The sequence below is a fragment of the Saccharopolyspora sp. NPDC000995 genome, from assembly GCF_053599315.1.
On the sequence record NZ_JBSFLZ010000011.1, the window covers coordinates 1 to 102,951 of the forward strand.

The 102,951-nt window shown below is 69.1% G+C and carries 96 protein-coding genes and 3 pseudogenes; 71 read left to right on the top strand and 28 right to left on the bottom strand.

Features of this window, described 5'->3' with window-relative positions; genetic code table 11:
* Nucleotides 1–165 precede the first annotated feature (165 nt).
* Complete coding sequence (locus ACWDKQ_RS06165; protein ID WP_450137667.1) at nt 166–1,578, bottom strand: lipase maturation factor family protein; 1,413 nt, start codon at nt 1,576–1,578, stop codon at nt 166–168.
* A 61-nt stretch (nt 1,579–1,639) separates the two neighbouring features.
* Here ACWDKQ_RS06165 and ACWDKQ_RS06170 point away from each other — a divergent pair, with 61 nt between their 5' ends.
* Nucleotides 1,640–2,464: a putative RNA methyltransferase gene (locus tag ACWDKQ_RS06170; RefSeq protein WP_450137668.1), complete on the top strand. Its 825-nt coding sequence runs from the start codon at nt 1,640–1,642 to the stop codon at nt 2,462–2,464.
* A 12-nt stretch (nt 2,465–2,476) separates the two neighbouring features.
* On the opposite strand, the gene ACWDKQ_RS06175 is transcribed toward ACWDKQ_RS06170, so the two are convergent.
* Genes ACWDKQ_RS06175 through ACWDKQ_RS06185 form a run of 3 tightly spaced genes read right to left on the bottom strand, consistent with a single transcriptional unit; the run spans nt 2,477 to nt 3,683 of the window.
* Entirely contained in the window at nt 2,477–2,749 is a 273-nt protein-coding gene (locus tag ACWDKQ_RS06175; RefSeq protein ID WP_450137669.1) for a DUF397 domain-containing protein, read from the bottom strand.
* Nucleotides 2,746–3,246, bottom strand: a complete 501-nt coding sequence (locus ACWDKQ_RS06180) for a DUF5753 domain-containing protein (protein WP_450137670.1) — start codon at nt 3,244–3,246, stop codon at nt 2,746–2,748. The genes ACWDKQ_RS06175 and ACWDKQ_RS06180 overlap by 4 nt, the downstream gene beginning before the upstream one ends.
* A complete protein-coding gene (locus ACWDKQ_RS06185) occupies nt 3,204–3,683 on the bottom strand; it encodes a helix-turn-helix domain-containing protein (RefSeq protein WP_450137671.1) in 480 nt (159 codons plus the stop codon). Before ACWDKQ_RS06185 ends, ACWDKQ_RS06180 begins: the two co-directional genes overlap by 43 nt.
* Nucleotides 3,684–3,760: 77 nt before the next feature.
* Between ACWDKQ_RS06185 and ACWDKQ_RS06190 the strand changes: the two genes are divergently transcribed.
* Complete coding sequence (locus ACWDKQ_RS06190) at nt 3,761–4,012, top strand: hypothetical protein (RefSeq protein ID WP_450137672.1); 252 nt, start codon at nt 3,761–3,763, stop codon at nt 4,010–4,012.
* Nucleotides 4,013–4,137: 125 nt separating this feature from the next.
* Here ACWDKQ_RS06190 and ACWDKQ_RS06195 read toward each other — a convergent pair whose 3' ends face one another.
* Both ACWDKQ_RS06195 and ACWDKQ_RS06200 read right to left on the bottom strand, forming a co-directional pair.
* The gene (locus tag ACWDKQ_RS06195; RefSeq protein WP_450137673.1) at nt 4,138–5,598 is read right to left on the bottom strand and encodes an aldehyde dehydrogenase (NADP(+)); all 1,461 of its coding nucleotides are present in this window, start codon (nt 5,596–5,598) and stop codon (nt 4,138–4,140) included.
* A gap of 1,202 nt (nt 5,599–6,800) precedes the next feature.
* A complete protein-coding gene (locus ACWDKQ_RS06200) occupies nt 6,801–8,150 on the bottom strand; it encodes an FAD-dependent oxidoreductase (RefSeq protein WP_450137674.1) in 1,350 nt (449 codons plus the stop codon).
* Between the two features lie 340 nt (nt 8,151–8,490).
* On the opposite strand from ACWDKQ_RS06200, the gene ACWDKQ_RS06205 reads away from it, so the two are divergent.
* From ACWDKQ_RS06205 to ACWDKQ_RS06220, 4 genes are all read left to right on the top strand, one after another.
* Entirely contained in the window at nt 8,491–9,300 is an 810-nt protein-coding gene (locus tag ACWDKQ_RS06205) for an SAM-dependent methyltransferase (protein WP_450137675.1), read from the top strand.
* A gap of 5 nt (nt 9,301–9,305) precedes the next feature.
* Nucleotides 9,306–11,426, top strand: a complete 2,121-nt coding sequence (locus ACWDKQ_RS06210) for a putative bifunctional diguanylate cyclase/phosphodiesterase (RefSeq protein WP_450137676.1) — start codon at nt 9,306–9,308, stop codon at nt 11,424–11,426.
* 159 nt (nt 11,427–11,585) lie between these two features.
* On the top strand, nt 11,586–13,601 hold the full coding sequence (gene thrS / locus ACWDKQ_RS06215; protein ID WP_450137759.1) for a threonine--tRNA ligase: 2,016 nt from the start codon (nt 11,586–11,588) through the stop codon (nt 13,599–13,601).
* Nucleotides 13,598–14,173 (top strand): HIT family protein, encoded by a 576-nt coding sequence (locus ACWDKQ_RS06220; RefSeq protein WP_450137677.1) that lies wholly within the window; start codon nt 13,598–13,600, stop codon nt 14,171–14,173. The genes thrS and ACWDKQ_RS06220 overlap by 4 nt, the downstream gene beginning before the upstream one ends.
* Nucleotides 14,174–14,301: 128 nt before the next feature.
* Here the strand turns inward: ACWDKQ_RS06220 and ACWDKQ_RS06225 are convergent, their stop codons facing one another.
* Nucleotides 14,302–14,826 carry a YceI family protein gene (locus ACWDKQ_RS06225; protein ID WP_450137678.1) on the bottom strand — a complete coding sequence of 175 codons (525 nt, stop codon included), beginning with the start codon at nt 14,824–14,826 and terminating at the stop codon, nt 14,302–14,304.
* A gap of 187 nt (nt 14,827–15,013) precedes the next feature.
* Between ACWDKQ_RS06225 and pgsA the strand changes: the two genes are divergently transcribed.
* Complete coding sequence (pgsA, locus tag ACWDKQ_RS06230; protein ID WP_450137760.1) at nt 15,014–15,619, top strand: phosphatidylinositol phosphate synthase; 606 nt, start codon at nt 15,014–15,016, stop codon at nt 15,617–15,619.
* An 86-nt stretch (nt 15,620–15,705) separates the two neighbouring features.
* Here the strand turns inward: pgsA and ACWDKQ_RS06235 are convergent, their stop codons facing one another.
* Nucleotides 15,706–17,820, bottom strand: a complete 2,115-nt coding sequence (locus ACWDKQ_RS06235) for an elongation factor G-like protein EF-G2 (protein WP_450137679.1) — start codon at nt 17,818–17,820, stop codon at nt 15,706–15,708.
* Nucleotides 17,821–18,032: 212 nt separating this feature from the next.
* Between ACWDKQ_RS06235 and pdxS the strand changes: the two genes are divergently transcribed.
* Entirely contained in the window at nt 18,033–18,950 is a 918-nt protein-coding gene (gene pdxS, locus ACWDKQ_RS06240) for a pyridoxal 5'-phosphate synthase lyase subunit PdxS (RefSeq protein ID WP_450137680.1), read from the top strand.
* 81 nt (nt 18,951–19,031) lie between these two features.
* Here the strand turns inward: pdxS and ACWDKQ_RS06245 are convergent, their stop codons facing one another.
* Entirely contained in the window at nt 19,032–19,604 is a 573-nt protein-coding gene (locus ACWDKQ_RS06245) for a helix-turn-helix domain-containing protein (RefSeq protein ID WP_450137681.1), read from the bottom strand.
* A 69-nt stretch (nt 19,605–19,673) separates the two neighbouring features.
* Here ACWDKQ_RS06245 and ACWDKQ_RS06250 point away from each other — a divergent pair, with 69 nt between their 5' ends.
* The 13 genes from ACWDKQ_RS06250 (at nt 19,674) to ACWDKQ_RS06310 (ending at nt 32,264) form a co-directional block, all read left to right on the top strand.
* Nucleotides 19,674–20,381, top strand: a complete 708-nt coding sequence (locus tag ACWDKQ_RS06250; protein WP_450137682.1) for an AzlC family ABC transporter permease — start codon at nt 19,674–19,676, stop codon at nt 20,379–20,381.
* Complete coding sequence (locus ACWDKQ_RS06255) at nt 20,378–20,689, top strand: AzlD domain-containing protein (protein WP_450137683.1); 312 nt, start codon at nt 20,378–20,380, stop codon at nt 20,687–20,689. Before ACWDKQ_RS06250 ends, ACWDKQ_RS06255 begins: the two co-directional genes overlap by 4 nt.
* 130 nt (nt 20,690–20,819) lie before the next feature.
* Entirely contained in the window at nt 20,820–21,455 is a 636-nt protein-coding gene (gene pdxT / locus ACWDKQ_RS06260; protein ID WP_450137684.1) for a pyridoxal 5'-phosphate synthase glutaminase subunit PdxT, read from the top strand.
* A gap of 35 nt (nt 21,456–21,490) precedes the next feature.
* Nucleotides 21,491–22,243, top strand: a complete 753-nt coding sequence (locus tag ACWDKQ_RS06265; protein WP_450137685.1) for a YebC/PmpR family DNA-binding transcriptional regulator — start codon at nt 21,491–21,493, stop codon at nt 22,241–22,243.
* Between the two features lie 146 nt (nt 22,244–22,389).
* Nucleotides 22,390–22,899 (top strand): DUF4262 domain-containing protein, encoded by a 510-nt coding sequence (locus ACWDKQ_RS06270; protein ID WP_450137686.1) that lies wholly within the window; start codon nt 22,390–22,392, stop codon nt 22,897–22,899.
* 118 nt (nt 22,900–23,017) lie between these two features.
* Complete coding sequence (gene ruvC / locus ACWDKQ_RS06275) at nt 23,018–23,608, top strand: crossover junction endodeoxyribonuclease RuvC (protein WP_450137687.1); 591 nt, start codon at nt 23,018–23,020, stop codon at nt 23,606–23,608.
* Nucleotides 23,605–24,204, top strand: a complete 600-nt coding sequence (gene ruvA / locus ACWDKQ_RS06280) for a Holliday junction branch migration protein RuvA (protein WP_450137688.1) — start codon at nt 23,605–23,607, stop codon at nt 24,202–24,204. Before ruvC ends, ruvA begins: the two co-directional genes overlap by 4 nt.
* A 10-nt stretch (nt 24,205–24,214) precedes the next feature.
* Nucleotides 24,215–25,285 carry a Holliday junction branch migration DNA helicase RuvB gene (gene ruvB, locus ACWDKQ_RS06285; RefSeq protein WP_450137689.1) on the top strand — a complete coding sequence of 357 codons (1,071 nt, stop codon included), beginning with the start codon at nt 24,215–24,217 and terminating at the stop codon, nt 25,283–25,285.
* A gap of 372 nt (nt 25,286–25,657) precedes the next feature.
* Nucleotides 25,658–26,041: a preprotein translocase subunit YajC gene (gene yajC / locus ACWDKQ_RS06290; RefSeq protein WP_450137690.1), complete on the top strand. Its 384-nt coding sequence runs from the start codon at nt 25,658–25,660 to the stop codon at nt 26,039–26,041.
* A 380-nt stretch (nt 26,042–26,421) separates the two neighbouring features.
* Nucleotides 26,422–27,987 (top strand): protein translocase subunit SecD, encoded by a 1,566-nt coding sequence (secD, locus tag ACWDKQ_RS06295; protein WP_450137691.1) that lies wholly within the window; start codon nt 26,422–26,424, stop codon nt 27,985–27,987.
* A complete protein-coding gene (gene secF / locus ACWDKQ_RS06300; RefSeq protein ID WP_450137692.1) occupies nt 27,984–29,165 on the top strand; it encodes a protein translocase subunit SecF in 1,182 nt (393 codons plus the stop codon). The genes secD and secF overlap by 4 nt, the downstream gene beginning before the upstream one ends.
* A complete protein-coding gene (locus tag ACWDKQ_RS06305) occupies nt 29,162–29,725 on the top strand; it encodes an adenine phosphoribosyltransferase (protein ID WP_450137693.1) in 564 nt (187 codons plus the stop codon). The genes secF and ACWDKQ_RS06305 overlap by 4 nt, the downstream gene beginning before the upstream one ends.
* Before the next feature lie 223 nt (nt 29,726–29,948).
* Entirely contained in the window at nt 29,949–32,264 is a 2,316-nt protein-coding gene (locus tag ACWDKQ_RS06310; protein WP_450137694.1) for a RelA/SpoT family protein, read from the top strand.
* 146 nt (nt 32,265–32,410) lie between these two features.
* Here the strand turns inward: ACWDKQ_RS06310 and ACWDKQ_RS06315 are convergent, their stop codons facing one another.
* Nucleotides 32,411–33,247 (bottom strand): peptidylprolyl isomerase, encoded by an 837-nt coding sequence (locus tag ACWDKQ_RS06315; protein ID WP_450137695.1) that lies wholly within the window; start codon nt 33,245–33,247, stop codon nt 32,411–32,413.
* A gap of 184 nt (nt 33,248–33,431) precedes the next feature.
* Here ACWDKQ_RS06315 and ACWDKQ_RS06320 point away from each other — a divergent pair, with 184 nt between their 5' ends.
* Genes ACWDKQ_RS06320 through ACWDKQ_RS06330 form a run of 3 tightly spaced genes read left to right on the top strand, consistent with a single transcriptional unit; the run spans nt 33,432 to nt 36,036 of the window.
* Nucleotides 33,432–34,115 (top strand): MBL fold metallo-hydrolase, encoded by a 684-nt coding sequence (locus ACWDKQ_RS06320; protein ID WP_450137696.1) that lies wholly within the window; start codon nt 33,432–33,434, stop codon nt 34,113–34,115.
* 20 nt (nt 34,116–34,135) lie between these two features.
* Entirely contained in the window at nt 34,136–35,404 is a 1,269-nt protein-coding gene (gene hisS / locus ACWDKQ_RS06325) for a histidine--tRNA ligase (RefSeq protein ID WP_450137697.1), read from the top strand.
* Nucleotides 35,401–36,036, top strand: a complete 636-nt coding sequence (locus ACWDKQ_RS06330; RefSeq protein ID WP_450137698.1) for a hypothetical protein — start codon at nt 35,401–35,403, stop codon at nt 36,034–36,036. The genes hisS and ACWDKQ_RS06330 overlap by 4 nt, the downstream gene beginning before the upstream one ends.
* Before the next feature lie 91 nt (nt 36,037–36,127).
* Here ACWDKQ_RS06330 and ACWDKQ_RS06335 read toward each other — a convergent pair whose 3' ends face one another.
* Entirely contained in the window at nt 36,128–37,603 is a 1,476-nt protein-coding gene (locus ACWDKQ_RS06335; RefSeq protein WP_450137699.1) for a YibE/F family protein, read from the bottom strand.
* 306 nt (nt 37,604–37,909) lie between these two features.
* On the opposite strand from ACWDKQ_RS06335, the gene ACWDKQ_RS06340 reads away from it, so the two are divergent.
* The gene (locus tag ACWDKQ_RS06340) at nt 37,910–38,989 is read left to right on the top strand and encodes an Rv2578c family radical SAM protein (protein WP_450137700.1); all 1,080 of its coding nucleotides are present in this window, start codon (nt 37,910–37,912) and stop codon (nt 38,987–38,989) included.
* A 105-nt stretch (nt 38,990–39,094) separates the two neighbouring features.
* Here the strand turns inward: ACWDKQ_RS06340 and ACWDKQ_RS06345 are convergent, their stop codons facing one another.
* The 5 genes from ACWDKQ_RS06345 to ACWDKQ_RS06365 form a co-directional block, all read right to left on the bottom strand.
* Nucleotides 39,095–39,469 (bottom strand): hypothetical protein, encoded by a 375-nt coding sequence (locus tag ACWDKQ_RS06345; RefSeq protein ID WP_450137701.1) that lies wholly within the window; start codon nt 39,467–39,469, stop codon nt 39,095–39,097.
* 11 nt (nt 39,470–39,480) lie between these two features.
* Nucleotides 39,481–39,774 (bottom strand): hypothetical protein, encoded by a 294-nt coding sequence (locus ACWDKQ_RS06350; protein ID WP_450137702.1) that lies wholly within the window; start codon nt 39,772–39,774, stop codon nt 39,481–39,483.
* A 40-nt stretch (nt 39,775–39,814) separates the two neighbouring features.
* Nucleotides 39,815–40,312 carry a hypothetical protein gene (locus tag ACWDKQ_RS06355; RefSeq protein ID WP_450137703.1) on the bottom strand — a complete coding sequence of 166 codons (498 nt, stop codon included), beginning with the start codon at nt 40,310–40,312 and terminating at the stop codon, nt 39,815–39,817.
* A gap of 4 nt (nt 40,313–40,316) precedes the next feature.
* Nucleotides 40,317–40,529, bottom strand: a complete 213-nt coding sequence (locus tag ACWDKQ_RS06360; RefSeq protein WP_450137704.1) for a hypothetical protein — start codon at nt 40,527–40,529, stop codon at nt 40,317–40,319.
* A 415-nt stretch (nt 40,530–40,944) separates the two neighbouring features.
* Entirely contained in the window at nt 40,945–41,988 is a 1,044-nt protein-coding gene (locus tag ACWDKQ_RS06365) for a hypothetical protein (RefSeq protein WP_450137705.1), read from the bottom strand.
* A 519-nt stretch (nt 41,989–42,507) separates the two neighbouring features.
* On the opposite strand from ACWDKQ_RS06365, the gene aspS reads away from it, so the two are divergent.
* From aspS to ACWDKQ_RS06445, 16 genes and pseudogenes are all read left to right on the top strand, one after another.
* A complete protein-coding gene (gene aspS, locus ACWDKQ_RS06370; protein ID WP_450137706.1) occupies nt 42,508–44,328 on the top strand; it encodes an aspartate--tRNA ligase in 1,821 nt (606 codons plus the stop codon).
* 106 nt (nt 44,329–44,434) lie between these two features.
* A pseudogene (locus ACWDKQ_RS06375) lies at nt 44,435–44,709 on the top strand (DUF389 domain-containing protein); the annotation flags it as partial.
* Nucleotides 44,710–44,973: 264 nt separating this feature from the next.
* Nucleotides 44,974–46,188 (top strand): phosphotransferase family protein, encoded by a 1,215-nt coding sequence (locus tag ACWDKQ_RS06380; protein WP_450137707.1) that lies wholly within the window; start codon nt 44,974–44,976, stop codon nt 46,186–46,188.
* Between the two features lie 34 nt (nt 46,189–46,222).
* The gene (locus ACWDKQ_RS06385; RefSeq protein WP_450137708.1) at nt 46,223–46,453 is read left to right on the top strand and encodes a GNAT family N-acetyltransferase, cg3035/Rv0428c family; all 231 of its coding nucleotides are present in this window, start codon (nt 46,223–46,225) and stop codon (nt 46,451–46,453) included.
* A 95-nt stretch (nt 46,454–46,548) separates the two neighbouring features.
* On the top strand, nt 46,549–46,935 hold the full coding sequence (locus ACWDKQ_RS06390; RefSeq protein WP_450137709.1) for a GNAT family N-acetyltransferase: 387 nt from the start codon (nt 46,549–46,551) through the stop codon (nt 46,933–46,935).
* A gap of 338 nt (nt 46,936–47,273) precedes the next feature.
* Complete coding sequence (locus ACWDKQ_RS06395) at nt 47,274–47,648, top strand: hypothetical protein (RefSeq protein ID WP_450137710.1); 375 nt, start codon at nt 47,274–47,276, stop codon at nt 47,646–47,648.
* 45 nt (nt 47,649–47,693) lie between these two features.
* Entirely contained in the window at nt 47,694–48,290 is a 597-nt protein-coding gene (locus ACWDKQ_RS06400) for a carbonic anhydrase (protein ID WP_450137711.1), read from the top strand.
* 86 nt (nt 48,291–48,376) lie between these two features.
* Nucleotides 48,377–49,891, top strand: coding sequence for a SulP family inorganic anion transporter (locus tag ACWDKQ_RS06405; RefSeq protein WP_450137712.1), 1,515 nt, complete (start codon nt 48,377–48,379; stop codon nt 49,889–49,891).
* 30 nt (nt 49,892–49,921) lie between these two features.
* Nucleotides 49,922–51,277 carry a replication-associated recombination protein A gene (locus ACWDKQ_RS06410; RefSeq protein WP_450137713.1) on the top strand — a complete coding sequence of 452 codons (1,356 nt, stop codon included), beginning with the start codon at nt 49,922–49,924 and terminating at the stop codon, nt 51,275–51,277.
* A gap of 203 nt (nt 51,278–51,480) precedes the next feature.
* The gene (locus tag ACWDKQ_RS06415; RefSeq protein WP_450137714.1) at nt 51,481–52,446 is read left to right on the top strand and encodes a 2-hydroxyacid dehydrogenase; all 966 of its coding nucleotides are present in this window, start codon (nt 51,481–51,483) and stop codon (nt 52,444–52,446) included.
* A gap of 241 nt (nt 52,447–52,687) precedes the next feature.
* Nucleotides 52,688–53,095 (top strand): DUF948 domain-containing protein, encoded by a 408-nt coding sequence (locus ACWDKQ_RS06420; protein ID WP_450137715.1) that lies wholly within the window; start codon nt 52,688–52,690, stop codon nt 53,093–53,095.
* Nucleotides 53,092–53,403, top strand: coding sequence for a hypothetical protein (locus ACWDKQ_RS06425; protein ID WP_450137716.1), 312 nt, complete (start codon nt 53,092–53,094; stop codon nt 53,401–53,403). The genes ACWDKQ_RS06420 and ACWDKQ_RS06425 overlap by 4 nt, the downstream gene beginning before the upstream one ends.
* A 77-nt stretch (nt 53,404–53,480) precedes the next feature.
* Nucleotides 53,481–56,153 (top strand): alanine--tRNA ligase, encoded by a 2,673-nt coding sequence (gene alaS, locus ACWDKQ_RS06430; protein WP_450137717.1) that lies wholly within the window; start codon nt 53,481–53,483, stop codon nt 56,151–56,153.
* Nucleotides 56,150–56,620, top strand: coding sequence for a Holliday junction resolvase RuvX (gene ruvX, locus ACWDKQ_RS06435; protein WP_450137718.1), 471 nt, complete (start codon nt 56,150–56,152; stop codon nt 56,618–56,620). The genes alaS and ruvX overlap by 4 nt, the downstream gene beginning before the upstream one ends.
* Nucleotides 56,617–57,816: an endolytic transglycosylase MltG gene (mltG, locus tag ACWDKQ_RS06440; protein WP_450137719.1), complete on the top strand. Its 1,200-nt coding sequence runs from the start codon at nt 56,617–56,619 to the stop codon at nt 57,814–57,816. Before ruvX ends, mltG begins: the two co-directional genes overlap by 4 nt.
* On the top strand, nt 57,803–58,657 hold the full coding sequence (locus tag ACWDKQ_RS06445) for a shikimate dehydrogenase (protein WP_450137720.1): 855 nt from the start codon (nt 57,803–57,805) through the stop codon (nt 58,655–58,657). The genes mltG and ACWDKQ_RS06445 overlap by 14 nt, the downstream gene beginning before the upstream one ends.
* 92 nt (nt 58,658–58,749) lie before the next feature.
* On the opposite strand, the gene ACWDKQ_RS06450 is transcribed toward ACWDKQ_RS06445, so the two are convergent.
* From ACWDKQ_RS06450 to ACWDKQ_RS06460, 3 genes are read right to left on the bottom strand one after another with little or no spacing between them, the layout of a single operon-like run.
* Nucleotides 58,750–59,016, bottom strand: coding sequence for an HPr family phosphocarrier protein (locus ACWDKQ_RS06450; RefSeq protein WP_450137721.1), 267 nt, complete (start codon nt 59,014–59,016; stop codon nt 58,750–58,752).
* A 40-nt stretch (nt 59,017–59,056) separates the two neighbouring features.
* Nucleotides 59,057–60,319, bottom strand: coding sequence for a PTS transporter subunit EIIC (locus ACWDKQ_RS06455; RefSeq protein WP_450137722.1), 1,263 nt, complete (start codon nt 60,317–60,319; stop codon nt 59,057–59,059).
* Nucleotides 60,316–61,185 (bottom strand): GntR family transcriptional regulator, encoded by an 870-nt coding sequence (locus ACWDKQ_RS06460; RefSeq protein WP_450137723.1) that lies wholly within the window; start codon nt 61,183–61,185, stop codon nt 60,316–60,318. The genes ACWDKQ_RS06455 and ACWDKQ_RS06460 overlap by 4 nt, the downstream gene beginning before the upstream one ends.
* Nucleotides 61,186–61,460: 275 nt before the next feature.
* On the opposite strand from ACWDKQ_RS06460, the gene ACWDKQ_RS06465 reads away from it, so the two are divergent.
* The 8 genes from ACWDKQ_RS06465 to ACWDKQ_RS06500 all read left to right on the top strand — a co-directional run bounded on the left by ACWDKQ_RS06465 (nt 61,461) and on the right by ACWDKQ_RS06500 (nt 68,513).
* On the top strand, nt 61,461–61,697 hold the full coding sequence (locus tag ACWDKQ_RS06465; protein WP_132493847.1) for a glucose PTS transporter subunit EIIB: 237 nt from the start codon (nt 61,461–61,463) through the stop codon (nt 61,695–61,697).
* Nucleotides 61,694–62,149 carry a PTS sugar transporter subunit IIA gene (locus ACWDKQ_RS06470; protein ID WP_450137724.1) on the top strand — a complete coding sequence of 152 codons (456 nt, stop codon included), beginning with the start codon at nt 61,694–61,696 and terminating at the stop codon, nt 62,147–62,149. Before ACWDKQ_RS06465 ends, ACWDKQ_RS06470 begins: the two co-directional genes overlap by 4 nt.
* A gap of 391 nt (nt 62,150–62,540) precedes the next feature.
* Nucleotides 62,541–63,035: a prepilin peptidase gene (locus ACWDKQ_RS06475; RefSeq protein WP_450137725.1), complete on the top strand. Its 495-nt coding sequence runs from the start codon at nt 62,541–62,543 to the stop codon at nt 63,033–63,035.
* A 207-nt stretch (nt 63,036–63,242) separates the two neighbouring features.
* On the top strand, nt 63,243–64,448 hold the full coding sequence (aroC, locus tag ACWDKQ_RS06480; RefSeq protein WP_450137726.1) for a chorismate synthase: 1,206 nt from the start codon (nt 63,243–63,245) through the stop codon (nt 64,446–64,448).
* Nucleotides 64,448–64,972, top strand: a complete 525-nt coding sequence (locus ACWDKQ_RS06485; protein WP_450137727.1) for a shikimate kinase — start codon at nt 64,448–64,450, stop codon at nt 64,970–64,972. Before aroC ends, ACWDKQ_RS06485 begins: the two co-directional genes overlap by 1 nt.
* A 94-nt stretch (nt 64,973–65,066) precedes the next feature.
* Entirely contained in the window at nt 65,067–66,176 is a 1,110-nt protein-coding gene (gene aroB, locus ACWDKQ_RS06490; RefSeq protein ID WP_450137728.1) for a 3-dehydroquinate synthase, read from the top strand.
* On the top strand, nt 66,173–66,607 hold the full coding sequence (gene aroQ, locus ACWDKQ_RS06495; RefSeq protein ID WP_450137729.1) for a type II 3-dehydroquinate dehydratase: 435 nt from the start codon (nt 66,173–66,175) through the stop codon (nt 66,605–66,607). Before aroB ends, aroQ begins: the two co-directional genes overlap by 4 nt.
* A gap of 439 nt (nt 66,608–67,046) precedes the next feature.
* Entirely contained in the window at nt 67,047–68,513 is a 1,467-nt protein-coding gene (locus ACWDKQ_RS06500) for a beta-xylosidase (protein ID WP_450137730.1), read from the top strand.
* A 67-nt stretch (nt 68,514–68,580) separates the two neighbouring features.
* Here ACWDKQ_RS06500 and ACWDKQ_RS06505 read toward each other — a convergent pair.
* Nucleotides 68,581–68,670, bottom strand: a pseudogene (locus tag ACWDKQ_RS06505) (D-glutamate cyclase family protein); the annotation flags it as partial.
* A 79-nt stretch (nt 68,671–68,749) separates the two neighbouring features.
* Entirely contained in the window at nt 68,750–69,721 is a 972-nt protein-coding gene (locus ACWDKQ_RS06510; RefSeq protein ID WP_450137731.1) for a GlxA family transcriptional regulator, read from the bottom strand.
* Here ACWDKQ_RS06510 and ACWDKQ_RS06515 point away from each other — a divergent pair.
* Nucleotides 69,720–71,087, top strand: a complete 1,368-nt coding sequence (locus ACWDKQ_RS06515) for an MFS transporter (protein WP_450137732.1) — start codon at nt 69,720–69,722, stop codon at nt 71,085–71,087. The two genes, ACWDKQ_RS06510 and ACWDKQ_RS06515, sit on opposite strands and share 2 nt — an antisense overlap.
* Here ACWDKQ_RS06515 and ACWDKQ_RS06520 read toward each other — a convergent pair.
* On the bottom strand, nt 71,062–72,237 hold the full coding sequence (locus ACWDKQ_RS06520; RefSeq protein WP_450137733.1) for a glycoside hydrolase family 64 protein: 1,176 nt from the start codon (nt 72,235–72,237) through the stop codon (nt 71,062–71,064). The two genes, ACWDKQ_RS06515 and ACWDKQ_RS06520, sit on opposite strands and share 26 nt — an antisense overlap.
* Before the next feature lie 611 nt (nt 72,238–72,848).
* On the opposite strand from ACWDKQ_RS06520, the gene ACWDKQ_RS06525 reads away from it, so the two are divergent.
* A complete protein-coding gene (locus ACWDKQ_RS06525; protein WP_450137734.1) occupies nt 72,849–73,511 on the top strand; it encodes a spermine/spermidine synthase domain-containing protein in 663 nt (220 codons plus the stop codon).
* Between the two features lie 28 nt (nt 73,512–73,539).
* Here the strand turns inward: ACWDKQ_RS06525 and ACWDKQ_RS06530 are convergent, their stop codons facing one another.
* The 3 genes and pseudogenes from ACWDKQ_RS06530 to ACWDKQ_RS06540 form a co-directional block, all read right to left on the bottom strand.
* Nucleotides 73,540–73,674 (bottom strand): MGMT family protein, encoded by a 135-nt coding sequence (locus ACWDKQ_RS06530; RefSeq protein ID WP_450137735.1) that lies wholly within the window; start codon nt 73,672–73,674, stop codon nt 73,540–73,542.
* Between the two features lie 64 nt (nt 73,675–73,738).
* Nucleotides 73,739–73,789: pseudogene (locus ACWDKQ_RS06535) on the bottom strand (hypothetical protein); the annotation flags it as partial.
* 48 nt (nt 73,790–73,837) lie between these two features.
* Entirely contained in the window at nt 73,838–73,984 is a 147-nt protein-coding gene (locus ACWDKQ_RS06540; RefSeq protein ID WP_450137736.1) for a hypothetical protein, read from the bottom strand.
* A 219-nt stretch (nt 73,985–74,203) separates the two neighbouring features.
* On the opposite strand from ACWDKQ_RS06540, the gene ACWDKQ_RS06545 reads away from it, so the two are divergent.
* The 3 genes from ACWDKQ_RS06545 (at nt 74,204) to nusB (ending at nt 76,463) form a co-directional block, all read left to right on the top strand.
* Nucleotides 74,204–75,313 carry a M24 family metallopeptidase gene (locus ACWDKQ_RS06545; protein ID WP_450137737.1) on the top strand — a complete coding sequence of 370 codons (1,110 nt, stop codon included), beginning with the start codon at nt 74,204–74,206 and terminating at the stop codon, nt 75,311–75,313.
* An 88-nt stretch (nt 75,314–75,401) separates the two neighbouring features.
* Nucleotides 75,402–75,968: an elongation factor P gene (efp, locus tag ACWDKQ_RS06550; RefSeq protein ID WP_450137738.1), complete on the top strand. Its 567-nt coding sequence runs from the start codon at nt 75,402–75,404 to the stop codon at nt 75,966–75,968.
* A 51-nt stretch (nt 75,969–76,019) separates the two neighbouring features.
* Complete coding sequence (nusB, locus tag ACWDKQ_RS06555) at nt 76,020–76,463, top strand: transcription antitermination factor NusB (RefSeq protein ID WP_450137739.1); 444 nt, start codon at nt 76,020–76,022, stop codon at nt 76,461–76,463.
* 232 nt (nt 76,464–76,695) lie between these two features.
* Here the strand turns inward: nusB and bldD are convergent, their stop codons facing one another.
* Nucleotides 76,696–77,184, bottom strand: a complete 489-nt coding sequence (gene bldD / locus ACWDKQ_RS06560; protein WP_010311046.1) for a transcriptional regulator BldD — start codon at nt 77,182–77,184, stop codon at nt 76,696–76,698.
* A 289-nt stretch (nt 77,185–77,473) separates the two neighbouring features.
* Here bldD and pyrR point away from each other — a divergent pair, with 289 nt between their 5' ends.
* From pyrR to ACWDKQ_RS06625, 13 genes are all read left to right on the top strand, one after another.
* Nucleotides 77,474–78,091 (top strand): bifunctional pyr operon transcriptional regulator/uracil phosphoribosyltransferase PyrR, encoded by a 618-nt coding sequence (gene pyrR / locus ACWDKQ_RS06565; protein ID WP_450137740.1) that lies wholly within the window; start codon nt 77,474–77,476, stop codon nt 78,089–78,091.
* Entirely contained in the window at nt 78,091–79,023 is a 933-nt protein-coding gene (locus ACWDKQ_RS06570) for an aspartate carbamoyltransferase catalytic subunit (RefSeq protein ID WP_450137741.1), read from the top strand. The genes pyrR and ACWDKQ_RS06570 overlap by 1 nt, the downstream gene beginning before the upstream one ends.
* Nucleotides 79,024–79,183: 160 nt before the next feature.
* Nucleotides 79,184–80,509: a dihydroorotase gene (locus tag ACWDKQ_RS06575; RefSeq protein ID WP_450137742.1), complete on the top strand. Its 1,326-nt coding sequence runs from the start codon at nt 79,184–79,186 to the stop codon at nt 80,507–80,509.
* On the top strand, nt 80,509–81,057 hold the full coding sequence (locus ACWDKQ_RS06580; RefSeq protein WP_450137743.1) for a PH-like domain-containing protein: 549 nt from the start codon (nt 80,509–80,511) through the stop codon (nt 81,055–81,057). The genes ACWDKQ_RS06575 and ACWDKQ_RS06580 overlap by 1 nt, the downstream gene beginning before the upstream one ends.
* Before the next feature lie 109 nt (nt 81,058–81,166).
* Nucleotides 81,167–82,294, top strand: a complete 1,128-nt coding sequence (gene carA, locus ACWDKQ_RS06585; RefSeq protein ID WP_450137744.1) for a glutamine-hydrolyzing carbamoyl-phosphate synthase small subunit — start codon at nt 81,167–81,169, stop codon at nt 82,292–82,294.
* Between the two features lie 139 nt (nt 82,295–82,433).
* Nucleotides 82,434–85,787 carry a carbamoyl-phosphate synthase large subunit gene (gene carB, locus ACWDKQ_RS06590; RefSeq protein WP_450137745.1) on the top strand — a complete coding sequence of 1,118 codons (3,354 nt, stop codon included), beginning with the start codon at nt 82,434–82,436 and terminating at the stop codon, nt 85,785–85,787.
* Nucleotides 85,784–86,632, top strand: a complete 849-nt coding sequence (pyrF, locus tag ACWDKQ_RS06595) for an orotidine-5'-phosphate decarboxylase (protein ID WP_450137746.1) — start codon at nt 85,784–85,786, stop codon at nt 86,630–86,632. The genes carB and pyrF overlap by 4 nt, the downstream gene beginning before the upstream one ends.
* A gap of 84 nt (nt 86,633–86,716) precedes the next feature.
* On the top strand, nt 86,717–87,244 hold the full coding sequence (locus ACWDKQ_RS06600; RefSeq protein ID WP_450137747.1) for a hypothetical protein: 528 nt from the start codon (nt 86,717–86,719) through the stop codon (nt 87,242–87,244).
* A gap of 97 nt (nt 87,245–87,341) precedes the next feature.
* Nucleotides 87,342–87,848: a YbaB/EbfC family nucleoid-associated protein gene (locus ACWDKQ_RS06605; protein WP_450137748.1), complete on the top strand. Its 507-nt coding sequence runs from the start codon at nt 87,342–87,344 to the stop codon at nt 87,846–87,848.
* 11 nt (nt 87,849–87,859) lie between these two features.
* Nucleotides 87,860–88,183 (top strand): hypothetical protein, encoded by a 324-nt coding sequence (locus ACWDKQ_RS06610; protein WP_450137749.1) that lies wholly within the window; start codon nt 87,860–87,862, stop codon nt 88,181–88,183.
* Nucleotides 88,180–89,346, top strand: coding sequence for a WXG100 family type VII secretion target (locus ACWDKQ_RS06615; protein ID WP_450137750.1), 1,167 nt, complete (start codon nt 88,180–88,182; stop codon nt 89,344–89,346). The genes ACWDKQ_RS06610 and ACWDKQ_RS06615 overlap by 4 nt, the downstream gene beginning before the upstream one ends.
* Nucleotides 89,343–90,074: a hypothetical protein gene (locus ACWDKQ_RS06620; RefSeq protein WP_450137751.1), complete on the top strand. Its 732-nt coding sequence runs from the start codon at nt 89,343–89,345 to the stop codon at nt 90,072–90,074. The genes ACWDKQ_RS06615 and ACWDKQ_RS06620 overlap by 4 nt, the downstream gene beginning before the upstream one ends.
* Nucleotides 90,075–90,086: 12 nt before the next feature.
* Nucleotides 90,087–90,782: a hypothetical protein gene (locus ACWDKQ_RS06625; RefSeq protein WP_450137752.1), complete on the top strand. Its 696-nt coding sequence runs from the start codon at nt 90,087–90,089 to the stop codon at nt 90,780–90,782.
* A gap of 60 nt (nt 90,783–90,842) precedes the next feature.
* Here ACWDKQ_RS06625 and ACWDKQ_RS06630 read toward each other — a convergent pair whose 3' ends face one another.
* Together ACWDKQ_RS06630 and ACWDKQ_RS06635 are read right to left on the bottom strand one after the other, a co-directional pair.
* Nucleotides 90,843–91,751: a serine/threonine-protein kinase gene (locus ACWDKQ_RS06630; RefSeq protein ID WP_450137753.1), complete on the bottom strand. Its 909-nt coding sequence runs from the start codon at nt 91,749–91,751 to the stop codon at nt 90,843–90,845.
* A gap of 46 nt (nt 91,752–91,797) precedes the next feature.
* Entirely contained in the window at nt 91,798–93,654 is a 1,857-nt protein-coding gene (locus ACWDKQ_RS06635; RefSeq protein ID WP_450137754.1) for an ABC transporter ATP-binding protein, read from the bottom strand.
* A gap of 536 nt (nt 93,655–94,190) precedes the next feature.
* Between ACWDKQ_RS06635 and ACWDKQ_RS06640 the strand changes: the two genes are divergently transcribed.
* The 4 genes from ACWDKQ_RS06640 to ACWDKQ_RS06655 form a co-directional block, all read left to right on the top strand.
* Nucleotides 94,191–95,291, top strand: coding sequence for a serine/threonine-protein kinase (locus tag ACWDKQ_RS06640; RefSeq protein WP_450137755.1), 1,101 nt, complete (start codon nt 94,191–94,193; stop codon nt 95,289–95,291).
* Nucleotides 95,288–95,782 carry a hypothetical protein gene (locus ACWDKQ_RS06645; RefSeq protein ID WP_450137756.1) on the top strand — a complete coding sequence of 165 codons (495 nt, stop codon included), beginning with the start codon at nt 95,288–95,290 and terminating at the stop codon, nt 95,780–95,782. The genes ACWDKQ_RS06640 and ACWDKQ_RS06645 overlap by 4 nt, the downstream gene beginning before the upstream one ends.
* A gap of 889 nt (nt 95,783–96,671) precedes the next feature.
* Nucleotides 96,672–97,946 (top strand): YrhB domain-containing protein, encoded by a 1,275-nt coding sequence (locus ACWDKQ_RS06650; protein ID WP_450137757.1) that lies wholly within the window; start codon nt 96,672–96,674, stop codon nt 97,944–97,946.
* 294 nt (nt 97,947–98,240) lie between these two features.
* Nucleotides 98,241–102,951: WXG100-like domain-containing protein (locus ACWDKQ_RS06655; protein WP_450137758.1), on the top strand; the 4,711-nt coding region annotated here is incomplete at its 3' end.

A 102,951-nucleotide genomic window follows, 5' to 3' on the forward strand; every position in this document is an offset into this window, starting at 1 on the left:
CCAACGCCGCGGATGTCCTCGGGTCACCGACCGAGATCCACACCGAGAACCTCAACCCGGCTAGAACCCGCCTTGCTCTCACGAGGAAACCGGTCTGTTCGCTCCAACCAGCGAACCCGTGGAAGAGCGTGACCGCGGCGATACTCAGGCCAATCCGCGCAGCCTCTACGCCAGGTCCTCCAGCGTCAGTGGCGGGATGAAGTCGCCGACGCGGCTGCGGATCCAGAACGCGCCGGTCTCGCGGCGTTCGGCGCGGGTCGTGAAGCGGTAGCGGTACAGGTGCGCCCGCACGAACATCGGCGGCGATTCCGGGAACGGGTTGTGGCGCAGGAGGCGCAGCACGTGCTCTTCGTTGCGCAGCAACGCTTCCACCAGGTTCGGCAGCCACGTCCGGCCGTAGCTGGGGGAGATCGCCAAAAACCACATCAGCCAGTCCAGGCGGAGGTGGTAAGGCGCGACCTGCGGCGGGCGCCTGCGTGGGTCACCGGGCTTGCCCTTGAACTCGTACTCCAGCCAGTCGCCGTCCGGGTCGGCCGCGCCCTCGATGATCACCTCGTAGCGGGTTCGCGTGACGCTGCCGAAGGCGCCGTAGGTGTTGCCCAGGTGCAGCCGGTTGAAGCTGCGGTTCATCGCCTGCCGCCGCCCCAGCATGTTCTGCACCGGCCAGTAGCTGAGCACCACGAAACCTACCGTCACGACGAGCACCGCGGCCACGAACCACGGCGGCGGGGCGGTCAGCGGCGGCGGGGCGGGCGTCACCCAGCGCATCAGCCACGAGCCCATCGCCGAGAACGCCAGCGTGATGGTCAACCAATTCAGCCACGCGAAGTTGCCGCTGAGCATCAGCCAGCCCTGCGTCACCACGACGATCAGCGCGGCCACCGTGGCGGCGGGCTGCGGGGCGAACAGGATGAACGGAACCACCAGCTGCGTGCCGTGGTTGGCCACGACTTCGACCTTGTGCAGCGGGCGCGGCAACCAGTGGAACCAGCGGCTGAACGGGCCGGGCATTGGTTGGGTCTCGTGGTGGTAGTACAGCGCGGTGAAGTCCCGCCAGCAGGAGTCGCCGCGCAGCTTGATCAGCCCGGCACCGAACTCGACGCGGAACAGCAGCCAGGTGAGCAGCCACAGCACCGGCGCGGGTGGGGCGACCGATCCCGAGCCGAGGAAGATCGCTAGGAAACCCGCTTCCAGCAGCAGCGATTCCCAGCCGAACGAGTACCAGACCTGCCCGACGTTGACGATCGACAGGTACAGCAGCCACAACACCAGCCACAGCGCGATCCATGCCCACAACGGTGCGAGGTCGACGACCAGCGCCAACAGGCTGCCGACGACCCCTATCCAGCAGACGCCCGCGTAGAACCGGTCGGAGTAGTGCAGGTGGAACAGGCTCGGCGAGCCGCGGAACGGGACCCGAGCCAGGAACCGGGGGATCGGAGTCAGGCCGCGTTCGCCCAGCAGGCCCCGGAACTGGCGCAGCGCGCTGGTGAAACCCAGCAGGTATCCGATCGCGATCAGGTGCTGCACCGCGAACCGCGCGGCCCAGTAGCCGGGTGCCGAAACCCAGTCCCACATCCTCCCCATCCCTGCCGGTGGACGGCTCCTAGAATCGCGTACCGACGGTGTGGAGGCGAGCTTGCTGGACGACGTGGTGGCGGTGCTGGCCTGTCCGCACTGCGGTGCGGACCTCGACCGGGCCGGTAACAGCCTGCGCTGCCCGGCCAACCACGTGTTCGACACCGCCCGCCAGGGCTACGTGAGCCTGCGCTCCGGTGGCACGAAGGTCGTCGGTGACACGGCGGCGATGGTCGCGGCGCGCGCGGAGTTCCTCGAAGCCGGCCACTACGCCCCGATCGCCAAAGCGGTGGCCTCGGCGGTGGCCTCGCTTGATGGCTGCATCGTGGATGTCGGCGCCGGCACGGGCTACTACCTCGCCCGAGCTCTGGCGGAATCAAACCGGGTCGGGGTCGCGTTGGACGTCTCCAAGTACGCCTGCCGCCGCGCGGCGAAGGCGCATCCGCGCCTGGGAGCAGTTGTAGCCGATGCGTGGCAGATGCTGCCGGTGCGCAGTGGCGCGGCCTCGGCGGTGCTGAACGTATTCGCGCCGCGCAACGCGGCGGAGATGCACCGGGTGCTGCGCCCGGGTGGTCGGCTGGTGGTGGTCATCCCGAACTCGGGTCACCTCGCGGAGCTGGTGTCCGCCCTCGGCCTCTTGCAGGTGGACGAGCGAAAGCAGGAGCGGCTGACCGAACAACTGGCCGACCACTTCGACCTGGTCTCACAGGAGACCTGCGAGTTCCGCCTGTCCCTGAGTCCGGAGGAGGCGGAATCGGTGGTGGCGATGGGCCCCAGCGCCTGGCACGCCGACCCGGAAGACCTCCGGGCCCGCATCGCCGACCTGCCGAAGCCCCTCACCCCGACCGCAACGGTCACCATCGCCCACTACGCCCGCCGAGCCTGAGCCCCGGCGCGTTCAGCGGTCGAAGCGGTTTGACTTGACGCCGCTGAGAAACCCGTCCCAAGCATCGGCCCCGAACAAAAGCGCCGGACCACCCGGATCCTTCGAATCCCGAACCCCGGTTACCGAGGCCCCAAGCCCAACGTCAACGCACTCGCCGCCATTCGGGCCGCTGTAGCTGCTCTTGCGCCACACGACGCCGACTTCGACGCACGCTCCGCCACCTGAGCCGCTCCGGCTGCTCCGACGCCAGGCCACGTTGGCTAACTCGGAGACATGGGTGTTCATGCTGTGTCCCCCACTAGCTTGGTCAGGAACTTCGTAGATTCTGCGGGCGATAGCGCTCTTTGCTCCAGCTGCGCGAACTCTTCATGGAACCCGGTGATCTCGTGGGACTCTTCGAGGTACAGGCCGCCCTTCTGATTCTCGACATAGACGACGCCAGGATCGTCTGGTCTCGGAAAACCAAGCCACTGAAATGACCCCAGTTGGCCCCGATGCGGCCCTGCTTCGAACGGGATGACTTGCAACGTGACCTGCCGGTGACGGCTGACCGTAACGAGGAACTCCAGTTGCTCGCTCATCACCTGCGTACTTCCGACCCGGCGTCGCAGAGCGGCCTCGTCAACGATCGCATGGAGTTTCAACGGGTATTCCGCTCGATCAAGCGCCGTCTGCCGGTGCAAACGAAGTTCCGTCTGCTCTTCAAAATGGCGATCAGTGGCCGTTAGGCCATCGCGAATCACCGCTGCCGCGTATGACCTTGTCTGAAGCAGACCTGACACGTATCCCAGATCCCACTCGTGGATTTCGCTGGCTCCCCATTCGAGTCCGATGTAGAGGGAGAACCAGTCGGGGATCGCGCGGTTACCGTCCCACCAGCCCCTTTCATTGCCACGTCGGCGAGCTGGAGGTACCAGTCGATGCGTTCCGGCGGTACGCCGAGGAACGAGAGCATGACTTCCAGGTCAGGGCCGCTGATCGTGTTTCGCATGCTCTCCATGTGGCCGATCTTCGAAGGGTTGCATCGGAGACGTTTGGCGACCTCGCTCTGCTTCAGCCCGGCAGCTTCGCGAAGTCGACGAACTTCCTGAGCGAGCCAGCGCCGTCCCACTGTGGGACTGATCGTTAACACCTCAGACAGGTCGGAAGCGCTCACGCTCGTCCTCTCTCGTGTCACGAATCCGGTACATCCCATCAGGTGGTCATGGCTCGCGACCATGACCCGAACGTGGAATAGATCATCGTAGGACCTACTCAGTAGGGTCTACGCTCGAATCGATCGGCTCCTACGACAAGTTGCTGCTCGTCGAGCCGTTGCCCGGGGACGAATCGTTGGCCGTGTGGCAGGGATGCCTGCACGACTGGGCGCTGGCGAAGCTCCGTCGAGGCGATCATCGCTTCGGGCTGTACCTCGCCGCCGTCGTCCCGGTCGACGACCACGGACAACCGGACGAGTACGGGCTCGACGACCTCATCGAGCAGGACTTGGCACCGATAGAAACCCACGTCTGCTGGTCCGGCGTCGGCGAGCTCGTCGAGGCGTCGTGAGTGATGCGAAGGGAGTGAAGGGCATCCGTGACCGGAGGACTATCCGGTCGAAGGTGCCCTTCACTAGTAGATTTCGCGCGAAAACCCCACCCACTCCCGGTGACGTGCCCGTTCTGCGCGACCAGTCACTTGGGTTCGTGGATGGTTTGCGGGATTCCCCAGGGGTTTTCGTCGCGCAGCGCCTCCGGGAGGAGGTCCTGCGGGACGTTCTGGTAGGTCACGGGGCGCAGGAAGCGGTCGATCGACGCCGTTCCCACTGACGTGAAGCGGGCGTCCGTTGCCGCCGGGTACGGGCCGCCGTGCTGCATCGCCGGGGACACCGCGACACCTGTGGGCCAGCCGTTGAACAGCACTCGGCCCGCGCGCTCGCGCAAGCGGCTCACCAGGGTTGCCGCGAACTCCGCGTCGTCGGATTCGGCGTGCAGCGTGGCAGTGAGGTTGCCTTCGAACACCTCGGCCGCGAGCCGGGCCTCGTCCTCGGAGGAGTAGGTGACCACAATGGACAGCGGCCCGAAGACTTCCTCCAGCAGCTCCTGGCGGTTCGCCAGCAGCGTGTCGACGTCAGTGGCCAGCAGCGTCGGCATCGCGCCGTCATCGACGCTGCCTTCCGCCAGCACCCGCACGCCCGCCACCTCCGTGACGGCGGCACGCCGCCCGCAGTAGCCCTCGTGCAGGCGTTCATTGAGCAGCTTGTGCGCCGCGACGGCCTTCGACTCCGCCGCGAGCGCCTCGTCCAGGCCGTGGTCAGCAGGCAGGAACAGCAGTCCCGGCTTGGTGCACAGCTGCCCGGCGTTGCCCGAGTACGACGTCACGTAGCCCTTGGCGATCTCCGCGCCACGGGCGTGCACCGCGCTGGGCGTGACGAAGACCGGGTTCAGGCTGCCGAGCTCGCCGAAGAACGGGATCGGCGTGGGCCGCGAGTTGGCGATGTCGAACAGCGCGCGACCCGCCGCGACCGAGCCGGTGAACGCCGCCGCCTTGATCCGCGAGTCCTGCAGCGCAGCGGTGCCGACCTCGAAGCCCAGCACGACCTGGAAAGCCCCGTCCGGGGCGCCGGATGCGGCCAGCGCCTGCGCGAGGATCTCGCCCGTGCGCACCGAGAGCCGCGGGTGTCCGGGGTGGCCCTTGAGCACCACCGGGCAACCCGCCGCGAGCGCCGAGGCGGTGTCGCCGCCGGCGACGGAGAACGCGAACGGGAAGTTGCTCGCCGCGAACACCAGTACCGGGCCGATCGGATGCAGAATCCGGCGCAGGTCTGGCTTGGCGCCCAGCGGGAATGCGGCGTCCGCGCGGTCCAGAGTGGCCCGCAGGTAGCTGCCTTCGTCGAGGACCTCGGCGAACAGCCGCAGCTGGAAGGTGGTGCGCTTGAGCTCGCCGCTCAACCGCCCCTCGGACAGGTTTGACTCGGCCATCGCCGACGGCACCAGCTCGTCGCTGGCGGCGTCGAGGGCGTCGGCGACGGCGACGAGCTGGCGGGCGCGGGCGGCGGGCGGCTGCGCGCCGAAGGCTTCGGCGGCGTCGGCGGCCCGCTGCAGGACGGTGTCGAGTTCGGCTTGGGTGGTGTCCGGAATCCGGGTCGCGGTCAACGTGCCCATCCTTTGCGCGGTACGAGTGCTTGCCCCCACACCGTAATACTCCATACCAGCCGACAGGTCGGACGACGTTCGAAATCACGTACTGGGGCTAAGAAAGGGGATTTTGCCGAAGGCGCGCGGGCGGGTCGGCTGTTGCCTGCGCGATGTGGAACTCGTCGACAACCGGTGGCATCCGCTGTTTGGGGCCTCTGTCGGACGGCATTCGAAAAAGGCATGTGCGTGCGGATGGTCCCGAGCTGGCGGGCGATGCGGGAGTTGATCTCACGATAGGCTGCCCGGTCGTACGGACTAAACCCGCCGAATCCAGGCCCTACGTCCCGTATTGCAGTCAAGCCACTGATTCACAGGGCTGGCTGCTCAGCCATCTTCCGGGCTTTCGGGAGGGCGATTGCCTCGGCCAAGGCTTATCGCTGCTCGGGAAAATTCGGATCCCGCAAGCAATCATCAATTAGCCGCTCCCGGACCGTTGGATCTTTCGGGAGAATCTCGGCAGAATCAATGTAGTTTCGGGGAGCGGCTCCTGCGTTGCCAGCTAGCGCAGCAGTCAGCCCTCCTGAGACAGTCACGACAGCCAAACCTCGATGCAGCCTGACCGGCATCAGGACCGGGGAGAGCTTGACCATCCGGGCGGCCACGTCGAAGACCTTGGTGGCCTGGCCCCGGTCCATCGCGCAGCCGTAGGTCTTCGCGCTCTCCACGCCGTCGCCGACCAGCAGGTTGGACGCATAGGTCGGCGGAGAAGGCCACCGCGGTGCGCGGCCCTCGGGCGGCAGAAGTGGTCGCCCCGATTGCGGCAGGTCTTCCCGTCGAGGGTGAAGCCGCACTCGGGCTCCCGCCGCTTACGAGAGGCGCCGTTGGGCGCTCGGCCCCTTGAGCGCACCCGGCGCGTCCGCCTTGAGCTGTGTGCGGTCCGACGGCGTAGCCCGAACCGCACGCCGTACTGGGCGAAGGTCGTCTCCGCCTCGCGCTGCACCGTCAGCGCTGGGGTTCTTCAAGAAGCCGCTCGGGACCTGCACCAGCAATGCGGAGCCGGTGACCAGCTTGGTCGCCTGCTTGCACCGCGCCGATGTCGATCTCAAGTCGCATAACGTGTAGCAAGCTACGCGACAAGATCATCCACACCGGCGGCCCTGACCAGCGGCGAAACGTGACGAGTGCGTTTCTGGTGGAAGGTGCCCTTCACTCGGAGAAGTTCACTCGGAGCGGGAGATTCGGACCATCTCGTCGCGGGGGACGACCTTGATGCGCTCGCGGCCCTGGGCTTCGCCCAGCGCCTTCTCGTGCGCGTCCAGGCGGCCCCAGCCCTCCCACGTCGTGTACTCGACGCCGCGATCCTCCAGCAGCCGCAGCATGCTCTCGCCCGACGGCTCCTCGGCCTTCGGCATCGTCGCCAAGTCCGCGAGCAGGTTGTTGATCGTCTCCAGCGCGTCGCCCTTGGTGTGGCCGATCAGGCCCACCGGGCCGCGCTTGATCCAGCCGGTGGTGTAGACGCCTGCGATGTGCTCGCCGTCCAGGTCCAGCACCCGGCCGCCCTCGTTGGGCACGGTGCCCGTCTGGTGGTCGAACGGGATGTCCGCCAGCGGCGAGCTCAGGTACCCGACCGCGCGGTAGACCTGCTGCACCGGGTAGGTCTCGTACTCGCCGGTGCCGCGCACGTTGCCGTCGCCGGTGAGCTCCATGATCTCGACTTTGAAGCCCTCGACCCGGTCGGTGCCCAGCACCTCGACCGGCGACCGCAGGAAGTGCAGGTGCAGCCGCCGCGCGGTGTCGTGCTTCGGGTCCCGCAGCGCCCAGTCCTGCAGCGTCTTGACGATCGTCTTGACCTGGTTGTTGGTGCGGATCGCCGCCTCGCTGGCCTCGTCGAGCTCGAAGCCCTCGGGGTGCACGATGATCTCCACGTCGGCCTGGTGGTCGAGCTCGCGCAGTTCCAGGGGGGTGAACTTGGCCTGCGCCGGGCCGCGCCGGGCGAACAGGTGCACGTCGGTGACGCGGGAGTCCTTCAGGCCCGCGTGCACGTTGTCCGGGATCTCGGTGCTCAGCAGGTCGTCGGCCTGCTTGGCCAGCACCCGCGCCACGTCCAGCGCGACGTTTCCGGCGCCGATCACCGCGACCTCCTCGCCGTCCAGCGTCCAGTCGCGCGGGGCCTGCGGGTAGCCGTCGTACCAGTAGACGAAGTCGGCTGCGCCGAAGCTGTGCGGCAGGTCGATGCCGGGGACCTCCAGCGCCCGGTCCTGGTCCGCGCCGGTGGCGAAGATGACCGCGTCGTAGTAGTGGCGCAGGTCGTCCAGCTTGACGTCCACGCCGTATTCAACGTGCCCGAGGAACCTGATCTCCGGCTTCTCCAGCACCCGGTGCAGCGCGCTGACGATGCCCTTGATGCGCGGGTGGTCGGGAGCCACGCCGTAGCGGATCAGGCCGTAGGGCGCCGGCATCCGGTCCAGCAGGTCGATCTCGACCGGGGTCTCGGACTTGGTCAGGATGTCGGCGGCGTACACGCCGGCCGGACCGGCCCCGACGATCGCAACCCGCAGAGGGCGAGTCATTCCATCTCCTCCTACGCCCCGCACCGGTCCGAACGGATCGGCCGGATGGCGGCGCTCGCTGACTGGCCCATGATGACTGGGCGTGGTGGGCGTCCACCAAGACCTCACCAGCTTAGGTACCCCTTACCCGGGATCCCGCGATGCGGACGGTGACAATATTCATATCCGATCCGGAGGTGTCCGCAGGGCGACGTTGAGTGGGTGACTCGAAGCGGTGGGTGACAGTAGGATCGCCGCTTGATCAACGCTCCCGAGCGCGGTGACGTTCGACAGTCCGAGACGGTTGTGGTCAAAGCTGCGGTCCGGGGCGCCGGAAGACCGAACGCTGGAGGTCACGCGCGTGGAGCAGCGGCCGGATTGGATACCCGAGGGCGTCGACCTGGAGAACCCCAGCGCCGCCCGATGCTACGACTTCTACCTCGGCGGGGCCCACAACTTCGCCGTCGACCGCGAACTCGGCCGCAAGGTCATGGAGGTCGTGCCGAACGTGCAAGAGGTGGCCCGGAACAACCGGGCTTTCCTGCGCCGCGCGGTTCGGTACTGCCTCGACCAGGGCGTGCGCCAGTTCTTGGACATCGGCTCGGGGATCCCCACCGCGGGCAATGTGCACGAGATCGCGCAGGCCGTCGACCCCGCTGTCCGCGTGGTCTACGTCGACAACGAGCCGGTCGCCGTGGCGCACAGCCGCTCGATCCTCAACAGCAACGAGAACGCCACGATTGTGCAAGCCGACCTGGTCGACGTCGACGCCGTCCTGGACGCTTCGGAGACCCGGCGGATGCTCGACTTCTCCCAGCCCATCGCGGTCATGATGGTCGCGCTGGTGCACTTCGTCCCGGACAGCAAAAAGCCCCGCGAGGTGATCCGCAGCTACCACGACCGACTCCCGGCCGGCAGCTACCTCGGCTTCTCCCACGTCACCGGCGACCATTACCCGGAAGGCGTCCAGGGCCTGGTCGAGCTGTACAAGAGCAGCACCAACCCGGTCACGCTGCGCACCCGCGACGAGGTCGCCGAGCTGGTGTCCGACTTCGAGATCGTCGATCCGGGCGTGGTCTACGTGCCCGATTGGCGCCCCGATTCCCCGAAGGACGTCTGGGAGAAGCCGGAGCGGTCGATCGTCTATGGGGCCGTGGCCCGCAAGGTGTGACGCGCATGCCAGGAACGGGGGGATCGGCCGCCGACGGCGGGGAGCTGGGACTGGAGGACGTGGTGAGGCAGTGGACCTGCGAGATCATCCACACCAGCTATGTCCCGATGGGCCGCTCCGACGTCGAGGCCTTCCTGGCCGAATGCGTCGACGAGCTGCTGTTGGTCCTCGACGGCGGACCGGTCGATGCCGCGCGCGGCATCGGCGAACGGCTCGTCGGGGTGCACCTCACCAACTCGGCGGCGCTGGCCAGCACGCTGAGGCAGCTCGCCACGGAGCTGCCGAGAATCCGGGAGACCGACCCGGGCAGGCTGATCGAGGCGCTCAGCGAGCTGGCCGCCGGGTTCGCCGGGGCGCTGCGGGAGCAGACACTGCGGGAGCAGGAAGTGATCCAGCGCGCCGTGTCGGACGCCCGGGACGTGGCTGAGGAGGCGCTGCGGGCCAGCGAGGCGCGCTCGCGGGCGGTCTTCACCTCCTCGGCGCTGGGCATCGCGGTCGTCACGCTGGACGGGGTGGTGGAGGAGATTAACGGGGCGTTGGCGCGGATCTTCCGGCGCCCGCAGGCCCAGCTCGTCGGCGGCACCGTGTTCGAGCTCGCCGACGAGTCGTGGCTGGCGCAGCTGACCGGCACCATCGCAGAGCTGGCGGCCGGCGTCGCGGACCGGAGCTTCCTGGACCTCCGCTTCACCGCTCCCGATGGCGCGCACGTGTGGACCCAGCTGTCCGCGTCGCTGGTCCGCGACGCCCGCGGCGAACCGGACTACCTGGTGCTGCTCTACGAGGACATCACCGACCGGCACATGCTCCAGGAGCACTTCCGCCAGCAGGCCATCCGGGACCCGCTGACCGGCCTGGCCAACCGCACCAAGCTGGGATCCAGCCTGGAGACCGCGCTGGAGCCGACGCGCCCGGGCCGCCGGGTGGGGCTGTGCTTCTTCGACCTCGACGGGTTCAAAGCGGTCAACGACAGCCTCGGCCATCCGATCGGCGACCGGTTGTTGCGGCAGGTCGCGCAACGCCTGGAGGCGATAGCCGCGGAGGTGGGCGCGGTCGCAGCGCGGATGGGTGGCGACGAGTTCGTGGTGCTGGTGCCCGACTCGAGCGGCGCAGGCCCGGTGATAGGCCTGGTGGAACGCCTGTTGCGGGAGATCACGCGGCCGGTGCTGATCGGCGCGCACGAGCTCAGCGCTTCGGCCAGCGTCGGCGTCGTGGAGCGCGAGGTGGCCGGCACCGACGCGGAGGCGTTGATGCGGGACGCCGACATCACCCTCTACCGGGCCAAGAGCGACGGCCGCGCGCAGTGGGTGTTGTTCGATCCCGAGCGCAACGCGGCGGCGCGCGACCGGTTCAAGCTCTCGGCGGCGCTGCCCGCGGCCCTGGACCAGCGCGAGCTCTTCGTTGAGTACGAGCCGATCGAAGACCTGGCCACCGGCTCGCTCGCGGGCGCCATCGCCGCCGTGCGCTGGGACCACCGGGAGTTCGGTGAGCTGGGCGAGGAGCGGTTCCTGGGGCTGGCGGAGGAGACCGGGCTGATCGTCCGGCTCGGCAGCTGGGCGCTGGAGCAGGTCTGCGGGCACGCGGCGCGCTGGGTGCGACAGCTCGGTCCGGCGGCCCCGGTCCCGACGGTGAACCTGTCGCAGCGACACTGCCGCGACCCGGAGCTCGTCGCCGACGTGCAGGGCATCTTGCGGCGCACCGGGTTGCCGCCGGGCGCGCTGGCGCTGGGGCTGCCGGGGTCTGCCCTGTTCGACCACCAGGGCGACCCGGTCGACACCCTGGAGATCTTCGCCGACATGGGCATCAAGCTGGTGGTCAACGAGTTCGGCGAGGACGGCGCGCGGTTGGGCAGGCTGCGCGGTCTGCCGCTGGCCGGGGTGCGCATCGACGGGCCGCACGTGGCCGGCCTGGCCGACCCGGGCGACCCGGACCCGCTGGACCAGCACCTGGTCGTCGCCGCTGTCGGGGGCGCGCGACTGCTGGGGCTGCCGGTGCTCGCCACCGGGGTGCGCACCGAAGTGCAGGCCGACCGGCTGCGCGAGCTCGGCGTCAGCACGGTTGAGGGCCCCTACGCCGGCGACCGCGCATCGGCGCTGGAGATCGAGCAGTACGTCGCGGCGATTCGCTGAGCAACCACCTGATCCCCGCGCTGCGGGGAGCGGGGGAAATGTGGTGGCGACAGGCCGATAGCATCGGTAAGCGAAGTGCATCCGCGCCGGTCGGTGGGTCGGCCCAGCCTAGGAGTGATCGTGTCCGTTCAGCCTTCCCAAGCTCAACAAGCTCTCCGGGTGAAGGTTCCGGCGGGCACTACTGCGGGCGAGGCGGTCGCGGAAGCGGGTCTGCAGTCGAAGGGGCCGGAGGCGGTCGTGGTGGTCCGCGACGCGGAGGGCAACCTGCGCGACCTCGCGTGGGCGCCGGAGGCCGACGTCGAGGTGGAGGCGGTCGCCGCCGACACCGAGGACGGCCGCAGCGTCATCCGGCACTCCGCGGCGCACGTGCTGGCGCAGGCGGTGCAGAACCTCTTCCCCGACGCGAAGCTGGGGATCGGCCCGCCGGTCCGGGACGGCTTCTACTACGACTTCGACGTCGACCGCCCGTTCACCCCGGAGGACCTGCAGGCGCTGGAGAAGCGCATGAAGCAGATCATCAAGTCCGGGCAGAAGTTCTCCCGCCGCAGGCTGGAGTCGGTCGACGCCGCCAAGGAGGAGCTGGCGGGCGAGCCGTACAAGCTGGAGCTGGTGGACATCAAGTCCGATGTGGACACCAGCGAGGTGATGGAGGTCGGCGGCGGCGAGCTGACCGTCTACGACAACATCGACCGGCATGGCGAGGTCGTCTGGGGCGACCTGTGTCGCGGCCCGCACGTGCCGCACACCCGGTTCATCCCGGCGGTCAGGCTGATGCGGGTGGCCGCCGCGTACTGGCGGGGCAACCAGAACAACCCGCAGCTGCAGCGGGTCTACGGCACGGCCTGGGAGTCCAAGGAGAAGCTCGACCAGCACCTGGAGTGGCTCGCCGAGGCCGAACGCCGCGACCACCGGCGGCTCGGCGCCGAGCTGGACCTGTTCTCCTTCCCGGACGAGATCGGCTCCGGGCTGCCGGTGTTCCACCCGAAGGGCGGCATCATCCGCCGTGAGCTGGAGGACTACTCCCGCAAGCGGCACGAGCAGGCGGGCTACGAGTTCGTCAACACCCCGCACATCACCAAGGACACGCTGTTCAAGACCTCCGGGCACCTGGACTGGTACAAGGACGGCATGTTTCCGGCGATGCACCTCGACGAGGAGCGCGACGCAGGCGGCGAGCTGCGCAAGCCGGGCGTGGACTACTACCTCAAGCCGATGAACTGCCCGTTCCACAACCTGATCTTCCGCTCGCGTGGGCGCTCCTACCGGGAGCTGCCGCTGCGGCTGTTCGAGTTCGGGTCGGTGTACCGGTACGAGAAGTCCGGCGTGGTGCACGGGCTGACCCGGGTGCGCGGCATGACGCAGGACGACGCGCACATCTACTGCACCCCCGAGCAGCTGCAGGACGAGCTGAAGTCGCTGCTGGGCTTCGTGCTGGACCTGCTGCGCGACTACGGCCTGGACGACTTCTACCTGGAGCTGTCCACCCGCAACGACGAGAAGTACGTCGGCAGCGACGAGAGCTGGGCGGTGGCCACCGAGGCGTTGCGCACCGCCGCCGTGGACTCCGGTCTGGACCTGGTGCCGGACCCGGGCGGGGCGGCGTTCTACGGCCCGAAGATCTCCGTGCAGGCCAAGGACGCGCTGGGCCGCAGCTGGCAGATGTCGACGATCCAGGTCGACTACCACCTGCCGGAGTTGTTCAACCTGGAGTACACCGCGCCGGACGGCAGCAAGCGGCGGCCGATCAAGATTCACCGCGCGCTGTTCGGCTCGATCGAGCGGTTCTTCGGGGTGCTCACCGAGCACTACGCGGGTGCCTTCCCGGCCTGGCTGGCGCCGGTGCAGGCGGTCGGCATCCCGATCGCCGACGAGCACGTCGAGCACCTGCAGCAGGTAGCGAAGGCGTTGCGAGACAAGAGGATCCGCGTCGATGTCGACACCAGCGACGACCGGATGCAGAAGAAGATCCGCACCCACACCACGCAGAAGGTGCCGTTCCTGCTGCTGGCCGGCGGCAAGGATGTGGAGGCCGACGCGGTGTCGTTCCGGTTCCGCGACGGCAGCCAGATCAACGGGGTCCCGGTGGACACCGCGGTCGCCGCGCTGGAGGACTGGATCGGGCGCCGCGAGAACGCGTCGCCGACCGCGGCGAACTTCCAGGCGGAGCGGGCGTGAGGGAAGTTCACGGCCCGGAGGGCGTGGAGCTGACCGAGCAGCACGGCGTCGGCGTCCAGGACGCGTTGCAGCGGCTGTGGACCCCGCACCGGATGGCCTACATCCAGGGCGAGAACAAGCCGGAGGGCGACGACAGCGACGGCTGCCCGTTCTGCCGGCTGATCGAGTCGGGGAGGCCGGACGATGAGACGCTGATCGTCGCGCACGACGAGCTGGTCTTTGCGATCCTCAACCTGTACCCGTACAACCCGGGGCACCTGATGGTGCTGCCGTACCGGCACGTGGCCGACTACACCGAGCTCAGCGCGGCGGAGACGGTGGCGGTCGCCGAGTACACGCAGCGGGCGATGCGGGTGATCCGGCGGGTTTCCGCGCCGCACGGGTTCAACATCGGGCTCAATCAGGGGCCGGTGGCGGGGGCGGGCATTGCCGCGCACCTGCACCAGCACGTGGTGCCCCGCTGGGGCGGCGACTCGAACTTCATGCCGGTCATCGGCCACACCAAGGTGCTGCCGCAGCTGCTCGGCGAGACCTGGCAGCTGCTGGCCGACGCCTGGTCTGAAGCGGACTGACCGGTTGGTCGCCAGTTTCAGTTGAAACTGCGGTCCCCACGAGTTGCGCAGTTTCAGTTGAAACTGCACCGGGACGGCACAGCGGGCCGAGGACGTGGTCGTCCTCGGCCCGCTGCAACGTCGTGAGCTCAGCTGCGGAGCTTGGCCTCGATGTCGAGGTTGATGGTGATCTTCTCGCCTATCATGGCGCCACCGGCCGGGCCCACGCCGAAGTCGGTGCGGTTGAGGACGACCTTGGCGGAAAGCCCAAGCAGGCCTTCGGCGAAACCGCCCAGCTCGGTCTGCAGCGACACCGGCTTGGTGACACCGTGCAGGGTGAACTCGCCGTCGATCACGAACTCGTCGCCGTCCTGGCGGACGCCGGTGGAGCGGAAGGTCGCGGTGGGGAACTGCTCAACGTCAAGGAAGTCGGCGTTGCGCACGTGCGCGTCGCGGTCGGCGTTGCCGGTCTCGATCGACGAGGCGTCGATCGTGGCCGTGACCGTCGACTCCAGCGGGTCGGCAGCGGTGACGATTTCGCCCTGGAAGCTGCCGAACCGGCCGCGGGACTTGCCGACGCCCATGTGGCGGACGGAGTACGTGATGTCCGAGTGGACGGTGTCGATGTCCCAGGTACCCGCGACGTAGCCGGAGATCTGCGCCGTTGCTGTCATGTTGCCTCCAAGGAAAGAACGTGATGGGAGTTTCACCCATCCAAACGCCCTTGAAGCTTCAATCATTCCGAGCTGTGTCCGAGCTCACTGTGCCCGAGTACTCGGACGTCTGCCGGTGCCGCTGATCACCGACGGCTAATCTGCAGGAAAGGACAACTCGGTGCACAGGCGGCTGACACTACAAGAAATGATCAACATCTTCGCGCGGGCTTCTCTATCGCGACTGACCGACCCGATCGGCGCGGGCTTGGTTCGCCTCGGGCTGTCGCCGAACGCGGTGACGGTGACCGGCACGGCCGCCAGCATCGCCGCGGCGCTCTGGTTCTTCCCGCGCGGCCAGCTGTTCGTGGGCACCGCGGTGGTCACGGTGTTTCTGATGTTCGACATCCTCGACGGCGCGATGGCGCGGGCCGGCGGTAAGGCGACGCAGTTCGGCGGTGTGCTGGACGCGAGTTGCGACCGGCTGGTCGACGGCGCGCTGTTCGGCGCGCTGGTGTGGTGGTCGCTGGTCGTCGAGGTGAACCACCTGCGAGGCCTGGCGTTGCTGATCTGCCTGGTCGGCGCCCAGGTGATCTCGTACGTGAAGGCGCGCGCTGAGGCCAACGGCCTCAGCGCCGACGGCGGTCTCGCGGAGCGCGCTGAACGGTTCCTCGTGGTCCTGGTCGGCACCGGCCTCCACGGCCTGGGTATGCCGTACGTGCTGGACGTCGCGGTCTGGCTGCTGGTGGTGCTGTCGCTGACCACGATCGCCCAACGCCTGATCGCCGTCCACGCCTCCTACCGAGACCTCTGATACGCCCTTCCCCCCGGGGTTCCCGCGATTTCAATAAAAATCGAACCTTCGATTTCCATTGAAATCGCACAGGACCGGCGAGGCGGTCACTTCTGCGGGATGAGCGACTCGGGCATCGGTTCGTAGCTCTCGAACTGCCGCGTATAGGTCGCGCTGCCGGAGCTCAGCGACCGCACGTTGACCGTGTAGCGCACGAGTTCGCTCGCCGGCACGTGCGCGCGCACCACGGTCCACCCGCCGTCCTCCGGCTCGGTTCCGATCACCTTGCCGCGTCGGCTGGACAAGTCGCCGAGCACCGCCCCGAGATGCTCGTCGGGGATGCGCACCGCGACCTCGTCGACCGGCTCCAGCGTGATCAGCCCCGCTTGCTCGGCTGCGGCCTTGAGCGCCAGCGCGCCGGCGGCCTGGAACGCCGCGTCGGAGGAGTCGACGCTGTGCGCCTTGCCGTCCACCAGCGTGACCCGCAGGTCCACCAGCGGGACGCCCTCGTTGATGCCCTTCTCGATCTGCGCCCGCACCCCCTTCTCCACACTCGGGATGAATTGCCGCGGCACCGCGCCGCCGACCACTCGGTCGGCGAACTCGACGCCCGAACCGCGCGGCAGCGGCTCGACCTCGACGTCGCACACCGCGTACTGGCCGTGCCCACCGGACTGCTTGACGTGCCGCCCGTGGCCCTTGGAGGGCTGGGCGAAGGTCTGCCGCAAGGGCACCCGAACGGGCACCGTGTCGACCTCCGCGCCGCCTTCGCGCAGCCGTTGCAACACGACTTCCGCGTGCGCTTCGCCCATGCACCACAGCACCAGCTGGTGGGTCTCGCTGTCGCGCTCCAACCGCAGACTCGGATCGGCGGCGATCAGCCGGTTGAGGTTGCGCGCCAACGCGTCCTCGTCGCTTCGGGTGTGCGCGGTGACGGCTATCGGCAGCAGCGGCTCCGGCATCGGCCACGGCTTGAGCAGCAGCGGCTCCGATGGATCGGACAGCGTGTCACCGGTCTCGGCCGAGCCGATCTTGGTCAGCGCGCACAAGTCGCCGGCGATGCAGTGCGGCACCTCACGCAGGTTCACGCCCAGCGGCGAGTACAGGTGCGCCACCCGCTCGTCCTCGTCGTGGTCGGGGTGCCCGCGCTCGGCCATGCCGTGACCGGAGACGTGCACCGGCCGCTCCGGGCGCAGCGTGCCGGAGAACACTCGCGCCAACGACACGCGGCCCACGTACGAGTCGACCGAGGTGTGCACCACCTCGGCCGCCAGCGGCCCGTCCGGGGCCGGAGTGAGCGTGCGCGGGTTGAGGCCTTGCGGGTCCGTGAACTCCGGCAGCGGGTGCTCCAGCGGCGACGGGAAGCCGCGCCGGATGCCGTCGAGCACCTCGCGGATGCCGACCCCGGTCATCGAGCACACCGGCAGCACCGGGTGCAGGCCGCCCTGGGCCACCGCCTTCTCCAGGTCGGCGATCAACGTGTCCTCGTCGATCTGTTCGCCGTTGAGGTAGCGGTCCATCAGCGACTCGTCCTCGCTCTCGGCGATGATCGCCTCGATGAGCTCGCCGCGCGGCTGGTCGATCTGCTCGCGCAGCCGCTCGTCGGCCGCGATGGTGCCGCCGAGCTCGTAGACCTGCTCGGTGAGCAGGCCGACCAGCCCGAAGACCTCGCCTTCCGCGTCGGAGTGCGGCAGGTACAGCGGCAGTACCCCGGAGCCGAAGGCGTCCTGGCAACTCAGCAACGCGGTTTCGAAGTCCGCGCGCGGCTGGTCCAGCCGGGCGATGATCACCGCGCGCGGCATGCCGACCGCCGCGCACTCCTGCCAGATCGCACGGGTCGCGGGGTCGACGCCTTCGGCCGCCGCTACCACGAACAACGCGGCGTCCGCGGCGCGCAGCCCGGCGCGCAGCTCGCCGACGAAGTCCGCGTAGCCGGGTGTGTCGATCAGGTTGATCTTGATGTCGCCGTGGTGCATCGGCGCGACGGCGAGGCCGATGGATCGTTGCTGCTCGATCGAGGCGGGCTCGTGGTCGCACACCGTGGTGCCCTCGGTGACCAGCCCGGTTCTCGGGATCGTCGAGGTGGCGGCCAGCATCGCCTCGGCGAGCGTTGTTTTGCCGGCCGCCGACGGGCCGACCAGCACGACGTTGCGGATCTTCGCGGGTTCTGAGGGGGCCGGGATCGCCGGCCCTCCTACCGTGCCGCTTTGTTTGCTGCCCATGAGTCAACTCCCTGCACGCTCCCGGCGACCAGCTGTGTCTCCGATCACACACCTCGTGTTCGGGTCGTGCAAGGCCGGTGGTCACCCGCCGTGCAGGTGGTTTCCGGTGGCCACAAGTGGACTACCGGAATTCGGGGTTAGTGGACCGTGGAAATGGTCCAGTTCCGGAATAGCCTGGTCCCGGCAGAGCACCGACAACAGGAAGGCCGAAGGTGACGACCGTCGACGCCAAGGACACGACCGGCAACGCCCAGACCGGTACGGACGGAGTCAAGCGGGGCATGGCCGAAATGCTCAAGGGCGGCGTGATCATGGACGTGGTCACGCCCGAGCAGGCCAAGATCGCTGAGGCCGCCGGCGCGGTCGCGGTGATGGCGCTGGAGCGGGTGCCCGCCGACATCCGCGTCCAGGGCGGGGTAGCCCGGATGTCCGACCCGGACATGATCGAGGGCATCATCGACGCCGTGTCCATCCCCGTGATGGCCAAGGCGCGCATCGGCCACTTCGTCGAGGCGCAGGTGCTGCAGTCGCTGGGCGTGGACTACATCGACGAGTCCGAGGTGCTCACACCGGCCGACGAGGTCAACCACATCGACAAGTGGGCGTTCACCGTGCCGTTCGTGTGCGGCGCGACCAACCTCGGCGAAGCCCTGCGGCGCATCTCCGAAGGCGCGGCGATGATCCGCTCCAAGGGCGAAGCCGGCACCGGGAACGTCGTCGAGGCGACCCGGCACATGCGGCAGATCCGGGCCGAGATGCGGCGGCTCTCGGTGCTCGGCGACGACGAGCTCTACGTCGCGGCGAAGGAGCTGCGCGCTCCTGTGCAGCTGGTCCGGGAGATCGCCAAGACCGGGAAGCTGCCGGTCGTGCTGTTCACCGCGGGCGGCATCGCGACCCCGGCCGATGCGGCGATGATGCGCCAACTGGGCGCGGAAGGGGTCTTCGTCGGCTCGGGCATCTTCAAGTCCGGCGACCCCGCGAAGCGCGCCGAGGCGATCGTCAAGGCGACAACGTTCTACGACGACCCGGACGTGATCGCGAAGGTCTCGCGCGGCCTCGGCGAGGCGATGGTCGGCATCAACCTCGATGACCTGACCGAACAGCAGCGCTACGCCCAACGCGGCTGGTAAGCGCGATCGCGTGCAGGGTGAAGGGCGCCGATGGCCGGCTGCGTCGGTCGGAGGCGCCCTTCATGTCATTCGTGATCGCCATCAGGCGTGTTCCATGACGAGGACCGCTTTGGTGCTCGGTTCGAGGGCTTCGTAGACGTGGGGGACGTCGCCGGAGAAGGAGATGTAGTCGCCCACCTCCATCTCCACTGGGTGCTCCTTCGGGCCCGCTCGCAAGCGCCCCGAGGTCAGGACGACGTGTTCGACGGAGCCCGGGATGTGGGCGTCCGCGTGGCGGGCTCCGCCCGGCTCCAGCTCCAGGACGTAGAGGTCGCGGCGGGCGCCGGAGCGGCCCGAGGACAGCAGCGCCGCGGCGTAGGTCGACTGCTCCGAGCGCACGAGCGGGACCTGGCCGGCTCGGACGACGCGCACCTGCGGAGTCGGCGGGTCGACGAGGCGGCTGAACGGCACTCCCAGTGCCACGCCGAGCGCCCACAGCGTTTCCACGCTGGGGTTTCCGGTGCCTGATTCGAGCTGCGACAGGGTGGACTTCGCGATCCCAGCGCGCCGGGCGAGTTCGGTGAGGGTCAGCCCGGCGCGGTCTCGTTCGCGGCGGAGGGAGGCGGCGATGGTCTCCAGTGGCGGCGCGGCCGCGGTGTTCTCGGTCTCACTCATGGCTGTTCGCTCTATCGGTCCTTGAATTCGGTTTGACGAACACGGCCTTCGGTGTTCAGGATAGCGAACGTGAGTACGTTAGAGCGAACACGAGCGGGATTCTGGCGGGATGCGCTGCTGCGCGACGTGCTTTCGATGGCGGCGGCCATGGCCATCGTCGGCGCCTCGCTCGGCGCCATCGCGGTGAGCAAGGGCGTACCGCTGTGGATGATCACGCTGATGGGCGCGGTCGTGTTCGCCGGCGGCTCGGAGTTCATGGCGGTCGGCCTGGTCACGGCCGGTGCTGCTCCGGTCACCGCCGTACTCGGCGCACTGATGCTCAACGCCCGCCACCTCCCGTTCGGCGTGGCAGTCGGCGGACTGCTGGACCGAGGTTGGCCGAGCCGGTTGATCGGTAGCCACCTGATGGTCGACGAATCCGTCGCGTTCGCGCTCGCGCAGGACACCGTCGCCGAGAAGAAGCGCGCGTACTGGCTGACCGGCATCGCGCTGTACTGCGCCTGGGCCCCGTCGGTGTTCCTCGGCGGGCTCCTCGGACAAGGCGTCGGCGACCCCGGTGCCTTCGGCCTGGACGCCGCGATGCCCGCGGCGCTGCTCGCGCTGATAATGCCGTCGCTGCGCCAATTCCGGACCCTGCGGGCGGTCGCGGTGGGTGCGCTGGTCGCCGTGCTCACCACCCCGCTGCTGCCCGAAGGCCTGCCCGTGATGGCCGGGCTGGTCGGCCTGGCGGCCGCGCTGCCGCTGCCGAAGCGACTGGCGGGGGAGGCGGCCAGATGACGCTCGGAGTGGTCTTCGCGCTCGCTGCGGGCACCTACGCCATGCGCCTGGCCGGCCCGTTGCTGCGCGGCCGGATCCGGATCTCCGACCGGTGGGAGCAGCTGATGTCGATCGCCGCGATCGTGCTGCTCGCGGCGTTCGTCGCCAACAGCACGGCGTTCGAGTCCGGTGGCTTCGCCGGTTGGGCCCGCTTCGCGGGTGTCGCGGTCGGCGGTGTACTGGCCTGGCGCCGGGCCCCGTTCGTTCTCGTGGTGGTGGCCGCGGCCGCCAGCACGGCCCTGCTCCGGCTCACCGGCATCGCGCTGTAGGTCCTCGGTTCGCCGCAATTTCAATCGGACCTTCGATTTCCAATTGAAATTGCGGCGGCGCCGGGCGCTGGCTCGCGAACGACGCATCCCGGGCTTCGGCTGCGGGCGGAAGTGCAGGAGAATCGGAACCGTGACGAAACCCGTGATCGGAGTCCTCGCGCTGCAGGGCGGCGTGGCAGAGCACCTGGCCGCGCTGGAGCGCAGCGGGGCCGATGCCCGGCCGGTCCGCCGCCCCGAGGAATTGGCCGTTGTGCACGGCATCGTGGTGCCGGGCGGCGAGTCGACCACGATGACCCGCCTGCTGGACACCTTCGAGCTCTACGAGCCGCTGCGCGAGCGGCTCGCGGCGGGGTTGCCGGCCTACGGCTCGTGCGCCGGGATGATCATGCTCTCCGGCGAGGTGCTCGACGAGGACCGGGAGCCGCCGGCGGTCAGCCCGCTGGGCGCGCTCGACATCGTCGTGCGGCGCAACGCCTTCGGGCGGCAGGTCGACTCCTTCGAGACCGACCTGGACTTCGCGGGCATTCCGGACGGGCCGGTGCACGCGGTGTTCATCCGCGCACCGTGGGTCGAGAAGGTCGGCGCCGATGTGAAGGTGCTGGCGACCGTGCCCGACCACCCGGACAACACCGGGCGGAACGAGGCCGCCGGTAGGATCGTCGCGGTTGCGCAGGGACCGGTGCTCGCCACCTCCTTCCACCCGGAGCTGGTTGGCGGGGACGAGCGCGTGCACCGCTATTTCGTAAAGATCGTCAAGCGCGGCTGAATACCGCAGCGCAGGCGTAGACCGACGGAGGAGAGATGAGCGGCCACTCAAAGTGGGCCACCACCAAGCACAAGAAGGCCGCCCTCGACGCCAAGCGCGGCAAGCTCTTCGCGAAGCTGATCAAGAACGTCGAGGTTGCCGCGCGGACCGGTGGGGGCGACCCCGAGGGCAACCCGACCCTGTACGACGCCATCCAGAAGGCGCGCAAGAACTCGGTGCCGTTGGACAACATCGAGCGGGCGCGCAAGCGAGGTGCCGGTGAAGAAGCCGGCGGCGCCGACTGGCAGACGATCATGTACGAGGGCTACGGCCCCAACGGCGTCGCGATGCTGGTCGAGTGCCTGACCGACAACCGCAACCGGGCGGCTGGCGAGGTCCGCACCGCGATGACCCGCAACGGCGGCTCGATGGCCGACGCGGGCTCGGTGGCGTACCTGTTCAATCGCAAGGGCGTCGTGCTGCTGCCGAAGAACGGCCTCAGCGAGGACGACGTGCTCTCGGCGGTGCTGGATGCTGGCGCCGAGGAGATCAACGACCTCGGGGAGAGCTACGAGATCCTGGCCGACCCGACCGACGTGGTCGAGGTGCGCAAGGCGCTGCAGGCGGCGGGCATCGAGTATGACTCGGCGGAGACCAACTTCCTGGCCTCGGTCAACGTCGAGCTGGATGCCGAGGGCGTCCGCAAGATCTTCAAGCTGATCGACGCGCTCGAGGACTGCGACGACGTGCAGAACGTCTTCGCCAACTTCGACGTCTCCGACTCGGTGCTTGAAGAGGTCAACGCCTGACGTATTGACGCTGTCAACTTCGACGTCTCCGATGACGTCATGGCCGAGGTCGGCTGACACGAGCCGTGCCCGGACCGCTCCCGTCGGTGTCCACAGTGGCCCAGTGCCCCGGGTGCCGGCGGGGGCGGTTTTGGTTCGCGGGCAGAATGGCGGCCGTGGTCGACACTGATGAGGCTCTGCGCAAGTGGATGGTGAACACCGCGGACGAGCACGGCGCCGCGGTGATGCACGTGGCGGGCGACGACCGCGGCGCGGCGTACGCGTTCTCGGTGGGCGCGTGGCGGCGCTTCGGAAAGCCCGAGGTCGTCGTGATCGGGCTGCCCCAGGAGGTCGCGCACACGGTGGTAAACGCCTACGTGGAGCGGGTGGGCAGGGGCGAGCGGTTCCAGCCGGGGCAGCTCTACGACGGATTCCTGCAGGGCTGCCCGATCACCTTCGAGAAGGTCGCGTTGCAGCATTACCCGGAGTACCTGGGCAGCGCGTTCCTGGTCTACAACGGGCCGGACTTCCCGGCGGTGCAGCTGATCGCGTCGAGCCCGGAGGGCGGCAAGTTCCCCTGGCAGCCCGACGCGCCGGGCGGCTTCCGCGAGTACCAGCCGATCCTGACCGACAGTGGCCTGCCGGAGAGCTGGACCCCCGGCACCGACGGCCCCTGATGGCCCACGCCTTCCCGCATCGGGGGAAGCGCGCGCGTGTCGGTGCGGGGTCGGTGCTCGGCGTTTCGATAGGATTCGAACGAATGTTCATCAGGCGAGGGCTAGGGCGGGTGGCGTCGTGCGCGTGCTGGGAGTCGACCCCGGGCTGACCCGCTGCGGGCTCGGCGTGGTTGACGGCGGTAGGGGCCGGGAGGTCGCCTGCGTCGCGGTCGGCGTGGCGCGCACCCCGCCCGAGGACGAGCTGGCCAGTCGGCTGCTGGCGGTCGCCGACGTGGTGGAGCAGTGGATGGACGAGCACAGCCCCGAGGTGGTGGCGATCGAGCGTGTCTTCAGCCAGCACAACGTGCGCACCGTGATGGGCACCGCGCAGGTCTCCGGCGTCGTCGCGCTGACCGCCGCCCGGCGCAACCTGCCGGTGGCCTTCCACACGCCGAGCGAGGTCAAGGCCGCCGTCAGCGGTTCCGGCCGCGCCGACAAGCGCCAGGTCGCAATGATGATCACCAAGATCCTCGGGCTGGCTGCGACACCCAAACCGGCCGACGCCGCAGACGCGCTGGCGCTGGCGGTCTGTCACCTGTGGCGGGCCCCGATGGCGGCCCGGCTCGCCGCGGCGGAGGCCCGGGCAGCCGCGCTCGCCCGAAACCACCGCGCCCGGTTGAGGGCCGCACAACAGGCCACCCGGGCTCGAACAGGAGGGATTTCCCGATGATCTCTACGGTGCGAGGTCCGGTGCTGTCCGTCGGGCTGGACCACGCCGTGATCGAAGTCGGCGGCGTGGGCATGGCGGTGCACGCCACTCCGGTCACGCTGGCCGGGCTGCGTCGCGGCGAGGAGGCGCGGCTGTGGACGTCGCTGATCGTGCGCGAGGACTCGCTGACGCTCTACGGCTTTGCCGACGCCGAGGCCCGCGACCTCTTCGTGATGCTGCAGACCGCCTCCGGTGTCGGCCCCCGGCTCGCGCTGGCCACTCTCGCGGTACTCGCGCCCGACCGGCTCTGCCACGCGCTGGCCGACGGCAACCTGACGGTGCTCACGCAGGTGCCCGGCATCGGCAAGAAGAGCGCCGAGCGGCTGATCCTGGAGCTGCGCGACAAGGTCGGGGTGGTGGCCGGGACCGCGGCCGGTCCGGCGGCGACGGTGGACCGCGGCCAGGTCCGTTCTGAGGTGTCCGAGGCGCTGGTGGGCCTGGGCTTCTCGGCCAAGCAGGCCGAGCAGGGCGTCGAGGCCGTGCTGGCCGCGGGCAACGGCGACCTGGACACCTCGGCGGTGCTGCGCAAGGCGCTGGCCACCCTCGGCCCGAAGTGAGGTCGGCCTGATGTACGAGGACAACGGCGACTTGCCGCCGTCCGATGACGGCGTCTCCCTGACCCCGCACCAGGATTTGGGCGACCAGGACGTCGAGATGACGCTGCGCCCGCGCAAGCTGAGTGAGTTCGTGGGCCAGGCCCGGGTGCGCGAGCAGCTGGAACTGGTCCTGCACGCCGCGCTTAAGCGCGGCGAACAGCCCGACCACGTGCTGTTCTCCGGCCCGCCGGGGCTGGGCAAGACCAGCCTCTCGATGATCATCGCTACCGAGCTCGGCGCCTCGATCCGGGTCACCTCCGGCCCGGCCCTGGAGCGCCCCGGCGACCTCGCGGCGATGCTGTCCAACCTCGCCGAGGGCGACGTGCTGTTCATCGACGAGATCCACCGGATCGCCCGGCCCGCCGAGGAGATGCTCTACCTGGCGATGGAGGACTACCGGGTGGACATCGTGGTCGGCAAGGGCCCGGGGGCAACCAGCATCCCGCTGGAGCTGGCCCCGTTCACGCTGGTCGGGGCCACTACCCGGTCCGGTGCCCTGACCGGGCCGCTGCGCGACCGGTTCGGCTTCACGGCGCACATGGAGTTCTACACCGCGGCGGAGTTGGAGCAGGTGGTGCGCCGCTCGGCCGGGATTTTGGGCGTGGACCTGCGCGATGACGGGGCCGTCGAGATCGCCGGCCGGTCCCGGGGCACCCCGCGAATCGCCAACCGGCTGCTGCGGCGGGTCCGCGACTTCGCGGAGGTGCGGGCCGATGGAGCGGTGACCCGCGAGATCGCGCGGGCGGCGCTGGAGGTCTACGACGTCGACGAGATCGGCCTGGACCGGCTGGACCGGGCCGTGCTCGGGGCGCTGATCAGGTCCTTCCGCGGGGGCCCGGTGGGGATCTCGACGCTGGCGGTCGCGGTCGGCGAGGAGCCCAGCACCGTCGAGGAGGTCTGCGAGCCGTACCTGGTGCGGGCCGGCATGCTCGCCCGCACCCCGCGCGGCCGGGTCGCGACGGTGGCCGCGTGGCAACACCTGGGCATGACGCCGCCGCAGCACGCGCCCGGAGAGTCGCAGGCAGACCTCTTCGGCGAGTGATCGAATAGTGACAGATCGCCGATACTGTGTCCCACGCCCAGCCATCGGCTCGCCGTCGGGGTGCTGGTCCGTGCTTGCGGCGTGACGTTATCCTCCTCACGTCCCGCTCGGTGGAGACGAGCCGTGTCAAGCGGCGCCGCCGGAGGGGTGGTGTGCAGCGCGGCAGGCACGAACCGTGCCCCGCGCGAGAGCGGGGAGGCGCATCCGCGAATAGCTCGCGATCCGCTACCGCGTGCCGTGGAGACTCTCCTGGTTCCCAGCGGGAGATGACGTCGACCCGAGTTGACCTGGCACACTGGGGCAGAACATCCGAACAATTCGGGCGCAGTACTGCGAGGGCTGGGCCCCGAAGCGTCCGCTGAACGGAGCACGATGGACCTCCAATCCCTGATTCTTCCGCTGCTGATCGTCCTGCTGGCGGTGCCGCTGTTCCTGCAGGCCCGCAAGCAGAAGCGCACGATGGCCGAGCAGCAGAAGCTGCAGAACTCGATCACCCCCGGCGACAAGGTGATGACCACCTCCGGCGTGTTCGGCACCGTCGTCAGCACCAGCGACGACAGCATCGACCTGGAAATCGCGCCGGGCATGACCACCACCTGGGTGCGCGCCGCGGTCCGCGAGAAGGTCAACACCGACACCGCAGTGGAGGCGAAGAAGGACGAGGCTCCGGCCGAGACGGACAGCGCTGAGGCCGCCGTGATCACGGAGTCGAAGGCCGAGGTCGCCGAGCCGATCGAAGGGCAAAAGATCAACTGACGTCCGACGGGACGTTCCCGCGCCACCGGGTGCCGCTGCGGCACCCGGCAGGCAGGGCCGTCGCCGCCCGGGGCGCGACGCGGGCACCGGTTCTCCGGGCCCGCGTCCGTGCGTAGTGGTTGATCAACGCACAGTTGCCACCCGGGCCGGTAGCGCTCGCACCGGTCCTGTCAGACTGGGAAGAGGAATGCGGTGATCCGCCACTCTGTAGTGGCGAAGATCGCCAAGAGATCGCGCCGATCGGGGAAACCTGGCGAACCCGGCTGTAGGTTGGCGGCGTGCGGTGGAACCGTCCGCCGCGGCTCGCGCAGTTCGGCAGGTGACGCCTATGCGAACCGACCGCGCACCCGATACGGACCGTGGACAGGAGAACTGACGCCGTGGCACCTCCGGCCGGGCAGATTCGCCCAGGGCGTTATCTGGCGATCTTCGCGCTGATCGTCGTGGGGCTGTACGCACTGGTGTTCTTCACCGGTGACGGCAAGCCGGCGCCGAAACTCGGGATCGACCTGCAGGGCGGCACCCGCGTGACGCTGACGGCTCGCACGCCGGACGGCAAGCCGCCCACGACCGAGTCGCTTAACCAGGCCCGGCAGATCATCGAGACCCGCGTCAACGGCATGGGCATCAGCGGTTCCGAGGTGACCCGGGACGGCAACAACCTGGTGATCACCGTGCCGGGCGTGGGCGGTGAGGAAGCCAAGCAGCTGGGGCAGACCGCCGAGCTGAACTTCCGCAAGGTCGTAAACTCGGTGCCCGCGGCGCCCCCGCCGCCGGCGGGGACCACCCCGCAGCAGGTCGCGCCGCCGCCCGGGCCGGGCGACCAGCAGAAGGCGATCGACGAGGCGAAGGCGCTCCGGCAGAGCACCGACCCGAACGTCCAGATGCAGGCGCTCCAGTCGCTGAACTGCGCCGCCGAGGACCCGCTGCGCGGCAACGACGATCCGAAGCTGCCGCTGGTCACCTGCGACCGGGCGGGCCAGCAGAAGTACCTGCTGGAGCCGGTGTTCCTGCCGGGCAAGGAGGTCGCGAACGCGCAGGCCGTGCCGCCGCAACCGCAGGCCGGGCGGCCGGGCTGGACGGTGTCGCTGGACTTCAAGAGCGAGGGCGCCAAGGTCTGGGCCGACTTCACTTCCGCCAACGTCGGTCAGCAGGCCGCGTTCGTGCTGGACACCGAGGTCGTGTCGGCGCCGGAGATCCAGCAGGCCCTGCTGGGCGGCAACGCCAGCATCAACGGGCAGTTCAACCAGGAGAGCGCCACCGACCTGGCCAACATCCTCAAGTACGGGTCGCTCCCGCTGGCCTTCGACCAGTCCGAGGCCGAGACGGTGTCGGCGACCCTCGGGGTGGCCTCGCTGGAGGCGGGCCTGATCGCTGGCGGCATCGGCTTGGTGCTGGTCGCGGTGTACTGCCTGCTCTACTACCGGCTGCTGGGCATCCTGACCGTCCTGTCGTTGGCCCTCTCTGGTGGCGTGGTCTACGCGGTGCTGGTGCTGCTCGGCCGCTGGGTCGGCTTCACCCTCGACCTGGCCGGCATCGCCGGTTTCATCGTCGCGATCGGCATCACCGCGGACTCGTTCATCGTGTTCTTCGAGCGGCTCAAGGACGAGATCCGCGAGGGCCGCACGTTCCGCTCGGCGGTGCCGCGGGCTTGGTCCCGGGCCCGGCGCACGATCCTGTCCGCCGACGCGGTCAGCTTCCTGGCCGCCGCGGTGCTGTACGTGCTCGCCGTCGGCCAGGTGAAGGGCTTCGCCTTCACCCTGGGCATGTCGACGGTGCTGGACCTGGTCGTGGTCTTCCTCGTCACGCATCCGCTGGTGGCGATGGCTTCGAAGAACAAGTTCCTGTCCAAGCCCTCGGTTTCCGGCCTGGGGGCGGTGCAACGGCTCGGTGACCAGTACCGGGCCGCCCGCAAGGCCGCCGCGACCACCGCCAAGGAGGCGTGAAGGTGACGACTCCAGGAACGGAAGGCGCCCAGCGCGGAAGCGTCTTCCACCGCCTCTACACCGGAACCGGTGCCTTCGACATCGTCGGCAAGCGTTCCCGGTGGTACATCTCGCTGGGCCTGCTGGTGCTGGTGTGCCTCGGCGCCATCGGGTTCAAGGGCTTCAACCTCGGCATCGACTTCGAAGGCGGCACGAAGATCCAGATGCCTGCGGTCGGCGTCCAGGGACCGATCCAGTCCGACCAGGTGCAGGCCGCGTTCCAGGACGCGCTGGGCCACCCGGCCGAGACGGTGCAGATCGCCGGTTCCGGGGGCAACCAGAGCATTCAGATCCGCTCGTCTTCGCTGACCACCGACCAGGTCGCTGCCGTCAAGCAGTCGCTGTTCAACGAGCTCCAGCCGCTGAACGCGCAGGGCGCCCCGAGCCAGCAGGTGATCAGCGACAGCGCTGTCAGCGGCACCTGGGGTGGCGAGATCACCCAGCAGGCGCTGATCGCGCTGGGCGTGTTCCTGGTGCTGGTCACGATCTTCCTGGCGCTCTACTTCGAGAAGTGGATGGCGGTGGCGGCGCTGGTCGCGCTGCTGCACGACGTCGTGGTGACCGCCGGGATCTACTCGCTGGTCGGCTTCGAGGTCACGCCGAGCACGGTCATCGGCCTGCTGACCATCCTCGGATTCTCGCTGTATGACACGGTGGTGGTCTTCGACAAGGTCAAGGAGAACACTCGCGGCCTGCTCGGGCTGACCCGCCGCACCTACGGCGAGGCCGCGAACCTCGCGGTCAACCAGACCCTGATGCGCTCGATCAACACCTCGGTGATCGCGCTGCTGCCGGTGATCGGGCTGCTGGTGGTGGGCGCCGGGCTCCTCGGCGTCGGCGTGCTGCAGGACCTGGCGCTGGTGCAGATGGTCGGCATGATCATCGGTGTGGTGTCGTCGATCTTCCTGGCCACGCCGCTGCTGGTGGACTTCAAGATGCGTGAGCCGAAGTTCCGGGAGCACGCGGCGAAGGTGCGGCAACGCCGCGAGCGTGCCGCCGTCAAGGCCGCCGGGGACGAGGTCCCGGCGGAACCGAAGCGCGCGGCCGAGCCGAAGCCCGCCGTCGCGGCAGGCTCGGGTTCGCGCGGTGGGCGTCCCGGTGGCAAGGCGAGCCGCCCGTCGGGGAAGAGGCGGCGTTGACCGCGGAGGAAACGGCTATTTCCGTCCAGGTGACCGACGAGACCGATCACGCGCTCCGGCAGGCGGCGCAGCTGATCCGGGAGGTGCCGGACTTCCCCGAACCGGGGGTGCGCTTCCGCGACATCAGCCCGCTGCTGGCAGCCGGTGCCGGGCTGAACGCCGTGGTGTTGGCGCTGGGCAGGGACATCGAGTTCGACGTCGTGGCCGGTGTCGAGGCGCGCGGCTTCCTGGTCGGCGCGGCGGTGGCGCAGGAGTTCGGAACTGGCGTGATCGGGCTGCGCAAGCCCGGCAAGCTGCCGGTGGTCGCGGACCGGGTGGACTACACCCTGGAGTACGGCCGCGCCACGCTGGAGCTCCCGGCGGACACGCTGCGCGCCGGTCAGCGGGTCCTGATCGTGGACGACGTGCTGGCTACCGGTGGCACCCTCGGCGCGGCGTGCCGCCTGGTCCGCCAGGCCGGTGCCGCCGTCGCGGCGGCGGCCGTGGTCCTCGAGCTGACCGCGCTGGAAGGCCGCGACAAGATCATGGGCGAGACCGTCCGGGCCCTGCTGCAGGCCTGATTCGTCGAGCTGAGGGGCATTCGTGACCTGCTGACGGGTCGTGGGTGCCCTTCGCCGTGCTGATCAGTCGGGCTGAAGTTCCTGGGTCCGTCGACTGCGCCAGGTGACCGCTGGGCGTATCACACCCGGACCAGGGAAGGTCCGTAGTCCGGATGGCGTTATCCTCAGTGTCCGGGTCCCCCGGACCTGGGACGAGAGCAATGCCTGAGCCCGGGAGCGTGCGGTGAGCCAACACGTCGAATCTCCTGCTGCGGCGACCGATCCGGTTGCCGAGCCGAGGGCGGCCTCCGCGACGCGTCGAGTCCGCGCCCGGCTGGCCAGGAAGATCACGGCGCAGCGGGCCACTCCGGTGAAGCAGGTGCTGGAGCCACTGGCCACGGTGCATCGCGAACTTCACCCGCAGGCGGATCTCGCGCTGCTGCAGCGCGCCTACGACGTCGCCGAGGAGAAGCACAGCAGCCAGCGGCGAAAATCCGGAGACCCCTACATCACGCATCCGCTGGCGGTCGCGACGATCTTGGCCGAGCTCGGCATGGACACCACCACGCTGGTGGCCGGGCTGCTGCACGACACTGTCGAGGACACCGACTACTCGCTGGACAAGCTCGGCGCCGAGTTCGGCGACGAGGTGACGCACCTGGTCGACGGGGTCACCAAGCTGGACAAGGTCAAGCTGGGTGCCGCCGCCGAGGCCGAGACCATCCGCAAGATGATCATCGCGATGGCGCGGGACCCGCGGGTGCTGGTGATCAAGCTCGCCGACCGGCTGCACAACATGCGCACCATGCGCTTCCTGCCACCGGAGAAGCAGGCCCGCAAGGCGCGGGAAACCCTCGAAGTGCTGGCGCCGCTGGCGCACCGGCTGGGCATGGCCACCATCAAGTGGGAGCTGGAGGACCTGGCGTTCGCCATCCTGCAGCCCAAGAAGTACGACGAGATCGTGCGCCTGGTGGCCAACCGCGCGCCGTCCCGGGACACCTATCTGCGCACCGTCATCCACGAGCTCTCGCACCAGCTCGACACGGCCCGCCTGGCCGCGAAGGTGGAGGGCCGCCCCAAGCACTACTACTCCATCCACCAGAAGATGATCGTGCGGGGCCGGGACTTCGACGACATCCACGACTTGGTGGGCGTCCGGATCCTGGTCGACGAAGTGCGCGACTGCTACGCCGCGATGGGCGTGGTGCATGCGCTGTGGCAGCCGATGCCCGGCCGGTTCAAGGACTACATCGCCCAGCCTCGCTTCGGCGTCTACCAGTCGCTGCACACCACGGTGATCGGCCCTGAGGGCAAGCCGCTGGAAGTGCAGATCCGCACTCACGAGATGCACCGCACCGCCGAGTACGGCATCGCGGCGCACTGGCGGTACAAGGAGACCAAGGGCCGCAACGGCGGCGGGCAGTCGACCGTCGAGGTCGACGAGATGGCGTGGATGCGGCAGCTGCTCGACTGGCAGCGGGAGGCCGCAGACCCCGGCGAGTTCCTGGAGTCGCTGCGCTACGACCTCGCGACCAGGGAGATCTTCGTCTTCACGCCGAAGGGCGACGTGATCACACTGCCGTCCGGCTCCACCCCGGTGGACTTCGCGTACGCGGTGCACACCGAGGTCGGTCACCGCTGCATCGGCGCCCGCGTCAACGGCCGGCTGGTGGCGTTGGAGCGCAAGCTGGAGAACGGCGAGGTCGTCGAGATCTTCACGTCCAAGGCGGAGGGCTCCGGCCCGAGCCGGGACTGGCTGTCGTTCGCGGCCTCGCCGCGCGCCAAGACGAAGATCAAGCAGTGGTTCGCCAAGGAACGCCGCGAGGAGGCGATCGAGTCCGGCAAGGAGCTGATCGCCAAGGAAATCCGGCGGCTCGGCCTGCCGGTGCAGCGCCTGGTGTCGGCCGAGACGCTTGGTGCGGTGGCCCGCGAGTTGCACTACGTCGACGTCACCGGGCTGTACGCGGCGGTGGGGGAGAAGCAGCTGTCGGCGCAGCACCTGGTGCAGCGCCTGGTTGCGTTCATCGGCGGACCAGAGCAGGCGGCCGACGAGATCGCGGAGCGTTCGACGCCGTCAACCCTGCGCGGCAAGCGCCGCAGCAGCGGCGACTCCGGTGTCGTGGTCAAGGACGCCGGGGATGTGTGGGCGAAGCTGGCGCGCTGCTGCACGCCGGTTCCGGGCGACGAGATCCTGGGCTTCGTGACCCGCGGCGGCTGGGTGAGCGTGCACCGCACGGACTGCACCAACGCCGACGACCTGCGCCGCACGCCCGAGCGGCTGGTCGAGCTGTACTGGGCGCCGTCGGCGTCGTCGGTGTTCCTGGTCGCGATCCAGGTGGAAGCCCTCGACCGGCACCGGCTGCTCTCCGACGTCACCAAGGTGCTGGCGGACGAGCGGGTGAACATCCTGTCGGCATCGGTGACGACATCGAACGACCGGGTGGCGGTCAGCCGCTTCTCCTTCGAGATGGGCGATCCGAAGCACCTGGGCCACGTCCTCAAGGCGGTCCGCAACATCGAGGGCGTCTACGACGTCTACCGGGTGACCTCGGCGGCGTGAAACTGTTCTCCGGGCTCGTTTTGCTGTCCTCGCGAGTGAAGGGGCGCAGCCCGCAGGCTGCGGTTTGCAAGTTCCATTGAAATCGAATTTCCGATTTCAATGGAACTTGCGCCGAAGAGCAGGCCGCGCCCCTCTTTCGCGTTCGGTCAGGCTTGGACGTCGACCTTCTCGAAGGTGACGTTCTCCTTCGGGTGGCCGCCGCCCGGCGACGGCTCGAACGCGCCGTCGTGGCCCGCACGGGCGATGCCGTCGATGACCTGCAGGCCTTCCTCGGAGATCGTGCCGAACACGGTGTAGTCCGGCGACAGCGGAGCATCGCCGAAAACCATGAAGAACTGGCTGCCGTTGGTGTTCGGCCCCGCGTTTGCCATCGCTAGGTATCCGCGCCCGTACTGCAACTCCGGGAAAGTCTCGTCGTCGAAGGTGTAGCCGGGGCCGCCGGAACCTTTGCCCGTCGGGTCACCGCACTGCAACATCTGCAGGCCTTCGGTGCCGATCCGGTGGCACGACGTGCCGTCGTAGTAGCTCTGCTTGGCCAGGTTGATGAAGCTGTTGACGGTGCACGGGGCCAACGCGCGATCGAGCGTCAGCGGGATCGCGCCGTGGTTGGTGTTGACGGTGACCTGCACGGTGCCTTTGGACGACACCTCGCCGTTGGTAGGTGGCTGAACCGGCTTGCTCGCACCCTTGCTGTCCGGCTTGTACTCGCAGGAAACCGGGTCCGGTAGCGGCGTCGGCCGGGCCGGCGGCGGTGCGAGCTGGGTGGGGATCTGGATCTCCGGCTGCGCCTGCGGCGACTGCCGCTGCGCCGTGTCGCTTCCCGTGCGGGTGAAGTAGAAGACGCCCACCACGGCCGCGATGACCACGACGATCGTCGCGCCGATGGTGATCACCCGGCGTCGCTTGGCTTGCTCCGCACGGCGCTGCAACTGGCGTTCGAGCTTCCGCTTGGCCGCCTGGCGACGTTGCTCGTTGCTGGGCACCTGCTCCCTCCCCGGATTCGGTGAACCTGATGTCGTCCGGGGAGTTTATGGGGTCGGTCGCGGACCGTTGCTGAGAGTCTGCGCATCGCGCGTGCCGCGCGCGAAGGCGCACGTGGGCGGGACGATAACCTTGGGACAACCGACCCGCTCCATCGGGTGTCGCCGCAACGAAAGGTTGCACTTCGTGCTTGTCCTCGGGTTCCCGGCCGGACCGCTGCAGGCGAACTGCTACGTGCTCGCGCGCGGGGAAGGCGAACCCTGCGTCGTCGTGGATCCCGGTCAGGACGCCGTGCCGCCGCTGGACGAACAGCTGCGCAAGCACCGGCTCGCGCCCGCCGCGGTGCTGCTCACTCACGGGCACTTCGACCACGCCTTCTCCGCAAGTCAGGTGTGCGCCGCGCACGACGTGCCCGCCCACGTCCACCCGGCCGACCGGTTCATGCTCGACGACCCGGGCGCCGCGCTCGGCCCGGCCGGCCGGCAGCTGTTCGGCGACGGCCCGGTGATGGACGTGCCAGCCGACGTCCGCGACCTCGCCGATGGCGACGTGCTGGAACTCGCCGGGCTGCGCTTCGACGTCACGCACACCCCGGGCCATACCGGCGGATCGGTGCTGTTCGGCGTCCGGACCGACGAGGGCGGGCGGCTGCTGCTCTCCGGCGACACCCTCTTCGCTGGTGCCATCGGGCGCACCGATCTGCCCGGCGGCGACCACAGCCGGATGCTCGAGTCGCTGAGCACCAAGGTGCTGCCGCTGGACGACGAGACCCTCGTGCTGCCGGGCCACGGATCGACCACCACCATCGGGCGCGAACGCGCGGGCAACCCGTTCCTGCAGGGTCTGCCGGCGTCCGAAGCCACTTCCTGACGAGGACTGAACTACCACTCATGAGCACGTTCACCGCACCCAAGGGCATCCCGGAGTACTACCCGCCGGAGTCGGCGGGCTTCCTGGCGGTCCGAGACACCCTGGCCGACGCCGCGCGCCGCGCCGGCTACGGCTACATCGAGCTGCCGCTGTTCGAGGACACCACCCTGTTCGCGCGCGGCGTCGGGGAGTCCACCGACGTCGTCTCCAAAGAGATGTACACCTTCGCCGACCGCGGCGGCCGGTCTTTGACGCTGCGCCCGGAGGGCACGGCGGGAGTGATGCGCTCGGTCATCGAGCACGGCCTCGACCGCGGCCAGCTTCCGGTGAAGCTGTACTACAGCGGCGCCTTCTTCCGCTACGAGCGGCCGCAGGCCGGACGCTACCGGCAGCTGCAGCAGATCGGAGTGGAGGCGATCGGCGTTGACGATCCGGGGCTGGACGCTGAGGTCATCGCGATCGCCGACGAGGGCTACCGGCGGCTGGGGCTCACCGGGCACCGCATCGAGGTCACCTCGCTCGGCGACAACTCCTGCCGCCCCGCCTACCGAGCGAAGCTGCAGGAGTTCCTGCGCGGGCTGCCGCTGGACGAGGAGACCCGGCGCCGCGCCGAGCTCAACCCGCTGCGGGTGCTCGACGACAAGCGGCCGGAGGTGCGCGAAATGGTCGCCGACGCCCCGCTGATGGTCGACCACCTCTCGGTGGCGGCCAAGGAGCACTACGAGCAGGTCAAGGCGCACCTGATGGACCTCGGCGTGCAGTTCGTGGAGAACCCGCGCCTGGTGCGGGGCCTGGACTACTACACCAAGACCACCTTCGAGTTCGTCCACGACGGGCTCGGCGCGCAGTCAGGCATCGGCGGCGGTGGGCGCTACGACGGCTTGATGGCCGATCTCGGCGGGCAGGAGTACTCCGGCGTCGGCTTCGGGCTCGGTGTCGACCGCACCCTGCTGGCCTGCCGGGCCGAGGGGCTGGCTGTCGGGGACCAGGCGCGCTGCGACGTGTACTGCGTGCCGATGGGCGAGACCGCCAAGCGCCGCCTGGTGGCGGCTGCGGGCGGACTGCGGGCCGCCGGGGTCCGGGTCGACGTCGCCTACGGCGGCAAGGGCCTCAAGGGCGCGATGAAGGCGGCGGACCGCTCGGGTGCCCGCTTCGCGCTGGTGCTCGGCGAACGCGACCTCGAAGCCGGCACCGCGCAGCTCAAGGAGCTGGTCAGCGGCGAGCAGCGCGCGGTCGCGCTGGATTCGCTGGTGGACGAGGTCCGGGCCGCCGTGGCGGAGCAGAGATGACCGGAGTCGAGACGATTGCGCTGGATCTGCTGGATCGCAAGACGATTCGGATCCGGGCTCGCAACGTCGCGATCGCCGCGCTGATCGTCGCTGCCGCGCTGGGCGGCATCGTGAGCCTGTTCGCGGGCCCCCCGGGCTTCGCTATCACCGCGGCGATCGTGGCAATCCCGTTGCTGCTGCTGGCTTTTGCGGAATCCCGCAAGACCATCGCGTTGCGCGGCAGCGAGCTGGTGGCGCGCGCGGTGGGAACCCGAGTGGTCGATGTGTTGGCCGCGGAACGCTTCGACTTGTTCGTCACCGACCTGCGCGGCGCGCGGACGATCAACCTGCTGATCGGCGGGCCGCCCAAGGGCAAGGCGATCAGCGTTTCGCTGGCGCTGTACGCGGGCACCGGCGGCCGGGAACTCGGGATTCTTGCGCTGCGTCGGCTGGCGGACACGCTGGCCGGTTCGGCCGATACCCGGGCGCTGGTGCTCTCGCAGCTGATCGTGACCCAGCTGCGGGCGGAGGCTCGCGGCGACGCGGCCCCGGACCGCCCGCTGTACCGGCTCGCATCTGTCGCACCGCCGGGCCGGATGACGCAGCGCCTGCATCCCGACGCGGTCGCCAAGTTCGTAGCGGCCCTGGGCTAGCCGTTCCACGCAGCTGTCCCCCGGCCAGGGGTGTTGGTGCGCCAGCATGCGGCGTCGGGCGCGTTTTCGGCCTCGTCCCGCAGCCGGATGGTCAGCGGCCTGGCCTGCGGTTCGGCGGACGCCACCACACCGTCGCCGTCTCCGAGCCGGTGGCAGCGCCACGCCCCACGCGATCCGCGACCGAGCTCCCGCTGCGGCCCGCTGCGGCCTTCGCGGGCTCCCGAACCGCTACCGCGGCGGCGATCGCCGTCGTGATCGGCACCGCCGCCACCAGGCCGATGCTGCCGACGAGGGTGCGCACCACTTCCTGCGCCACCGCCTGCGAGCTCACCACCTCGCCGAAGGTCCGACCGGAGAGCGTGTAGGCCAGCAGCATGGGCAGGGCTGCGCCCGCGTAGGCCAAGACCAGGGTGTTCACCGCCGATGACACGTGGTCGCGGCCGATCCGCTGCCCCGCCTTGTAGAGCTGCCGCCAGGACATTGCCGGGTCGGCCTTGCGCAGCTCCCACACGGCACTGGTCTGGGTCACCGTCACGTCGTCGAGCACGCCCAGCGCACCGATCACGATCCCGGCCAGCAGCAGCCCACGCGCGTCGATCGGCGCCCCCAGCACGCCCATCAGACTGGACGTGTCCTCGTCCAGCCCGGTCAGGCTGGTGACCGCCGAAAAGGCCGCGCTGAGCACGCCGATCAGGGCGAGGCTCAGCAGGGTGCCCAGCACCGCGGTCGAGGTCCGCGCGGAGAAGCCGTGCGTCAGGTAGAGCACCACGAACATGATCAGCCCGGCCCCGACCACCGCCACCAGCAGCGGATCCTGGCCTGCGAGGATGGCGGGCAGCACGAAGGCGACCAGCACGACGAAGCTCAGCCCGAGCGCGACCAGCGCGGCCAGGCCCTGCCAGCGGCCGAGCACGATCACCGCCGCGGCGAACACCAGCGCCAGAACCAGCAGCGGCGCGCCGCGCTGGAAGTCGACGACCTGGTAGGACGTCGGGTCGTCGGGGTTGGCTCCGGCGTAGCTCAGCACCACCCGGTCATCGACGGCGAAGCGCGGCGAGCCGGGGTCGGTCGGCACCACCTGCTGGATGGTCTGACCGGGCCGCGGGCCGTCCTGCATCCGCACACCGAGCACGATGCAGCCGCCCTGATCAGGCGAGTCCTGGGTGCAGGAGCCGACGACGGCGGAGACGACCTCGGCGTTGACCGGGTCCTGGCCGAACCCGAGATCGGCGCCTGTGCGCTGCTGGTGGCCGAATGGGTAGAGCAGCAGTACGCCGATGATGGCGGCCAGCGCGAAGGGCACCAGCGCGATCGCGAGCACCCTCTTGACCTGTTTCGACGCCGGCTCGGCGGGGCCGTGTCCGTGGCCATGCCCGTGCGCGGTGCTGCTGTAGGAGCTGGGGCTGCGACCGCGTTGCGCCTGCGCGGGACTCGCTTTGTGCTGAGGTGCTTGATCCCTGGCGTCCTGCGCCCGGTGGGTCTGGTCGCGATCGGCGGCTCGGCGGTGGCGTGCCCGGTGGCCGCCTATGGGCTCGGGAGGCTCTCCGGCGGGACGGCGATCGGTCACCGGGCAATTATGCGGACCGCTCACCGAGCGACCACCGCTGCGGTACCCGACGACCCTCCGTCGCCGCCGTCTCCCCCGGGGGAAGGCGAATCCGGACCTGGGCTCCGAGCTGTCGCGAGACAAAAGGATCCACAATGGACATTCGCTCGCGCGGATGTGGCAGCCGTTGCGGGTGTTTCCGATGGGTTCGTCGTTTCGCCGAACTCGTCCGGTCGGGATTTGCCACGTGCGTTGGGGTTTACACGAAAGGTGGGTGTCCGTTCAAGGCGCTCGACATGATCTCGAAACTGTGTTCGAATTCAGTTCATGCGATGGGAACAGCAACGGGTCACGCCTCCGGCCGGGGATGCGCCGGAACTGCCGCTCGTGCTGCCGGAGCCGCAGGCACGGTCCGGCGGGCGCGCGGGCCTGCGGTTGCCGGATCCGGTGCCGATCGGGGCGGGCACCGCCGAGGCCTACGCGATCGAGATCCATGCCAAAACGATCATTAACCGGGTGCCGGCCCCGGCCAGGGTGCCGTTCGGGTGGACCATCAACCCGTACCGGGGTTGCGGCCACGCTTGCAGGTATTGCTTCGCGAGACGTACCCACACGTACTTGGACCTGGATGCGGGTCACGACTTCGACAGCAAGATCGTCGTCAAGATCAACGCCGGGACGTTGTTGCGCAAGGAGCTGGCCAGCCCGCGGTGGAGGGGTGAGGCGATCGCGATGGGCACAAACACCGACCCGTACCAGCGCGCCGAAGGCCGCTACCGGCTGATGCGGGAGATCATCGCGGCGCTGCGGGACCGTGCGAACCCGTTCTCGATTCTCACCAAGGGGACGCTGATCCTGCGCGACTTGGACCTGATTACGGAGGCTGCGCAGCGGACCAGGGTGTCGGTGGCGGTGTCGGTGGGGTCGGTTGATGAGGCTTTGTGGCGGGCGGTGGAGCCGGGGGCGCCGTCGCCGTTGCGGCGTCTCGATGTTGTGCGGCGGTTTGCCGAGGCGGGGATCGGGTGCTCGGTGTTGATGGCGCCGATCCTGCCGGGGCTCAGCGACGCGCCGGAGCAGATCGACCGCACCGTGGCCGCCCTCTGGGGGGCGGGCGCCTCGGACGTGACGCCGCTGGTCCTGCATCTGCGACCGGGCGCGCGCGAGTGGTACCACGCCTGGCTCAGCCGCGAGCGACCCGATCTGCTGCCGCTGTACGAGCGGCTGTACCGCAACGGCGCGTATGCCCCGAAGTCGTATCAGCGGGAAGTTACCGACCGCGTCGAGCAGGCCAAGCGTCGTCATGGATTGGCGCACCCGCAGCGACCGGAGAACTTCCGCACACAGCATCATGATCCGCCGCAGTCCGACGCGGACCGCGACCGGGAGCGTCAGCTCTCTCTGCTGTGACGCGGGGCCGACGAACTCCGCGACAGTCAAGGCGCAGGCAGACGCGAAAGCGCCCGCCGGGCCGTGGTGCCGGGCGGGCGCTTCGTGGTCGCCGACGACTGCTGATCAAGCCGTGTGCGGCGCGACCTCGTGCTCAATGCGCTCGAAGATGTCCGAATCGGTCTCGCGCTGCCATTGGGGCATGTCCGCCCAGTCAGCGACGTAGGCGGGCTTGGGGTCGGCGAAGTGCATGTAAATCTGGCCGGTCCAGCACAGTGCGACGAACCGGCCTTTCTGCTCGCGGGTGAGGTTGGCAGCGTTGCCGTCGGTGGCCTCGATAAAGTCGTGAACCTGCTGGTACACGGCTGCGGCGCTGGCGCGCTCCCAATCGGGCGTGTCCTCCCACGGGGCGATGTAGCCGGGCTTCGGCTCGCCGGGGTAGTACTTGTTCACCCCGGCGATCCACGCCTCGCGGAAGATACGACCCTTCTCGTCCGACACTGAACCTCTCCTCACTGCTTCGGGCCGGATGCGGACACAACGTCCTTGATCTGCGAATCCAGGTAGCGCACGTGTCGGTCGCCGAGGTACGGCACCAGGTGCTCTCGCAGGTCTCCGAGCTTGCGGCCAACGTATCCGACCGATGCCGTCTGTCGGGCGCTGTCCACTGCCGCGGCGCCGCTCATGACCAGTTGGTCGACGTCGCCTCGCTGGGCGCCGACGGTTGCGAGGTCGACGAGCACGCTCCCGCGACGTCGCGCTGAGGTGGCTTGCCCCAACGCCTTGTTCAGTGCGGGCTCGGCCAAGTCCGGACGGCGCAGCGTGACGAAGCACGAGGCGCGTTCCTCATCCAGCCGCGACCCCTCGAAGCGGAGCCAACCGGTCGCGGGCGCCTTGTCGTCGAGGCTGGCGACTTGCTCGGCCCTGTCCAACGCTCGTTGGCAGGCGGGCAGGTTCCCGAGTCCGGCGTACGTCTGCGCTTGGACGGCCGCGACCGGCGAGCGCCCACGTTCCGGCGCTGAACTTGAGCACCTGGCCGTCGGTCGCTCCGGTGGTGGCGACGTCGGCCAGGTCGTCGAGCGCGGGGGCCGGTGCAGTTTCGAGCGTCGACAGCCTCGCGGCGTGGTTATCGAGTTCGGTCCGTAGGTCGGTGATCTCGCCGATGGGGTGGGCGTGCGGCGGTGGTGCGGATGCCAGCGACAGCAGTCGGGTTCCGTGGTTGGACAGCGTCGAGGTGTGGTCGGCGACCGTGTTCGCGGTGTTGTTGCACTGGTCGATCAGTGCGTTCTGTTCGCTGGCGTAGGCGATGCCCTCGGGGTTGCTGGGCACGTGGGGGATGGTCACGGTGTTAGCTCCAAATCAGCGTGGAATCCCAGCGGGACGAGCCCCAGATGCCGGGCGATGGCGGGGTAATGGCCTCGACGCGGTAGGTGTCGATCAGGCGTCCGTCGTCGTCAACAGAGCGGGTGATGCCGTAAATCTGCACGCGGATGTTTCCGAACCCGGCAGGGTCGGTGAGCCGGACGCAGTCGAGCGGCTGCACTCGCGGGTCGCCGGGCACGGTGATCCGTCGGCAACCGAAATTGGCCGGCCCATACGGGCGACGAGCCGTTCGAGCATGGCGCGGGTCTGCCACTCGTCCTGTAGCCGGTACGTGCTTCGTTGACCGACGCTCGCACGCCGCTTCGAGGTCGGACACCGGCTATCTGACTTGGCCGATTCATGGAGGAGGGGGTGCGTCGGCTCGGCCTGTTGTGAGCTCGGTCGGGTAGGGGCAGTGCTTCAGCAAATAGATATCATTTTCAATTGGGATTGGACATGTTGAAAACGATTTCTGCGCAGTTCGGCAAGTCGATCATTCGTTTCCGGAATGTGAAGGCGGCGGCGCTGTTCGCGATTCGACCATCGTTCGGAAGACGCGCCGATTTCCGGTTACCTTCCGTGCTGGTCGTAGGGTCGCTCGTCCCCGAGTCGGGTCAGCGCGTCGTCGTGCACGAAGACGTGCTGGAGCTCAGGTTTTCCTCGGGCTGCCACCGGACGCCGAAGACGCCCATGCCGAAGTCCAGAGCCACCGCGTGCGTCCGGCCGAATCGGTCGACCGTCAGCGGCTTGGGGGGCTCTGTCTCCTGCGTGGTGGAGTCGCCGACGTAGCTCTCGCACCGAGTGGGCGGGTGCGCCAGGTCGAACTGCAACTCGACCACGTACTGCCGCACGGGCAGCCGGAAGAGCCGGCAGAAGCTGTGCTCGACCTCGTTCGGGCCGGTCGGTGGGTCGATGATCTCGTACTCCAGCAGCAGCGTCTCGCCGCGCGCCAGCGCCCGGTCGAACAGCAGCTCCGCCACCACCAGGTCGCGGGCGTGGTCGGTGAGCACCTGACCGAGCCGGCAGGACCGGATCGGGCGGATGATCGGCGGCGTCTCGCCGGACGAGGCGCCGTCGAACATGATCACCCAGCGGTCGACGCCGTTGCTCTCGGCGCGAACCAGCTTGCGGGTCCGGATCTTGCGCAGCTCACCGCGCTGATCCACGTGAACCACGTCGTGGTGGCTCAGCCGCGCGAGCTTGCTGTCGTGGCTGGTGTCGATCTTGGTGAGCAGCTCGGCGGCCGACTCGTTCTCCGACCAGAGCGCGCTCAGCGGCGGCGCTTCGGCGGGGGCCTGCCGGGTGCGGCCGCGCGGTCGGGGCGGACCCAGCAGACCCGACAGTGAGCTTTCCGGCACGCCCAGCACCTGCTCCAGCTGTTGCAGTGCGAGCAGCGAGTCGGGGCGCTCCGGGCGTCGTCGGCCCGACTGCCAGTAGCTCAGCGCCGTGATGCTGACCGGGGTGCCGCGGGCGCGCAGCCGGTGCTGGATGCGTTCCAGGCTCAACCGGCTCGCCCGGATCGCGGTGCGCAGGGCGGCTTCGAACGGACCGGTTCGGAGCAGTTCGGAGAGTTCGGCAGACAAAGCGCTCACTGCTTGCTGCGTGCCGCTGAGGGCCGGGCGGGTCGCCGGGCGAGCCTCGGTTTTCGGACCGCTCATCGTTACTCCTCGTGTCCGCCGAATGCCGAACTTACGCTAAACAGTTGGGTCAGTGTTGCGCAACGACCGAGTTCCGGTAGGTACCTCCGACTAAAGGAGGAACCCGAGGGCACTTAAGGTGGAAATCGCCTCCTTCATCGCTTCGCGGGCGCCTATCAATGCCCGTTGCATGATCGTGTCTATACCTCGAATCGGTTGAATTGTGGGCCATCAGCGATGAAATTGGTATCGACCATTTGGTCTCGCTGCGGCGAACGGGCGAACCGGACGCCGCCGCCGCGAACCGGCAGGCTGGTGGCGGCGACGTCGCGGGCCGCGGTTACGCTCCGCGCCAGCGGCCCGACGCGCGGCACCTGCGCGCTGCGCCCCGGTGCCCGTTGGCTAGCCTTAATGCCTTGCGTCCTGGCTGCTGAACACCGTGATCGGAGGTTTCCCGACGATCGGGTGCGGCTAGGTCCGGGACCAGCCACACGTCAGTACCGTCAAGCGCTGAACAGCGGAAGAAGGAGCTCAGTACCCGTGATGCGCACGCACGAGGCCGGATCGCTTCGCGCCGGTCATGCCGGGCAGACCGTCACCCTCGCCGGGTGGGTGGCGCGCCGTCGCGATCACGGCGGGGTCATCTTCATCGATCTGCGCGACGCCTCGGGCGTCGCCCAGGTCGTCTTCCGCGAAGGCGAGATGGCCGAGCGCGCCCACCGGCTGCGCGCCGAGTTCTGCGTCCGGGTCACCGGCCAGGTGATCCGCCGCCCGGAGGGCAACGAGAACCCGGAGATCGCCACCGGCGGAATCGAGGTGACCGTCACCGGGCTGGAGGTGCTCTCGGAGGCCGCGCCGCTGCCGTTCCCGCTCGACGAGCACCTGGAGGTCGGCGAGGAGGTCCGGCTCAAGCACCGCTACCTGGACCTGCGGCGCGCCGAGCCGGCCCGGATCATGCGGATGCGCAGCGAGGTCAACCGGCTCGCCCGGGAGGTGCTGCACGACCGCGACTTCGTCGAGGTCGAGACGCCCACCATGACCCGTTCGACGCCGGAGGGCGCCCGGGACTTCCTGATCCCGGCCCGGCTGCAGCCCGGCAACTGGTACGCGCTGCCGCAGTCGCCGCAGCTGTTCAAGCAACTGCTGATGGTCGGCGGTCTGGAGCGCTATTTCCAGATCGCGCGCTGCTACCGCGACGAGGACTTCCGCGCCGACCGGCAGCCGGAGTTCACCCAGCTCGACATCGAGATGAGCTTCGTCGAGCAGGACGACGTGATCCAGCTCGGCGAGGCGGTCCTCGCGGCGCTGTGGGGGAAGCTGGCCGACCACGAGATCCCGCGTCCGATCCCCCGGATGACCTACGCCGAGGCGATGGCCAAGTACGGCACGGACAAGCCGGATCTCCGCTTCGGGCTCGAGCTCACCGAAATGACCGAGTACTTCAAGGACACCACCTTCCGGGTGTTCCAGGCGCCCTACGTCGGGGCCGTCGTGATGCCCGGCGGTGCCGACCAGCCGCGCCGGCAGCTCGACGCCTGGCAGGAGTGGGCCAAGCAGCGCGGGCACAAGGGCCTGGCCTACGTGCTCGTCGGGGCCGACGGCACGCTGTCCGGTCCGGTCGCGAAGAACCTCTCCGACGCCGAGCGCGAAGGCCTCGCCAAGACCGTGGGCGCGTCCCCGGGCGACTGCGTGTTCTTCGCCGCCGGTCCGCGCTCGGCGGCCCGTGGCCTGCTTGGCGCGGCGCGGCTGGAGATCGGTGAGCGCTGTGGCCTGATCGACCACGACGCCTGGTCGTTCCTGTGGGTCGTGGACGCCCCGATGTTCGAGCCGGTCGACGAGACCGACGACGTCGCCGTCGGCACCGGCCGCTGGACCGCCGTGCACCACCCGTTCACCTCGCCGAACGCCGACTGGATCGACAACTTCGACCAGGATCCCGAGCACGCGCTGGCCTGGGCCTACGACATCGTCTGCAACGGCAACGAGATCGGCGGCGGCTCGCTGCGTATCCACCGCTCCGACATCCAGGAGCGGGTGTTCGAGCTGCTCGGCATCTCGCAGGAGCAGGCGCAGGACAAGTTCGGCTTCCTGCTGGACGCGTTCAAGTTCGGCCCGCCGCCGCACGGCGGCATCGCCTTCGGCTGGGACCGGATCTGCATGCTGCTGGCCGGCGCAGACTCGCTGCGCGACGTCATCGCCTTCCCGAAGAGCGGTGGCGGTTTCGACCCGCTTACCGGCGCGCCCTCGCCGATCACCATCGAGCAGCGCAAGGAAGCCGGGATCGACGCCAAGCCCGCCGCGCAGGTCGGCGACCAGAGCATCTCGGTGTTCCCGCCCGGTGTGGTGGAGAAGCAGGGCTGATCGGGGCGCGGCGGGCACCGCGTGCTGCACCTGCGGATCATCTGTGCGGCCGAGTGCACCGATCGGGCGCTCGCCGTGGGTTTCCGACCGGCTCCGCTTGCCGCAGAACAGCCAGGTGGCGTTCGTATACCAGGTAGGCTGGTCGTCGCTCATCGTGTCGCTGTTGGCCGGGGCCGCCGGGATGATGGCGCTGACTTCGGCTAAGTCGGCCGTCCTGGTCGGCGTGTTCATCTCGGTCACGGCGGTGCCCGCCGCCGGTTATGCGGTGGTGGCGGAGACGCTCGGCGACTGGGCACAATGTGCTGGTCGGTCGGGCAGCTGGTGGTCAACCTAATCGGCATCGTCGCGTCGGCGTCCGCGGTCCTGGCGCTGCGGCGCAGACCGGCGAGCCTGGCCAACCGGGTGCCGACGTGGGAGATGCGGGAGGCGCGCCGCGCCGTGGTTTCGCAATTTTCGCGACCGTGCAACGCCGCCGTCGCTTGGTTCCGTCAGCGTCTACGGGGAGACTACGTCCGATGGCCGGTCGAGGGTGGGAGGCAGGGCTGTCGGGTGAACACGTTGCGGTTACGGGTGCTGACCGATCGTGTGTCACTTGACCGGTCATGCCCTTTCAAGTTCAGGTTGTGGGGGTAGTGTCTGGAGACGATGAGCGTGGAGATCACCACCGGCCCCCCGGAGGTTCGCGTCCCGGCCAGCGCCGAGGCGACCGACACCGTCGGGACTGCGGAAGCCGTGCTGAGCAAGCGGACGGGAGCACCGGTCCGGCTTGCCGATGCGGAGGACCTCGGCGGCAGTGACCGCTCAGTCGTGATGCGGGTGCGGATCGCCGAATCACCGTTCGAACTGCCTCGCACCATCGTGGTCAAGCACTACGGCGAGTGCCCAGTGGAGGCTCGTTCCGACCCGTTCGCGCACGAGGCGGCGAGCTGCCAGCTCACCACCGCCCTGCCGCCGGAGGCCCGGGTCGGCCCCGAGCTCATCGCGCACGATGCCGCCGAGCGCCTGCTGGTGCTGGAGGACCTCGGGCGCGGCTCCACCTTGGCCGACGTGCTGTTCGCCGACGACCCGCGGGTGGCGGAGCGGGCGCTGCTGGCGTGGGCTCGGGCGCTGGGGCGGCTGCACAGCACCACTGTCGGCTGCGAGGCGGACTTCGACGCGCTGATGCGCCGACTGGGCGCGAAGTCGTGGACCGACCCGGTCGCCGACGACATCGTGCGTTCGGTGGGCGAGCTGCCGGAACTGCTGTCGCAGACTCTCGGCGTGGACACGCCGCCGCTGATGGTGGAGCGGTTGACCGCCGCTGCCGAGCTGCTGGAGTCGAGCCGGTACCGGGCTTTCAGCCCGTCGGACATCTGCCCGGACAACAGCCTCGTGACCGGTAGCAGCGGCGTGCGGTTCCTGGACTTCGAGTGGGGTTGCGTGCGCGATGTCGCGATGGACGCCGCGTACCTGCAGTACCCGTTCCCGTCGTCGTGGTGCTCGTACGCGCTGCCGGACAACCTGGCCGAGAGCATGTTGTCGACGTGGCGTTCGGAGATCATCGAGGTCTGGCCGGAGCTGGACGACGACGAGGTGCTGATGCCCCGGTTGTTCAACGCCCAGCTGCTGTGGGTGTGGGTGTCGACCTGGTGGTTCTTGCCGCGGACCGGGGAGAGAGACCGGCCGATCGACCTGCACATGCCGTCGCCGCGCCGCAGCACGGCGCTGGTCGACCGGTGGCGGCACCTGCGGTCGGACGCGGACGGGGCGGACATGGCCGACGTGGCGGAGTTCGCGGACCGCGTGGTCGACGCGCTGGTGGACCGCTTCGGTGCCGGTGCGCTGCACCTGCAGCCGTACCCGGCGTTCCGGACCGGGTAGGCGTCTGCGAGAGCTTGCGTGGTGGCCGCGGGCGTTGGAGATCGAGCGGGTCGCCGTCGCGACCTGGCCCGCTTCGACGATCGAGCGGGTCGACGGCTGGCTGCTGCGGCACTGCGGGCTGCTGAACCGCAAACGCTCGAACTCTGCGCTGCCGCCCGAGGCCGTAGCGGATCCCGAAGTGGCGGTCGAGGGGGTGGAGAAGTTCTACGCCGCTCGGGGACCCCGCGCCGGTCGTGCAGGTCAGCCCGCTGGATCGGCATGCTGAGTCGGATGCGTTCCTGGCCGGTCGGGACTACCGCGTCGTCGGTTCCACGGCCGTCATGTTCGCCGACTGCGAGCGGGTGCTCGCCGAACCCCTGGGTGGGCCGGTTCGGGGGCCGGCTGGAGGCTGGGCCGCAGCCGTCCTGGCTCGTCGCCGGCGAGGCGGTTGGCAGCAGGCCGGAAGCGAGCCTGGATCGCGTCCCGCGGCCGGTTCGGTTCGCCATCGCCCTGCACCGCGGTGTTCCGGTCGGGGTCGGGATGTTCGCGGTCTCGGACGGTTGGTGCGGGATCTACGGCATGCCCACGCATCCGGCTGGCGGCGGCGCGGTGGCCAGCGCGGTCCTGCGCACGGGGGCATGGTGGGCGTCCGGTGCCGGGGCGGCGCGGTTCTTCCTCCAGATCGAGGCGGACAATCCCGGTGCGCGGCGGTGCTACGAGGCACTGGGCTTCGCGCCCTCGCACGAGTACCACTATCGGGTTCGCTAGGATTTCGTGTTTCGGTCGTGTTGCATGGCTGAATAAGCTTCAGCTTCGAGACTACTTCGATGCGGTAATGCTCGTCACATTTCGAATACGTTCCGTAGTGAACATCGTTTACACAGCGCAGTGACGGGGCTCTTGTCCACCCGGCATACGGGTGAATTCGCAGGTCGAACCGGGTTGCATTAGCACGTCTTCCTTTGTTTCCGCGCGGCGTGACCGGATCTGCGGCTTGCGCTCGTACCGCAGTTGTCGGATACCTTTAGTTCAGCGTCTCGCTACTTCTCCCCGCTACCGTCGATGCCGCCGGAAGGGGATCGGCTGCTCTATTACGGGAGGCATTCGTGCGCGGCAAGGCATGGCAGATCGCGAGGGCGGGGTTGTTCCTGCTCTTCGCGGTCGTGCTCGCCTTGCTGGGGCCGCTCAACGTCGAAGCAGGCCCGCAGTTGCGCACCGGGCCTGCGGAAACGAAGTCCGAGACAAATGAACACCGGGACGGCGAGAAGCTGCGCGAGCGGGTGCCGGGCATCGCGCTGCACCGGCGTTGCTGCGACGGCCAGGAAGGTCGCCGCCCGCTTCTGCCGCGGGGACTGCAGCACGCCGTCCATATCGAGAACCAGGCGCTGACGGGGAAATTCGCGAACGCTGGGAGCAAACCGCACGACGCCTTCGTCAAAGTCAGACATTCCCCCGCCGTCCTTCAGGTGATCCGCCACTGATCGATGCTCGCGGCATATTCCGAGCAGACGATCAGAGAGGCGACAATGAGCTTCGAACATTTCGTACGACACGCTCGGCAACACCCGAGCATGCTTTCCGCTGACCGCCGCAGGCAGCTCGCCGCAGGTCAGAAACCGGCCGCGCTGTTCATCGGTTGCTCCGATTCGCGGGTGATCCCGTCCCAGATCACCGGCGCCGAACCCGGGAATCTGTTCGAACTGCGGACGGCCGGCAATGTGGTGCCGAAATACGCGCCGAACTCGGCGTCCAGCGAAATGGCCACCATCGAGTACGCCGTGCTGCAGCTGCGCGTGCCGGAGATCATCGTCTGCGGGCACTCGCACTGCGGTGCCGTGACGGCGTTGGCCCTGGCCGGGCGCGGCTTGGAGGAACTGCCGGCGCTGCGGACCTGGCTCGGCACCGATGGGCTGGCCGGTGTCGAACCGGACGATCCGAGCGTGCGTGCCGAGAGCAAGCGGCACATCCACGCGCAGCTGCAGACGCTGCGCGAATACCCGTTCATCCGGGACCGGCTCGACGCCGGTGAGCTGCGGTTGCACGGCTGGTTCTACGAGATCGACACCGGTCTCGTCTACGCCTGCCCGCAAACCCCGGACGTGCCGGACTTCCTCCCGCTCTAACTCCCGTCCACCGGGTCGACGCCCGCACCGCCAGGTGCGCGGCGCGATACCCGTTTCCCGCATTCCAACCTGCCCTGGAGGGCATCGTGACGACTCGACTCGAAACGCCTCGCCCGGCGCGCCGCAGCCTCGGCGTGCCGCGCTGGCCGAAAGCCACCTTCGGCGCCGATATGGGGGCCTCGCTGGTGGTGTTCCTGGTGGCGGTGCCGCTGTGCGTCGGCGTGGCCGTCGCCTCCGGCGTCCCCGCCGAACTGGGCATCGTCACCGGCATCGTCGGTGGGCTCGTGGTAGGCCTGCTGCCCGGCAGCACGATGCAGGTGAGCGGCCCTGCAGCGGGGCTGACCGTGCTGGTGGCCTCGGCCGTGGACAAGCACGGGCTGGGCGCGCTCGGCGTGATCGTGCTCGGCGCCGGCGTGGTCCAGATCGTGCTCGGGGTGAGCAGGCTCGGTACCTGGTTCCGGGCGATTTCGCCGTCGGTGGTACAGGGCATGCTCGCCGGCATCGGTCTGGTGCTGATCCTCGGTCAGATCTACCCGGTGGGCGGGCTCGCGCAGCCCGACTCCACCTGGACGAAGTTCGCCGGAATCCCGGATCTGCTGGTCGCCGCGGTGACCAGCCCGGAGGGCATCAGCGGGCTCGTGCTGGCGGTGCTGGCCCTGGTGATCATGAGCGTCTGGAAGAAGGCGCCCGCGAGGCTGCGGCTCGTGCCCGGCGCACTCGTGGCCGTCATGGCGACCAGCGCCTTGGCGGCGATCGCCGCGATGCCGGTGCACAAGGTGGAGGTCGGTTCGCTGCTCGCGGCGCTGAACATCCCCACCGCCGCTGCTTGGGGCGAACTCGCCACGCCCGCCGTGCTGGGTTCGATACTGACCTTCGCCCTGATCGCGTCGGCGGAAAGCCTGTTCAGCGCCGCTGCCGTGGACCGCATGCATGACCGCCCGAAGACGCAGTACAACAAGGAACTCGTCGCGCAAGGAGCGGGCAACGCGCTCTGTGGCCTGCTCGGGGCGTTGCCGATGACCGCAGTCATCGTGCGCAGCGCCGCGAACGTGCAGGCCGGTGCGAAGACCAAGCTCTCCCGCGTGCTGCACGGGTTCTGGCTGTTGCTGTTCGTGGTCCTGCTGCCAGGCGTGCTCGCCTTCATCCCGACGGCTGTGCTCGCGGCCCTGCTGATCCAGGCCGGCTGGAAGCTGCTGGAGCTGCGGCAGGTCGTCGCGCTGGTGCGGGAACACCGCTCCGAGGCCCTCGTGCTGGTGCTTACCGCGAGCATGATCGTGGCCACCGACCTGCTGATCGGCACCCTGGCCGGTCTCGCGGTCGCCATCGTCAAGACCGCGATCGAGGTCTCGCGGCTGTCTTTGACGGCCCAACACGGCGATGAGCACGTGCGCGTCGAGATGGGCGGCACCGCGACGTTCCTGCGGCTGCCGCGGCTGCTGGACCATCTCGAAGCGCTGCCGACGAGCAAGCACGTGCACCTCGACCTGACGATGGTCCGGCACCTCGACCGCGCCTGCCACCAAGCGGTTGAGCACTGGGCGGCCCAGCGCCGCCGGGGCGACTGCACAGTCGAGGTCGCCCTGCCCGCCCGGGTGGGCTGAGCGGTCAGGGGTGACCGGTAGCGTCGGGGTGTGAGCGAGGGCTTGTTCGACGAAGGGCTGTTCGGCGCCGACACCGAGATGCGAGCGGGCGAGAAGCTGGCCGAAAACGCGCCGTTGGCGGTGCGGATGCGGCCCCGCTCGTTGGACGAGGTCGTCGGGCAGCAGCACCTGCTAGGGGCGGGAGCTCCGCTGCGCCGCCTGGTCGAAGGGGCCGCACCGGCGTCGGTGCTCCTCTACGGTCCGCCCGGCACCGGCAAGACCACCCTGGCTAACCTCGTCTCGCTGGCCACCGGCCGCCGGTTCGCGGCGCTGTCCGCGTTGTCCTCCGGCGTCAAGGAGGTGCGTGCCGTCATCGAGGAGGCGCGCCGCCGACTCGGCCGTTCCGGCGAGTCGACCGTGCTGTTCATCGACGAAGTGCACCGCTTCTCCAAGACCCAGCAGGACGCCCTGCTGGGTGCGGTCGAGGACCGCACCGTGCTCCTCGTGGCGGCCACCACGGAGAACCCGTACTTCTCCGTGGTGGCCCCGCTGCTCTCGCGATCGCTGGTGCTGCAACTGCGCAGCCTGGAGGACGACGACATCCGCACGCTGCTGCGCCGGGCGGTCGGCGAGGAACGCGGCCTGGGCGGGGCGTTGGGCCTGGAAGAAGCGGCGGAGGAGCATCTGGTGTCGCTGGCCGGCGGCGATGCGCGGCGGGCACTGACCGCGCTGGAGGCGGCGGCGGAGTCGGCGAGCTCGACCGGCGCGGAGGCGATCGACCTGGCGACGGTGGAGGCCACCGTGAACCGCGCCGCCGTGCTCTACGACCGCGGCGGCGACCAGCACTACGACATCGCCAGCGCGTTCATCAAGTCCATCCGCGGGTCCGATGTGGACGCCGCGCTGCACTACCTGGCCCGGATGGTGGAGGCGGGGGAGGACCCGAGGTTCATCGCGCGGCGGCTCGTCGTGCACGCCAGCGAGGACATCGGCATGGCCGATCCGACCGCGCTGCAGTCCGCCGTCGCGGCGGCTCACGCGGTGCAGTTCATCGGTATGCCCGAGGGCCGGCTGGCGTTGGCGCAGGCCACGATCCACCTCGCCACCGCGCCCAAGTCGAATGCCGTGATCATGGCTATCGACGAGGCGCTGGGCGACGTGCGGGCGGGCAAGGGCGGCCCGGTGCCGCCGCACCTGCGCGACGGGCATTACGCAGGGGCGAGCAAGCTCGGCAACGCCACGGGCTACCAGTACCCGCACAGCAAGCCGGAAGGCGTGCTCGCCCAGCAGTATCCGCCAGACCAGTTGGTGGGGCGCGACTACTACCAGCCGACCGGCCGCGGCTCGGAGCGCACGCTCAACGATCGCGTGCCGAAGCTCCGCGGCATCATCCGCGGCGACGACTGACTTCCCAACGGATCACCGGGCGGCAGCAGTTTCTTTTGAAACTGCGGACCTTGGGACGGACACCTCACCGGACACGTGCTCGGTCGACCGCAATTTCGATTGAAACTCGGGTCGAGAAGTCGGGGACGTTGCTGGTCGGAGGATGATCTTTGAGGGCGGCGGCGGGTAGATTCCGGCGGGGATTTCGTCGCGAGGAGGGCGCAGTGGACAAGCAGATCGTGGTCACCCGGACGGTGCCGGAGCCGGCACTGGCCGTGTTGCGCCAGGTCGGGGACGTGCACGTCTGCCCGCAGGACCGGCCGCTGACCGCTCCCGAGTTGCGCGAGGCCGTGCGCGGTGCGCACGCGATCGTGGCGATGCTGCACGACCGGATCGACGCCGACCTGGTGGCCGCGGCCGGTCCGCAGCTGCAAGTGATCGCGAACGTCGCGGTCGGCTACGACAACATCGACGTCCCGGCGGTGACCGAGCGCGGCGTCATCGTCACCAACACGCCGGGCGTGCTGGTCGACGCGACCGCCGACCTGGCCTTCGGACTGCTGCTGATGGTGACCCGGCGGCTAGGCGAGGGCGAACGGCTGCTGCGGGCCCGCCAGCCGTGGACCTTCCACCTCGGCTTCATGCTGGGCGCCGGGTTGCAGGGCAAGACGCTCGGCATCGTCGGGCTCGGTGACATCGGGCAGGCCGTGGCCCGGCGGGCCCGCGCGTTCGGGATGACCATCGCCTACACCGGCCGCCGCCGCGCCGCCGTCGGGGTGGAGGCAGCGCTCGAGGCCCGCTTCCTGCCCCAGGACGAGCTGCTGCGCACCGCCGACGTGGTGTCCCTGCACTGCCCGCTGACCGAGCAGACCCGGCACCTCATCGACGAAGCGGCGCTCGCGGCCATGAAGCCGACCGCGTTCCTGATCAACACCAGTCGCGGTCCGGTGGTCGACGAACGAGCGCTGGCGAAGGCGCTCCAGGAGGGCCAGATCGGTGGTGCGGGCCTGGACGTCTTCGAGCGCGAGCCGGAGGTGGAGCCGGCGCTGCTGGACCTCGACAACGTCGTGGTCGTCCCGCACTTGGGCTCGGCGACCACCGAAACCCGAACCGCGATGGCCGAATTCGCCGCCCGCAACGTCGCCGCAGTCCTCACCGGCGCCGAGCCTCCGGCCAAGGTCCGGCCGTAACACGATCAGTTCGATATGCGGGCCCGGCCCGAGTTGCTCGGCTGAGGGCCCCCACGCACTTCACTCGATCGGGGTCTCGTCGGGGCGCCGCTGAGCGGGTGTCGCCCGATGGTGCCCTTCGCTTGGCGGGGCCGACCGGGTGCTGGAGTGGGGGAGCGGGGCCGGTAACCTGACGCACGATCAACGGACCGGGGTCTTGGCCCCGGTCTTACCGACATGACGTGGACCTACGGGAGGGCACGTGACGCCCACGCAGATCGCCGCGCTGATCGCCGCCGGAGCGTTCGTGCTGCTGGTCGTGCTGCTGGCGATCCCGCTGATCAAGCTCGGCCGCACGCTGGACGAGGCGACCATCGCGATCCGCAAGGCGCACGAGAACTCCGATCCGCTGTTCACCGGGGCGAACTCGACCATCACCCACGTCAACACCCAGCTGGAGCGGGTCGACGGGATCACCGCCAACGCCAAGACGATCAGCGGCAACGTATCGGCGTTGTCTTCGCTGTTCACGGCTACACTGGGTGGTCCGTTGGTGAAGACTGCGGCGTTCTCGTACGGGGTCAGCAAGGCGCTGCGGGCCCGCCGGAGGCGGCGACAGGAGCCCGCCGGCCGGCACTTCCGCCGCAAGGGCAAAGGGGGGCGCAAGTGAGGCGCCTGTTCTGGTTCGGCGCCGGGGTCGCGGCCGGGGTCGCGTTGACGCGCAAGTTCAACGAGACCGCCCGGAAGGCGACCCCGAGCGGCATGGCCGAGCAGTTGGGCGGCGCGGTCCGGGAACTCGCCGGAGCCGTCGGTTCGTTCGGCGCCGAGGTGCGCGCGGGCATGCAGGAGCGGGAGCAGGAACTGCACGACGTGGTGGAGCGCGGCAGCGCCGCGGACACGGTGCAGTTCCGCCGGATCGACGCGGACTCCGATGCGGCCACGGCCAACGGTCGGCGAGCTCACCGGGCGGGCCGCTGACGTCGGCGCTCCGCGCCGCCAGCCGCCCGCCGACACCACCAGCCGTGTCCGTCACCCGAATTCCCTGAGGAACCACCGTGCAGACCCACGAGATCAACAACCGGTTCACCGAGCACTTCCGCAGCCGCGGCCACACCGTGGTGCCCAGCGCGTCGCTGATCCTCGACGACCCGACGCTGCTGTTCGTCAACGCCGGCATGGTGCAGTTCAAGCCCTACTTCCTGGGTGAGGCCCCGGCGCCGTATCCGCGGGCCACCAGCATCCAGAAGTGCGTGCGCACCGGCGACATCGACGAGGTCGGCAAGACCACCCGGCACAACACGTTCTTCCAGATGGCCGGCAACTTCTCCTTCGGCGACTACTTCAAGGAAGGCGCCATGCAGCACGCCTGGGAGCTGCTCACCGGCTCCCAGGCCGACGGCGGCTACGGCTTCGACCCGGAGCGGCTGTGGGTGACCGTCTACGAGAAGGACGACGAGGCCGCCCAGCTGTGGCAGAAGGTCGCCGGCGTTCCCGCCGAGCGGATCCAGGCTCGCGACGGCAAGGACAACTACTGGGACATGGGCGTGCCCGGTCCCGGGGGCCCGTGCTCGGAGATCTACTACGACCGCGGACCGAAGTACGGCCACGAGGGCGGCCCAGTCGCCGACGAGGACCGCTACATCGAGATCTGGAACCTGGTGTTCATGCAGGACATCAGGGGTGAGCAGTCGCCGAAGCTGGGCCACCCGCCGATCGGTTCACTGCCGACCAAGAACATCGACACCGGCATGGGCGTCGAGCGCGTCGCGTGCCTGCTGCAGGGCGTGGAGAACGTCTACGAGACCGACCTGGTCCGCCCGGTGATCGCCAAGGCCGAGGAGCTTTCCGGCCGCCGCTACGGCGCGAACCACGAGGACGACGTGCGCTTCCGCGTCATCGCCGACCACGCCCGCTCCGGCGTGATGCTCGTCGGCGACGGCGTCACCCCCGGCAACGAGGCCCGCGGCTACGTGCTGCGGCGGCTGCTGCGCCGGATCATCCGCTCCACCCGCCTGCTGGGCGTGCAGGAGCCGGTGCTCGGCGAGTTCAGCAAGGTCGTGCGCGACGCGATGGCGCCGAGCTACCCCGAGCTGGTCACCGAGTTCGACCGCATCGACTCGGTGATGCGCAACGAGGAAGAGGCCTTCCTGACCACCCTTACCGCCGGCTCGAAGATCTTCGACCTGGCCGTGGCCGACACCAAGAAGGCCGGTGGCAAGCAGCTAGCCGGCGAGAAGGCCTTCCAGCTGCACGACACCTACGGGTTCCCGATCGACCTGACGCTGGAGATGGCTTCCGAGCAGGGCCTGACCGTCGACGAGCAGGGCTTCCGGAACCTGATGTCCGAGCAGCGCCGCCGGGCCAAGGAGGACGCCAAGGCCCGCAAGACCGGCCACGGCGACCTGTCGACCTACCGGACCCTGCTCGACCAGCACGGCACCACCGAGTTCATCGGCTACACCGACCTGCAGTCGCACAGCCGCGTGCTGGGCCTGCTGGTCGACGGGCAGCCGGTGTCCTCCGCCGCCGCGGGCACCGAGGTCGAGCTGGTCCTGGACCGCACCCCGTTCTACGCCGAGGGCGGTGGCCAGATCGCCGACACCGGTCGGCTGGTCGGGCCCGGTGTCGCCGTCGAGGTGCACGACGTGCAACGCGCGGTGCCGGGCCTGTTCGTGCACCGCGCCAAGGTCGTCGAGGGCGAGCTCGGCGTGGACACCACGCTCGAAGCCGCCGTCGACGTCGCGCGCCGCCACGCCATCGAGCGCTCGCACTCCGCCACCCACCTCGTGCACGCGGCGGTGCGCAGCGCTTACGGCAAGCGCGCCGCGCAGGCCGGTTCGCTGAACTCGCCGGGCCGGATGCGCTTCGACTTCACCACCCCGACGGCGGTGTCCTCGAGTGTGCTCACCGGGGTCGAGGAAGAGGTCAACGACTACCTGCAGAGCGACGTCGAGGTGCAGTCCTACACCACGACGATGGACCGGGCCATGCAGCTCGGCGCCGTCGCGCTGTTCGGCGAGAAGTACGGCGACCAGGTCCGGGTCGTCGACATGGGCGACTACTCCCGCGAGCTGTGCGGTGGCACCCACGTGCCGCGCATCGGCCGCCTCGGCGTGGTCAAGCTGGTGGCCGACTCCTCGGTGGGCTCCGGCGTGCACCGAGTCGAAGCGCTCGTCGGCATGGACGCGATGCGCCACATCAGCAAAGAGCACCTGCTGGTCAGCCAGCTCGCCGAGCAGTTCAAGGTGCCCGCCGACGAGCTGCCGGAACGCATCCAGGGCGTCGTGTCCCGGCTGCGAAGCGTGGAGAAGGAGCTGCAGCAGCTACGCATCGCGCAGATCCTGCAGTCCGCCGGGGAGCTCGCCGACAAGGGCACCGACGTGCACGGCGTGACGCTGGTCGCCGAGCAGGTGCCGGACGGCGTGGACGGCAGCGCGCTGCGCGCGCTGGCCGGCGAGATCCGCGGCCGGCTGGGCTCCCGTCCCTCCGTGGTGGCGCTGTTCTCCGTTGAGGAGGGCAAGGTCAGCTTCGTGGTCGGCGTCAACGACGCGGCCCGCGACAAGGGCATCGCCGCGGGAAAGCTGGTGCCCGGCTTCGCGGCCGAGGTAGGTGGGCGCGGCGGCGGCAAACCGGACATGGCGCAGGGCGGCGGCTCGAACCCGGCTGGGATCACGGCGGCGGTCGAGGCGCTGCGCAAGGCGCTGGACCAGGTGGTGGCTGGCGGGTGACCGAGCATCGGCAGGCGGATCCCGGATCGGGACGTCGGCTAGGCGTCGACGTCGGCGCCGTCCGGGTCGGGGTCGCACTCAGCGACCCCGCGCCGATGCTGGCGACCCCGCTGGTCACCTTGCAGCGGGATGCCACCGGAGGCAGCGATCTCGCGCAGCTGGCCGAGCTCGTAGCCGAGCACGAGGTGGTGGAAGTCGTGGTCGGCCTACCGAAGACGTTGGCGGGTCGGCACGGAACTGCAGCGGAAACGGCGCAGGCCTATGGGGCGGCGCTCGCGGAACGGATCGCACCGGTGCCGGTGCGGTTCGCCGACGAGCGGCTGACCACCGTGACGGCCAGCCGGATGCTGTCGCAACGCGGCGTGCGGGGGAAGAAGCAGCGCGCCGTGGTCGATCAGGCGGCGGCGGTGGAGATTCTGCAGGCATTCCTTGACAGTCGGGGGAAGACACGAGAGGACCTTTCGTGACCGACGATCTCGGACTGTTCGCGGACGAGCCCGGCGAGCGGCGGCGCGCACCGGACCCGGAGCGGTTCCGCCGCCGCAAGCGCCGCCGAATCGTGACCGCGGTGGCGAGCTTGTTCGTGCTGCTGCTGGTCGGCGTCGGCGTGCTCTACGGGGCCAGTCAGATCATGCAGATCGGTTCCTACGAGAACTACGAGGGCGAGGGCACCGGCGACATCGTCGTCGAGATCAAGCCCGGTGACACCGTCAGCGCCATCGGACGCACCCTCGCCGATAGGGACGTGGTGGCCAGCATCAAGGCGTTCACCAAGGCCGCTGAAGAGAACCGGCAGATCAACAGCATCCAGCCGGGCTACTACCTGATGCGCAACAAGATGTCCGGCGAGGCAGCCGTCGCGCACATCCTGTCGGCGGCCGCGAAGGTGGGCCGGGTCGACATCCGCGCAGGCATGCGGCTGGAGGACCAACTGGCGCCAGACAACGAGCACACCCCGGGCATCCTGACCCGGCTCGCCGAGGCCACCTGCGCCGGGGCCAACCCCACCTGCGTCACCTCCGAGGAGATGCACAGGGTCGCCGCGACCGCCGACCTGGCTTCGCTCGGCGTGCCGCAGTGGGCGCTCGCGGACGCCTCCAAGGCCGAGCCGAATCGGCGGCTGGAAGGACTGATCCAGCCCGGCCTCTACGACGTGAAGCCGGGCGAGACCGCGGAGAACGTGCTGCGCGACGTGGTCAACCGGTCCGCAGCGCAGCTCGAGGTCGCGGGGTTGCCGCAGACGGCCGAGGGCACCGGGTACAGCCCGTACGAGCTGCTCAAGATCGCATCGCTGGTGCAGAGCGAGGGCATCGCCAAGGACTTCGGGCAGATCTCGCGGGTGATCCACAACCGGTTGACCCACCCGGTCATGCACCTCCAGCTCGACTCCACGATCAACTACCCGCTGGACAAACCGTCCCTGCTGACCAGGCCCGAGGACCGCGGGATCGATGGGCCGTACAACACCTACAAGAACTACGGCCTGACGCCGACGCCGATCTCGGCTGTGAGCAAGGAAGCCCTGCAGGCAGCGGAGAAACCCGCTGACGGCACTTGGAAGTTCTTCGTGAAGTGCTATCCGGACGGCACCTCCTGCTTCGCCGACACCCAGGCGCAGCACGACGCCTACATCAACGAAGCGCGGGCACGTGGCGCGTTCTGAGTCCCGCCGGGCAGCGGTGCTCGGCTCGCCGATCGAGCACTCGCTGTCCCCGGTGCTGCACGGAGCCGCATACGCCGCGCTCGGCCTGCACGGCTGGACCTACGAGCGGGTGGAGGCCGACGCGGACCGGCTCGTCGAATTCGTCGCCGGGCTCGGCCCAGAATGGGCCGGGCTGTCGGTCACCATGCCCGGCAAGCGAGCGGCGCTGGGCGTCGCGACCGAGGTCAGCGAGCGGGCTGCGGCGGTCGGCGCGGCGAACACCCTGGTGCACCAGGCCGACGGCAGTTGGGCCGCGGACTGCACCGACGTCGACGGAGTCGTCGGAGCGCTGCGCAGCGCGGGCGGATTCATCACCGGCCACAGCGGTCTCATCCTGGGAGCCGGCGGCACCGCCGCCGCGACCCTGGCCGCGTTCGCGGAGCTCGGGCTGAGCGAAGCGACGCTCGCGGTGCGCGAGCCCGCGCGAGCGCGCGACGCGGCCGAAACCGCGGAGCGGGTCGGCCTGCAAGTGCGCGTCGAGCGGCTGGACAGCGTCGCGCTCGCGGACGCCGCGGCAGCGGCGGACGTCGTGGTGTCGACGCTCCCGGCAGGGGCGTTGCACGCGCAGGCGGCGGAGCTTGCGACGGCGGGTTGCGTGTTGGACGTCGTCTACCACCCGTGGCCGACGCCGCTGGCCGCTGCGGTGACCGCGGCGGGCGGGCGGGTCGCCACTGGATTGGACATGCTGCTGCACCAGGCGTTCGGCCAGGTCGAGCAGTTTACCGGGCTACCGGCGCCCCGCGAAGCCATGCGCTATGCCCTCGCCGAAGCGACCGGAAACGAGTTCCCGCTCCCGCTCTGACCGCGATTCTCCATAGGTGTCGGTGTGTCGTACCTTCACACGGCCCACCGCCGGGACCACCGGATCGGTAGGAGGCGTTCGCGTTGTTCCGGTCAGTTGTCGAGGTCTGAGGCGACCAGCTGGGCGAGGTGGTCCAGCGCCGCTTCCGCGCCTTCGCCCTCGGCCGCGAGCACCACCTCGTCGCCGTGGCCCGCGCCCAGGGTCATCAGCCCGAGGATGCTGCCCGCCTCCACCGGATCAGTGTCGTCCTTGCGGATCGTGATCTTCACGGGCTGCGCGGCGGCGGCCTTGGCCACCAGTGCCGCCGGCCGCGCGTGCAGCCCAACCTTGCTTGCCACGGTGACCCGTCGCTCGAACATGATTCTCCGTTCGTCGGGGGAATGGGAAACGGTCGCCGGATCAGCTCTTGTCGGGGCCCGGCATGGCGTCCCCACCAGCATTATCCGCGCCCACCTCGGCGTTTTCCGTGTCGTCCTCCTCACGGCCCGGGGTGCGCAGGTTCCACTTCGTGATCACGAACCGGAACACGAAGTAGTAGATGACCGCGTAGCCCAGGCCGATGGGGATCAGCCACAGCGAGTTCTGCGAGATGCCGAAGTTGAGCACGTAGTCGATGGCGCCCGCGGAGAAACCGAACCCGCTGTGGATGTCCAGCGCGTTGACCAGCGCCATCGAGGTGCCGGTGAGCACCGCGTGGACGAGTAGCAGCGGCCAGGCCACGAAGATGAACGAGAACTCCAGCGGCTCGGTGATGCCGGTGATGAATGCGGTGAGCGCCACCGAGATCATCACGCCGCCGACGATTTTGCGCTGCGACGGCTTCGCGCACTGCCAGATGGCCAGCGCCGCGGCGGGCAGGGCGAACATGAAGATCGGGAAGAAGCCGGTCATGAACGTGCCCGCGGTCGGGTCGCCCGCGAAGAACCGGGCGATGTCGCCCTTCTCGCCGTGGTAGTCGCCGAAGAGGAACCAGACCACGTTGTTCGGGATGTGGTGCAGGCCGAACGGCAGCAGCAGCCGGTTGATCACGCCGTAGATACCGCCGCCGAGCACCGCGTTCTGGGTGACCGCGTCGCTGAAGGCCGTCAGACCGGCGTCGAAGATCGGGAACACCAGGCCCAGGACCACGCCGGCGATCACCATGGCGAACGCGGTGATGATCGGCACGAAGCGCCGTCCGCCGAAGAAGCCCAGGTAGGCGGGCAGCTTGATGCGGTGGTACCGCTGCCACAGCCAGGCCGCGGTCAACCCGGCGATGATGCCGCCGAGCACGCCGTACGGGCCCTTGTTGAACGCCTTGTCCGACTCGGTGCCGGTGATCTCCCAGAGCACGCCGGAGAGCACCAGGTAGCCCACCGCGCCGGCCAGCGCCGTGGAGCCGTCGGCCTTCTTCGCGAAACCGATCGCCACACCGATGGCGAAAAGCAGCGGCAGGTAGTTGAACAGCGCGTTACCGGCCGAGCCGATCACTCCGGCTACGGGCTGCAGCCAGGGCAACGGCGCACCGAGCCCCTCCTTGCCGAGCAGGTCGTCCTGGCCGAGGCGCATCAGCAGCGCGGCGGCGGGCAGGACGGCGATCGGCAGCATCAGGCTCCGGCCGAGCCGTTGCAGCAGGGCGAAACCCTTCCTGTTGCCGCTCGCCGTGGTGGCGCTGGCACTCATCGGTTACCTCCTGTGTCGTGGAGACCGGGTCGTCGGGCGGGATGTTGGCGTCCGGTCGGCCGGGTGGGCCGCCTGGACGGGCGGTGGTGGCCGGAGCCGCTCGGGTTGCGGTCCAGCTGCATGGTCACCTGGTACAAATCGCCGCGGTACCAGGAAGTCATGTCCTCGATCGGTCGGCCCTGCGCCGTGGAGATCCGGCGGAAAACCAGGACCGGGCTGCCGGTGCGGACCCCGAGCAGACCCGCGGTTTCGGCGTCGGCGCCCTCGGCGAGCACGGTCTGCGTGCCGTTTTCCAGCTGCACCTCGTAGTCGCGGGCCAGCAGGGTGTACATCGAATCGGTCAGGTCGTGGTCGAGCAGGCCGGGCAGCAGCCCGGCGTGGTACCAGCCGCGTTCCACCGCCATCGGCGCACCATCGGCTTTGCGCAGCCGGCACAGCCAGTACGCGTGCTGGTCGGGCCGGAGGTCGAGCGCTTCGGCCGTGGTAATCGGCGGGACCGCCTCGGCCGCGTCGAGCAGCACCGTCTCCGGTTGCATGCCGCGGCGGCGCATGTCCTCGGTGAACGAGGCGAGGTGCAGTTGTGAGTCCACCCGGGGTCGCCTGGTGTAGGTGCCCTTGCCTCGGACCCGCACCAGCAGACCCTCGGCGACGAGCTGTCCGACCGCTTCGCGGACGGTGAGCCGGGACACGCCGTAGCGCACCGCGAGGTCGCGTTCGGACGGCACCGGCGAACCTGGCAGCAGCTCCTCGCTCGCCAGCTCGCGCAGGATCTCGCGCAGCTGGGCGTGCTTCGGTGTCGGGCCGTCGCGCAGCACGTCAGCCGTTCCCGGGCGGGAACAGCCGTCTGCGGTTCGCCGTGCGGCCACGCTGCCTCCATCTGCATGCAGGACGTTCGACCTCCAGTGCCCCTCGTGGACACCCGGCACCGGTCGAACGCGGGCGGATCGAATCCGGTGCTGTTCACCGGTCCTACCGGGTTGGTACTGTCCGGTCTAAACCAGTCGGTTGCGAACAATGCGCTTTCATGCGATCGGGTGTCAAGACGGCTCGCGATTCGTTGCCGCATCGACACCCATTGGCGCAAGATCGTCTCGACGCGGTGCGCAAAGCCTGCGTCGTCGGAGGACGAAGGGAGCACGGGGTGGCTCAGGACAAGGCCGCGGCAATCCTGGCCGCACTTGGCGGCGGGGACAACGTGGTGGAGATCGAGCCGTGCATCACGCGGCTGCGCTGCGAAGTCGAGGACGGTTCCAAGATCGACGAGGCGGCGCTGAAGGCCGCCGGGGCGCACGGCGTGATGGTGCAGGGTTCGGTCGTGCAGGTCGTGGTGGGCCCGGAAGCGGACACCCTGGCCGAGGACATCGAGGACCTGCGGTGAGCACCGAGGTCGGGAGCCCGGTGGCGGGCCTGGCCACCGCGATCAGCGAGGTGCCCGACCCGGTGTTCTCGCAGGCCATGGTGGGTCCGGGCGTGGCGGTGCAGCCGTCCGGCGGGCGGGCCGACGCCCTCGCGCCGGTGGCCGGCACGGTCGCGACCCTGCACCCGCACGCTTTCGTCATCGCCTCGCCCGGCGGCGCCGCGATCCTGGTGCACCTGGGCATCGACACCGTGAAGCTCAAGGGCGAGGGCTTCGAACTGCACGTGGCGAAGGGCGACGTCGTCGAGGCGGGCCAGCGCATCGTCACCTGGGACCCGTCCGAGGTGGAGTCGCACGGCTACTCGTCGATCTGCCCGGTCGTCGCCCTGGACGTTGCGCCCGACGCCCTGACCGATGTCCGCGAGGACGGTCAGGTCGTCGCGGGCGACCCGCTGTTCGCGGTGGGGACCTAAGCCCGGGGCGTGTATGTGGTGCGCCAGATGTTGAAGCGAACGGCCTGGTCGCCTCGTGGCGGAGGCGAACAGGCCGTTCGCTCCTTCTCGGCCGGAGGCGGGGGCGAACAGGCCGTTCGTCCCTTTGTGCGGGGCGAATAGGCCGTTCGCTCCGCCGACGCCCAGGAGTTCTGGGGATGTGCACCTGCCGCCCGATCCGGGCACGCCTTGCGACACGCGCAGCTTCGCGGATCGGCTGCCCGGGGTTCCGGGACGTCGCGGCGATGCTGGTGCGATGGTCGTGTTGATTGGGATCGCTGGTGGTGCAACGGGTTTCGCGGCGGGTCGGCTGGGTCGGCTCGCCCTCTGTTCGATTAGCAGGGGAGTTCGGCCTCCTCGGATGTGGTGCGAGGTGGCGGTGGGTCTGCTGTGGACGGTGGTGTTCGTCCGCGTCCTGACCGGGATGCCGTTGTGGTGGGCGGCGATCCCGTTGGCGTTCGGGTGGCTCGCGGTGTTGCTGGCGGTGTGCGACGTGCTGGCCGGACGGCTCCCGGATGTGCTGACGCTGCCCGCATATCCGGTCGCGGCGGTGTTGTTGACCGTCGCGGCGCTGCACAGGTCAGATGTGCTGCTCGGCGCCGTTGCCGGTGCGGTGGTCTTCGCCGGGACGTATCTGGTGGTGCGCGTGGTGTCGCCAGGTGCGATGGGACCGGGCGACGTGAAGTTGGCGGGCAGCCTCGGTGCCGTGGTGGGCGCGGTGTCGCTTTCGGCGGTGCTGTTGGTGATGGCGGCCGCGGCGGCGTTGACGCTGGTGGCGGCGTTGTGGACGCGGGTGGGCGGCGTCCCGCACGGCCCCGCCATGCTCGCCCCGGCCTGGCTCGTCACGGCCTTCGCGCCGTGGCCGTAGGCGCGGCGATCCCGAACGGCGTTTCGTTGCTGCTGGTCCGGCCCCGCGTCCCCGGGAAATACCGGGCCCGTGTGATGGTGAGGGGCACCCTTGAGCGGCTGTACCAACGGCGGTACCACCTAAGGGTGCCCCTCACCTCGGATGAAAGCGCAGTGCAGGACCCCCGGCCGGGTTCACCCGGGACCGAACGTGGCAGGATCTATAGCTGTGCTGCGTTGGATGACCGCTGGAGAATCGCATGGTCCCGCCCTGGTGGCGGTGCTGGAAGGCATGGTGGCCGGGGTCGAGGTGACCTCCGCCGACATCGCGACCCAGTTGGAGCGCCGCAAGCTCGGTTTCGGGCGCAGCCCGCGGATGAACTTCGAGGCCGATGAGCTGGAGCTGATCGGCGGCATCCGGCACGGCCGGACCCAGGGCGGCCCGATCGCGATCCGCATCGGCAACACCGAGTGGCCGAAGTGGGAGGAGGTGATGGCCGCCGATCCGGTCGACGAGGACGTGCTGTCGTCGCTGGCCCGCAACGCGCCGCTGACCCGTCCCCGGCCCGGGCACGCCGACCTTGCCGGGATGCAGAAGTACGGCTTCGAAGAGGCCCGGCCGGTGCTGGAGCGCGCGAGCGCCCGCGAGACCGCCGCCCGCGTCGCCGTCGGCACGGTCGCCCGGCAGTTCCTGCGGCAGCTCCTCGGGGTCGAGATCGTCAGCCACGTCATCAGCCTGGGGGGCGTCGACGCGTCGCACGACGTGCTGCCCGGCCCGGACGACCTGGGCGCCATCGACGACAACCCGGTACGCGCCTTCGGCGGCGAGGCGACCGAGAAGATGATGGCCGAGGTCGATGCGGCCAAGAAGGACGGCGACACCCTTGGCGGGGTCGTCGAGGTCATCGCCTACGGGTTGCCTCCGGGCATCGGCTCCCACGTGCACTGGGACCGCAAGCTCGACGCGCGGCTGGCCGGTGCGCTGATGAGCATCCAGGCGATCAAGGGCGTCGAGATCGGCGAGGGCTTCGCCAACGCGCACCGGCGCGGCAGTGCGGCGCACGACGAGATCTACCCGGACCAGGGCACCAAGTGGGTGCGGCGCGGCAGCAACCGGGCGGGCGGCCTGGAAGGCGGCATCACCAACGGCGAGCCGCTGATCGTCCGCGCCGCGAAGAAGCCGATCTCCAGCCTGCCGCGCGCACTGGCCACTGTGGACATGGTGACCGGCGAACCGGCGCAGGCCATGCACCAGCGCTCCGACATCACGGCCGTGCCGCGCGCCGCAGTGGTCGCCGAGACGATGGTCGCGCTGGTCCTCGCGGAGGCCGCGCTGGAGAAGTTCGGCGGCGACTCGCTGCCGGAAACCCGGCGCAACGTCGAGGGCTACCTCGCCTCGCTGCGCGAGCGCGCCGAGAAGCGGCAGGTGCGGTGATGGGCCCGTGCGCGGTGGTGATCGGCCCGCCGGGAGCGGGCAAGACGACGATCGGCCGGTTGCTGGCGCAGCGCCTCGACGTGCCGTTCCGGGACACCGACGACGACATCGTGCAGACCGCGGGTCGGCCCATCGCCGACATCTTCGCCGACGACGGCGAGCCAGCGTTCCGGGCAATGGAAGAGGACGCGGTCGCCGCGGCGCTGCGCGAGCACAACGGCGTCCTGGCGCTCGGCGGCGGCTCGGTGCTGTCGGAACGTACCCGCGAACGACTGGCCGGGCACCCGGTGGTGTTCCTGTCGGTGGGGCTGGCAGAAGGCGCTCGGCGCGTTGGACTGTCCACGGCTCGACCGCTGCTGGCCGGAGTGAACCCCCGAGCCACCTTCAAGGCGCTGCTGGACGCGAGGCTGCCCATCTACCGCTCGGTGGCCGCCGTCGAGATCGTCACCGACCACGTGGCGACCACCGAGGTCGTGGAGCAGGTCCTCGCCGCGCTGTCCGCGCGCAGGACGCCATCCAGCTGATCATGACGGTCGGGAGTGGGATGCTTCCAACCGCACCCACCGCCGGGCAAGCGGTGGGGCCAAGCCCAGAACTCGCTCAGCTGAAGGGACGATGATGACCGAACCGGTGCGGATCAGGGTGGCCAGCCAGCAGCCCTACGATGTGGTGGTCGGCCGGGGACTGCTCGGCGAGCTCGTCGACTTCCTGCACGACGCATCGGTGGTGGCGCTGGTGCACCAGCCCACCATCACCAGCACCGTGGAGGCGGTCCGCGAGGAGCTGACCTCGGCCGGGGTGGACGCGCACCGGGTGGAGATCCCGGACGCCGAGGACGGCAAGAGCCTGCAGGTCGCCGGGTTCTGCTGGGAGGTCCTGGGCAAGATCGGCATGGACCGCAACGGCGTGGTGGTGTCCTTCGGCGGCGGCGCGGTCACCGACGTCGCCGGTTTCGTCGCCGGGACGTGGATGCGCGGGGTCCGCGTCGTGCACGTGCCGACCACACTGCTGGGCATGGTGGACGCCGCGGTCGGCGGCAAGACCGGCATCAACACCGACGCGGGCAAGAACCTGGTCGGGCTGTTCCACGAACCGAGTCTGGTGCTGGCCGACCTGGCGACGTTGGAGGGGCTGCCGCGCAACGAGCTCGTCGCCGGCATGGCCGAGATCGTCAAGGCGGGCTTCATCGCCGACCCCGAGATCCTGCGGCTAATCGAGGCCGACCCGGCCGCGGCGACGGATCCTGCCGGTGACGTGCTGGGCGAACTGGTGCGCCGGTCGATCCAGGTCAAGGCCGACGTGGTCGCCGCGGACCTGAAGGAATCGCACCTGCGCGAGGTGCTCAACTACGGCCACACGCTGGCCCACGCCATCGAGCGCCGGGAGCGCTACCGCTGGCGGCACGGCGCGGCGGTCAGCGTCGGTCTGGTGTTCGCCGCGGAGCTGGCGCGGCTGGCCGGGCGGCTGGACGACGAGACCGCCGACCGGCACAAGCGGGTCCTGGACCTGCTGGGCTTGCCGACCAGCTACGACCCGGACGCGCTCGCGCAGCTGCTGGAGGCGATGCGGGTGGACAAGAAGACCCGCTCCGGGGTGCTGCGGTTCGTGGTCCTCGACGGCCTGGCCAAGCCCGGTCGTCTGGAGGGTCCGGACCCGTCGCTGATCGCCGCCGCGTACTCGGCAGTCACCGGCGGCGAGGCCAAGTCGGGTTCGGAGGTGCTGCTGTGAAGGTCCTCGTCCTGAACGGGCCGAATCTCGGTCGCCTGGGCAAGCGCGAGCCTTCGGTCTACGGCAGGACCACCTACGCCGACCTGGCCGGGATGTGCGAGCGCGCTGGCAAGGAGCTGGGCGTCGAGGTGGAGGTCCGGCAGACCGACCACGAGGGCGAGATGGTCCAGTGGCTGCACGAGGCCGCCGACCGGCGGTGGCCGGTGGTGCTCAACGCGGGTGCGTGGACGCACTACTCCATCGCGGTGCGCGACGCGGCAGCGCAGCTCGAAGCGGACCTGATCGAGCTGCACATCTCCAACGTGCACAAGCGCGAGGAGTTCCGGCACACCAGTTACCTGTCGGATGTCTCGACTGCGGTCATCGCCGGCCTCGGCGTCGAGGGCTACCCGCTGGCGATCCGGTGGCTGGCCGAGAAGTCCCGCAGCTAGTTCCCTTTCCAGACCGTGGATCTTTTCGGGCGCTGTAGAGGCTGTTTTCATTCTCGTCCTGCGTGGCGGTGCGGGTGGCGCAACCTCAGACGCCGTCCGGTCTGCGAGATCCCGGACTCATGAATGCCAATTCACCACGTCGGGGTGTGTCCTCGCCAAGAGCCCCGACGGGGCGGGCACAGCCTCAGGACCCGCGGCGGTGCGAGCCGCGAGGGTGGGCGAAGCGGCTGTACTGCTTGAAAGGCACGTGTCCGCTGCCCTACCGCACTCCGGACGATCACTTCCCAAGCAGTCTCTACATCAACGCAGAAGACTCAACGCCGCGCGTCTGGGTTCGCCGCGATACGTCGGTAGTGAGTCCTGCGGCCCGCGCGTTGCAAGTAAATTGGGCGGAGGTGTCCTTCGCCTCGGTGTTGGCGCGGGTCTGGGGGGAGCATCGGTGAGGGACCGGATATTGCGGCGATTGGCCGGGTTGGCCGCGGTAGTGCTGCTGGCGGGGTGCGCGCCGGTCGAGGGCACGCCCGAGCCCCAGCCGCAGGCCGAGCAGCGGATTGAGCCGCCCAAGGCCCCGATCGCTCTGGGCGTCGGCGGCGCGCGGGGCAGCGCCGGGGTGGTGGCAGCCGGCGGGTTGCCCGCGCCATACAACTACGGGCCGACGGTGCTGCGGGACGGCGGGCAGTACCGCACTTGGTGGTGCAGCCAGCTGCCCGGGATCGGCCCGCCGGGCGACGACATCTTGACGGCCGCGTCGGGCAGCCCCGACGGGCCCTTCACCGCTGCCGGTGGCGCTCCCGCGGTGCCCGTCTTCAACGGCCAACCCGGCGGGTTCGACGGTATGCACACCTGCGACCCGTCGGTGTTGAAAATTGACGGTCGCTACTACCTTTACTACACGGGCGCGGCCGGGGATCACGCGCACGGCAACGCCATCGGCGTCGCCAGCAGCCCCGACGGTCTCTCCTGGCGCCGGGAGGCCGGCGGTCGCCCGATCGTCACGGCTTCCGGCGAGGTGAACCGGCAGAACGTCTACGGTGCGGGCCAGCCCTCCGCGCTGTACCTGGACGGCTGGTTCTACCTGATGTTCACCGACACGACTGCTTCCGGCGCGGGCTGGAACGGCGCTGGTCAGTTCGTGCTCCGCGCGCGCAATCCCGAGTACACCGACCAGCGGCAGGACTTGACTGAGAAGGGTTTCGACGCCGCGGGCGCCGAGCGGTCGCGTTCGGTGGTGGACGCGTTCAGCGCGGACTGGATGTGGGTTCCGGCGCTGGAGGCGTTCGCGATCGCCCATCAGACCGCGACGGGCACCACGATCACCTTCTGGGACCGGGATTTCACCCGCCACCCCTACGAGCCGGTGGTCGTGCCCGGCCCCTGGCAGGAAGGCCCGGGTCTCGTCCGCGGTCCCGACGGGCACGCGCCGGTGTCCACAGCGGATCCCTGCGGGACGGTTCCGGTGGACGTTCTCCGCGCCACCGCGTTGTTCCCGGCTCCGACCGACATCCGCCACTTCGGCATCGACGTCACCGGGGCCGACGGGTGCCGGACGAGCCCGCAGGCGGCGGCGGTCCTCGACGGCTTCGCGGCGCCATCTCCGGCTCGCACGGTCGATGTCGTGCGCAACGGGCAGCGAGTCCGCGTCGAGCGCCGCTCGGTCGCGGAGCAATTGGTCACCCGGGTTCTCGACGCGAGGGTGCCCGCGTTGGACGGGCTACCGGTCGCCGGCACCATCCGCGCCGCGGCGCCCGCGATGCGATCCCCACGGGGGTTGGTCGGCCTTCTCGACGACAAGAGTCGACTGTGGACGGTGAGCGCGGAGGCCGCCGCCGCCAACGGTTCGACGATCGCCGACGTCTCCCAGCAGGAGTGGGACGCGCACGCCCTGGGCGGTGACCTCCGCCGCTGATCAGCGCTCGGCTACCGGGTCGGAGACCCGCAGGTCGGTCAGGAACATGTACCCGGGCGGATGCGTGGGCGAACTCGGGGCGCATCTCGGCGAGCACCGTCTGCTGGGTTACGCCGCAAGCCCAGAACGCCGGTACCTCGTCGTCCTCCCCAGCGGCATCGGCGGTGAACTCCCTTGGCTGGTGTCGTGGCGATACTTATAGCGCCGAAGAACGATCGCGGCGCCGCGTAACCAGCTCATGCGGTGCGGCGGAAGGTCCTGCGGTAGGCGGCGGGGCTGGTTCCGAGGCGCAGGCGAAGGTGCTTTCGCAGCGACGCCGCGGTGTTCAGGCCCGACTGCTCCGCGACCGCGTCGATCGGCAGGTCGGTCGCCTCCAGGAGGTGGCGGGCGTGTTCGATGCGTTGCTGCAGCAGCCAGTCCAGCGGGCTGGTGCCAGTCTCCTCCCGGAACTTGCGGGTGAAGGTCCGCACGCTCATCCCCGCCTGGGCCGCCACATCGTCCAGGGTGAGGGGCTCGACGAGGCGTTCGAGCATCCACGCGCGCGTCGGTGCGGTGCCGTTGCCGCCGGTTTCCGTCAGCGGCCGCTCGATGAACTGGGACTGGCCGCCATCTCGCCACGGCGGCACGACGCTGGACCGGGCCGCGTGGTTGGCGACTTCGCTGCCGTGGTCGCGGCGGATCACGTGCAGGCACAGGTCGATCCCGGCGGCCACCCCGGCCGAGGTCAGCACGTCGCCGTCGTCCACGAACAGCACGTCCGGGCGCAGCCGCACCTGCGGGTAGAGCCGCTGGAACCGCTGGACGTGCGCCCAGTGCGTGGTCGCCGGGCGCTCGTCGAGCAGGCCGGCCGCGGCGAGCACGAAGGCACCGGTGCAGATCGACATGATCCGAGTGCCGCGCGGCAGCCCGGAAAGGTATTCCGCGAGTTCCGCGCCGATGCTGCCGTCGGTGCACGGCCCCGCGACGTAGGTGCCCGGGATGATCAGCGTGTCCGGCGCGGTCAGGAAGTCCGGGCTGGCCCCTGGCAGGATGGAGAACCCCTTGGTGGTGCGGACCGGGCCGCCGTCGAGGCTGCAGACCTGGACGTCATAGAACGGCTGGCCGTCGTCATTGCGGGCGCCGGCGAAGATCTGCGAGGGGATCGCCAGGTCGAAGCCGATCACGTCGGGGATGCCGAGCACGACGATCCGGTGCGGGCTGATGGCCATGGCCGAATCTTCTCACATCTTGTCTCTCCGGCCACTGGTTCCGGGTGGCGGACTCGGCGAGGCTGACAGGGTGATCACCACTGGGACCGCGCGACGCGTCCACCCCGCATGGTGGGTGGCGGGCGTCGCATTCATCGCCCTGCTCGGGGCCGCCGCCTTCCGGTCGATGCCCGGCGTCTACATGGATCCGCTGCACCACGAGTTCGGCTGGCCGCACAGCGTCATCTCGGCCGCCGTGTCGCTGAACCTCCTGCTCTATGGCCTCACAGCGCCGTTCGCGGCGGCGCTTATGGCGCGCTTCGGCATCCGCCGGGTCACCGTCGCCGCCCTGCTGCTCATCGCTGCCGGCAGCGGGCTGACGGTGTTCATGACGGCCAGCTGGCAGCTGATCGTGTGCTGGGGCCTCCTGGTGGGACCCGGCACCGGGTCGATGGCGCTGGCGTTCGTGTCCACTGTGGTCGATCGGTGGTTCGTGCAGCGGCGCGGGCTGGTCAGCGGCGCGCTGACCGCCGGTAGCGCGACCGGGCAGCTGATCTTCCTGCCGCTGGCGGCCGTGCTCGTCGAGAGCCACGGCTGGCGGTTGACGTCGCTGGTCATCGCCGGGACCGCACTGCTGGTCGGCCTGCTGGTGCTGCTGGTGATGCGCGATCACCCCCGCGACGCGGGCGTAACCGCCTACGGCGCGACGGTCGAGGAACCGGAGCAGGCGCGCGACCGCGGCAACCCGGCCGCGATCGCGCTGCGCACCCTGCGCGACGCGGCCCGCAAGCCCGCTTTCTGGCTGCTGGCCGGTGGATTCGCGATCTGCGGGGCGAGCACCAACGGCCTGGTGAACACGCACTTCGTGCCCGCGGCGCACGACCACGGCATGCCGACCACGACCGCTGCCGGGCTGCTCGCGGTGATCGGCGTCTTCGACGTGCTCGGCACGGTGCTCTCCGGCTGGCTGACCGACAAGGTCAACCCGCGTGTGCTGCTCGCCGCCTACTACACGCTGCGCGGCCTGTCGCTGTTCGTGCTGCCGCAGCTGCTCGGCCCTTCGGTGGAGGCGAGCATGGTGCTGTTCGTCGTGTTCTACGGGCTGGACTGGGTGGCCACCGTGCCGCCGACCATGGCGCTGTGCCGGGAGCACTTCGGGCCCCGCGCGTCGGTGGTGTTCGGTTGGGTGTTCGCCTCGCACCAGATCGGCGCGGCGGCCATCGCCAGCGTCGCGGGCGTGGTGCGCGACCAGTTCGGCGACTACGCCGCCGCCTGGTACGGCGCGGGCCTGCTGTGCCTGCTGGCAACGGCCTTCTCGGTGTCGATCCGGGTCGCCGCGCCGCGGCGGGAGCCGGAACCGGTCACCACGGCGTCAGCGTCACGATGATCGACTTCGGTGCGCGGTCCTGGATGTAGGAGGCGAAACCGGCCACGTCGTCGAAGGCGAACCCGTAGGCCTTGCCGTCCTCGGTGTTGGCGTGCATCACCTTGGCGAAGTGGTTGGTGACCTGGTGCTGGTAGAACGCGTCCGGGTCGGTGCCGGGCTGGTCGGCGAGGTCCAGCAGGATCGACCGGTTGAACCCGGCGCCCAGGATCGCCGCGACCGGCCCGGTGATGCCGTCGTTGGGGGCGGCTAGCGCGCCATCGCAGAACAGAACATCCCTTGTGGACGGTCGGCCGATCGGTTGCACGCCGCCGTCGAAGTTGAAGGTTTCGCCCGATACCCGGCCGGTGAAGACCCGGCCGTCGCCGGGTTTCACCTTCAGCTGGGTGCCCTGGTACTTGGCCCAGACCTTCTCGATGTAGGAGTCGTAGTAGGTGTTGGAGAACGAGCCGAGGTCGAGCCCGTGGCCCGGCGCGATCACCCGCAGGTCGTTCTGGCGAAGCCCGGCGAAGTCCGCGTTCTCCTTGACATCGCTGAGGATTCGCTCGCGACCGCCGGCGGCGATCGTGCCGGTGGTCTGGTCCTGCGTGCCTTGTAGCCGGATCGACAGCGGCACGCTGAACATGTCGACCATCGTGGTGTTGCAGTACATGCCGTCGGACTTGAGGGTGAACTCGACGGTGTCGTGCAGGATCGAGTGGTTCGGGTCGGTGTCGACCCAGCCGGCCGGGTACTGCAGCGCGGGCTTGCCGTCGCCGCCCGCGACGACCTTGAACTTCAGCTTCTCGCCCAGCGCGAAGTAGATCCGGCCGGACATCCTCGGCAGGTTCAGCGTGGTCTCGCCGCTGCCCTCCAGCGCAATGGCGTAGTCGGCGAAGCCGTCGGAGCCGTTGTCGGACGTCGAAACCGGCACCAGTTGGCCGCCCGGGGTGACCCGGGACTGCTCCCCGGAGTCGAGGTTCACGCCGACGACGTAGACCCAGATCGAGGCGTTGTCGAACTGGGCGCTCTCGTTGATGATCGTCAGCGGTAGCGGGACGTCGGGGCGGCGCGGCCCGGCGAGGGCCGCCGGGACGGGGCCGAGGCTGCCCATGGCAGGGACGGCGAGGGCGGCGGCGGAGACGCCGCCTAAGAAGGATCGTCTGCTGAGCACGGCTAATCCCTTCGGCGTTGGAGGATAAGTTTGTAGTTACAACAATTGTGGGAGCGGCCTCACCAACCGCCAATACGCCAAACCTCTGCCGACGACTGCGCGATCCGGCCCAGCGAACGAGTCATCTCCGGACAACCGGATCCTCCGAACGGCAAAAGCGGACCGGTTTTACCGCTAGCACCGAAGGTTCCCGAATTTCCCGGAAATCAACGGTCCGTGCCTTCGGCGTGATGTCGTCGAAGTCATCACCCGTCCGCGAGTGTCCATAGTGGTCATCTGGATCTGATAGGCCGGTGGTGGGGAGTCGAGCAGGCCGTTGTCGCGGCCCCGCCGGTGGAGGTCGAAGAAGGCGCGGACGTATGCGCGCAGTGCGTCGGCGTCGCCGGATGCGCCTGCCGGTGAAGTCCATCTCGGTCGGATCGTCCGTGTGGTCCAGCGCTCCAACGATGTAGCCGCGGCTGGCGAGGTCCTCGGCCAGCAACGAGTCGGATACCCGGGACATCAGGTGCCCGCCGACAGCAGATCAGAAGCGGTAGCCATGCCCGCAGCTCGGTGAAGCGGGCGTGAGGCGGTTCGGTTTCCCCCCAGCGGTTTGGCTAACGTTGGCGGCGATGACCGAACAAGTCGCGCGCAGCCGTTGCGAACGTGGCGAACTGGTGCTGCTCCGCCGCGGTGATGCTCTGGAACTCCGGGTCAACGGCGTCTTCGTGATGGACACCGTGCATACCGAAACCGAACGGCTGCTCGCCAGCGCCACCCTGCGGGCCGCCGCCCGAACCGACCGGGTGCTGGTCGGGGGCCTGGGGTTGGGGTTCACGCTGCGGGAAGTGCTGGCGGATCCGCGGGTGCGGGAAGCGCACGTCGTCGAGATCGAGCCGGACCTGATCGACTGGCACCGTGGCGGGCTCGTCCCCGAAACTGCCGAGGTGATCCGGGACGACCGGGTGGTGTTCCGCGTCGGCGACGTGGCCGAGGCGCTCGGCGCACAACCGGCAGGCAGCTTCGACATCCTGCTGCTCGATGTCGACAACGGCCCGGATTTCCTCGTCTATGAAGGCAACTCCGCGATCTACCGGGCTGAATTCCTGAGCCGTTGCGGGCAAAAGCTAGCCACGGAAGGCACTTTGGCGATCTGGTCGGCCGACACCTCGCCGGACCTCAGCGTCGCGCTGCACGCGGTTTTCGGGAACTGCGAGGAAATCCCGATTCCGGTGACCCTGGGCCAGAAGGAGACGACCTACCACCTGTTCCTGGCTCGCCGCCCTCGTGGGTGAATGCCCGGGTTCTTGCCGGCGCAATCACTCACGGCAGCAGGTCCAGTTCCAGCAGGCTGGGTTCCAGGACGCCCTCCAGCACCAGCAGCCGCCGCTTGGCCTCCAACCCGGGGCCGAACCCGCCGAGCCCGCCGCCGCTGGCCAGCACCCGGTGGCACGGCACGAGCAACGCCGACCGGGTTACTGCCCATGATCGTGCCGACGGCCGGCGAAGCCTCCGGCCGCCCGGACAGCTCCGCCAGCTGCTTGTAGCTCACCGTCTCGCCGAACGGCACCATGTCGTGCAACGTGCGCAGCACCTGCAACCGCAAGCCCTCCAGCGGCTCTTACTCGATCGGCAGGTCGAACTCCCGGCGCTGCCGCGCGAAGTACTCGCCGACCTGCCGCGCGGCCTCGGCCGCGACGCCGGTGTCCCGGCTCAACGCGGCCTCGTCGAACTTGCCGAGCGCCTGATCCGGCCCGGCGAAGTTCACCCGGCAAACCCCGGATGCGGTCGCGACACCGTCAGCTCCCCGACCGGACTGGCGATCGCGCTCCACGACAGCGACATGCCGGCAGGGTAGCGCCGGGCACCGACGACTCGGCCGCGAAAGGCGGGCACCGACGACTCGGCCGCGCAAGGTCGTGGCGGCTTCCCACCGATGCCGGCGTGACCAGGCCCGTTCGCGGATTCGCGGGTTAGGCTCCGAAACATGCCCGAAACGCACGCCCGCCGACGCCACGCCCTCCGCGATCGCCTCCGCGAGCAGGAGTTGGACGCGATGTTGGTGACCGATCTGCTCAACGTTCGCTACCTGACCGGCTTCACCGGATCCAACGCGGCGCTGGTGGTGCACGCCGCCGACGAGCCGGGAACCGAGCCGCGCACCGTGTTCTGCACCGACGGCCGGTACCTGACCCAGGCCGAGTCGCAGGTGCCGGACCTGGAGCGGGTCATCGAGCGGGCGAGCGATCTAGCGTTGGCCGAGCGGATCGGGGGCACCGCCGCCGAACACCGCCGGGTCGGCTTCGAGAGCCAGCACGTCACCGTCGACGGCCGCGACGCGCTCGCCGACGCGGCGGGCAAGGCGGAGCTGGTGCGCGCGCCGGGCCTCGTCGAAGCGCTGCGGCTGATCAAGGACGAAACGGAGATCGAGGCGCTGCGGATGGCTTGCGCCGCCGCCGACCGGGCGCTGGCCGACCTCATCGAGCACGGCGGGCTGCGCCCCGGCCGCACCGAGCTGGAGGTTGCCCGCGAACTGGAGACCCGGATGCTCGACAACGGCGCCGCCGGGCCGTCGTTCGACACGATCATCGCCGCAGGACCGAACTCCGCGGTGCCGCACCACCGGCCGACCGACGCGGTCCTGGCCGTCGGCGACTTCGTGAAGATGGACTTCGGCGCCCTTGCCGACGGCTACCACTCGGACATGACCCGGACCGTGGTGCTCGGCAAACCCGCGGATTGGCAGCGCGAGATCTATGAGTTGGTGCGCGCCTCGCAGGCCGCCGGTCGGGCCGCGCTCAGCATCGGCACCGAGGTCAAAGATGTGGATGCGGCGGCCCGCAAGGTGATCGAGGACGCGGGCTTCGGCGAGCAGTTCCTGCACGGCCTGGGACACGGCGTCGGCCTGGAGATCCACGAGGCACCGGCGTTGTCGCAGCGGGGGGACGGTAGAATCGGCGCCGGGATGGCGGTCACCGTCGAGCCTGGCATCTACCTGGCAGGGTGGGGCGGGGTCCGCATCGAGGACACGCTGGTCGTGCGTCCCAGCACGCCGGAGCTCCTCACCTTGACGACGAAGGAGCTCGTCGAAGTCTGACGCACCGAGGTGCGCCGGTCCCGCCGGAATCCGGTTCGCGTTGCAGACGAAACACGCCCAAGCCATCACCACAGGAGAGACCCCTACCGTGGCCACCACGAACGACCTGAAGAACGGACTGGTGCTCAACATCGACGGCCAGTTGTGGACCGTCGTGAACTTCCAGCACGTCAAGCCCGGCAAGGGCGGCGCCTTCGTCCGTACCACCCTGAAGAACGTGCTCTCCGGCAAGACCTTGGACAGGACCTTCAACGCCGGGGTGAAGGTGGACACCGCGAACGTCGACCGCCGCGAGATGACCTACCTCTACAACGACGGCACCGACTACGTGTTCATGGACCCCGACACCTACGACCAGGTCAACATCTCGGCCTCCGTCGTCGGTGACGCGGCGAACTACATGCTGGAGAACAGCGCCGTGGTGGTCGCCCGCCACGACGACAACCCGCTGTACGTCGAGCTGCCTGCCTCGGTCGAGCTCGTCGTCCAGCACACCGACCCGGGCCTGCAGGGCGACCGTTCCACCGGTGGCACCAAGCCCGCCACCCTGGAGACCGGTGCGGAGATCCAGGTGCCGCTGTTTCTCAACACCGGTGACAAGGTGAAGGTCGACCCGCGCGACGGCCGGTACCTCAGCCGCGTCAGCAGCAAATGATCGCCTGCTCATCCGCCGCAGGACTCGGCCCGGCCGGAAAGAGGGTGTGAGGTGGGTTCTCGGAGCAAGGCACGCAAGCGTGCCGTGGACTTTCTCTACGAGGCGGATCTGCGCGGCGTCGACGCGGTGACGCTGCTGGCCGATCGGGTCGGCTCGCCGGAGGTGCCGCCGGTCGGCGACTACACGGTCACCCTGGTCGAAGGCGTCACGGAGAACCGCGAGCGGATCGACGAGCTGCTCACGCAGCACGCCGAGGGCTGGTCGCTCGGGCGGATGCCCGCGGTGGACCGCTCGGTGCTGCGGCTGGGCCTGTACGAGCTGCTGTGGAGCGACGACGTGCCGCCGGCGGTGGCCATCGACGAGGCCGTGGAGCTTGTCAAGGTGCTGTCCACGGACGACTCGCCGCGGTTCGTCAACGGCGTCCTGGGCCGCATCGCCGGCATCGGAGACCGCCTCCGGAAGGCGGTCCGTCCGGAGCAGACCGCCGCGGAATAGCCCGAACGAGTTACGTGTGAGGGGCACCCTTGGTCGAACGAGGGCGCCCCTCACACGTAACTGCGCCACCGTACGGGTGGTAGGTGAAGGTCACCTCCATCCGGCATGGGCCGGGTGAGCGCGCTCCCTTCACTCGGACATAGCGGAGGGGCACCCGTCTGCGACTCTTGAGTCGCGGTGGGTGCCCCTTCCCGTGCCCGGCCTCGCCCGAACGGGTAGACCGGGTGTGGTGTCACTCCTCCCGGGCTGGGCGGGCCTCCGGGGGAAGCACGCCCCAGTCGATGAGCTGCTCGGTGAGCTCACCTGGCGTCATGTCGTAGATGATGGCCAGGGATCGCAGGTCCTCGGTGCGGATGGACAGCACCTTGCCGTTGTAGTCACCCCGCTGGCTCTGGATGGTGGCCGCATAGCGGGCCAGCGGACCCACCTTCTCCGCAGGTAGCTGCTGTAGCCGTTCCAGGTTGATCACAACTTTGGTGGCGGGCTCGGCGCCGGACGGCACCCGGCCCTCGGGAAGTAGTTCCGCGACCGGAACCCCGTAGAAGTCGGCCAGTTCGGCCAGTTTCTGCACGGTCACCGCACGGTCGCCTCGCTCATAGGACCCGACGACCACGGCCTTCCACCGCCCGCCAGACTTCTGCTCGACGCCGTGCAGCGACAGACCCTGCTGCTGGCGGATAGCGCGGAGCTTACTGCCCAGCGCCTTGGCGTAGTCGCCCATGTGGCGTTTCTCCGTTTCGTTCGCCCCGTCAGCCGATAACGGCGGTTGGGGAGCAAAGCTCAGATCGATACGGAGAGTAATGTTCGCTCGCCAGCGTCACCAGGTCAAGTTGGTCTTTCTCGGCAATGCGGCGAACGCCACCACACCACCCGGTCGATTGACCTCACGGCGCTGATAGCGTACAAGGCAGCCCGGCAGCCGGCGGCGGTTTTCGAGGCCGCCACTGCGGGGCAGCTCACACACCATCCTTTAAGGACCCGTCCAGAGAGGCGGGGAAGGAGGTCGCACCGTGGCGTCACGCCAACCGGCGGACGCGGCGGACCCGGTCGGGCAGCGGGAGCTGCTTTCGGCCGGTGACGTTGCGCGCACGATAGCCCGGATCGCCCACCAGATCATCGAGAAGACCGCGCTGGATACCGGCAACAGCGACGTGATGCTGCTGGGCATTCCCACCAGGGGGACCTCACTCGCCCGGCGGCTCGCCGCGAAGATCAGCGAATTCAGCGGCGTGACGGTGCCCACGGGCACCCTCGACATCACGCTCTTCCGCGACGACTTGCGGCACCGCCCGAACCGTCCGCTGGAGCCCACCAACCTGCCCAAGCAGGGCATCGACAACGCGCTGGTCGTGCTCGTCGACGACGTGCTGTTCTCCGGCCGCACCGTGCGCGCCGCCCTCGACGCCCTGCGCGACCAGGGCCGACCGCGGGCCGTGCAGCTGGCCGTGCTGGTCGACCGCGGCCACCGTCAGCTGCCGATCCGCGCCGACTACGTCGGCAAGAACATCCCGACGTCGCGCTCCGAGGACGTCGCCGTGCGGCTCGCCGAGACCGACGGCGAGGACTGCGTGGTACTGCGCCGCCCGGGAGCGGGCGTCCCGGAAGGCACGGGGGAGGTGACCTCCTGATGCGCCACCTGCTTTCCACCGAGGGGCTGGCCGCCGCCACCGCGACGAGCGTGCTCGACACCGCCGACACCATGAAGCAGACGCTGCTGGGGCGCGAGGTCAAGAAGCTGCCGACGCTGCGCGGCCGGACCGTGGTGACCTTGTTCTACGAGAACTCCACGCGCACCCGGGCGTCCTTCGAGATCGCCGGGAAGTGGATGAGCGCCGACGTGATCAACGTTTCGGCCAGCAGTTCTTCGGTGAACAAGGGCGAGTCGCTGCGCGACACCGCGCTTACGCTGGCCGCCGCCGGGGCTGACTGCGTGATCATCCGGCACCCCGCTTCGGGCGCCGCGCACCGGTTGGCAGGATGGTTGGACGAGGTCGGCACCCAGGTCGTCAACGCCGGCGACGGCATGCACGAGCACCCCACCCAGGCGCTGCTGGACGCCGCGACGCTGCGGGAGCGGCTGGGCGAGCTGTCCGGTCGCCGCATCGCCATCGTCGGCGACCTGCTGCACAGCCGGGTGGCGCGATCGAACGTGCACCTGCTGCGCACCCTCGGTGCCGAGGTGGTGCTGGTCGCGCCGCCGACGCTGGTGCCCGCCGGGGCGCAGCAGTGGGGCGCGGAGGTGCGTCACGAGCTGGACCCGGAGCTGCCGAAGCTGGACGCGGTGATGATGCTGAGGGTCCAGGCGGAGCGGATGCACGGCGGGTTCTTCCCGTCGGCGCGCGAGTACTCGATCGCCTACGGCCTCAACGAGGCGCGGCTGGGCAAGCTGCCCGAGCACGCGGTGGTCCTGCACCCCGGCCCGATGCTGCGCGGCATGGAGATCGCGCCGGCCGTGGCCGATTCGCCGCGCGCCGCCATCACCCAGCAGGTCAGCAATGGCGTGCACGTGCGGATGGCGGTGCTGTACCACCTGCTGGCCGGAGAGGCGGGACAGCCATGAGCAGCGCTGTGTCAACTCGGGTTCCACTCAACCGCACCTCAGGGGAACGTGACGCAAACCAGCCACGAGGAACCACGCATCGTGAGATCCGGGCTGGACGCAACCACCACTGTGAAACGCGGAGAGGCGGAACTGTGAACGCGAAGAGGCGGGAGGCGCCATGAGCCGGGTGCTGCTGAAGGACGTCCGCCCGTACGGCGTGGGCGATCCGGTGGACGTGCTGGTCGACGGCGAGGTGATCGCCGAGATCGGTCCTGGTCTGGAGTTGGACCCCGCCGCGAATGTCGACGAGATCGTGCACGCCGGGGGCGCCGTGGCGCTGCCGGGCTTCGTGGACCTGCACACGCACCTGCGGGAGCCGGGCCGAGAGGACGCCGAGACCGTCGAGACCGGGTCGATGGCCGCCGCGCTGGGCGGCTACACCGCGGTCTTCGCGATGGCCAACACCGATCCGGTCGCGGACAACGCCGTGATCGTCGAGCACGTGTGGCGGCGCGGCCGCGAGGTCGGCCTGGTCGACGTGCACCCGGTGGGCGCGGTGACGGTGGGGCTGAAGGGGGAGAAGCTCGCCGAGCTCGGCACCATGCGCCGCAGTGCCGCCGAGGTCCGGGTGTTCTCCGACGACGGCCACTGCGTGCACGACCCGCTGATGATGCGCCGCGCGCTGGAGTACACGAAGTCCTTCGGCGGCGTGGTCGCGCAGCACGCCGAGGAGCCGCGGCTGACGGTGGGGGCGCAGGCGCACGAGGGCGCGAACGCCGCCCGGCTCGGCTTGGCGGGCTGGCCCGCCCCGGCCGAGGAAGCGATCGTCGCGCGCGACTGCCTGCTCGCCGCGCACACCGGCGGCACGCTGCACATCTGCCACGTTTCCACCGAGGGCACCGCCGAGATCCTGCGCTGGTGGAAGTCGCGAGAACAGCGTGGTGAGCGCGGGCACAGCCGGGTTTCGGCCGAGGTCACGCCGCACCACCTGCTGCTGACCGACGACCGGCTGGAGACCTACGACCCGGTGAACAAGGTCAACCCGCCGCTGCGCACCGACGCCGATGTGCTGGCGCTGCGCCGGGCGTTGGCCGACGGCACCGTGGACTGCGTGGCCACCGACCACGCCCCGCACGCCGCGCAGGACAAGGACTGCGAGTGGTCCGCGGCGAAGCCCGGCATGCTCGGCCTGCAGACCGCGCTCGGCATCGTCGTGCAGACGATGGTGCGCACCGGCCTGCTGGACTGGCGCGGCGTGGCCCGGGTGATGAGCGAGCGGCCCGCCGAGATCGCCGGACTGACCGACCAGGGCCGACCGGTCGCCGCGGGCGAACCCGCGAACCTGGTGCTGGTCGACCCGGACGCCGAGTGGACGGTGCGCGGCGCGGAGCTGGCCAGCCTTGGCAAGAACTCGCCGTTTGACGGCATGCAGCTACCCGGCCGCGTGGTGGCGACGCTGCTGCGCGGCAAGGTCACCGCGCACGAGGGCAAGGTGAGGCGCTGATGGAACGCTTCCTGTGGGTACTCGGCATGGCCGTGATGGTCGCGTTGGTGTTCTTCGGCATGCGGCGCGGCTGGGGCAACCGGGCTCGCCGCCAGGCCGCCGAACTGCCGGACTTCCCGGTACCGCCGGCCGAACCGGGCGAGGAGCTGCTGCCCGCCGCGACCGGCATGTACGTCGGCACCACCCGGGCGACGGACTGGCAGGACCGCATCGCCGTCGGCGACATCGGCCACCGCGCCAACGCAACCGCGCACCTGCACGCCTCGGGCCTGCTGTTGCGACGAACCGGGGCCAGCGACCTCTGGATCCCGGCGGAGTCCATCGTGGACAGCCGCCTGGACCACAAGCTGGCCAATAAGGTCGTGCCCGGAGCCGGCCTGGTCGTGGTGACCTGGCGGCTGGGCGAGCAGCTGCTGGACACCGGGTTCCGCGGCGACGACAAGACAACGCAGACCGATTGGGTCGAAGCCGTCCGGGCGATCTCGCCCGCCGACGAGCTGACACGGGACGAAACCGCACAGCGGCGGCGGGGATCGGAAGCGACATGACCGCGACCACGACCGGTGTCAGGCAAGCGGTGTCCGCCGCATTCGCCACCTGCGCACAACGACCACGGCAGACGACCCGCGAATTCTTTGAATCGCGGCAGGAGGACAAATGACCGAGTACATCCCGGCCGCACTTGTGCTGGAGGATGGCCGGATCTTCCGCGGGGAGGCTTACGGCAAGGTGGGTCGCACCCTCGGCGAGGTGGTGTTCACCACGGGCATGACCGGATACCAGGAGACCCTGACCGACCCCTCGTACCACCGCCAGATCGTGGTGCAGACCGCGCCGCAGATCGGCAACACCGGCTGGAACGACGAGGACGACGAGTCCTCGCGCATCTGGGTCGCCGGTTACGCCGTGCGCGACCCCGCCCGCATCCCGTCGAACTGGCGCTCCCGCCGGTCGCTGGTCGCGGAGCTGCAGCGGCAGGGGATCGTCGGCATCGCCGGGATCGACACCCGCACCCTGACCCGGCACGTCCGAGAGCTGGGCGCGATGCGCGGCGGCATCTTCTCCGGCCCGGAACTGGGTTCCGACGACGAGATGGTGGCCGAGGTCAAGGCCAGCGCCGAGATGGTCGGCGCCTCGCTGGCTGGTGACGTCACGACCAACGAGCCCTACATCGTCCCGGCCGTCGGCGAGAAGCGGTTCACCGTTGCCGCGCTGGACCTGGGCATCAAGTCCAACACGCCGCGGATGATGGCCGAGCGCGGCATCGAGGTCCACGTGCTGCCGCTGTCGTCCACATTGGACGAAGTGCTTTCGGTGCAGCCGGACGGGCTGTTCCTGTCCAACGGGCCGGGCGACCCGGCCACCACCGACCAGCAGGTCGAGCTGACCCGCCAGGCCCTGGACCGCAAGCTGCCGCTGTTCGGCATCTGCTTCGGCAACCAGATCCTGGGTCGCGCGCTCGGTCGCGGCACTTACAAGCTGCGCTACGGGCACCGGGGCATCAACATCCCGGTGATCGACGCCGAGACCGGCCAGGTCGCGATCACCGCGCAGAACCACGGCTTCGCCATCGAGGGCGAGCCGGGCGAGCGGTTCGACACCGATTTCGGCCGCGCGATGGTCAGTCACCACTGCGCGAACGACGGTGCGGTCGAGGGGCTGCGGCTGCTCGACGGCCCGGCATTCAGCGTCCAGTACCACCCCGAAGCGGCGGCGGGTCCGCACGACGCCGCGCCGCTGTTCGACAAGTTCGTCGACCTGATGACGGAGGCGGAACTGTCATGAAGAGCGCTATGTCAAATCGAGTCCTACTCAACCGCACCTCAGGGGAACGTGACGCAGCTCAGCCACAGGAAGCCGCGAAACGCGAAATCGAGCCGGACGTAACCACCACTGTGAATCGCGGAGAGGCGGTACTGCGCTGATGCCGAAGAGGACCGATCTCAAGCACGTACTCGTCATCGGTTCCGGGCCGATCGTGATCGGCCAGGCGTGCGAGTTCGACTACTCCGGCACGCAGGCGTGCCGGGTGCTGCGGGAGGAGGGCATCCGCGTCTCGCTGGTGAACTCCAACCCGGCGACGATCATGACGGACCCGGAGTTCGCCGATGCCACCTACATCGAGCCGATCACCCCGGAGTTCGTGGAGAAGGTGATCGACGCCGAGCGGCCGGACGCGATCCTGGCCACGCTTGGCGGGCAGACCGCGCTGAACACGGCGGTCGCGCTGCACGAGCGCGGGGTGCTGGAGCGCTACGGCGTGGAGCTGATCGGCGCCGACTTCGAGGCGATCCAGCGCGGTGAGGACCGACAGCGGTTCAAGGACATCGTGCGCGCCGTCGGCGGCGAGGTGCCGGAGTCGGCTGTGTGCAAGTCGATGGACGACGTGCGCGCGTTCGTCGCCGAGCGGGGCCTGCCGGTGGTGATCCGGCCCAGCTTCACCATGGGCGGCCTGGGGTCGGGCATGGCGCACACCGAGGAAGACCTGGAGCGGATGGCCTCCTTCGGGCTGGCCGAGTCGCCGGTGCACGAGGTCCTGATCGAGGAGAGCGTCCTCGGTTGGAAGGAGTACGAGCTCGAGCTGATGCGCGACCACGCCGACAACGTGGTGGTCATCTGCTCGATCGAGAACATCGACGCGATGGGCGTGCACACCGGTGACTCGGTGACGGTGGCGCCGGCGATGACGCTGACCGACCGCGAGTACCAGCACATGCGCAACGTGGGCATCGCGGTGTTGCGCGAGGTCGGGGTGGACACCGGTGGCTGCAACATCCAGTTCGCCTTCCACCCGGACACCGGCCGGATGGTGGTCATCGAGATGAACCCGCGGGTGTCGCGGTCCTCGGCGCTGGCGTCGAAGGCCACCGGCTTCCCGATCGCCAAGATCGCCGCGAAGCTGGCCGTGGGCTACACCCTCGACGAGATCCGCAACGACATCACCGGCGAGACCCCGGCGAGCTTCGAGCCGACGCTGGACTACGTCGTGGTGAAGGTGCCGCGGTTCGCCTTCGAGAAGTTCCCGGGCGCCGACCAGGAGCTGACGACGACGATGAAGAGCGTCGGCGAGGCGATGGCGGTGGGCCGCAGCTTCTCCGAGGCGCTGGGCAAGGCGCTGCGCTCGATGGAGACGAAGGCGGCCGGTTTCTGGACTGTGCCTGACTCTCCGGGGCAAGACCCTGACGGTGTCACCGTTGAGTCCACTCTGGACGAGCTGCGGATCCCGCACGACGGGCGGCTCTACACGGTGGAGCGCGCGCTCCGGTTGGGTGCCACGGTTGAGCAGGTGCACGAGGCGTCGGGCATCGACCCGTGGTTCGTCGACCAGATCGCGGCGTGGGTGGAGCTGCGCGGCGAGCTGGTCGAGGCGCCGGTGCTGGACGCGGTGCTGCTGCGGCGCGCGAAGCGGGCCGGGCTCTCGGACCGGCAGATCGCCGCGCTGCGGCCGGAGCTGGCCGGTGAGGACGGGGTTCGCGCGCTGCGGCACCGGCTGGGCGTGCGGCCGGTGTACAAGACGGTGGACACCTGCGCGGCGGAGTTCGCGGCCCGGACGCCGTACCACTACTCGGCCTACGAGTCCGACCCGGCGGCCGAGTCGGAGGTCGCCGAGCAGCGCGAGCGGCCGAAGGTGATCATTCTCGGTTCGGGGCCCAACCGCATCGGCCAGGGCATCGAGTTCGACTACTCCTGCGTGCACGCCGCGACGGCGCTGCGCAGCGCCCCCGATAATTCCGGGCGCGGGTACGAGACCGTGATGGTCAACTGCAACCCGGAGACGGTCTCCACCGACTACGACACCGCGGACCGGCTTTACTTCGAGCCGCTGACCTTCGAGGACGTCCTGGAGGTCGTGCACTCCGAGCAGCAGTCCGGCACCGTGGCGGGCGTGATCGTGCAGCTCGGCGGGCAGACCCCGCTGGGCCTGGCGAAGCGGCTGGCCGAGGCCGGGGTCCCGATCGTGGGCACGCCGCCGGAGGCCATCCACCTCGCCGAGGACCGCGGCGCGTTCGGCGACGTGCTGGCCGGGGCGGGCCTGCCCGCCCCGCGCTACGGCACCGCGACGTCGTTCGAGGGCGCCAAGCGGATCGCCGACGAGATCGGTTACCCGGTGCTGGTGCGGCCGTCCTACGTGCTCGGCGGCCGCGGCATGGAGATCGTCTACGACGAGGCGTCGCTGGAGAACTACATCGCCCGCGCCACCGAGGTCACCCCGGAACACCCGGTGCTGGTGGACAACTTCCTCGACGACGCGATCGAGATCGACGTGGACGCGCTCTGCGACGGCACCGACATCTACCTCGGTGGCGTGATGGAGCACATCGAGGAGGCCGGTATCCACTCCGGCGACTCGGCGTGCGCGCTGCCTCCGATCACGTTGGGGCGTCAGGACATCGAGCAGGTGCGACGGTCCACTGAGGCCATCGCTCGCGGCATCGGCGTGCATGGCCTGCTCAACGTGCAGTACGCGCTCAAGGACGACGTGTTGTACGTGCTGGAGGCCAACCCGCGCGCCTCGCGGACCGTGCCGTTCGTGTCCAAGGCGACCGCCGTTGCGCTGGCCAAGGCGGCGGCCCGGGTCATGCTCGGCGCCAAGATCGCGGACCTGCGCGCGGAGGGCCTGCTGCCGCCGGAAGGCGACGGCGCGGAGCTGCCGATCGACGCGCCGGTGGCGGTGAAGGAAGCCGTGCTGCCGTTCCACCGGTTCCGCACCCGGGAGGGCGTCGGCGTGGACTCGCTGCTCGGGCCGGAGATGAAGTCCACGGGCGAGGTGATGGGCATCGACACCTCCTTCGGGCAGGCCTTCGCCAAGTCGCAGGCCGGCGCTTACGGTTCGCTGCCGACCGGCGGCCGGGTGTTCGTGTCGGTGGCCAACAAGGACAAGCGGTCCCTGGTGTTCCCGGTCAAGCGGCTGGCGGACCTGGGCTTCGAGATCCTGGCCACCAGCGGCACCGCGGAGGTGCTGCGCCGCAACGGGATTCCGTCCACGGTGGTGCGCAAGCACATCGAGAGCAACGGCGAGGAGCGCGACATCGTCGACCTGATCAAGGCCGGCGAGGTCGACATGGTGATCAACACCCCGTACGGCAACCCAGGTCCGCGCGTGGACGGCTACGAGATCCGCACCGCCGCGGTGTCCCGCGACATCCCGTGCATCACCACGGTGCAGGGCGCGGCGGCGGCCGTGCAGGGCATCGAGGCCGCCATCCACGGCAACATCGGGGTCCGGCCCCTGCAGGAGTTGCAGGCGGCCCTTCGGCAGGGCGGCGAGCAGCGATGACTGATCCGTTGCGGGCAGGCTTCGGTCAGCGGCTGGCGGAGTCGATGCGGGCGCGCGGTGCGCTGTGCGTCGGCATCGACCCGCACCCGTCGCTGCTGCACGCGTGGGATCTCGACGAGACCCCGCAGTCGCTGGAGCGGTTCGCGATGACCGTGGTGGAGGCGCTGGCCGGCGAGGTCGCGGTGCTCAAGCCGCAGTCGGCGTTCTTCGAGGTGTACGGCTCGGCCGGGATCGCCGTCCTGGAGAGGACGATCCGGGAGGCGCGGCAGGCCGGTGCGCTGGTGCTGCTGGACATCAAGCGCGGCGACATCGGCTCCACGATGACGGCGTACGCGATGGCCTACCTGGACGAACACGCGCCGCTGGCGGCGGATGCGATCACGGTGTCGCCGTACCTCGGTTACGGTTCGCTCGCCGCGGCGATCGGCATCGCCGAGCAGACGGGCCGCGGGGTGTTCGTGCTAGCTCGCACCTCCAACCCGGAGGGTGCGGGCCTCCAGCGGTCGATCCACGGCAGCGGCGACTCGGTCGCCCAGTACATCGTGGACTCGGCGGCCGAGACCAATGCGGGCGCGGAGCCGATGGGGCACGTCGGAGTGGTGGCAGGAGCCACCATCGGCGCCGAGGAGCTGGACTTCTCCCGACTCAACGGCCCGATCCTGGCACCCGGCCTGGGTGCGCAGGGTGCGACGGTGCACAGCCTGCGCGCGGTTTTCGGCGCGGCGCTGCCGAACGTCCTACCGGCGACGGCCCGCGACGTCCTCCGGCACGGCCCGACGGTCGACGGTCTCCGCGCGGCGGCCCACAAGGTCCGCGACGAGGTGAGCGACCTCCTCCGAGACTGATTTTCCTTGCTAGGGGCATCCTCGGCCGAGCTCGCTGAGGATGCCCCTTGCTTTGTGCCGACGGGGAACTGGTACGAAGTTCGCGTGCATCCCGCAACCAACGGCGCCCTCGCACAGAAGAAAGCGCCGCGCGTGCTGCGCTGGATCATCGTTGCCCTGCTGCTCTGGCTGGTCACGGGTGGCTATTTCCTGGTTTCCGCCGAGGTCACCATCTGGTCCCGGACCTTCGGCTCGGGCGAGGCCACGGCCGATCCGGTCGCACACGTGGAGCTGAACCAGGGGCAGCCGTTCGGTCTGGCCGCGCAACGGGATGAGTACGTGAAGTGCCAGGTGATCCCGCAGGCCGGTGAGGCACGTGAGTTCATTCCCGGCCGCCCGGCCAACAGCCTGCGCAGCTCGCGGCTGCCCGGGCCGCAACCCGCGTGGTTCTCCGGCCCTGCCGTGCTCCGCTGCACCGGGCGCACCACGGTGCTCCTGCCGGAGCGCTACGACAAGACCGGCCGCAACGTGCTGTACGCCCTCATAACCGCGTCCAGCCTCGTGATCGTGTGGTCCTCGGTGCAAATAGCGCGTCGTGTTCGTTTCAGCAACAGGATGCACTCCCGCGTTTAGCAGGTTTGCTCAAGGGAACGGATTGCGGAACGGCCCAATGCGCGATCGGTGGTCGGATAGTCTCGATATAACGGATCGGAAGCTAAGGGGACAGACGGTGAGCAGCGCGTCTGAGCGTATCCAGGAGATGATGCGCAAGTTCGAGGAGCAGGCGCAGAAGGCGTCGGAACTGCAGTCCGCGATGCAGGGCATGCAGGGCACGGCCAGCAGCCCGGACCGCTCGGTGACCGTGACCGTCGCGCCGTCCGGGGCGGTGCTGGACCTGCGCCTGGCACCGAACGCGGTGCGCCAGTCGGCGAACGATCTGCAACAGCAGATCATGGCGACCATCCGGCAGGCGACGGCGTCCGCGGCCGAGCAGCTCAACAACACGGTGGCGCCGATCCTGGGCGACCAGTTCGACAAGTTCCAGGAAGCGTTCAACGTCGAGGGCATGACGATCAAACCGACAACCGGGGACGAAACGCCCAACCAGGCCGAACCTGCTGCAACACCTTCCCCGCAGCGGGAACCGAATGCGGGTCAGGCGCCGTCCAAACGGCCACCGCAGCGAAGCACCGACTACGGTGACGACGACTTCTCTGCGGGCTCGTTCCTTCGCTGAGGGGTGCTGCTTTGACTGACTTGAAGATGACGCCGGGAACGCTAACCGGCCACGGCCAGGGTTGCGAGAGCCTGGCAGACAAGTTCGGCCAACTGGCCGACTTGCTCCACCAGGCCAAGGTCGACGACCAGTGCTTCGGCCCCATCGGCGACGCCGTGGGATTGAGCAGCAAGTACTTCGAGAGCTTGGACTCCTGCCAGGAACTGGCGACCAAGGCGCAGGAATTCTTGCAGCACATGAAGGAAGCACTCGACGAGACGGTCAAGGACTACGCCGACACCGAACAGCAGATCTCCGAGATGCTGAAGAAGGCCGGAGAGGGGCTGGGCGGATGAGCGCGCCGCAGGGACCGGGTGACTTTCAGAGCCTGAACAACGGCGACGGAAACTCGAAGAACTGGTTCGAGCAGGCCGCCGGCCGCGGCTCCTCGCTCGTGGGTGCCTCCCAGGACTTGGCGGACGCCTCGTCCCCGCCCGAGTGGGGCGTGGCCATGGTGTCGATGCGGGCCGAGCAGCTGCAATTGCTGACCAGTCCCGGCCAGGCGTTGATGGACAACGGTCTCGGCTTCCTGGTGTCGATCGTGCTCAGCCCGCTGATCGAGCTCGCGGAGTTCGCGATCGGCGACCCCGAGCAGATGCGAGCCACCGGCGAGGGCTGGGAGAACGTCGCGAAGTGGCTCGACCAGGTCGCCGAGCAGGAGCCGCAGCGGGCGCAGGGCACGGCCGAAACCTGGGTCGGCAAGGACGGCGACGCGTTCCGGAAGCAGATGACGGAATTCGGCGACGGTGCCAAGGCCCTGGCCGAGGATGTCCGCGACCTAAAAGGCACGCTGGACATGATCGCGGACATCTTCGACATGTTCGTCGAATTCTTCATCTCGGTCGTCACCGAGCTGATCATCGGCCTGATCGTGCAGTGGTTGGCGGCCCTGGCGGCTTCCTGGATCACGGCTGGGGCTTCGGTCGGCGCGGCCAGCGCCGGGACGGCCGCTCAGGTCGCCGGACAGGGAGCCCGCATCGGCGGCCGGATCGCCCAGATCCAGGGCAAGCTCTACCAGCTCTTCCAGAAGCTGGAGACGTTGCTGCAGAAGCTGCGCGAGGTCGGCAAGCTCCGCAAGGTCATCGACAAGATGAACGAACTGCGCAACGGCGGGAAGGTCTCCCAGTTCGTGGCGCGCAAGTTGGACTCGAACGCGCTGTTCAACACGCTCACGAGGGCCGACGGGAGCACGCTGGCCACGACGACCGGTAACCGCTTCATGCAGGGTGTCACCGGTTCCGAGGCGTTGGCGGGCAACCTTTCCCAGCGCTTCTTGACCAGTACGCTCGGTGGTTCGACGCGGTTGACCGGCGCGATCTTCAAGGAAGGTGTCTCGACGGCCACGGACGCGGCGATCGAGCAGGGCGCCGAATTCGCGTATGGTGCAGGGGAAGATCAAGTCACCGGGAAGATGAGCGAACAAGAGCGGAAGTCGGCTCAGGAGAAGGGCTTCTCGTGATCGAAGTTCTGGCGGCTCGCCAGCAGTGGTGCCGGCCGGGAGAGCCCATCCTCTGGTGCATCCGGTCGCACCGCAACTACCTGTTCGACGTCGAAGGGCTCGACGAATTGGGGAAGCCGAAGAAGGGGTGGGGCGCACGCGCCGCCCTCGGCGCTGGCGATGCGCTCGGAGGTGTCATCGGCGGTGTTTTCGATGCGGTCACCGGTGGGGACACCGATTCCGACCTGAAGGATTCGCCGCCGAGCGTGCTGTTCGGTCCGGGGCCGAACTGCATTGCGGTCACGGAGCTCTCGCGCATCCCCACCGGGGAGGACAGCGCCTACTGGGTGTTGACCTCGCATCGGTTGGGCTTGCTGACCTTCCAGGACGTCGCCGAACCGGCAGCGGGGCAAGCCGAGGAGTCGGCGGGGCTCCTGGGCGGTGCGCTGAAGTTCGGGAAGGGCGCGCTGAAGTTCGCACGGGATGTCCGGGACATCGTCGCGTCGAAACCCGAGTACGAGCCGGGGGTTGCCGTCCCGGTGCCGCAGGCGCGCGCCCACCTGGAGATCCAACGGCCCGCGATCGCCGATATCGGTGCGCACCAGCGCAAACTCGGCCGCGGCTACCAAACCGGAAAGCCCTGGTACCTGCGCGTTCAGTTCACCGACGGCTCGGGGATCGAGCTCAGCCCTTCGCCGAAGGAAAAACCCGTTCAGCGGCTGGTGGCAATGTCCCACGGACAGATCTGACGAAGGCGAGCGATGAGGGATCGGTCCAAAGTTCTGCGCCTGCTCAACGAAGGCTGGTGCGCTCCCGGCGAGCAGCTCATCTTCCTCGTGGGTGGTGAGCACAAGCCCGGTTGGTTCGGCGCGACGCTCGGCAACACCCGGCAGGTTCCTTACCTCCCGCAGCAGGACGACGGTGTGCAGCCGCCGTGGCCGCTGGTGAACGCCCGCCTTTCGGCGGGTGAGTTCCTGGCGGACGAATGGGTGCATGACCCGGCGGTGTGGGGCTGGTTCCACACCGACAGCCCGGCGCGGGCAGCCGCGCAATGCGGCGACGCGCTGAGCCGAGGGAAGCACTTCTCCTGGCTGGCTTGCACCAACCGCCGGCTGGCGGTGGTCGTGGAGGCGGATGCGCGCGCCGAGGCCCTCCAGAAGGCCGCGGAGCAGCAGAAATCGGCGGAGGAATCCGCCGGGATGCTGGGTGGTTTGTTCGGCAAGGCCAAGGCGTCGAAGGACAGCGGCCAGCCGCAGCCGCCCGCACCTGCCGGTCCGATCGAAACTTGGTGGGAAATCCCGATCGGGCACGTCGGCCGGTTCACCTCGGCCGAGCGTGGCAGGGGACTCGACCCCGTGGAGTTCTTCGCGATCCAGTTCGGGGACAACTCGAGCCTGGAGTTCCGCCTGATCAACGCCCCAGATCTGGTCGAAACCGTCTACGTGAACCTTCGGTGAGCCACGGGGAGTAGTAATAGCCGGGGTAGCCGTCCCGTGGTCTTCGGTGTTCACCTGACGCTACGACTCCGCCCCGGGCGTCGGCACGGGATCGGCAACTGAGGACAGCGCTTCGGCGAGTTCGGCGACCGTCGGGCGTTGCCGCGGATCCTGGCGCAGGCACGCGTCGATCGCGGTCGACATCGCCTTGGGCAGCCGCCGCTGGGTTCGGATCGGGGGTGCCGGAATGGTCAGCTGCGGGCACCGTGCCCGCAACGCCGACACCGACTCGAAGTTCGTCGGTTCGCCGGAAGTCCCGACGTCGAACGGCTGGATTCCGGTCGCCGCCCCGTACAGGACCAGGCCGATTCCCCAAACATCGGTCTCCCGGCCCAGCATCCCGCCGCGGATCTGCTCGGGCGCCATGGCGCAGGGCGTTCCCGCGCCGCCGCGGCTGGGGCCGGGTTTGCGGGCGAAGTTGAGGTCGATTACGCGCGCCCTGCCCATGTCGGCGATGATGTTTCCCGGGTTCAGGTCGAGGTGCAGGTAGCCGTGGTCGTGCATGTACGCCATCGCCGAGCACAGGTGCTGGCCCAGGTGGGCGAGTTCGGCGGCGGTGAGCCGACGGGTCCGCGTTTCGACGAGGTGCGAAAGCGTCGCCCCGGGGAGGGTTTCCAGCACCACTACCGGACCGTGCTCCCCGGCGACGAGGTCGTACGCCCGGACGATGTGCGGGTGGGTGAATGACAGCAGCAGGCGACCTTCGAGCTCCAACCTCTCCCGAACGCCCTCATGGTGCGCCAGGTCTGGGCGCACGGACTTGACGAAGCACCGGCAGTACCGCTGTTCGCTCCAGGCGTCGTAGGTGTCGAGTTCCCGTCCCCGGCGCATGTGCTGGATGACCCGGTAACCGGGAGTGATCTCGTAGCCCGGCGGGTGCGGTTGCGGCGCGGATTCCGTCGGCTCGAGGGCGGTGCTGATCGCTGTCATCGAAACTCCCATCGGTGGATGCCCCGCTTCGGCCGCGGGGCGGAGGTCAAGCCGTCTCCCGTTCGGCGACTAAAGCGGTGTGGTCGCGTTCGTGCAGCCGGTAGAGCTCGGCGTACCGGCCCCCGCGGCCCATCAGCTCGGGGTGCGTGCCGGCTTCGGCGATCCGGCCGTGGTCGAGCAGCAGGATCTGGTCGGCGTCCCGAACGGTGATCAGGTTGTGGGACACGACGATCGTGGTTCGGCCCGCCATCAGGCGGCGCAGTGGCGCGAGCACGCGTGCGGTCGCGGCCGCGTCGAGCCCGACCGTCGGTTCGTCGAGCAGCAGGATCGGGGCGTCGCGGATCATCGCGCGGGCTATCGCGATCCGCTGCCGCTGCCCGCCGGAGAGCAGCCGCCCGTGCGGGCCGACGCGGGTCTCGTAGCCCTCGGGCAACCCGGTGATGAACTCGTGCGCGTCGGCGGCGCGGGCTGCGCGCACGACCTCGTCGTCGGTGGCGTCCGGCTTCCCCCAGATGATGTTCTCCCGGATGCTCATGTCGAGCGCGAGGACGTCTTGGAGCACCACCGAAACGTTGTGGCGCACCGATTTCTGCTGCATCGAGCGCAGATCCGCGCCGTCGAGGGTGATCGCGCCGGAGTCCGGGTCGTAGAACCGCAGCAGCAGCTTCCCGGTGGTGGACTTGCCCGATCCGCTGGCACCGACGAGGGCGATCGTCTGCCCGGGCGCCGCGGTGAAGCTGATGCCGTGCAGCACATCGCGCTCCGCGTGCGGGTACCGGAAGCAGACTTCGTCGAAGGTGACCACGCCGCGCGCGCGGTTCAGCCGCCGCGGGCGGACGGGGTCGTGAACGGTCGGCTGCTGGTCGAGCAGCTCGATGACGCGTTCGGCGCTCGCCGCGGCCGCGAATACGGTGTTGCTGAGCTGGCCGAATCCGCGCACCGGCGAGTAGAGCTGGCTGAGGAAGCCGAGGAACACCAGCAGACCGCCCAGCGAGATGGAGTTCTGGGTCAGCTGCCAGGTGCCCAGGCCCACGATGATCAGCACCCCGGCCAGCTCCAGGAGCTGGATCATCGGCGAGAACAGCGCTTTGAGCCTGGTGGCGACCAGCTCGGCGGCGAAGCTGCCGAGGTTTTCGCGGTGCAGGCGGTCGGTTTCGGAATTTTCCCGCCCGTACGCCTTGACCAGCGCGGCGTTGCTCAGGCTCTCTTCCGCGACTGAACTGATCGATCCGGTGCGCTGCCGCTTCTCGCGCGAGGCGGCTTTGATCCGGTGCGAGAAGAACCTCGCGGTCAGCCAGAAAGCGGGAATCGTCACCAGGGACGCGATGGCCAGTTGCCAGCTCAGCACGAACAGCGCGCCTGTGAACAGGACGATCTTGAACGCGTAGGAGATCGTCTGGGTCAGCCCGGACAGCACCAGGTTCTCGATCGCGGCGATGTCGCCGGTGATCCGGGACAGGGTGTCGCCGATCTTGCGCCGTTCCAGGAATTCGACGGAAAGTTCGTGGAGGTGCCGGAACAGTTCGGTGCGCAGTTCGAGCAGGAACCGCTCGGCCAACCAGGTGGACAAGTACCGGTCGCCGAACGAGACCAGCCCGGACAGCAGCGTGACGACCACGTAGGCCGCCGCGAGCCCGAAGAAGGGGCTGAAGTCGCGCGGTATCAGGACCTTGTCGACGAGGATCTTGAAGAACCAGATGGTGGCGGCGTCCAGGACGGGCGCGATCAGGATCAGCGCCATCACCACGCACAGCCACCCCCGGTAGGGGCGCAGGTACGGCCAGAAGCGGCGGAAGATCTCACGGACGCTGACCGGCGGCGCCGCTTCTGGTGTTTCTCCGGGGCTGCTGGTGTTCACCCCGAACAGGTACCGGATTCTGGAGAAGAAGTTAGTGTTCGTCATGGTTGAAGGGCATCCGGCGGCGGCACTTTGCGATGCCGCCGCCGGACGATCTGGTTACCAGAAACATCCGTTGTTGAAGCTGAAGAATCTGCGACTGCAGAAGCGCCTGCTGAAACAACGGCCGCTGAAACCGCCAATACCGCCCCAAGCCGGTGCGAGCCCAGTGAAGACTGCCATGTCATCTCCTCGTGTGTCGTGGTTTCTCGTCGTGCAGGGGCCCGATTCCCCGGGGTAACGCTTGCCGGGCAAGCGTTTTCGGGCCCGTGTCTGGGCTTTCCGGTCCCCCTGGCGGTCAAACGCCCTGCTCGTCAGATTTTTTCGTCGTGACACCGGGTGATGTTGATTCCTGTCGGGGGTGGGCCAGTGGTCACCCCACCGTGACCGGGCGTTTTCCGCGGCTTACGCGCCCGAGAAGATTATTTGCGATCGGGAACAGTTGGTCGTCGCTGTTCACCGGCTTGCTCGCTCGCCCGGGACGACCCGGGCGGCTGGCGGTCGTCTAGGGTCGTTCTCTCAGCTGACGGTTCGGAGGACTGATGGACGACGTGCCTCTGCTGGGTGAGCGCTACCGGTTGGGCGCTCGCTTGGGTAGCGGCGGCATGGCAGATGTGTACCGGGCGATGGACACCCGGTTGCAGCGCGTGGTCGCAGCCAAGTGCTTCCGCTCCGGAACGGATGCCGCCGGGCGGGAGCGGTTCGCCGAGGAGGCCCGGATCCTGGCCGGGCTAAGCCACCCCGGCCTGGTCACGGTGCACGACTTCAGCGCCAGCGAGGACGAGCTCTACCTGATCATGGAGCTCGTCGAGGGCCCGACGTTGTCCGAGGTGATCGCCGAGGGACCGCTGCCGCCGGAGCAGGTCGCCGACCTCGGCGGCCAGCTGGCCTCCGTGCTGGCGCACGTGCACGACAACGGGATCGTGCACCGGGACGTGAAGCCGTCGAACGTGCTGATCGCAGGCGACGGCAACGTCTTCCTGACCGATTTCGGCATCTCCCGGCTCGCCGACGCGGTAGCGCGGATGACCAGTTCCGGGATCATCGTCGGCACCGCCACCTACATGGCGCCGGAGCAGGTCAGCGGCGGTGACGTCGGCCACCCGGTGGACGTTTACGCGCTCGGCCTGGTGCTGCTCGAATGCATCACGGGCAAGGTCGAGTACCCCGGTGCGGGCGCGGAAAGCGCCGTGGCGAGGCTGGTGCGCGCGCCGGAAGTGCCGATGGGCATCCCGGCGCACCTGCACCGGGCGCTGCTGGCGATGACCGCCGCCGCCCCGGATCGGCGGCCCACCGCCGCGCAGAGCGCGGAGCTGCTCGGCGGCAGGGCCACCGAGGTGATCCCGCGGATCTCGGCCGCGCCGCCAACCGAGCCGCAGCGTCCGCCCCAGCCGGAGAACCGGCCGATGACGCAGCACCTCCCGGTGGAAGAACTGCGCGCCGAACCACGCACCGAGCGGCCGAACCGGCGGCCGCTGCTGCTCGCCGGAGGTGCGCTGCTGGTGCTGCTGATCGCGCTGATCACGTATTTCTCGTTGCCCGAAGCGCCTGTCGCGCCGACGCTGCCACCGGCGTCGGGCCCAGCGGGCGTGGCGCGCTTGCCAAAGGATCTCGCCAACTTGGAAAGGCTGGTCCAAGGATGAAACGCGTTCTGCTGCCCGCTTTCGCGCTGCTGCCCGCTTTCGCACTGCTGCCTGCTTTCGCGCTGTTGCTCGCCGGTTGCGGCAGCGCGCCCGAATCGGCCGATCCGCAGGTGCGCCAGCAGCTCAGCGCGCAGGTGGAGGCGGTGAAAGCCGCCGCGCTGGGCAACGATCGCTCCGCCGCCGAGGCCGCTCTCGCCGAGCTGAACCGGCAGATCGCCACCGCGCAGGCGCAGGGCAGGCTCGCGCCGGACAACGCCCGGGTGATCCTCACCGCGGCAGACCGCGTCGCCGAGGACGTGCGCACCATCCCGCTGCCCGAGCCCCCGCCGCCGGTGATCGTGACGGTCACCCCCGATCCCCCGCCTGACGTGCAGGACGAGGGCGACCCGGGCAAGCACCAGAAGGATTTGGAAAAGCTGCATAAGCAGTGGGAACAGCAGCGGAAGCAATGGCAGAACCAGCGGCCGAACAACGGTAAGAACCAGGACTGACGGAAAATTTCCCGATCTCCGATCGCCCGGTGATTCCGATCCCGAACAATGATTGTGCCAATTTCGGCTCGTGTGGCAGGTTTCCGCCCGCACCACAACCCAGGACGGTTCGAACCGTTTCTCAGTCGGCACCAGCTGCGACGGCGCGAAGCGAACGACCGAAACAGTTCTCCAAGCCCTCCCCGCCCGGTAGCGGATCGCGATGGGTGGATGGAGCGAACCGCCTATTGGTAGCCGCTGTCCGGGCGTCGCGCCACCGGCGATTCTCCCCCCGGGGGCTTGGCCGCGGCCGGGTGGGCGGCGTTAGATGGCGGCTAGAAACCGTTTTTCTCGACGAGGTGCGAGGTGCGGAGTGCAGCAGTACGAACTGGCGGTGCTGCCCGGTCGGCGGTCACCGACGTGCAAGGCCTGACGCAGCGCAACCGCCAACGCGCCGTGCAGCCAGCGCAGTGAACGGGATTGATCGACGCGTTGAGCGCGGCTTGGGTGCCGAACGGGAAAATTTTGGTTGTGGAGATTGGTGGGCAGGCTCTGCATCCCGAACAAATGCCCGCAACTTGGGTTCGCTGGTAGGCAGAGGCACCGTGCACAAGGCACTTTCCGGTCGGGGCCAGACCGCGGCGTGGTGGTCGCCCGTGCCGACGTCCAGGTCGAGGAACACGCCATGTGTGCTGGTCATACACCAGGTACTTCGCGTTGTGCGAGAGCTGGTCACCGGTCGGGCATCGAAGGCTGTCATGGACAGGCGTCTCTCACATACACCACCAGGGAGACAGTGGTCCGGGCGGGCAGGTGGTGCCTGACGTTCGGGTAAGAGGTTTGGGGACTGGGGGTGGTGGGCCTCATACTGCGCTGGAAATGGTTTGGCGAGTGACGGGGGCGCAGCGGCATGAACGAGCTCGCGGAGCGGGCGCGCTCCTGGTTGCACGACACGTATGGACATCGTGTGGTGTTGAGGGATGAGGAGGCGATCCTCTCGACGGAGCGGGTGGCGTTCTTCGGTTGCCGCTATGTGGAGTCTGATGAGCCGATGTTGGCGGCGACGATCTGCGTGCCGCGGGACGGGGCGGATCCGTTTCCCGCGTCTAATGCCGGTCCGCTGGATGAGGCTCTCAATGTGTCACGGTCCGAGCCGGGGGCGTGGCGCTGGCGGGTCAACGCACGGAACTGTGTGATCGCGACCGATGCCGCGGTGAATTGCCGGCCTGCCTCGGCGCTGCCGTGGGATCCGGCCGGCGAGACGCCGGGCTGGTGGGATCGGATGCTGGCGGCGTATTTCCCCGATGCCGAATTGTTGATCTGCCCGACGTGGGCGGATGTGAGCAGGGCCATTGTGGACGGGGGTATGGGGACTCGGGCCGTGGTGTGGTTGCGCCGTCAGCTCGGTGGGCGTGAACTGGCCGGTCACCTGCTGTATGCGGACTACGTGGATGACGCTGTGGTCTTTCTCGACGGTCTACGTGGGACTATCGCCGAGCAGAATGACGCCGAGGTGGCTGAGCTTGTGGTGGCGCGTTTCCGTCGCCCGCATGATGAGTCGGTCGGCGGGCTGCTGCCGTCGGAGGCCGCGGCGGGCGAATTCGCTGGGGCTGTTGAGAAGGCGGAAGCGTGGCTGGGGTACCGCTATGACGGGGAGGTGGGGCTTGTCTCTCCTGATCCGGTCGATGAGACTGAGCGTGGCTGGTTGTTCGCTTGTACCACCCGGAGTTTCCAGGACAGTGGTGACTGGCGTGACCAGATGCTGGATGCGGCTGTGGTGGTCCCGAAAGCGGCTGGTGAAGAGCCGTTCGGTTTGCCAAACCGTGATCCGTGGGCGTGGCTGGATGACTGGAATGCCGGAAAGCCGGGGTTGATGCCGCCGCCGGAGCCCGCGCAGGCTGCGTGGTTTGATCCGATGGTGGCCCAGCTCGGCCCTGTGGTCGGTGTTAGTGTTCATGAGCATTGGTACGGGGTTTTGGAGGAGATCGCTTCTTTTCCCGCGCAGACCCAGGTGCTGGTGTGGTTGCGGAGGAGGGATACCCGGGGCCGGGAGAGTGTCGGACACTTGTTGGTGGCTGTGAACGATACCGATGGTGTTCGGCTGTTTGACCCGATGGATGGGCGTGCTCAGCCGCTCATCGAAACCGCACCGTTCGAGTTCCGTGTCATGCGCTTTGGCTCGTGAGTACGGATACGTGTTGCAGTTCACCTTTTCGCTCGCGAGCGTATCCGTCGAAAGCGATGCCTTCATGACCTCGAGCGGGGTGGTGAACCTTGCTACTTGGAGGAGCCGTGTTCTCGTCGTGAGAGACGTGTTGTGGTTCGGGAGCCGGGCGGCTGAGGTCGCCCGGCTCTCGGGTTTTTGCACGTCACAGCGCCGGTGGATCCAAGGGCTGGTTCACAGCGGGGCGGAAGGGCTGATTCCCGCATACATCGTTGCCGCGATGTGTTGTGGCGGCGTTGAGCTGGGGTGGTTGTGATGTTTTCGTCGATCATGGTGTCGGAGGGGGTGCGGCGGCTTTTCCAGGTGTTGACCGGTGAGGATATGACGGATGCGGATGAGGGTCTGTTGTTCGCGGTGGCGGATGCGTTGGACTCCGGTGCGGCGGGGGTGGGGGAGATGGGCGGGTTCGTGGCGGAGTTGGTGGCGAAGGTGCGGACGGAATTTTCGGGAAAGGCGGCGGACCGGTTCGCCGACGGGCTGGATAGCTTCGATGGGCTGCTGGCCTCGGGTGAGGGGGCGTTGCGGGAGTTAGCGGTGTTCGTGCGGGATCTGGCGCGGCAGGTGCGGTATTTGAAGCTGGTGACGATTTATGGTCTGGAGTTGCTGGCGTTCGAGATGGCGTGGGCGGTGTATTGGGCGCCGGCGACTGGTGGCGCGTCGATGGCGTGGCTGGCCGCACGGTTTGCGGTGATGCGGTTTTTGTTGTCGCGGTGGTGGGGCCAGTTGTTCATGCGGTTGGCGATGGCGGCGGCCGGTGGTGTGGCGTTCAACGTGGTGCCGGACCTTCAGGCCCAGGGGCAGATGCTGGGTGAGAAATCGGCCCAGAAGTGGGACGGGAAGCTCAGTGAGCAGGCGGCGGGGATGGGGGCGTTCTCGGCGTTGGTGTCGCTGCCGTTGTCGGCGGTAGGCGGACTGGTCGGCAACGCGTTGACGAAGGTGCTGGTGCGGGGGCTCGGCGATGAGGTGGACGAGAAGATTCTGGAGGCGGCGGCGAAGCGGGCGGTGGACGAGCACGCGGAGAAGTATCCGGTGTCGGCGATGGCGCGCTTCGCGGATGCGGTGGGGGAGCACCTGGATGATTACGCGGGGATGTCGGTGCGGGGCATGTGGTCGGCGCGGTTCGGCAGCGGGATCGGGGAGGCGTTGTCCGAGGGCCTGGGCGAGTTGTTCGGCGAGGTCGGGTATCAGGCGGCCACGGGCCAGGAAGTGACCTGGAACCCGTTCTCGGTGACGGCGGGCGTGTCCGAGTCGGTGTTCAGCGGTGTGGGCAATCTGGCAGGCTTGGCATGGCGGGGCAAGCTGCACCCGCAAGGCCCAAGCCCGTACCTGGCCGACACCAGCCGACGTCCGGACACCACCACCGACGGCGGCGGGTTCGACGGGGAGAAAACCCCACTGCCGGGGGCAGGGCCTGGGTCGCAGACAGGGAATACCCCTGGCTCCCCGGGCAAGGACAACACGTTCGATTCCTCCAATACCTCGAAGCCGTCCGATGCTTCGAAGCTGCCCGATGTCTCGAAGCTGCCCGATGCGGACTCTGTTTTCCCGGTCGGGCCGGTGGATTCGGCTGCGGTATCGGTGCCCTCCGGCAAAGACCCCGCGGGGTCCGCTGCCGTGGACGGCAAGGACAGCAAGGACAGCAAGGACAGCAAGGACAGCAAGGACGTCAAGGACGGTAAGAAGGGTGCTGATAGCGGCGTGCCGGGCGGGAAGCCGGCTCGTGGTGTTCCAGAGGTGCCCGGTTCTAGGCAGGAACGGCCAGGCACACCGCTGTCGGCACACTCCGACGGGGTAGTGGGTTCCGGGCAGGACCGGTCGGCGACGCCGCCGCCGGCGTATTCCCCTGATGACGTGGTGGGTTCCGGGCAGGACCGGTCGGATACACCACCACCGGCGTACCGTCCGGTTGCCGGTGGCGATCAGGTGCCCGGAGTGCATGGTGTGGATGTGCCCGGGAACCGGCCGCTGGAGGTGCCTACCTCGCAGACACCGGATTCACCGGCGGTGACCCCGCATGCTTCTGGTGCGCCTGTGGATGCCGCGCTGCCGGAGACTGGCAGGTCCGGGTCTGTCGTGGACTCCGGCAGTGGTGTGGTGCCCGCGGGGCACGAGTCCTCGCCGGATGGCTGGACCGGCCACGATGGGCATTCCGGTGCGGACCCGGTTGCGGCGCATGGGGATTCGCATGTGGGCTCGGTTGCGGCGCATGGGGATTCGCATCGCCAGGACGGCACTGCGGTGTCGCCGGATTCGACGATGGTGCCGGCGGACGGGTCGCAGCCGGCCCCGCCACTGCATCGGGATCCGGCGGCGGTGCTGCCCGTGGGGTTGCCGGTGGACGCGGTGCGGGTGTCGGTGCCCGCGAATGTGGTTGCTGGTGGCGGGTTGGCGGAGTTCGTGCGGGGCGGTGTGACGGGTTCTACGGGCGGGCCTGTGCTGCTGGTCGCGCAGGGCAATCCGAGCGCGGGTGTGGTGGTCTCGCCTGGCCAGGGTTTGGCCCTGGCGCAGGGGGTGGGGCGTGATGTTGTCGCGTTGACGCCGGGCCAGGGCGGGCGCACACCGCAGTGGACGGTGTTCGGTACGGACGGATCGGCTAGGCCGGTGACCGGGCCCGGTGCCCCGGTGCCGGCCGGCGGACACGGGAGCCCGGCCGGGCTGGCGGAGGCCTCGACTGCTGTTCCGGTTGGTCCGGCAGCGTCGGGAAGACCGCCGGTGGGGCAGTGGTCGGGCACGGACCTGCGCGCCGAGATCGACCGGGCGAGGAAGCTGGAGTTGTCCAGCGAGGTAAAGGACGCGGCGCGGCGGATCGTGCACGGCACGCATGACCCCCGGAAGCTGGCTCGTGGGGATGCTGCCGTGTCGCTGGAGGACGTGATCGCGCTGGTCGCGGCCGAGCACCACAAACCCGGCGGTGATGACCAGGACGAGGTGGGGTTCTCCCGGGCGCTGGCCGACAGGCTGGGCACGCAGGGCAGCGGACTGGCCATCCACGCCGGAGCCGGGCCGGAGGGTCACACAGCGGGCGGCAGTGCGTCGTCGGGCAGCCCAGCATCGAGCCGGACCGAGACGCGTGAGGAAAAGAAGGCATGGCGGTATGCAAGGAACACCATACGTCGGGCCAAAAAGAAAGCGGCGCAGCGTGCGCGGAATACGGAGTTGGGGGAGTCGCTGAAGAAGCTTAAGGCTGACCAGGCTTCGTTGGAGGCGTCGCCGGGGTGGGACGGGGCGGATGCGGGTTTGCGGGAGCAGTGGGAGGCGCTGCAGGAGGAGATCGAGCCGGTGCAGGCGGAGCTCGACGAGATTGAGGCGGAATATAAGCGGTTGCGCGCCCAGGACTTGGACCGTGTGCGTCGGTATCAGCGGAAAAAGAGGGCTGCGAAGCTGCAGGATGCGTTGTTGGGCGGGGAAGGGTCTTCTGCTGGTGAGTCCGCTCAGGTAGCGGAGGAGTCTGCGGCGGCAGCCGAGCTGCGTGCGTTGATCACTAACGCGGAGGCTGGGTTGCAGAGGATGCGCGATGAGGGGTGGCCAGTTTACGTAGGCGGGGTGAATGTAGGTGTAGACCGTGTGATCGCTGATGTGCGGGCGCACGTGGCGGGTGTGGGAGTTTTCGGGGGTGCTGACGGTCTCCTGAATGTGTTGGCTCATTACGTGGTGAGTCATCCGGGGGATGGCGTTGGCATGGTGGAGTTGGAGGAACGGTTTCACGAGTTGACGGCCGCGGCGCAGTTGCATGAGTGGGAGGGGATCGCGGATCGGGATGCTGTGGACCGGTTGTTGGCTGATGCGGATGGGATTTTGGGGCCGTTGAAGGCGTCGGATCGGTTCCGGGTTGTGCTGGCGCACTGGTTGGGCGAGCACCCGGGCGACTGGCAGGGTGCCCAGGCGCTGCGGGTGGAAATGGCCGGTTATCTGTCCGGTGACCTCGACCTTGGCATGGCGAGGAGTGGTTTGACTCGCGACGCGATCAAGGAGGTGAGAGCGAAAGAGGAAGGTTGGCAGGCAGATCCTGTTGGGAACGAGGCGGTGGCTGGGGCCGTTGCTGCCCCGATGATGCGCGGGGCCGTTGTTGATCCGGGGCTCAGCGTTATTCATCAGTTTAGATCGGTGAAGCGGACGTTCGCGGATGCCAGTAGGGCGTTGCGGCAGTTGGCCGACGACCACGGTCAAGATGCCGTGGACCGTTTGTACGCTCCGGCGGAGAAGGTCTTGGGGCCCCTGCACGAGTCCCGGCCCTTCCGGGATGTGATCGCGCACGAGTTGATGAAGAACCCGCGAGATGATCAGCAGTTGCAGCAGTTGATGACGAACCCGCAGGCCGATGAGCAGTTGCAGCAATTGCGGTGGAGACTGGTCCGTTACCTGGCTGGCGACCTGGATGGTGGTGCGGACTCGAGTGCTGCCGACGACTTGCTTTCCGCCACGGTGACCCCGGCCCCTGGACCGAAAGAGGCTCTGTCTAAAGGATCGCAGATTTATTCGCGGCGCGTGGCGGTGGGCAAGGCGCTTAGTGGTTTGCCGGACAAGGATGCTGTCGAACGGGTGCTGCGAGACGAGGCACGTGCGGACGGGCTCCGCGGGGGTTACAACAGCGGGTCCGATTTGCAAGCTCGGTTCAAGAGGTCGAAATCCTGGGCAGACCCGATTCTTGCTGATGTCCGGAGGCAGCTGACATCCGATTTGAACGCTGCGGTGGGGTCTCTGCAGCAGATTTTGGCGGAGGCGGAGATAAGCACTGACCTACGGCAAGCATATGAAGCCAAGATCGCGGCGTGGTCGCCTATTCATAATCGGACGCCGCTCAACGAGATCCACAGCCGGGTAGTGGACGCTTCCGTTGCTGTTCGGGAGTTGCGCCGGAATAATGCGATACGGGAATTGCAGGAGATTTTCGAGACTGCACGCGGCGGGTACGCGCGGCTGGAAGCTTGGCTTGGTCCAGATGATGTGGTGATCCGTGATTTCGACG

Bases quoted from the DNA above. Each gene is read 5' to 3' on its own strand.
- ACWDKQ_RS06200 (WP_450137674.1), bottom strand. From the start codon at position 8,150: ATGACTCGCCCTCTGCGGGTTGCGATCGTCGGGGCCGGTCCGGCCGGC.
- ACWDKQ_RS06640 (WP_450137755.1), top strand. From the start codon at position 94,191: ATGGACGACGTGCCTCTGCTGGGTGAGCGCTACCGGTTGGGCGCTCGC.
- ACWDKQ_RS06650 (WP_450137757.1), top strand. From the start codon at position 96,672: ATGAACGAGCTCGCGGAGCGGGCGCGCTCCTGGTTGCACGACACGTAT.
- ACWDKQ_RS06245 (WP_450137681.1), bottom strand. From the start codon at position 19,604: ATGAGTGAGACCGAGAACACCGCGGCCGCGCCGCCACTGGAGACCATC.
- ACWDKQ_RS06545 (WP_450137737.1), top strand. From the start codon at position 74,204: ATGCCCGAAACGCACGCCCGCCGACGCCACGCCCTCCGCGATCGCCTC.
- ACWDKQ_RS06185 (WP_450137671.1), bottom strand. From the start codon at position 3,683: ATGGTCGCGAGCCATGACCACCTGATGGGATGTACCGGATTCGTGACA.
- ACWDKQ_RS06340 (WP_450137700.1), top strand. From the start codon at position 37,910: ATGCGATGGGAACAGCAACGGGTCACGCCTCCGGCCGGGGATGCGCCG.
- ruvB (WP_450137689.1), top strand. From the start codon at position 24,215: ATGTACGAGGACAACGGCGACTTGCCGCCGTCCGATGACGGCGTCTCC.
- aroB (WP_450137728.1), top strand. From the start codon at position 65,067: ATGACCGAACCGGTGCGGATCAGGGTGGCCAGCCAGCAGCCCTACGAT.
- ACWDKQ_RS06615 (WP_450137750.1), top strand. From the start codon at position 88,180: ATGAGCGCGCCGCAGGGACCGGGTGACTTTCAGAGCCTGAACAACGGC.
- ACWDKQ_RS06525 (WP_450137734.1), top strand. From the start codon at position 72,849: ATGACCGAACAAGTCGCGCGCAGCCGTTGCGAACGTGGCGAACTGGTG.
- ACWDKQ_RS06270 (WP_450137686.1), top strand. From the start codon at position 22,390: ATGGCGGCCGTGGTCGACACTGATGAGGCTCTGCGCAAGTGGATGGTG.
- ACWDKQ_RS06485 (WP_450137727.1), top strand. From the start codon at position 64,448: ATGGGCCCGTGCGCGGTGGTGATCGGCCCGCCGGGAGCGGGCAAGACG.
- ACWDKQ_RS06365 (WP_450137705.1), bottom strand. From the start codon at position 41,988: ATGAGCGGTCCGAAAACCGAGGCTCGCCCGGCGACCCGCCCGGCCCTC.
- ACWDKQ_RS06175 (WP_450137669.1), bottom strand. From the start codon at position 2,749: ATGAACACCCATGTCTCCGAGTTAGCCAACGTGGCCTGGCGTCGGAGC.
- ACWDKQ_RS06645 (WP_450137756.1), top strand. From the start codon at position 95,288: ATGAAACGCGTTCTGCTGCCCGCTTTCGCGCTGCTGCCCGCTTTCGCA.
- ACWDKQ_RS06450 (WP_450137721.1), bottom strand. From the start codon at position 59,016: ATGTTCGAGCGACGGGTCACCGTGGCAAGCAAGGTTGGGCTGCACGCG.
- ACWDKQ_RS06265 (WP_450137685.1), top strand. From the start codon at position 21,491: ATGAGCGGCCACTCAAAGTGGGCCACCACCAAGCACAAGAAGGCCGCC.
- ACWDKQ_RS06455 (WP_450137722.1), bottom strand. From the start codon at position 60,319: ATGAGTGCCAGCGCCACCACGGCGAGCGGCAACAGGAAGGGTTTCGCC.
- ACWDKQ_RS06570 (WP_450137741.1), top strand. From the start codon at position 78,091: ATGCGCCACCTGCTTTCCACCGAGGGGCTGGCCGCCGCCACCGCGACG.
- carA (WP_450137744.1), top strand. From the start codon at position 81,167: ATGACCGAGTACATCCCGGCCGCACTTGTGCTGGAGGATGGCCGGATC.
- ACWDKQ_RS06625 (WP_450137752.1), top strand. From the start codon at position 90,087: ATGAGGGATCGGTCCAAAGTTCTGCGCCTGCTCAACGAAGGCTGGTGC.
- hisS (WP_450137697.1), top strand. From the start codon at position 34,136: ATGAGCACGTTCACCGCACCCAAGGGCATCCCGGAGTACTACCCGCCG.
- ACWDKQ_RS06575 (WP_450137742.1), top strand. From the start codon at position 79,184: ATGAGCCGGGTGCTGCTGAAGGACGTCCGCCCGTACGGCGTGGGCGAT.
- yajC (WP_450137690.1), top strand. From the start codon at position 25,658: ATGGACCTCCAATCCCTGATTCTTCCGCTGCTGATCGTCCTGCTGGCG.
- ACWDKQ_RS06400 (WP_450137711.1), top strand. From the start codon at position 47,694: ATGAGCTTCGAACATTTCGTACGACACGCTCGGCAACACCCGAGCATG.
- ruvA (WP_450137688.1), top strand. From the start codon at position 23,605: ATGATCTCTACGGTGCGAGGTCCGGTGCTGTCCGTCGGGCTGGACCAC.
- ACWDKQ_RS06630 (WP_450137753.1), bottom strand. From the start codon at position 91,751: ATGACAGCGATCAGCACCGCCCTCGAGCCGACGGAATCCGCGCCGCAA.
- ACWDKQ_RS06510 (WP_450137731.1), bottom strand. From the start codon at position 69,721: ATGGCCATCAGCCCGCACCGGATCGTCGTGCTCGGCATCCCCGACGTG.
- bldD (WP_010311046.1), bottom strand. From the start codon at position 77,184: ATGGGCGACTACGCCAAGGCGCTGGGCAGTAAGCTCCGCGCTATCCGC.
- carB (WP_450137745.1), top strand. From the start codon at position 82,434: ATGCCGAAGAGGACCGATCTCAAGCACGTACTCGTCATCGGTTCCGGG.
- ACWDKQ_RS06225 (WP_450137678.1), bottom strand. From the start codon at position 14,826: ATGACAGCAACGGCGCAGATCTCCGGCTACGTCGCGGGTACCTGGGAC.
- pyrF (WP_450137746.1), top strand. From the start codon at position 85,784: ATGACTGATCCGTTGCGGGCAGGCTTCGGTCAGCGGCTGGCGGAGTCG.
- ACWDKQ_RS06165 (WP_450137667.1), bottom strand. From the start codon at position 1,578: ATGTGGGACTGGGTTTCGGCACCCGGCTACTGGGCCGCGCGGTTCGCG.
- ACWDKQ_RS06330 (WP_450137698.1), top strand. From the start codon at position 35,401: ATGACCGGAGTCGAGACGATTGCGCTGGATCTGCTGGATCGCAAGACG.
- ACWDKQ_RS06380 (WP_450137707.1), top strand. From the start codon at position 44,974: ATGAGCGTGGAGATCACCACCGGCCCCCCGGAGGTTCGCGTCCCGGCC.
- ACWDKQ_RS06580 (WP_450137743.1), top strand. From the start codon at position 80,509: ATGGAACGCTTCCTGTGGGTACTCGGCATGGCCGTGATGGTCGCGTTG.
- ACWDKQ_RS06255 (WP_450137683.1), top strand. From the start codon at position 20,378: ATGACGCTCGGAGTGGTCTTCGCGCTCGCTGCGGGCACCTACGCCATG.
- ACWDKQ_RS06635 (WP_450137754.1), bottom strand. From the start codon at position 93,654: ATGACGAACACTAACTTCTTCTCCAGAATCCGGTACCTGTTCGGGGTG.
- ACWDKQ_RS06235 (WP_450137679.1), bottom strand. From the start codon at position 17,820: ATGGGCAGCAAACAAAGCGGCACGGTAGGAGGGCCGGCGATCCCGGCC.
- ACWDKQ_RS06210 (WP_450137676.1), top strand. From the start codon at position 9,306: ATGCCAGGAACGGGGGGATCGGCCGCCGACGGCGGGGAGCTGGGACTG.
- ACWDKQ_RS06515 (WP_450137732.1), top strand. From the start codon at position 69,720: ATGGCCGAATCTTCTCACATCTTGTCTCTCCGGCCACTGGTTCCGGGT.
- pgsA (WP_450137760.1), top strand. From the start codon at position 15,014: ATGATCAACATCTTCGCGCGGGCTTCTCTATCGCGACTGACCGACCCG.